Genomic DNA, 115,343 nt, shown 5'->3' with positions numbered 1-115,343 from the left:
GCCCACTTCGGTCATGATGTGCTGTTTGAGCACGTCCTTGAGTTGATCCGCAGTCCAGGTTCCGTTGGTCACCCAATCCGGCTGCGTCTCCCACCACAGGAGATTGTGTCCACGGATGCGTTGGTGGTGCGCTTCGGCGAATTCGACGACCTTGTCCGCGGGACCCCAGTTGTACTGGCCCTGGACCGGTTCGACATTCGCCCATTTCATTTCATTCGCCGGGGTGACCGCGCCGAATTGATCGCCGGCCAGACGGCTGTATGGGGCATCACCAGCGAGTGCCTCAGCGACCACCGCCGTCCCGAAGTACTTGTCATAACGTTGCGCGAGCTGCTGGAGTGTGTCGTTTCGATGCGGAGACGGACTCGGCCGATCGGCCGTAGCGCCGGGTGTCGGCACGACGGACGTAGGGTCTGCGTGCACGGTAGAACTACCAACCAAGAGAATTGCGGCCCCGGCGATACCTGCGAAAATCACTGATGCGCGATGCGCATATGACTGCCGATCATTGCTGACTGAAAATACCATGGAAAACCTCATCATTGAGTGCTGGCGACAGAAAACACACGCGAAATAGTCCTTGTCCGTATGTGACACGGGACACTACATCGATCACGCCGCCCTCAAATCGCATTTTTCCACCGGACGGGATGCCCGATACGGCCGTCGCCGTGCGGCGTCCACACGCACTTGAAAAGGGCTGGTGCCCGAGACTTGCGGGCGGATTCAAGATCGACAGGAAGAGCGCGACATGCCGTGCAAGTGCCGATCAGAGACGTGAGAGTCGCTGCGCGGCAAGCGGTTCGGCCATGCCGCCAATGCAATAGACCTCTGATCCAACGGTCAGACCCCGAATATGGCGGATGCCCTCGCGGTCAACTGAAAACTTGAAGGAAGCAAATGCCGTGGTACCACGCCGAGATTCACACGTTTGAATCTCGGAACGGACCCGGATCGAAGGCCATTGCTCAGCCTGCACGGCATGCCGAATCGCCTGTGCCCAACTCCTTCCGGAGGGGCACAGGCGATAGCCGACCTGAAGGACGAGCTATCCACCGCTTCCGCTGCTCGATCCGCTTCCACTGCCACTGCCACTGCCAGAGCCCGATCCGAGGGCGAGCTTCGGGAAGCGGAAGTTCGAATCCGGCACCCCGGCGCCGTTCAGCCCCTGGTTGGCGTAATCACTCTCTCCGGGCTGCGCCATCAGAGTCTGCAGGTATTTCACGCCGACCGTGAGGAACGTTCCGCCCGTGAGCACGATCGTTCCCAGCACACCACCGGCCGCAGCGAACGCGCCGACGATCGGCAACCCGGCTACCAGACAGCCGATGGTCAGCACCGCACAGGACGCGACGGCCACCACGAGACCGACGATCGCCCCAACTGCCGAACCACCGATCGGACCGAACATGGCCGCCTGACCGAGCTTGCCGCCCAAATCGTTTGCTGCCATTTGGTTTTCCAGTGGCGACGCAACGGGCTGCCGCGTGGCGGCCACGACGTCGGGGACCAGCCGCACGGAACGCCCATCGGGCGAGATCTGCCCGTCGATGCGATGCGTCTGCCCGGCAAGCTCGAACCGCAGCGGGATCGATCCCACCACTCGCCCGCTGAGGTCACGAGCGCTGATCGACGCCCCGTCCGCGTCGAGAGCGAAGACACCATTGTCGAGCACAGTAACAACCGAGTCGTCGTACAACGTGGTGTGATGCTGCACCGGGCTCGCGTCGGCGGAAACAACCGCGGGATCCGGGTCGCCCGGCGCGGCAGTTGCGACACCGGCCGAAACCGTGACGGCTGCTGCCGCGATCATCGCGGTGGCGGTCCATCTGCGAATGCTCATGGAATCAGCTGCTTTCCAGTCAGGATGCCGGTGCGGGTTGCGGATCATTGTTCTTGAACGCTGGAATCTGGCTGGCGTAGATGCTGGTTCCATCGGGGGCGTTCAGCGTGTTCACGTAGTTCATCACCGCCGGAATCACACTCGCACCGCCGACGTCCAGGCCGATGATGCCGCCGACACCCGCGAGCATGGCCATAGTGGGTAGCGCGGTGACGATGCAGGCAAGGCTCAGCACCAGGCAGGACGCGCCCGCCATCACGAAGCCGACGCCCAGCCCGAGCACGGTGCCGATGATGGTGCCGATCAGACTCCCGATACTGAGGCCGATACCGGCGGCATTGATGAGATCGTTCATGGCCAGCTGGTTCTCGAGCGGTGACGCCACCTCATGCACAGCGGGTCGAGCCACCAGCCCCGCGGTGTCCGGAGTCAACCGCAGAGTGCCGCCATCGGCGGAGATCTCGTGCGCGATCCCCCGCTGCTGACCGTCGAAAGTGAAGGTCAACGGCAGAGCCCGCAGAGCACGGCCACCACTGTCGCGAACCGTGACGCCATCGCCATCGGCAGTAAACACCGCGCCGTCGTCGAGCGTGGCTACGACCGACGCCCCGTCCAACCGAGCGGCGTAGTGCACACCGGTCTGGGCCGGTACGGAGCTCGGGGCCGAGTCCGCCACCGCCGCCGGCGCGGTCGCCACCGTCACCGCACCACCGGCGACCAGCGCGGCCGACAACACCGCCGCCACGGTCGTTCTACGTACGTTCATGTTCTCCCTCATCTGCGAAGGTCTTGCGGAAACTCGCACAACTAACTCGTGCTAGTGATGCAGGCTACATCGTGCTAGTCGAGACGCCAAGCCATTGCCGAAAGTGACCCGCCACTCAGCGGAAGCCGACTTCGGCGTGATGCGGCGCTCACAGGCCCAATCCGCGGGCCAACACTGGCCAGGACGATTTCGGTAGGTCGTTCCAATAGGCCCAGGAATGCGTGCCGTAAGGGCGGATGTTCGCGGTCGCCGGATACCCAGCTTCGCGAGCCTGGCCGATAGGTCAAGCGCGCATTGGCCGACAGCCGATTCGATGATTCCGCCAAACACCATTTGATTCCGCCAACTGGAGCGACTCTTGGCCGAGCATGCACGGGTCACCGGAGACCCAGTGCGGACCGGGTAATCCGACGCCGCTGGGCAAGTACAATTCGAGCCCGCGCAGCGCCTCCGCGTGCAAGTGGCCGTGCTGGTTATATTCGACGTCGATCATCGGTCAACTGTGACGTCGCGCCGCACGGTCGAGATCTGTTGTCAATGGCCATATGGAAGTCGCCGCTGGTGGCCGGGTGAGGTATCCACTGGTGGCCAGGAAAAGTCCCCACCCCCTTGCTGGGGTGGGTGGTTAGTTCAGGGTTGTTCACCTCGCTTGGTTCGGTTTCTCGTGCGGTAGGAGTCGCCGTCGGTGATGACGACGGTGGCGTGGTGCAGCAGTCGGTCGAGGATGCTGGCGGCGGTGGTGTGTTCGGGCAGGAACCGGCCCCATTGCTCGAACGGCCAGTGCGAAGCGACTGCCAGGGAGTGGCGTTCGTAGGCGGCCGCGACCAGGCGGAACAGCAGTTGGGTGCCGGTGTCGTCCAAGGGTGCGAACCCGATTTCGTCGAGGATGAGCAGGTCCGCGCGTAGCAGGGTGTCGATGACTTTGCCGACGGTGTTGTCGGCCAGGCCGCGGTAGAGGGTGTCGATCAGGTCGGCGGCGGTGAAATACCGGACCTTGTGCCCGGCGGTGACCGCGGCATGCCCGAGTCCGATCAGGGTGTGGCTCTTCCCGGTGCCCGGCGGGCCGATCAATGCCAGATTCTGTTGCGCGCGAACCCATTCCAAACTCGACAGGTAGTCGAATGTTGCTTGCGGGATCGAGGAGGCCGCGACGTCGAAGCTGTCGAGGGTCTTGGTGATAGGGAACGCGGCGGCCTTGAGCCGGTTGCGGGCGTTGGAGGCATCGCGGGCGGCCAGTTCGGTATCGAGCAGGGTGCGCAGCACCTCTTCCGGGGTCCAACGCTGGGTCTTGGCGACGGCGAGGACTTCAGGGGCGGTGCGGCGGATGGCAGCCAGTTTCAACCGGCGTAGCCCGGCATCGAGATCGGCCGCCAGTTCCGGGATCGGTTTGGGTGCAGCTGTTTTCGATCGAGTGGTGGTCATGCTCCGCTCCCGTCGCGGGAGATTTTGTAAGCGACGAGCGACCGGGTGGGCGCGGTGGGCAGGTCCAGCACCAGTGCGTCTCCGGCCGGGCGGGGCTGCGGGGTTCCGGTGCCGGCGGCCAGGATGGAGCGGACGTCGGCGGCGCGGAACCGTTTGAACGCCACCGCCCGTCGCAGTGCCGCGATCAGGGCCTGCTCGCCGTGCGCCGCGGCGAGAGCGAGCAGGATCTCCAACTCGGCAGCCAGGCGGCTGTTGCCCTGGGCCGCCGCGCCGACTAGGAATGCTTCGGCGTCTTCGCCGAGAGCGCAGAACTGTTGCTCGACAGTGGTTTTCGGGCGTGGACCACGATTCGGTGCGGGACGGGGCCCGTCGTAATGGGCATCGAGAATCGATGCCTCGCCGGGGGCGACCAACTCGTGTTCGGCCACGATCACCCCGGTCGCGGGTTCGAGCACCAGCAACGCGCCGTGATCGACAACGATCTGGACTGCTTCGCCGATCAGGCGGGTGGGCACCGAATAGCGGGCCGACCCATAGCGAACACAGGACAGTCGATCGACCTTGCGGTTCTCCGTTGCCGCGCCGATCTCCATTCGCAGAGACGGCAATGGCGTCAACAACTCTCGCTCGGTTTCCAGGCGCTGGTTGGGGACCGCGCAGATCTCCGAATGCGCCAGCGAATTCACCTCCGCGCACCAGGTTTTCGCCGCCGCGTTGGCCTCGCGCAGCCCGAGGGTTCGGCTGGTCATGGCAGCTTCAGTGAGCAACGGGACCGCCAGGTCGCGTTGGGCATACCCGCAGAGGTTCTCCACGATGCCTTTCGACTGCGGGTCGGCGGCGCGGCAGAAGTCCGGGACGAAGCCGTAATGTGTTGCGAACCTGATGTATTCGGGGGTCGGGACCACGACATCTGCGACCACCCCGGCCTTCAGACAGCCCATCCGGTCGGCCAGCACCTTGGCCGGGACCCCGCCGATCGCGGCCAGGGCCTCGGCGATCATCGCCAGCGTCGTGGACTGTTTCTGGTCGGCGGCGAAGGCGGCGAAGCGCCACCGTGAGAACGCGAGCACCGCGCAGAACACCTGCAATCCCGGCGCGGCCTCGGCCCAATCGATCACCAAATACTCACCCGGCGACCACACCGCCGGACGCCGACCGCGATGATTATCCCTGCGCCACAACGCTTTCTGCTCGGCCACCAAGCGCCGGAAGTTCCGCGGCGACCCCTCGTAACCGGCGGCGCGCGCGATCGGCATCAGCCGTTTGGCCGAGATCCGGCCCTTCGACTTCGCGACCCGCTCACCGACCAGCTCGGCGACAAGGTCGAAATTCCGCGGCCTCGCCGCCGGTGCTGCGCCGCCGGCTGCGGCCCGCTCGACGACTCGTTTCACCGTTTTGTGGGTGGTGCCGCACAACTCGGCCGCACCTCGATACGTTCCGACCTCTCGATAGGCGGAAATGATGTCCATTCGCTCCCTCGCAGACTTCAATGGAACTCCCTGGGCGGTGATGTGACAGTTGGCGCTATCACCGTCACCGCCCAGGCCACGAGTTCCGGGCTGACACGACGAGCAAGGGGAAATGGGGACTTCTACCTGGCCGCCAGCGGGGACCTACCGCTGGCCACCAGCGGGGACTTTGTCATGGCCACGGACATCTGTTGGCATCGGCGAAAACTGACGTCACCGATTGGCGTATCCCACCGCATCGGCGCGCCTACCGAGCGCACTCTTACTAGCCGCATAGTGCGCGGTTCGAACGGCCACGGCCGGATGTCAATCAGTGCCACGACGTCAGATTTCACCTATGCGGAGTCTCGACCGTCGCGGGCGCCGTCAAGATCACCGATCAACAGCGTCACGATTGATCGTCATGAGGGACATGAAGCCCGAGGATCGTCCGGCGATCCTGGAGGCCCTTGCTCTCCTGTTTCGGCGGCGTAAGTGACTGTGGCCCGTCAACTGTGAGCACGCGAAGCTGCGCCGAGCGCCCCCGACTGGCCGCTCGGCCAACCGCACGGTAGCGCGTCTCACTAGCTCGTACTAGTGCTCCTACGGACTTCACTCACGTGGGAACGAATACCGAATGGAGAAGCCGTGATCAGGCGGACTCGCGCCGCACCACGGTGAACTCCGGGGAGACCGGATCCGGAGGGACAGGCAGGTGCCCCGCCGCATGCAGGGCGAGCTCCGCGACCTGCCGACCGAGGGCTACCGCATCCATCCGGACGCTGGACAGGGACGGCACGAAAGTGTCCGCGAGCCTGGTGTCGTCGTGACCGATCACCGCGAGCGGCGCGGGGACGCCGATGCCAGCGCGAACCGCGGCACCGACCACCACCGCCGCGCTGATGTCGTTGTAGGCCACTACACCCGTGACACCGGCGTCCCGCCAGTTCCGCACCGCTTGATCGGCCGAGCCGTCGGCTTGTTCGACCGCGGCCACGTCGAGAGGCCCGAGTCCCAGCGCAGCCGCTTCCGCTTGGGCGGCTGCGATTCGGGCTTGGGCCAGATCGCCGAGGCGCTCATCCCGAGGTGCGGCGAACGCCAGCCGGCGATGGCCGCGAGAATACAGGTACCGAACCTGTACTCGAGTGCCCGCGGTCGCTGACTCCGAATCTCCCAGCGCCCCGGTCAGAATCTGGCCGACTCCGCTGGCATGCAGCGAATCCAGTTGAGCGGGACCGAAATTCGCCAAACCGATGACGACGTCCGGGGCCAGCGACTCCCAGAGGGGACGAGCCTTGTTGTCGCCGGTCCGGCGGGTGTCGGTCACCAGCGAATAGCCGGCCTCGTCGAGGACCGTGGCGAGCTCGTCGAGGAATTCGCCCATGGCCGATTCCCTCGGCCAGTCCGGTAGGACCAACAGGATCAGATGACTCCGACCGCGGCGCAGCGCTTGCGCGGCGCGATTGGGCCGGTAGCCGAGCCGGTCGGCCTCGGCCAGCACTCGCTTGCGCGTCTTCTCCGAAATCGTCTGCCCGGGAGTGTTGTTCAGCACGAAGCCCACCGTCGCCCGGGACAGCCCGAGCGAGCGGGCGACATCGGACGCGGTGACCCGCTGTTTCGCCGGCGGCACCGACATTCACCTCCCGAAAACGCATTGGCCAGCCAAACTTACGCTAGCACGTGCGAGGTACTGCGAGAGGGAAGCGCTCGCAGTACCTCGCACCCCTGCCGCTCACCGGGGCCGACGGTAGCCCCGAGTCCGACGTGAGCGACTCTCGGAACTCACACCACCGGCGCCGCGGATCTGCTGAGTTCCATGAGTGACCGCAGGGTCTCCCCCGGGATGTCGACCCCGGGGAAATCCAGTAGCTGCCGCATGGGCATCGATTCGACCATCTTCAGCATCTCCATGCCCTGTTCGGCCTGCTGCCGCTGTTCGTCGGTCAGCCCCGCACCCAGCGATTCGACGAGCGCGGGTCCCACTGTCGGATGACCGAACCATTCGCCGACGGTCGAATCGAGTGAAAGCTCCCGGGCGAGAAGGTCACCCGCGAGCACAAGCGAGTGTTCCGCGATCACGGTGGAGGCATCGTCACAGAGTTGAATCGCATACTCACCGCTGGATATCGCCCAATCGCCTCGGACGATGTCGTAGTAGGCGAACGCACGCCGGTCCAAGGTCAGCTCCACCGTCGTCGATTCGCCTTGGGCCAGAGCTACCTTGCGGAACGCGCGCAGTTCCCGCACCGGGCGACGCACCTGACCGGCCTCGGTCGCCACATACACCTGCAGCACGTACTTGCCTGGCAGGTCACCGATATTGGTGACGGTGGCGCGCACGGTCGCGGCGTCGTCGCCGTCGCTGAGCACCTCGAGACCGGACACCGCGAAGCGCGTGTAGGTCAAGCCGTGGCCGAACGGGTAGCGAACGTTCACCTCGGCGGTCTCGTAGTAGCGGTAGCCGACCATCGTGCCCTCGCCATAGCGCACGTGCCCGGCTTCGCCCGGAAAGTTCAGATACGACGGATTGTCTTGCAGCCGCATCGGAATCGTCTCTGCGAGACGTCCGGATGGCGCAGTGACCCCGAAGAGCAGGTCCGCGATCGCGCCCCCACCGGCCTGGCCCAGCAGCCAGCCATCCAGGATGGCGTCGACGTCGTCGTGCCAGCCCTCCATCGAGACCACGCCGCCATGGGAGAGCACCACCACGGTCCGCGTCGCCACCGCCGCGACGGCACGGATGAGCGCCACCTGCTCGACGGGCAATTCGATGCTCGCGCGGTCGAATCCCTCCGACTCGTCCTTCTCCGCGAGACCGGCGAAAACGACGGCCACGTCGGCGCGGGCGGCAACGGTGACCGCGCCTTCTTCCAACCCGGCGGCGTGCACCACCGCGTGACCGTGCTCCGCGGCGTACGCCTGGATGGCTTCGAGGGCCGTCTCCACGCGTGTGGGGTTGATGTGCGAGCTGCCCCCGCCCTGAAAGCGCGGCTGAGCCGCGAAGGCTCCGACCACCGCGATCGAGCCGACGGCCTCCGTCAGCGGGAGCACCGCGCCGTCGTTCTTGAGGAGGACGGCGCACTCCGCGGCTAGTTCCCGGGCGAGCCGATGGTGAGCATCGACATCGAAACCTCCGGTGGGAGGCTGCTTTCGCGCGGCCAAAGCGGCAAGCCTGCGCACGCTCATGTCGACGACCTCGGCCGAGAGCTCGTCCGCCCGCACTGCTGCGGCGACCGTCGCGTCATCACCCGTGCTGCCGGGCATCTGCAGATCCAGTCCGGCGGCGAGCGCCGCGACGCGATCGTGGACCGCGCCCCAGTCGGAGACCACGACGCCGCCGAATCCCCATTCCTCGCGCAGCACGTCGGTCAGCAGCCAGCGATGCTGTGAGGCGTGGATTCCGTTGACACGGTTGTAGGAACACATCACCGTCGCCGGACTCGCCTGGTTCACCACCGTTTCGAAGGCGGGCAGGTAGATCTCTCGCAGCGTGCGCTCGTCGATGTCGGCGCTGACCTGCATCCGATCGGTTTCCTGGTTGTTGGCGGCGAAGTGCTTCACCGACGCGGCCACGCCCTCGCCTTGCAGCCCCCGCACATGCGCGGCGCCCAGAGCGCCGGACAGCACTGGGTCCTCCGAGTAGTACTCGAAATTGCGGCCGCACAACGGGGATCGCTTGATGTTCACCCCGGGGCCCAGACTCACCGTGATGCCGAATGCCCGGCACTCCCGCCCGATGGCCGCGCCGATGCGCTGTGCGACGTCCGGGTCCCAGCTCGATCCGACCGCCGCGGCGGTCGGATAGCAGGTTGCCGGAAGGCTGTTGTTGATGCCGAGATGGTCGGCCACACCCTCCTGGTACCGGACCCCGTGCGGACCGTCGGCCAGTACGAACGACTCGATACCGGCCGCCTCGACCGCCTTGGTGCGCCACATGTCCGCACCGGACAGCAGAGAGGCCTTCTGTTCCAGTGTGAGAGCGTCGATATCGGACATCAGTGTCCTCCCACTTCCGCCGCCGTCAGCGCCGCGACGAGATCGGCTTTCAGGTCCGCGGGCGCACCGGGGACATATTCGAGAATGGTGTTGAGGGACACCGCGGCGGCCTCCGGCGCCTTGCCGTCGATCGGGATCCCCGGAAAGTGTTTGGAGAATACGGCGGTCAAGGCACGCCATACCGCAGTGTCGTCGGCGAGGGTGCGCAGCGGAGTGTCCATCGTGTACTCCACAGTGGCTACACCCGGCAGGGTGTATTCCCACTCGTGGTGTCCGCCTTCGATCGCCACCGCGAGCCCGTCTGGATGGCACGGCAGTTCGACCGTCGCCGCGGTGCCGGCCGGGATGTCGACTTCGACGCGCATGGCGTCGCCGGTGATCCGCCAGGCGACGGTGATCTCCCCGTGCCCGGTCGTGTGGCGCAATGTGGCGTGGGTGAGCCCGCCTCCGGGTCGCGGCGCGATCCGCATGCGACGGTAGCCCGGCTCCTCACCGATCAGTCCGCCCACCACCCGGTGCAGCCAATCCGCCACGGCCCCATAGGCGTAATGATTCAACGAGGTCATGCCCGACGGATTCAACGTGCCGTCGGGGCGAATGGCGTCCCAGCGCTCCCAGATCGTCGTCGCGCCCATGGTGACCGGGTAGAGGAACGACGGGCAGCCTGTCTCCATCAGGACCGAGTACGCGGCTTCCAGCTGACCGGTGTCGGTGAGCGCGGGCAGTACGTGCGGTGTACCCGCGAATCCGGTGGAGATGCGATAGCCGCTGCGCGCCACCAGATCCGCGATCCTCTCCCCCGCCACCGCCAGCTGATCCGGCTCGAGCAGATCGAACACGATGGCCAATGCGTAAGCGGTCACCGTCTCGCTCGCCACGCGGCCGGCCGGGGTGATGTATTCGCGCCGGAAGGCATCCCGCACCCGGTCGGCGAGGGTCGTGAATTCGAGCGCGTCCTGGTCTTTTCCGATGACCTTGGCGGTGCGGGCGAGTTCCTTGACGACCTTGCAGAAGTAGGCTTGTGCGACCAGGTGCCGATCGGTCTTGGCTTCCGAGGGTCGGTCCTCGGGAGCGTCCGGATCGAGCCAGTCACCGTATTGGAAACCGGTGCTCCACAATCCGCGCTCGTCGAGCCGTTCGGCGACCTGACGCACGAAGGCGGTCATCGATTCGTAGCTGTCGCGCAGGATATCCGGGTCGCCGTACTCGCGGTAGAGCGTCCACGGAAGGCTCACCGCGACGTCTCCCCACAGCGCGGTGGGCGGGGAAGGCGCGGTGAGAACATCGGGGACGACGAAGGGCACGAAGCCCTTCTCGCGATGCTCGACTGCAAGATCCCGCAGCCAGGATCCGAGTACGCCGCGCACGTCGTACAGGAATGCCGCGACCGGGCCGAAGGCGTTGATATCGCCGGTCCAGCCGAGCCTTTCATCGCGCTGCGGGCAGTCGGTGGGCACGCCGACGAAGTTGCCGCGCATGGACCACGCCACGTTGGAGTACAGCTGATTCAGCCGGGCGTCAGAGGTTTCCAGCCAGCCGGTGCGCGGCATATCGCTGTGTACCACCACCGCCCGCAGGGAGTCGGCGCTCAATTCACCGGGATATCCGTCGATTTCGGCGTAGCGGAATCCATGGAAGGTGAAGCGCGGCTCCCAGGTCTCCGGCCCGCCGCCGCGCAAGGTGTAGCGGTCGGTCGCCGCGGCGGTGCGCAGGGTGCTGACGTCGAGTTCACCGTCGCTCAGCAATTCACCGTGCCGCAGGGCCACCGTCGCTCCGGCCGTGCCCTCGACGGTGAGCCTCACCCAGCCACTGAGGATCTGACCGAAGTCGACGATGGTCTTGCCGCTCGGCGAGGTGGTGATGGCGACCGGCGCAAGTTCCTCGATTCGCCGGATCGGTTGGGCGATGGGCGCCACGAGGGTCGCTGCGTCCCATTCGAACTCGGCGGCCGGCTGCCACGCCGTCGCGTCGAAGCCCGGTTCGGACCAGCCCGCCGGTTCCAGCCGGGCGTCGTAGGTCTCGCCGTCGTAGATGCCGTTGGCCAGTACCGCGCCGGTGGCAGCGGTGAATTCGGGTCCGGAGCAGAGGGATTCGGTGTGATCGCCGTAGTCCAGATCCAGCTGCAGGAAGAGGGCGGGACGATCGGCATAGTGATGGTTGCGGCCCTCATAGCCGATCCGGCCCACCGCCCAGCCCTCACCGACCACCGCGCCCACCACGTTCGGTCCCGCCTGCACGAGCCCGGTGACGTCATGGCTGCTGACCTGGAGCCGATGCCGATAGGACGTCCAGCCCGGCGCGAGCATCTCGTCGCCCACGCGCGCCCCGTTGAGATGCGGCTCGACCAGACCAATGCCCGTCACATGCAGGGTTGCGCGCACCGGCGCGGTCTCGAGCTCGAACTCACGACGGAAATACGGTGCGGCACCGCCTGGTTCGAGGTCGAATGGAGCGGTCACGAAGGCCGCACGCCATTGTGATGTCATTACCTTGTCCTTGTCGGTCTGTTCAGTGCGCGGATCGAATCCGCATGATCACCAAGCCGCCCGCGACGGTGAACGCCGCGGCCAGCAGATAGAGCAACTCGTAGTTCTTCTCCCCCGCCGCGACGCCCAACCCGAGCACGAGCGGAGCGACGAAGGGGGCCACCGACTGCGGCACCGACGTGGCGAAGCCGAGGACACCGAGATAACGGCCGGCTTGGGTCTCGCGATCGGGAAGCACATCCAACGCGAGCGCCTGATCGACAGTCGAGAACATGCCGAGGCCGACCGCGGTGATGAACGAACCCGCGACGAGCGTCGCGATGCCCGTGGACAGCGCCATCACCACCGCCCCTATCGCGAACACGATGCCGGACGCCAGCACCAGCGAACGGCGACGCCGCAGCCGGTCGGACAGGAAGCCGCCGCCCAGCGCACCGACCGCCGTCGCGAGCACGCTGCCCGCCGAAGCGACCCCGAGCACGGTGGTCACCTGGTCGACACTCACGCCCAAGCGGGAGGCGAAGTAGAAGGCCGCGTAGGTGGAGTTGAAGGTCAGGCCGAAGTAGAACAGGAAGCGGCCCAGCCAGTTCAATGAGAAGTCAGGATGCCGACGTGGATCGAAGACGTACTTGCCCAGCAGCGACCGCACGCTGATCGGCTCGGCCGGCGGCAGCGCGCGGCTGTCCTCGGGCACGCAAAACACGAACGCCGTCAACAGGATCGCGCCCAATACGCCGGGTACCAGGAACAACGTCAGGTTCGAGCCTTTGAGCGCGCCTGAGAGGACGACTCCGACCACCGGAGCGATCAGACTGGCGAAACCTCCGAGTCCAGCCACCTTGCCGCGCTGTTCCTCCGGCACCCGGTCGGCCTGAACGAAACTCAGCACCCCGAAGGCCGTCCCCCACCCCGCCTGGGCAAGGATCCAACCGGCGACGAGCATGGGCACGCTGTCGGCCAGCGCCATGACCGCGAGCGCAATCAGGCCGAGGCACATTCCCCCGACCAGGAACGGTCGCCGTCGGCCGAACCGGCCGCGAACCCGGTCGCTGAGCGTGCCGATCAGCGGTCCGGAGAGCAACGGCACCACCGCACCCGCGCCGGTGACGTATCCCAGGTATTGCTCGTGCCCCGGGACCAGCTGATCGAGCTTCATCGACAACGAGATGGCCAAAGGGGTGATGAACGCCAGGAAGACCCCGAACTGAGCGCCGACCATCAGACCGATGAACGCGCCGTCGACCGGTTCCAGCACAGCGGGCGCACCCGGCAATCGGTCGGCGATCAACTCTTCGGAGGATTCCACTTTCACGTAACCATACCCATTTCGGAGATTAAAAGCCCAGATAGACAGCACTATTGCGTGCTAGTTCACACGATAGTACGGGCGGACCGTAATCCAGCGCAAGGAATGCGCCCGATCGGCTCGTCGCCGCGTACAGGTCCTCGGCGGTGGGCGCGGTCGATCCTGCCGAATCTGCATGGGCCGAAACGGGTTCCATCATTCCCGCCGACAACGCGCAGGCCACCCATCGCGACCGCCGACAGCATCACCGCGGTGCGCCACAGGGGCGCCCTCGCCTTCCCGGTACTCGACACCGACTTCTCCTGAATCTTTCGAATGCCGCCACATCCGTGGGCCTTCAAGCGCCATGTGGAAGCCACGATCAACTATCTCGCGCTAGTACGATCGCGTGAGAGTCACATCGAGTCACCTTTTCGGCTCTACGTTCGCCAAAACCCCGAATAACGGCCCAAATTCATCGCAAAACCCCAGTTCCGCGAGGGTTGTCACGGCCGAATCGGAGTGTTACGGTCTTATTCACGACCGGTAAATGAAACGTTTCATACAGTTGTCCCCGACGCATCGACGCCCGGAGGAGTAACAATGTGTCGTCCTGGACCGGTTCGCGTACGCGAGACAGTTCCGGCTGGCCCACCGCGAACCGAAGCGGGGTCACCGCGATGAGTGACGCCGCGCCTCAGCCATACGCGGATCGCTACTGCCGCACCGTCGACGGCGCACTCCGATCGAGCGCACGACGGACTGCGGCTCGCCAGGCGGCGTGCAGGGTCCTGCTCCTGGTACTTCCCTCCCGCGCCCTGGATCCGGTCGTTTCGGCCTGCCTGGCGGAAGCCGAGCGGATGCTGGAACATTCGGGGTACAGCTTGCTCACCCAGATTCAACCCGCCCGGGGAGTCGCACGGAACTGGCGGTCACCGGATGCGGTGCGCACCTTCGCTTTGGGGACCTTCGCCGAGCACGACGCCGCAAGCCTGCACGCCGCGGGTGTCGAGCGGTTCCTGACGATACCGGGCGACGACTGGCCGGGGACCCTCATCGGAACCCAGCTTCAGGTGACGCATCTGCACGAATGCCGCCATCACCGTTTGGGATTCGCGGCTCCTAGCGATCCGAATCGTCGCACCGCAGTGGCCGACCGCACCGCGCAGGCGCAGGACGCCGCCACGCGGCTCGGTCTCGCGCCACTGCTGGCGCACACCGTCGATCACGCCGCCTCGGCCGCGGCGGCGATCCGCGATTGGCGGCGCGTCGGCGTCACCGGCGTGGTCGCATTCGACGACGACACCGCCGCGGCCGTCGTCGGAGCCGCCCTGCGCGCCGGCTTGTCGGTGCCCGGCGACATCGCCGTGGTCGGCCACGGTGACAGCCCAACGGCCGCCGCCTTCGCCCCCACCCTGTCGAGCATCCGGATCGACCACATCGCCATGGCTCGGCACCTGGTGGATCAACTCCTCCACGAAAACCCGCAAACCTCATCCTCACACGCCCACCTGGTGACGCTCACTGCCCGCGAGTCGACATTGGCGGGCTGAAGCAGCCCATTCCGTCCCGGGCCGGTGAGCTGCCTGAGCAACGATTCTCGGGGCCGGAAGTGATGGCGGCGTCAGCCCCCGGCGAACCGTCCACGCGGCATAGTCGTTACCGCCTCGCGCCCGGACACGGCGGCCCGAGGGTCCGCACGGAGCTCACCGCGCCATACGAGGGGCTCAGCCGAGAGTCGATCGCCGGGTGACGAGTTCGGGCATGAACACCACGTGCTGATGGCGATGACCGTCGGCGTTATCGGCTTCCTCCAGCAGCAATCGCGCCGCCGTGCGCCCGAGTTCCGCGCGGGGTTGCCGGACCGAGGAGAGCGGTACGGCCGCGGCGGCCGCGAAATCGATGTCGTCGTAGCCGATTACAGCCATATCGCCGGGCACGGATTTGCCGCGCAGGGTCAGCGCTTGCAATGCGCCAAGCGCCAGCAGATCATTCGCGCAGAACAGTGCGGTGGGCCGGTCCGCCTGGTCCAGCAGGGCTTCGGTGGCGTCCCGTCCCGCCTCGAAAGTCATTGCCGCCATGGGAATCACGTCCAGGTGCGCCCCCGATTCAGCGATGGCTTCGGCTGCGCCCCGATGGCGGTCCGCGACCTGCGTGGTGCCTGCCGGATCACCGACGAACCCGATCCGCGTATGACCGAGGTCGAGCAGGTGCCGGACGGCGAGCCGTCCTCCGAGGACGTCGTCGACCGATACCGAGCACCGACCGGGACGACCGCTCCGACGGTCCACCAGCACCGCTGGAATCCCCTGAGAGGCCAGCGTCTCCAGGGCCTGTTCACCGTCACCCAGTACCGGTGTGATCAGCACACCGCGCATGCGCTGCTCGGCGATGAGTTCGAGATGCCTGCGCTCGCGAACCGAATCATCGGCGCTGTTGCACAGCACCAGCATCGCGTTGTGCGCGGCGGCTTCCTCCTCGGCGCCGTGTGCGACGTCGGCGAAGAAGGGGTTGGCCATGTCGAGCACCACCATGGCCAGGGTGCGACTGCGCCCCTCGCGGAGCTGGCGTGCCGAATCGTTGCGCACATACCCGGTTTCCGCGATAGCCCGCTGGACCCGCTCCCGGGTGCGAGGAGACACCTGGTCGGGGCGATTGAGCACGTTGCTGACGGTGCCCAGCGAGACACCCGCGCGCCGCGCTACGTCCTTGATGCTCGCCGCCATGACCGCTCCTCCCATTGAAACGTGTCAATCGTAGTGGATTTTCACCGCTCGCAAGGAATGCGCGCTGGACGGTATTGACTGCCGTCATGAGCGGATATTATCTTCATCATCGTTCTGAAACGTTTCAATCCAGGAGTTGACGACGATGCCAGGCCCTGCCGATCCCAGCGCGGTACTGCGCGAACTGCACATCGAGCTGCCGTCTTGGGCGTTCGGGAACTCCGGAACCCGCTTCAAGGTTTTCGCCCAGCCCGGCGTGCCGCGCGATCCGTTCGAGAAGATCGCCGACGCGGCGCAGGTGCACCGCTACACCGGCGTAACCCCCGAGGTGTCGCTGCACATCCCGTGGGACGCTGTGGACGACTACGCCGAACTCGCCGAACACGCACGCGAGCACGAAGTTTCGATCGGAGTGATCAACTCCAACACCTTCCAGGATGACGACTACAAGCTCGGCAGCGTCTGTCACCCCGATCCGGTGATCCGGCGCAAGGCCATCGGGCATCTGCTCGATTGCGTGGACATCATGGACGCCACGGGTTCGAGCCATCTGAAGCTGTGGTTCGCGGACGGACTGAACTACCCGGGCCAGGACGATCTGACCACACGGCAGCGGAGGCTCGGCGAAGCACTGTCCGAGGTCTACGCACGGCTGTCGGAAGACCAGCGAATGCTGTTGGAGTACAAGCTTTTCGAACCGGCGTTCTATGCCACCGACGTCCCCGACTGGGGCACCGCCTACGCACACTGCCTGAAACTGGGCCCCCAGGCATCGGTCGTGGTGGACACCGGGCACCACGCGCCGCACACCAATATCGAGTTCATCGTCGCGTTCCTGCTCGGCGAGGGCAGACTCGGCGCGTTCGACCTGAACTCGCGTTTCTACGCCGACGACGACCTCATGGTCGGGGCCGCCGATCCGTTCCAGCTGTTCCGGATCGTGAACGAGATCGCCGCCGCCGATGCCATCGGACCGGATTCCGGGCTGCTGTTCATGCTCGACCAGTGCCACAACATCGAGCCGAAGATCCAGGCGGTGATCCGGTCGGTGATGAATGTGCAGGAGGCCGCCGCCAAGGCGCTGCTGATCGACCGTGCCGCGCTGGCACAGGCGCAGCGCGAGGGAGACGTCCTGGGAGCCAACGCGATCCTGATGGACGCCTACAACACCGACGTGCGCCCGATGCTGCGGGAACTGCGCGAGGACATGGGACTCGATCCCGACCCGATCGGCGCATTCCAGCGCTCGGGATACATGCAGAAGATCATCAACGAACGACTCGGCGGCCAGGCCGCGGGCTGGGGAGCATGACAATGACCGACCACACCAACGACACCGTCCGCGAACTGCTCGAGCGCAGCAACCGCCTGGGCGCGGACCCGCGCAACACCAACTACGCGGGCGGCAACACCTCTGCCAAGGGCTTCGACACCGATCCGGTGACCGGCCAGCCGGTCGAGCTGGTCTGGCTCAAGGGTTCCGGCGGCGACCTGGGCACCCTCACCGCGGCCGGGCTCGCCACGCTGCGCCGCGACCGGCTGCGGGCTCTCATCGACGTCTACCCCGGCGTCGACCGCGAGGACGAGATGGTCGCCGCCTTCGACTACTGCCTGCACGGACGCGGCGGCGCCGCGCCGAGCATCGACACCGCCATGCATGGGCTCGTCGAGGCCGACCATGTCGACCATCTGCACCCGGACGCGGGCATCGCGCTGGCCACCGCCGCCGAAGGCGAGGCACTGACGAAGGAGTGCTTCGGTGACCGGGTTGTCTGGGTGCCGTGGCGGCGGCCGGGCTTCCAGCTCGGCCTCGACATCGCGGCCATCCGCCGGGACAACCCGCAGGCCATCGGATGCATCCTCGGCGGGCACGGCGTCACCGCCTGGGGCGACACGTCCGCCGAATGCGAGGCGAACTCGCTCGAGATCATCCGCACCGCACAGGAATTCATCGACACCCGAGGCCGGGCCGAGCCGTTCGGATCGACGGTGGCGGAGTTCGAGCCGCTCGCCCCCGAACGCCGCCGCGCCCGGGCCGCCGAATTGGCTCCGGTGATCCGCGGTCTGGCGTCGACCGACCGGCCCCAGGTCGGCCATTTCGACGACAACGAAGTGGTGCTGGACTTCCTGTCGCGCGCCGGGCACTCGGAGCTCGCCGCGCTCGGCACTTCCTGCCCGGATCACTTCCTGCGCACCAAGGTTCGCCCGCTGATGCTCGACACCCCGGCCGACGCGCCCCTGGAAGAGGTGATCGCACGGCTGCATGAGCTGCACGCCGCCTATCGCGAGGACTACGCGGCCTACTACAACCGTCACGCCGACGCGGCTTCCCCGGCCATGCGCGGCGCGGACCCGGCGATCGTGCTGGTGCCCGGCATCGGCATGTTCAGCTTCGGGCGAGACAAGCAGACCGGGCGGGTCGCCGGCGAGTTCTATATCAATGCCATCAATGTCATGCGCGGGGCGGAGGCGATCTCCCGCTATGCCCCGATCGAGGAGTCGGAGAAGTTCCGCATCGAATACTGGCGGCTCGAGGAGGCGAAGCTGGCCCGCATACCCAAACCCAAGCCGCTGGCGACCCGGGTCGCGCTGGTCACCGGCGCCGGGTCGGGCATCGGGCGGGCCATCGCGCTGCGGCTGGCGGGAGAGGGCGCGTGCGTCGTGGTCGCCGACCGTGACGCCGACGCCGCCGCACGGGTCGCCGCCGAAATCGGCTCGGCAGACGCGGCCGTCCCGGTCACCGTGGACGTCACCAATGCCCACGCGGTGCGGGCGGCCCTCGACGCCGCGGTGCTGGCATTCGGCGGCGTTGACCTGGTGGTCAACAATGCCGGGCTGTCGATCTCCAAGCCGCTGCTGGAGACCAGCGAATCCGATTGGGACATCCAGCATTCGGTGATGGCACGCGGTTCGTTCCTGGTCTCGCGGGAGGCCGCGCGCACCATGGCCGCCCAGGGCATGGGTGGCGATATCGTCTACATCGCCAGCAAGAACGCCGTGTTCGCCGGGCCGAACAATATCGCCTACAGCGCGGCGAAAGCCGATCAGGCCCACCAGGTCCGGCTGCTGGCGGCCGAACTCGGCGACCACGGCATTCGCGTCAACGGCGTGAATCCCGATGGCGTGGTGCGTGGTTCGGGCATCTTCACCGGCGGTTGGGGCGCACAGCGCGCCGCCGTCTACGGGGTCGAGGAGAAGGACCTGGGCGCGTTCTACGCCCAGCGCACCATCCTCAAGCGCGAGGTACTGCCCGAGCACGTCGCCAATGCCGTCTTCGCGCTCACCGGCGGCGAGCTCGCGCACACCACCGGTCTGCACATTCCCGTCGACAGCGGCGTCGCTGCCGCGTTCCTGCGATGAGCCGCGCTGGCGGGCCCTTCGAAGCGCCTGTGGAGAACAGTTTCGCCGCAATCGATCTCGGCGCGTCGAGCGGGCGCGTCGTCCACGGTGTGGTGACCGAGGAACAGCTGACGGTCCGGGAGGTGCATCGCTTCGCCAACGAGCCGGTGCACCTGCCCGACGGGCTGCACTGGGACATCACCGGCCTGTACCGTCAGGCATGCGCCGGGCTGGCCGCCGCCGGTCCGGTGCGGTCGGCCGGAATCGATTCCTGGGCCGTCGATTACGGACTGCTCGACAAGGACGGCAGGCTGATGGGATTGCCGTATCACTACCGCGATCTGCGCACATCCTGGCGTTCACCGATACCGGTGGACATCCAGGGCCTCTACCAGCGCACGGGTATCGCGGATCTGCCGTTCAACACCATCCATCAACTGCGGGCCGAGCCGGAGCACCGGCTCGACACCGCCCGCCATCTGCTGATGATCCCGGATCTGCTCGGCTACTGGCTCACGGATCGTATGGGCACCGAACGCACCAACGCTTCCACGACCGGGCTCTACGGCGTCGCCGAACGGGACTGGGATTACCCCCTGATCCGACGACTCGGGCTGCCGCAGCGAATTTTCACGCCGATCAGCAACGCCGGCACGGTCCTGGGCGGGTTGCGCGGCCCGGTGCGCGAGGCGATCGGCGGCCACGACGTCCAGGTCGTGCGCGTGGCGTCCCACGACACCGCCAGCGCGGTCGCCGCCATCCCTGCCGAGTCCGGATCCTTCGCCTACATATCCAGTGGCACTTGGTCATTGGTGGGTGTCGAACGGCCCACTCCCCTGTTGTCGACCACGGCCCGGGCGGCCGGCTTCACGAACGAAACCGGCATCTCCGGCTTCCGCTACCTGCGCAACGTCATGGGTTTGTGGCTGCTGCAGGAGTGCCAGCGGGAATGGCCGGGTCTGGACTGGTCGACACTGTGCGAACAGGCCGCCGAGGTGCCCGCGCTGACCACCGTCATCGATGTCGACGACCCGGTCTACCTGGCTCCCGGCCATCAAACCCCGGGCGGTATGACCGCCCGCATCGCCGCGCACTGTGACGGTCCGCCACCGCGCACACCCGCCGAGTTCGCGCGCTGCGTGTTCGACAGCCTCGCCCTGGGCCATGCCCGAGCCGTCGCCGACGTCGTCCGCACCAGAGGCAGGGGTATCGACATCGTGCATCTGGTCGGCGGTGGGGCGCGCAATGCCTTGCTGTGCCAGCTCACCGCCGACGCGTGCGGCCTTCCGGTCACCGCAGGCCCGGTCGAGGCGACGGCGATGGGAAATCTGCTCGCCCAAGCCATTTCGGCGCGCGTTCTGCCCACCTGGACCGCCGCGCGCCGACTGGTCGCGCACACCCACGCTCCCCTGCACTACGAGCCGAGATCGGACTCCGCGTGGCGGCTCGCGGCCGAGCGCGTGGCGCTGCTGACCGAGAAGCGGGTCGCCGCATGAAGATCGCGCTCTTCGTCACCTGTCTGGTCGAGTCCATGTTCCCCGACGTCGGCAAGGCCACGGTGACGCTGCTGGAACGGCTCGGCCACGAGGTCGTCGTCCCGCCCGCCCAAACCTGCTGCGGCCAGATGCACATCAACACCGGCTATCCCGATGCGGCACTGGGCCTGGTGCGCAATCACGTCGACGCCTTCACCGGCTACGACGCGATCGTCGCGCCCTCGGCCTCCTGCGTCGGCTCGGTGCGCCATCAGCACGCGATGGTCGCCCGCCGCGCCGGAGACGCCGGTCTCGCGGCGGAGACTACCTCCGTCGCGGATCGCACCTGGGAACTGTCGGAGTTCCTCACCGATGTGCTCGGCGTCGAGGATGTCGGTGCGCACTACCCGCACCGCGTCACCTACCACCCCACCTGTCACTCGCTGCGGATGCTGCGGGTCGACGACCGTCCGCTGCGCCTGCTGCGCAACGTGTCGGGCATCGATCTCGTCGAACTGCCCGCTGCGGACCAATGTTGTGGATTCGGAGGCACTTTCGCCTTGAAGAACCCTGATGTGTCGACCGCCATGCTGGCCGACAAGATGCGCCATGTGCAGTCCACCGGCGCGCACACCTGCACCGCCGCCGACTCCTCGTGCCTGATGCACATCGGTGGCGGCCTGTCGCGGCTGCGCGCGGGCACTCGCACGGTGCACCTCGCCGAGATCCTGGCGGCCACGCCATGAACGAGCACCGCAATCGAGGCGGCGTTTTCCTGGGAATCCCTGTTCCACACGGTAATTCACCGCTCAAGGGTGAGAACCCGTTCCCGGTGGCGGCCCGTGTCGCCGTCGCCGACACGCAGATGCGCCGCAATATCAGCGCCGCCACCGCCACCATCCGCGGCAAACGCGAACGGGTGGTGGGCGAGGTACCCGACTGGGAGGCGCTGCGCCTGGCAGGGCAAAGCATCAAGCGCCGAACCCTCGCCAACCTCGACAAGCACCTCGAGCAACTCGAGGCCGCGGTCACCGCGCACGGCGGAACCGTGCACTGGGCCTCCGATGCCGCCGAGGCCAACCGGATCATCGGCGATCTCGTCGCCGCCACCGGCGCCACCGAGGTGGTGAAGGTGAAATCTATGGTGACACAGGAGATCGGCCTCAACGAGTCCCTGGCCGACCGCGGGATCGCCGCGCACGAAACCGATCTCGCCGAACTCATCGTCCAACTCGCCGGAGACAAACCCTCGCATATCGTGGTGCCCGCGATTCACCGCAATCGCAGCGAGATTCGCGACATCTTCACCACCTCCATGCCCGGCGTCGACCCGAACCTCACCGACGATCCCCCCGAACTCGCCGCCGCCGCACGGGCATACCTGCGCCGAACCATGCTGAACGCCAAGGTCGCCGTGTCCGGCGCGAATTTCGCCGTCGCCGAGACCGGCACCCTCGCGGTGGTGGAATCCGAGGGCAACGGCCGCATGTGTCTCACGCTGCCCGACACCCTGATCACCGTGATGGGCATCGAGAAGCTGGTCCCCACCTGGCGCGATCTGGAGGTCTTCCTCCAACTGCTCCCGCGCTCGGCCACCGGCGAGCGCATGAACCCCTACACCTCGCTATGGACCGGCGTGCACACAGGCGACGGGCCGCAGGAGTTCCACCTCGTCCTGCTCGACAACGGACGCATCGCCACCCTCGCCGACGAAGTGGGACGTGAAGCGCTGCACTGCATCCGTTGTGCGGCCTGCCTCAACGTGTGCCCGGTCTACGAGCGCACCGGCGGGCACGCCTACGGCTCGGTGTATCCGGGGCCTATCGGCGCAGTCCTCACCCCACAGCTCACCGGTGTGGCCGAGAACCCCTCCCTGCCCTATGCGTCAACCCTCTGCGGCGCATGCTTCGACGCCTGCCCGGTGCGCATCGACATCCCGTCCATACTCGTGCACCTGCGCGCGGAAACCACTGCCGCGCATCGCCTCCCGACACCGGAATCCGCGACGATGGCCGCAACGTCCTGGATCATGCGCAGCCAACGGCGCTTCGCCCGGGCCATCCGGCTGCTGCGCGCGGCCAGACTGCTCCGCAATCGGCGCGGCACCCTCGACCGGCTGCCGCCTCCGCTGTCGGGATGGACTTCCGCGCGCGACCTTCCGCTCCCGCCCCGAGAGACCTTCCGTACCTGGTGGAACCATCGATGAATACCCGCGACGACATGCTCCGCCGCATCCGCGCCGCCATCGCGACCTCCGCGCCGACCGATGGCGTCAGCCGCGACTACCGACAACACGGCAATACCGACCGGGCAACATTGGTCGCGCAGTTCACCGAACGCCTGCGCGACTACGGGGCCGAGGTCCACACCACGACCGAACCGAACATCTCGGCGTTGTTGCGGGACCTGACCGCTGACCGAATCACAGCGGTACCTCCAGGATTCCCCACGGCATGGACACCCTCAGAGGCCCGGATCGACGAGCCGACGATGGACACCGCCACGCTCGATGCCGTCTCAACCGTGATCACCACCTCCGCCGCGGCCTGCGCCGAAACCGGGACCATCGCCCTCGACGGCAGCCCCGGTCAGGGACGTCGCGCACTCAGCCTCGTCCCGGACCGGCACATCTGCCTGGTCGACACCGCCGACATCGTCCACACCGTCCCGGAACTGCTCGCCCAGCTCGTTCCGACACGACCTCTCACGCTGCTCAGCGGACCATCGGCGACCAGCGACATCGAACTGCGGCGTGTACAAGGCGTTCACGGTCCCCGAAATCTGGTCGTCGTATTGATCGAGCCCTCCGCCACCGCGGCCACAGAGGCGATGACAACGCCATGAGCGACCCCAGCGTCCCGGACCACCCGTATTCCGTTCGCGAACTTCTGCACTATTTCGGCAGGTGCCCGGCGTGCGGTCACTTCGCCGAGGCATTCGAGATCAACCGCGTATCCGTCGACGGCAACCGTACGCTGGAGTTCCTCGAAACGTGCGGTCTACCCTGCGGGTGGGTCGGCCGCCGCCCCGACCCCGCTCCGCTGCCTCGCAGGGACCGCTGAGTGGGAACCAGCGCCGTGGACTTCCTCCGCGACGACGACCATGAGGACCCATGGCGCCCTACCTGCCCACGCTCGAACAAGTCCTGTCACTTCCCAATCCAGTCGAAGGCATCGTCACCGCCGACCTCATCGACCTCAACGGCCACATGAACGTCGCGCATTACCTGCACCACAACTCCAAAGGCGCGGGCGCTCTCTTGAGGAACGTCGGCGTCGACGAGTCCTACCTATCGGACCGAAGGCTGGGCCTGTTCACCACCGAACACCACATCATGTACTACAGCGAGCTACGCGAAGGCGACAAGTTCTCCGTGCACACACGCGTCCTGGGCCGGACCGACAAAGCCGTGCACATGATGACATTCCTCTTCGACCGATCGCGAGAATGCCTGTCCAATACCCTCGAAGTCCTTTCGCTGCACGTCGATCTCGAAACCCGCAAGGCCACGCCCATGCCCCAGGACATCGCCACGGGATTCGATCGCCATCTGTCCATCTCCGCCGACCTGGGCTGGACAGCACCGACCTGCGGGGCGATCACCCTGCGCCGCTGATCGAGCAATGAGCCGCCACCACGACACAGGCATCGACCATCATCGCCTCCTCGGAACGCGTCGGGCAGAGCGCGGACCTCATCCGGCAGGCTTGACCGATTGAAGCATTGCAACCGACGCGAAGTGCAGAACTCTTTGCGGCACAAGCAAATTCGAATGAGAACAGGACCGATTCGACGTCCTCTGGGCAGGCACGTGCCCTCGACCTCACGTCGGTGACGACAATAGGCTGTGTCCCGCGCGACGGACGGGACACAGCCGGTCAACGTTTGCCGAAACCGCGGAAGCGCCGCAGATATCCGGGAAGTCGCCGCAGCGGAACCGAGCGAGGCCAGTCGTCTGCCCGGAAGTACGCGTCGCTACCGCCATCGACGAATACCACACTGCCGCACAGGAACCGCGCGGCCGGTGACACCATGAACACCGCCCACTCTGCAAGATCACCGGCATCGCCGAAACCACCGATCGGTACCGGGAAACTCCGGATCGCGGCCGCCTCGGCCGGGGTGGCGAGTTGTTTTTCCAGCAGTGGGGTCAGCACGGCACCGGGAGCCAGGACATTGAGCCGGATCCCCCGTCCCGCCCACCGCTCGGTCACCGCCTGGCGGCGCACCCAGTGGCTCACGGCGATCTTCGATGCCGCGTAGGCGATCGACGGGGCATGCCGACCGAAGATCCTGACCGCCCGCAGCGCCTTGTCCGTGTCGCCGGTCAGCAGCGCGCGAATCGCTCGACGAGGGACCGCAGGCGTGGTGGTCGTCGAATTGCTTCCGAACACAACAACTTTCGACTCCGATGCGGCGGCCAGGGCCGATTGCCAGCCTTCGAGAAGTTCGACGGCCCCACGGAAGTTCACCTCGTAGATCAGTCGAGCGCGTTCGGCCCCGGGAATCGGACCCACACCCGCGGCGAGTACGGCGCCATCGAGCTGGCCGTCCGCCGCGGCGAGCACCCCGTCCACGGCGGCGCGACGACCGGCCGGGGTCGACAGGTCGGCCACGATCTCCGCATCCCGCAGGTCGACGCCGAGCACGGTGTGCCCGCGCTTTCGCAGTTTCTCCGCAACAGCCCGCCCCATTCCTGAGGCCGACCCCGTCACTGCGTATACGCCCACTGAATCACCTGTTTTCCGCTGTTGCCAGCATCGAAGAGCGTCTGCCCGGCCGTTCGTACCGGGCAGGTCCGAGAGAAACCAGCCCTGGGCGATCTCCTATCCGCCTCGGGCACTTCAGAATTCGTGAGCACGGGCGACCACTATTTCCGCGGACTCCGTACGATCCGGCCGGGCCGCGCCGGACGGGCTTTCGATGGACGTCACCGTGGGCTCCGGTGGTTCGTGAGGGCGATGACAGCCGGCTCGTCCGTGGTCGTCCGCAGCCCTGCGAGCGGGCAATGCGTGTCGTAGAAAATCGTCGGCATGCATTTGTTGCAATGGATGCACAAGGACGTCTTCTCGTGATCCTCGCGAATGCGGTTGATCAGGTCCGGCTCGCGCAGCAGGGCGCGGGCCATCGCCACAAATTCGAAACCCTCGGCCATCGCGGTGTCCATTGCGGCCTTGTCGGTGATGCCGCCCAGCAGGACCAAGGGCATCGAGACGTTCGCCCGGATCTGCCGCGCGGCATCGAGCATGAACAGATCCTGGTACGGGTAGTTGTGCAGGAAGAACTTGCCCGCCAGCTTCATTCCGAACCGCATCAGCGGCGACATCACCGCGGCGAACTCGTCGAGTGGCGCCTCGCCTTTGAACAGGTACATCGGGTTGAGCAAGGAACTGCCGATGGTGAGCTCGATGGCGTCGAGACTGCCGTCGGCCTCGAGCCATTGCGCTACCTGGATCGCCTCGTCGAGCCAGAAGCCGCCGGGCACGCCGTCATCCATATTCAGTTTCGCCACTACCGCGATGCGGTTACCGGCGGCTTCGCGCACCTCGGCGGCGACCTCACGCAGCAAGCGGGCGCGATTGCGCAAGGACCCACCGTAGGCGTCCTTGCGTCGGTTCAGGATCGGGCTCAGGAAGGAACTCGCGAAATAGTTGTGGCCGAAATGGATTTCGACGGCATCGAAACCGGATTCGATGGCCAGCCGTGTCGCTGTGCCGTGCGCTGTGCGGATTCGCTCGATATCAGCCACGGTCGCCGCATGCGTCACCTGCGGCCCCATCGGGCTGATGCGCCGCGAGGCGCTCAGCGCGGGGAGCCCATTGGACTTCGCACCCGCCACCGGACCCGCGTGACCGATCTGGGCCGAGATCGCCGCGCCCTCGGCATGAACAGCGTCGGTGAGCCGCCGCAGACCCGGCACCGCTTCCTCGCGCATCCAGATCTGGTCGGCCTCGGTGCGACCTTCCGGCGCCACCGCGCAGTAGGCCACTGTCGTCATGCCGACTCCGCCGGCCGCGACCTGGCGGTGGAAGTCGATGAGCTCATCGCTGACCAGTGCCCCGGGGGCCATGTGCTCGAAGGTGGCGGATTTGATGATCCGGTTACGCAGGGTCACCGGTCCCAGCTGAGCCGGGGCGAGTACGTCAGGAATCGAATTTTCGGTCACGACAATGCCTTTCGATGCGGTAGGAAGGTCAGGTCTTCGGGGTGAGGTGCGCGCAGCATGGTCCAGTAATCGACCAGGCGCCACGGGCACGGGACGACGGCCCGCCCCGCCGTATTGCGGTAGTACCCGTTGACCTGCGCACCGGATGCACCCAGACGGTCTCGTCGAGCGCTTCGTCGACACGCCGGTTGTATTCGTCCAGCGCCTGTTGTTCGACGTCCATCGCCGCGTGGTCGTGTATGACTCGGGGTGTCCACCGCCGCGCCGGGATAGGTGTTGCGCTGCCAGGTTCCGCCAATGTCGTCGCGTTCCTCGAAGATAGTGAACGGAAATCCTGCCTCCCCCAGCTTGATTCCGGCATTGATGCCGGCACCGATGACGATGACCTCGAAGTCGGTCGGCGGAGTCACCGTCACCGGAACGCGGCGCTGGTTCTTGATGAATCCGGCCTGTTCCAACAGGATCGGGACGAATTCGGCGTCCACTCGTTGCGCGGTGCAGACGATCGCCATCCGCTGAAACAGTTCGTCGTCCGGAACCTCCAGCGCGGCAACCGAATCCGGCGTCAGCACCTCACGGGCACGGACATCGGCGACGACATCGTCGGGGTAGGTCCCCGGCGGAACTGCCGGGCGGGTACCGGTGCGGTAATGGTTGCCGGGTTCCTCGATGGTCAGACGTGGCCCGAATTCGTCGAGGAGCCCGACATCACCGGTCACGTGCACCATCGACATCAGCAGCGGAGCCGCCTCGCATTCCTCGATCGCCTGGCGCAATACGGCTTCTCGATCGAATGGGGGCGGAGACGTCGCCGACGACGGTGTCGGTCATGAGTTACCTTCCGGGAGTGGTACGCCCATGCGGGCGAGCATGTCTCGTGGATTCGAGGGCGGGCCGAGGTTCAGCAGTTGTCGGCCGCGCCGACTCTCGTAGCCTTCGGCCAGCAGATGCGTCTACGCCATCGCGGATCGACGGACGAGGGCCTTCTCGCCCTCGAGTCGCTGTGTCATGATCGCTTTCTGCATCTGCTGTATCGGGGTCATACCCTTCCTTCATCATCGGCTGCGCAACGGCCGGGCCCGGGCCACCCTTCCGCTCAATGGGACAGCGAATCGGAGACGGCCTTGGGCAGAAGCACATCGCGCATCAACTGCCGGGCCGGGCCGGTCGGTGGCAGGTTCGGGATGACCGAGAATCAGTTCGCGCTATCCGCTCGAACGCGGGGGCCGGGCTTGGAAGGCTACGACGCGACAACGGGCGAGATGGCGCATTTTCTCGCTCATCGGGAAAGACGTCCGATGGCGATCTCGCACTCGTGCCATCGTGGTTGCGAGTTGACGCTCAGCATGCCTCTATCAACCCCCGTCAGGGACACGCCCTGCGGGCTGCCGTGGACACATCAACTGATGGCGTCACAGCACGTTTTGTCGGAGTCAGAGTTCGGACTGCTCGGCGACCCAAGCCGCTATCTGCGTGCGTGAGGTGAAGCCCAGTTTGGTGAGGATATTTTCGACATGTCCGTCGGCGGTGCGTGCTGAAATCACCAGCCGGGTGGCGATCGCCTTGTTGGTCAGACCGCGCGCAATGAGATCGGCGACCTGGCGCTCACGCTTGGTCAGGTTTCCCACTGAATGAGGGGTCGGTGCGGTCGCTTCGGCTCTCTCGCCGAGCGCGAAGCTCACTGCGGCGTCGAAACTCATTGCGGCGCCTTCCTGACGAGCCGCGTCGAATGTACGCGCGCCGAGCATCTCGCGACTGGTGCGCGTGAGTTCCTCATGGTAGATGAGCAGATTGGGAAGCATAGAGGCAGAGCTGCCGCCGATGCGGCTCAGCGCGTCGGCGGCGCCCAGCAACACAGCGGCGCGCCGGGCATGGTGTTGCTCGGTCGCGATCCAGGCCAATATCTCTAAACAGACCGTGGCGACGAGCGGGTCCGACATCAGCCGGGCCGCTCGAATACCCTCCTGCAATACGTGTTCGGCGCGGTCGCGCGCACCGCTTCGCCACAAGGCAAAGCCCGTTGCCCACAACACCCACGACCGAAGCATCGTTTCACCGGCGGATTCGGTGATCGCCAGCGCCTTCTCGAGGCTCGCGAGGGCCCGCGCGGTATCGCCCTGCAGTGAGTAAGCCCATCCGAGCGAAATCAGGGCGTCCACATGCAGTATGAGATCGCCGCATGTCTCATAGCAGTCGATGGCAGCGGCCAGGAGGGTACTGGCGCGACCCAGTTCACCGCTCGCAAAGGCGTTGATTCCCTCGACGTGGGCGAGCAGGGCTGCGACCAGCGGGTCGGCCGCCTGCTCGGCCAGGGTCTTCAGCTGTCCCACATTGTCGATGGCAGCCGATAGGTCACCCTGCATGACGGCCATCGTGCCGACCGCATAGCGGGCCTTGGCCCGATCCAGCGGCGGTGCATCGGTCGATTGGGCCAGCGCGCGCTCGCACCAGCGACGTCCTTCGCCGAGCCGCCCGCGCAAGGTCCAGAACTGAGACAGGGCTGTGGCTATCCGCAATCCGCTCTCGTCCGATTCGGACAGGCTGAATTCCAGTGCTTTCCGCAGATTCGGCAGCTCCCGCTCCAACCGGGCAACCCACGCCAACTGGTGCGGGCCGACCCATTCCGCCTCCGCCGTGAGTGCCAACCGCTCGCACCAATCCCGATGCCGTCGAACGTATTCCGGGTACTTCCCGCTGTCCTCGGCCTGCTCCCGGCCGTATTCCTGAACGGTCTCGAGCATCCGGAAGCGGACCGTGCCCTCGGTTTCCTCGCGGATCAGGATCGACTTGTCCACCAGCGCGGACAAGGTATCGAGCAATTGCGTCTCGGTCGGATCGGCGCCGCACACCTGCTCGGCCGCATCGAGCTCGAAAGTGCCCGCGAACACCGACAGCTGGTCCCACAACCGCTGCTCGGCCGGAGTACACAGGTCATAGCTCCAGTCGATGCACCACCGCAATGTCTGCTGCCGCATCGGGGCACCACGACTCCCGCGAGTCAACAGGGCAAAGCGGTCGTCCAGCCTCGCCAGAATCTGCTCGGGCGACATCGTTCGGAGCCGGGCCGCCGCCAACTCGATCGCCAAGGGCAGCCCGTCCAGGCGAGCACAGATCCCAGCTACGGCGCCCCCGTTGTCTTGGGTTACCTCGAAGCCGGGCACGGCCGCGGCGGCTCGCTCGGCGAACAATGTCACCGCGTCGTGGCGGGTCACCACACGCAGCCCGGGGTTGCTCGCCATATCGGGAATCTCCAACGGCGGCACCACGAACACCGATTCCCCGCCGACGCCGAGTGCCTCTCGACTGGTCGCCAGAATCCGCACTTGCGGGCAGGTCCGCAGCAGCGATTCGGTCAGCGCCGCGGCCGCATCGATCACGTGCTCGCAGTTGTCCAGTACCAGCAGCAGATTGCGCTCGGACAAGAGCTCCAACAGCACCTCGAGCGTCGGCCGGGCACTCTGGTTTCGCAGCCCGAGGGCGGTGGCCACGACATCGACCACAAGTGTCTCATCGCGCAGATCACTCAACTCGACCAATTGCACACCGGCAGTGAAATTTCGCTGCACCTTGTCGGCGACGTGCAGCGCGAGCCGTGACTTGCCGACCCCGCCCATACCGGTCAGCGTCACCAGACGTGACCCCGCCAGCAGGTTCTTGATTTCGGTCAGCTGGATCCGCCGGTCGACGAAGCTGGTCAGCTCGATCGGCAGGTTCCCGGTACGACTCCCCGCCGCGGGCACCGACGTGACAACCGAGGCGGGCTCGGCTGCCGGTTCGGGCGGCAGCGTCATCGCATCGACCCGGAAACCGTGATCGCGCTCTACCTGGCGCAATTGCTCGCCCAACTCCGCGGCGGTGGGACGGCCGCGTGGTTCGCGGGACATGGCCGCCGCGATCACCGCGGAGACGTCGTCGGGAATTCCTTGCTCCCGTAGATCCGGTACCGGTTGCTGGGTGATTCGCAGAAATTGCGCGACGACCTCCTCGCCGCTGCGGCGTTCGTAGGCCGCATGCCCGGTCAGCGCACAGAACAGCGTGGCGCCCAGCCCGTACACATCCGAGGCCCGGCTCGGGGCGTCACCACTGAGGACCTCCGGTGCGGTGAACGCCGGTGATCCGGTGATCGTGCCGGTCGCGGTTTCGAATCCGCCGGTGATGTGGGCGATCCCGAAATCGGTCAAGGCGGGCTCACCGTAATCGGTGAGCAGGATGTTTCCCGGCTTGATATCGCGGTGCAACACCCCGGCCCGATGCGCGGTCTCCAGCGCCCCGGCCAGCTTCACCCCCAGGTGCAGCACCTGCGCCAGCGACAACGGACCGTCGCGGCGCAGGCGCGCATCCAGGGACCCACGCGCGTGATAGGGCATGACCAGGTACGGGTGACCACTCGCGGTCTCACCGACCTCGAGCATGTCGACGATGTTCGGGTGCCCGGTCAGCCGCCCCATCGCACGCTGCTCGCGAAAGAAACGCTCCCGATTCTCATCCAGCTCACCGGTCAGCACCTTCACCGCGACCGTGCGACCCGCAGCCGGCTGGCTACAGCGGTACACCTCCCCGAAACCGCCCCGCCCGATCTCCTCGGCCTCCTCGAAACCCGCAGCACGCAACTCCGTGACGACATCGATACCGACATCACGCTGCGTTTCGAACGGATCTCTCTCGACCATCAGCTACTCGTGATCTCCCCACCGGGCACCAGCCACAATATCCCGACCGCTCTGATCGGACCATCGCGCCCGCGCGCTCCCCGTGGCTGCGGGCATGAACGCTGGCCGAACGGAGTGGCTATATCGGTCGATTCCTATGTCGTCGATCGTGGACGCTCGGTACTCAGCACACGACATCCCCATGTCTCCCAATGAACGGAATTCCGAGTCCGGCAGGCCGACGGAAGCCCATACCGTTAGTCGGTCGTGCCTGGCGACGATGCATTGTTTGCGCATCAGGAGGTGAAAGTTGTTCTCGGAGCGGGCATTCTTCTCGTTCATCGAACTGACCGACCCCGATCAACATCGGGAGTACAACGAGTGGCACCAGCTTGACCATCGGCCGGAGAACCTGCTGCTTCCCGGCGTGGCCTGGGGCGATCGGTGGGCCCGACGCCGCGACCGCAACGAAGCCGGGCCTTCGGGCGAAGAATTGAGCGGGACCGATTACGTGGCCATGTATTGGTTCCGGCCGCCGTACGAGCAGAGCATCGCCGAGTGGACCAAGCTGGGAGAGGACTCCTTCCAGTGGGGGCGGGGCCCGATCATGCAAGGAATCCGGCGCTCCTTGCTGGCGTTCTTCACCCCGGTGAAAGGCTATGTCGCGCCGCGGGTTCTGGTGTCAGCCGACGCTTTGCCTTTCCGCCCCAACCGCGGGCTGCACATCACAGTTGGGTACCTGGCAGACCCACACAGTGCGGAGGCCCACGAGCAGTTCCGGTGGCAGGATCGGGTGCGAATTCCCGACCTGCTGAATTGCGCCGGTGTGGCAGGGGCTTGGTCGTTCGCCTTGCACACTGTGCAGAAGCATCCCACGCTCCCGATCGGCGAGTCGCGCCGAGACTATGCGAGCGGATCGCTGCGGATTCGATTGCTGTACTTGGACGGCGATCCGGACACCGTGACTGGTGAGCTGGCCGAGCGGGAGAAGCAGTGGGACGAGTCGGGGCGCGGGGCGCCTTGTCCAGACGCTGAGGAAGTGCTGTTCAGCGCGCCAGTTCACACGATCGTGCCTTGGCAGGATTGGTAGGTAGCTCAGGCGACCGCGTACGGATCGGAACGAAGGACACCAGGGGTCCATCCAGTGGGAGGGTAGCGCCTGCCTCCAATTCGGGACGAGCACACTCTCCGAGGACTTGGGCGACAACCGTTGAGGAGCAGATGTGACTGACCTGAAGCACTACGGACCGTGGGCAGTGATCGCGGGGGGTTCCGAAGGGGTGGGCGCATCGTTCGCGTCCCAGCTGGCCGATGCTGGTGTCAATCTCGTTCTCATCGCACGTAAGCCGGAACCTCTCGCGCAGGCCGCTGCACAGGCCCGTGAAAAGGGCGTCGAGGTTCGCACTCTCGCTCTCGATTTGACGCGGAAGTCGTCGATCGACGAGATCATCTCGGCCACTTCAGATCTCGATGTCGGGCTGTTGATCTTCAACGCGGGTGCAAACAGCTATGGCAGCGAGTTCGTTCTGGGTGACCTCGACCGGTTCCAGACCGTGATCGACTTGAATATCACCGCGCAGCTCGCCTTGGTGCGCCACTACGGCGCGCTGATGCGAGCGGCGGGTCGTGGGGGTCTGCTGCTGGTCGGCTCCATGAGCGGCTACATTGGCGGGTTCCACCAAGGAATTTATGGTGGGGTGAAGGCCTTCGGACGCATCTTCGCGGAGTCGTTGTGGCTGGAATTGCGTGAACACGGTGTGGACGTACTCGAACTGGTGCTCGGGGTCACGCGTACTCCCGCGATGGAACGCGCCGGCTTGAACTTCGACATTCCGGGAATGACGGTGAGCGATCCCGATGATGTTGCGCGAGAAGGGCTTGCCCATCTCGCGGACGGGCCGGTGTGGATTGCGGGCGGTAATGCGGCCAAGGTGAACAAGCGCAACGGTCCAGACCGGTCCGGCCTACTGTTGGAGAACCACGAAGCCATGCTCCGGTTGTTGCCGAAGCGGGAAGCGGAACCTGCGAACAGCCCGCACGGTCGCTGATGAAGATCGGGCTCGTCAGCCCTGTTGTGACGCAGGTTCCCGGCGCCCACTCGGAATGGGAAATCGCTGCGGGCATACAGGATTTGGCGCGGATTGCCGGGCACGCGGACGTGCTCGGCTTCGAGTATCTGACGTGCAGCGAGCATGTCGTGGTACCTGTGGATGTCGCCGATCAGCGAGGCGGGACCTATTGGGACCCGCTGGCAACCTTCGGCTACCTGGCGGCGAAAACCGAGCGCATTAGATTCGTCACTCAGGTTCTGGTGCTCGGTTATCACCACCCCCTGGAGATAGCTAAACGCTACGGCACTCTCGACGTCGTCACCGGCGGACGTTTGACGCTGGGACTCGGTGTCGGATCGCTGGAAGCCGAATTCGAGCTGCTCGGTGCTCCGTTCGCGGGGCGAGGGGAGCGGGCCGATGACGCCCTGCGTGCGTTGCGTAGTGCGCTGTCGGTCCGGACACCCCGGTATCAGGGTTCTCACTACGAGTTCTCCGATATGGTTGTCGAACCGCATGCGATGCAGGCGCGGGTACCGCTGTGGATCGGTGGTCGTACGCAGCGCTCGCTGCGACGGGCGGCCGAACTGGGTGATGGGTGGGTACCGTTCGGACTTTCCGGTTCGGCGGTGCGATCGACGCTGGAAAGAGTCGACCTCCCAACGGGTTTCGAGATCGCACTCTCGGCCGGAGTGATCGATCCTCTCGGCGATCCGGTCGCTACCGGCGAACAGCTCGAAGCGGCAGCATCCGCCGGCGCGACAACCGTCAGTGTATCGATCGCCGCCGCGTCAACAGACCACTACCTCGATCAATTGACTGCTCTGGCCAAGCTCGGACAGTTGGACCACTAGCTGAAGTGCTCGACGCGAAGCAAGGAGAGTTGGGTAATGGAAGAGCGTTTGGCGGCGTTGGAATCGCGACTGCGCTTGCTGGAGGACGAGCGAGAGATCCAGCGGATCGTCGCGCGGTACGGACCGCTGGTGGACGATGGTGCGGCAGAGGACGTCGCAGCTCTGTGGACCGAGGACGGCGTATACGACGTGGACGGGCTGTTCATGGAGGGCCGTGGGGACATCTCGGCGATGGTGCGGTCCGCGACCCATCAGGGATTCATCGCGGGTGGGTGCGCGCACTTCCAAGGGCCGGTCCATATCACCATCGACGGGGATGTTGCCACGGGCGCGAGCTATTCGCTGATGGTTTTGCACCGCGCGGGTGAGTTCGAGGTGAGGCGTGCCACCGCACATCATTGGCGGTTCGATCGGACCGCTCGGGGATGGCGGGTGCGGCGCAGAACGAGTCGCGCGCTCGACGGAGATGATGTCGCGCACGGCCTTCTCGGGGCCGGCGTGCGCGGTCGTGCCCTCGACGAGAACGACGGCCCGTTCGGTTCCCGAGACCAGGCCGTATCGAGCGCATTCACCGAATAGCGGGCAGATGCCGGAACGTGTCGCCGACCGGAATCTGACATTTCCAGTTGGCCATAGGCTCGGGTTCTTCGAGCGGGAGCGTAGGGTCCTCCAGCAATTGGGATTGCATAGGGCCCGAGGAATGCCTCCACATCGGTGAACTCCTCGTCTAGATGACGCAAGGCACGTTCGCAATCATCGAGCGGGACCGGGTAGCGCACTACGTCCAGCCGGCGCTGCGCGCGCCACGATCCGAATCCCCGGTGCCAGCCGGTAATCGTCACTGACACAACCGATTCCCGCGGCGGCCAGCGCCCGGCACACCGCATCTGCCTCGGGCACATCCAGATCGCCACCGACGAAGGCGCGCCTCCGTGGATCCTGAGCAGTCCTGGGGCGAGGGCTCCGCCCGGTGCGTTCGCCCGGTAAATCCGCACCGGCACTGGCAGTCTGGATCTGCCGAGCAGGATGTCGTACGGACGAGCATCTGGAACTGTTATGCGGGCCTCTCGTCGTCCGGACGCCGTCGTGCCGGGCCGCTCGTCAGATTTCTGTCACCCGGTTGTGGAATCTGCGCACAGATAACTAGCACCAGCTAGTATCCGCATCGGGGTAGGAGCCCCGGTGTCGTTTCCCGGTCGCGGTAGACAGCGCGACTTTCGCATTCCGCGTGGCCACGGCGACCGCGGATCGGGTCGTCACCATCGAGCCCATCGACGTCATGCCATTCAACGCGCACGCTCGGGCGCGCGTTCTAGTCCGCCGAGGACGTGCAAGCCGGATGAGGTACTCCCGTTCTCCCGCAGAGCGGGAAAGGCGCTGATCGCCTTCGTGATTGCGCGGGTAGCGTCCGCCGGACGCGTACAGACTCGGGAGGTCGAATGGTTAGCGGGGCAGTGTTCCGATTCACCAAAATTCTGGTCGACGATACCGAAGCCCAGTTCAGCTTCTACTCATCGGTACTCGGAATGACCGAGAAGTACCGGGTAAAGCAGGGTGTGGACGACGACGCCCTCGAAGAGATCATTATGACCTCGGCGCACGGCGGTGACCCCGCCCTGGTGCTCTTGCACTACCTGAACCGGCCCACGCCCCCTCCCGGAGAAGCAGTTCTGGGCTTCAACGTTACCGATCTCGACGCTGCCGTCCGCGCCGCGCGGACGGCGGGCGGCACGGTTGCTACCCCGAGGAAGGAGCTGCCGGAATTCGGCATCTCGGTGGCATTCGTCGAGGACCCCGAAGGGCATCGCCTCGAACTCGTTCAGCGCCTAACGGCCGATGGTGAACCGAGCGATGGTGCCTCGAACTGACCGCGCCAGGTGAGCCGTAGGTCCGAAATTCACCCCTTTTCGATTCGCAACCAAATGGAAGGAACGCCAATGCGCACCTCGAAACAGCACCCTATGACCCCGGTCGTCCCACCGCGGTTGATAAGTGACTTCTATACCCCGGCCGAGGTCGATTCTCTGTTCGGCTTCATCCGCCGCCGCGGGCCCTGGCAACTCGTACTCGCACAACACTTCGCCTCCACCGAGGAGTACTTGGCGATATCGGGTGCCGGGGATCGCAATCCGAATGCGCGACTCGCCGACTTCACCGCACCGGTATTCCGCGGCTATCTGGCCAAGGAAGGTATCGCGATGGACGAGTCGATCCACGACATCTACTTCGGCCGAAAGCTACTCGACCCGATCAAGAAGATGCACGGTGCCCGTTACGGTTTCGCGCACCACATGCTGTTCAACACGTGCGGGCCCTCCCGCAGCTTCGACGCTGGGCATTTCGACACCGGCAATTGGCGCGGGCGGGACGTGATCAACACTCCGGTGTGGCTGCTGGGTGTGATGGCCAAGTCCGGACTGTTCGACCGATGGGAGATCAAGACCGGGCAGATGATCACCTACTTCTACGACTCCGACATAGACGGTGGCTTCACCTACTGGCCCGCCGGCCCGGACCGCGCTCCGTCCCGATTCGAGGCACCGTTCCGGAACACCGCGATTCTTACCGACAACTCCCGCATGTACCACCGTCGCGAAGCAAACGGGCCGCGAGACCATCGCGACTTCCCGGCGCTCGAGATGCATTCGTTGCTTCATCGCGACCAGGACGAGTGGGCGATCCGCAACGGGGACACCGAGATCGCCCGCTACCGCGACGAGGAGAGCCGGACGCTGTTCCATTACACGGCTCTGGTTTTCGACGATGCCGCCGAGGTGAACCGCTACCTCGACCACACCGACGATCTTTCCCTCGACACGGTCTTCGAGATGCTCGCCGCCGACCTGCGCACGCGCGGCATCCGCTACACCGAGCCGACAGCGCCGCTGACCGACCCGGAATTCATCGCTCTGCTCACCGATACCTACGCGATGGCACCGCGGGAGTATCCGGTCGAGGCGCCTCTCGACGTCCCCTTGGGTTAGTGGTCCCGCCTGTACGTTCTTCGGGGGTTAACGCGGCGGTCAGTGATGCGGCAGGCTGGTGGTTGCAGCCGGTGGGTTGTTGGGAGTGCTCGTTCCGTTCGTGCTGTTCGATCCGGGCCAGGAGGTCCTCGAGGTCGGCCCGGGTGAACTTCCATTCGAAGGGCCGGGCGGTCTTGTTGTAACGGCGCTCGAATGAGATGAGCCGGTCTTCGACCTGGTCAAGGCTGGTGAAGTCGTTGGGAGAGACGACCTTTCGTTGCACGATGGAGAAGAAGATCTCCACCTGATTCAGCCAAGAGGCGTGCACCGGAGTGTGGACCATAACCGCATTGGGAAGCCGCGCGATGAGCCGGTCCGCGGCGGCTTTGCCGCGGCGGCTGGATCCGTTGTCGACCACCCAGAACACTCGTTTGACTGAGGCGTAGGGCTGGCTGGTCATGACTTTGTCCACCAGAGCCATGAATGGCGCGATCCAGGTCTTGGCTGCGCAGTGGCCGAAGACCTCGGCGCGATGGAGGTCGTAGGCGGCCAGGTAGGACAGCGATCCACCGCGGTCGTATTCGTGGTTGACCCGCATTGGGCGGGGGGCGCGTGGTGCCAGGGTGGGATGGCAGCGGCAGCGGGCCTGGATCGAGGTCTTCTCGTCGGAGGAGATCACGTATTCGTCGTCGCCCAGCAGCCGCCCCTCCCACGTACGCAAGTAGAGGCCCCGCCAAGAACGAGACCAACAACACCCGCCCCGGCGGCGACAGCCAAACCAGCCCCGAATACCCACCCGAACAGCAGGATCCATAGCAGCCTCGAACTCAAACGGCATACCTCAAGAACCACAACAGCCACATCAAGCTCTGAATTCACACCCCCCCTGCTGGGTTCGAACCACCCACAACGAGCGTCTTCGCAGCTCAGCAGCCAACTCCGCGATTCCGACCGCAGACAACAAAGAAGCCACAGGTCGATGATCTGCGGCTTCTTCCAGGGTGGACCTGGCTGGGCGTTATTCCAAACGGGCTGACCTGCACAAACTCGAAACCACCCGCGCCAAAATCGACACCGGACCCTCGTCTCCACTCCCCCGCCGACACAAGAAGCCTCCGGCGGACCGTCCTCGCGAGCCTCGCAGAATCGAGCGGCGCCTCGGCCCTGCGACGGTCGAGGAACTCCTTCACGCGTACCGCGATGGCACCTCGACCACGCAACTCGCGGCGCGCTAAGGAATCTCCAAGACCGCCGTCCTCAACCTGCTCACCAACCGCAACGTTCCCCGCCGATTCCAATCGATGACCACCAACGACATCGACCACGTCGAGCGGCTCTACCTCGCCGGCCATTCACTCGTCAGCTGTAGCCGCCTCACCAGCTTCCCCGCCAGCACCATCCGCGACGCGCTCCGTGAACGCGGCACCCCAATGCGGGCACCCGGCGGGCGCCACCGTGCACCGCGTTAGACCCCCACGAGTCGGCGTGTCGACACGCCGACTCGTGGATCACATTTCCCGACACAGCAAGCGATCGGCAATCAACCTCCCCGGCTCAACCGATACCTCCCCCATGCATGCCACGATCGATTTCGCAGACAGCGCGACACCAAGCAGTCGGAAGCCCCTCGGCGTTCAGGATTTCACGATGTTACGCAGGGAGTGCTGCTCGATGTGCAGGACGATGGCACGGTGGAGCACGTCGGGACGGCACACCATCGGCTTGCCCGCGCTCACTCCTTGTCCCGGCAACGCAGCAACTTCAGCACCGCGGCGAGCAGGCCGACAGGAACGAGATAGGCCCGCAGGGCCCAGGCGGGGCTGGCGAAGATAGGACCTGGCGAAGTGGCACAACGGTGCGATCTCTGAGGAATATATCTGGGCATGAGATCCGTCGTCGGCGATGGTGTGGCCGACCCGCAGTAGGAGTCGCCGAATCATGTTCTGCCAGTGGGTGACAGCATTGCTGGCCGTCCGCGGCACGACAACCACCGAACACACTTGTCCCACCACCCGAACGAAACCACCGGGGCAGATCAGCTGATAGTGGCCCACCATCAGCCGATAAGGTTTCGCTGCGGATCGATTGCCCTCAGGTATTCGAGTTCCGCCGGTTTGGGTGCCGTCAACGAACGGACGTCATCAGCCAATTGGATATCCCATCGGGTCGCATTGCGCAGTCGAGACAGTGCTTTCTCCGCAGAATCCTCTGCATCCTCGAACCATGCGGCCAAGACGTAGGTGTCGCCTTCACGCCTGAGATGGCCTATTTCCGTTGCGATTACGGCGACACGATCACCGTGGTAGCTGATGAACTCGGCCGTCTGGACAAACTTTCTCGGGTCAGCGGCAACCACGGCGATCGTCGGCACTCGAGAGGCGATATCGGTGCTACCGCCGCTCCCGACCAAGAAGTGGCCGGCGGGCGTCCGGTTGCTATTTGCGTTTCCCTGCTTGTCGAGAACCCCTGCGGAGAGCACCGCGATCGTAGTGTCGGCCGTCGTCGGCACCAGCATGCCGAGAACCTCCAGTGTGCTGCTGAGATGTCGGGCGGTCGGCAGATTGCGGGTATTGGACAGCGTCGCGTCGTGCGGCCGGGGAATGTAACCGACAACGCCGCTTTCGAAGACGAGATCGACGACGCGCTCGTCGTCGAGTAGGCTCGCCCGACCGAGTGCGGCCGCAATGTGGGACAAGCCGGCACCGGCGACGACCGTTCGGGCGCCCCGGGACCGCACCAGCTCTTCCATCGCCCGAGCACCCGAAACCGCGAGCCGCTCACCCAGCGTGGGCTCTCGGTCGCCGAGCTGTTCCGCCTCATCATCGAGTTGATCGATGTGCCAGGACTCGTCGAAGTCCATCGCCACGAGATGCTCGATTCGTTGCCTGCCCAGCCGACCAAGGTACGTCCGCCGGGAGACATCGATCCATTTCTTGCTGAACGATTCAGCGTCTTCGAGGGTCCGCAAACGGCCGAGTTCGGACAGGAATTCGTAGTCCTCGCCGTAGCCTGCGGTTCCCGACACTCGGACCGGCACCGGAGAGGCGGACGGATGAGCCCCCAGCGGCACATGAGCAACACCGAGCACTCGCGCGGCCGGCACCCGCACGTGGCCCGCCCATCGGCGCAGTTCAGCCGGCGCGACTACATGGTCGGCGGTGAGGATTACACCCCTGCGGGCCGCGTAGACGGTGTGGATGTCCTCCGCGAATGGCGGGAAGAGCACGCCGTTGCCGTCCCAGTCCGCGACCGGGCAGTGGATGAGAGAGATGTCCGGCCGCAATGCTGGCATGACCGAACGCTGCGTCCCGTCGTACGGATCCACCACGCTGCGCGCATCCACGCCGGCTCCGGCCGGAAGGTCGGAGCCATCCATCGTCTCCGCAGGTACGAACCGCCACCCCAGTGCGCCCGCGAGTGTGCGTTGGATCAGCGCGAGAATCGACCATTCCTCGACAGCGACAGAGCCGTCCTGGATGGCCTGCGCAAGAAGGGGATTAGGGCGCACGGCCGGATACGTTGTCGCCGCAAAGGAGGTGATCAATTTGTCCACGCCGCCCGAGGCCACCAGAAGTCCCACCTCGGCGCGCAAGGAAGCCGAGATGATGGTAAGCCCGCGCAGACGCCCGGATCGAGCCTGGCGAGCCACTTCGAACAGCGCCGCATACGCTCGGGTGGACAGCCACGGGAAGTGCAGCTCGTCACCGGAGCGGACTTCTCGCTCGATCAATTCGGCGAGTGGGCGAACTCGGCGACGTTCCGGTGCGGTGGCACTGTCGTCGTAGCGGAATCCTTTGTGGTGCAACGGCATGCCGACTTCGGGGAAGGTTATCGGTTCCACTGTCTTTCCAATCTGTCCCGGAGAATCGCTAGAGGTCGAGCACCAGTCGACGAGACTTCGACCGCCCCACGCAAATCATCATCCGGTCACCGCATTCGCGTTCTTCGTCCGATAGCAGCAGGTCGTGATGGTCCGGCTCGCCCTCGAGGACGCGAACCTCGCAGGCCCCGCAGAAGCCCTCTTCACAATCGGAAAGGAAGGTCGGGACGGCCTCTCGCACGACATCCAGGAGCGTGCGGTCCGGCGGAACATTCAACACTGCGCCCGTACGGCGCAATTCGACATCGAAGCTCGCATCATTCGCCTTCGACCGAACAGCACCGCCGTCACGTGAGGCCTCGGTGGCCGCTCCGAATCGTTCCACGTGCAGCGCGCCGGTTGGGAATCGGTTCTGGACCCCCTGCTCCGCTGCCCGAATCAAACTTTCGGGACCGCAGCAGTAGATCACGGAATCCGCCGGTGCGCCGTCGAAGACTGCATCGAGGTCGAGCAAACCGTACAGATCCTGAGGCACTATCTCTATATCTCCGCCACCGAGCCGTGAAAGTTCCGCGCGGTAGGCCATCGACGACGTACAACGACCGCCATATATCAGCCGCCACGGCTTTCCGCGGCTGCTCACGGCACGTGCCATCGCGAGAATCGGCGTGATGCCGATCCCCCCGGCCAGGAACAGATATGACTCAGCGTCGACGAGCCGGAAGTGGTTACGCGGTCCACGCACTGTCAGTGTTCTTCCCACCAGAGCGGTGTCGTGGATTTCGATCGAGCCACCACGACCGTGGTCATCGCGCAGTACCGCTACCGTGTAAGCGGCGCGTTCCTCGGGAGTACCGCACAGCGAATATTGGCGGAGCTTGCCCGATGGGAGAATCACGTCCAGGTGTGCCCCAGGCTCCCAGGGCGGCAGATCTTTGCCGGCGGAGTCCACCAGCCTGAGCGAGACGACCCCGTCCGCCTCCCTCTTCACCTGCTCCACCAACAGCTCGAACATGTGCTGCGACTCGGCGCTGAGTTCATTGTTCGTCATGCGAAAAAATCCGTTCGAAAAGTGTTCAGGTTCAGCCGATCCCGACTAGATCGAGGTTCGGCGATCGTTGATCTGCTGGGTCCAGGTGAACTCGAGGAGACCTTCGGTGCCCATCTCGCGGCCGTATCCGCTGTCCTTCACTCCGCCGAACGGCGCACCAGGATCGAATGCGGTCATCCCGTGTTTATTGATGAAGGTCACCCCAGCGTCGATGTCCGCGGCCATGTCCCATGCGCGGCTCGGATCGGAGGTCCAGATGCTCGATGTCAGGCCGTATGGTGTGGAGTTCACAAGTGAAATCGCCTCGCGCTCCGTACCGAATCCGACAATCGGCAGTGCGGGACCGAACTGCTCCTCGCGCACGATCCGCAGATCCGGCTGTACTCGCGTCACCAGCGTGGGCAGGTGAAAGTATCCGTTCTCCCACGTCCGCCGGTCTCGGATTCGACCTCGCGAATTCAGCTTTGCCCCAGCGGATTCAGCCTCAGCCAGCATCGCGGTGAACCGGTCGAGCTGCCGTTTGTTGGCGAGCGGCCCCATCGTCACCTCGGGATCCAGACCGTCGCCGACCACGATGTCCTGCAAGGCATCTCCGATACGGCCGGTCACCTCACCGATCAGGGATTCATGCACGAAGAGCCGCTTAATCGCGAAACAGACCTGTCCCGAAGTCATCGTGAATGCGCCGACCAACTTCCGGATGAGCTCATCGTCGACGACCACGTCCTCGAGCAACACCGCCGCATCATTGCCGCCGAGCTCGAAAACACCCCGCTTCAACCGCGATCCGAGCGCTTGGGCCACTGAACGTCCGGCGTCCATGCCCCCCGTGAAGGCGATCATGTCGACGTCGGGATGGGCGCCCAGTGCGGCACCTACCCGCTCACCGGCCCCGGTGACACCGTTGACGACACCCGGCGGCAGCGCGGCTCCGATCGCCTCGACAGCCTTCAGCACGCCCAGCGAAGCGAAGGGCGATGGCACCGCGACGACGGTGTTGCCGGCCAGCAACGCGGGCCCGAGTTTCACGCCGAGCAGTGCGATCGGCCAGTTCCACGGCACGATCGCACCGACGACACCCAGTGGCCGCCTACGGATCTCGATGGCGCCGCGGTCGTCGTCACGGCGTTCGGTGAGCGCCGCCTCGACGGCGTCGAGGTCATCGAGATAATGCGACCACGCCCAGGGCGGCGATTGAAAATCCATGACGGATTCCGCCAGAACCTTGCCCATCTCGCGGGTCAGCGCCTCGGGTCCGGAGGCATCGATTGCCGCGAGTCGCCGACCCGCGTCAGCGAGACACGCCGCTCGTTCGGCGAGGGGAAGGCGCGCCCAGACACGCTGCGCCCGCTTTGCTGCCTGCACCGCCGCGTCGATGTCGGCCCCTGTCCCATCGGGTATCGATCCGACGACCTCGCTCGTCCGTGCTGGATTGATGACCGGAAGCCGACCACCACTACTGCCGCCGCGCCATTGGCCGTCGACGTACATGTCGAGATCGAGTGTGCTCACAGCAGCACCACACCCTTCGTGATTTCGTTGGCAGCCAACTCGGCGAGCGCCTTCGGGACGTCGTCGAGTGCGTAGGTGGCGTCGATGGCCGAATCCAGCGGAAGTCGTCCGTCCATGTACAGATCGACAAACGCGGGAATATCGCGCTGGGGGATGATCGAACCGGCGTATGTACCGGTCAGGCGTTTCTGCATCAGAAAGGCGAACATGTCCGACGTGACCGTCACCGCGGCATCCATCACGCCGATGGCCACCGCAAGTCCACCAGGGCGGACGCCTTGCAGGACGGTTTCGAGGGTGCCCTGGGCGCCCACGGCGTCGAAACCGTAATCGACGCCGCGGCCGCCGGTGAGATCGCGGATCGCAGCCGCAGCGTCGGCGCCGGACGCCGAGATGGTGTGCGACGCCAGCCCCAGCTCGCGAGCCTTGGCGAGTTTATGTTCCGCGAGATCGACCGCGATCACCGTGGTGGCCCCCATAGCGTGGGCTCCCATCATCGTGGCCAGACCGACCCCACCCGCGCCGACGACCAGGACGCTGCTGCCCGGACGGACCTCTGCCCGAACGATGGCGGCACCCAGTCCGGTCGACCACGCGCACCCCAGCCCCGCCAGTCGCTCCAACGGGGCATCCGATCGCACCTTCACCGCCGCCGAGGCCGGCACCACTGCGTACTCGGCGAACGAGCCCTGGCAGAACAGGGTGTTCACGTCGTCATCTCCGGACCGCAGCCGTGTGGTGCCGTCCAGCATCGTGCCAGAGAAGCCTACAGCGCGTTCGCAGAGCACGTACTCACCACGCTGGCACTGGAAACAGGAGTGGCACGAGGTGATGATCGAGCAGATCACCGCGTCGCCGACGGCCAGATGCTCGACTCCCGGACCGATCTCGTCGACCACACCCGCGCCCTCGTGGCCGAGAACGATCGGTCGTGGCGAGGGCAGGTGGCCGGCGAGCACAGAGACATCGGTGTGGCAGATTCCCGAACTCACCAGGCGAACTCGCACCTCCCCGGCCGCGGGGTGTGGGTCTGGGAGTTCCTCGATGTGGATCGAGTCGACGGCGCGGCTTACTGCGGCTCTCATGTGTATCTCCTCCGCATGGCGGGATTTCGGTACGCGAAATTGTTCGGGTGACGGGGGGTCACCGCTGTGGGGTGAAGATGATCGGCAGTGCGCGAATGATTCGGGTCTGCCCCTCGGAGATCCGTACGCCGCCGGGGTCCGACAATGTGTAGTCCGGAATCCGAGCGAGGATCTCCTCGACCATGACGCGGAGCTCGATCCTCGCCAGCGGCGCGCCCGGGCAGCGGTGCACGCCAGCACCGAACGCCAAGTGCCGATTCGGCTTTCGATCGAGAAGGATAGTGCCTGGCTGGTCGAAGACGGTCTCGTCATGGTTCGCCGAAAGCCACGACATCCAGACGCGCTCCCCTTCAGGGATCACCGTTCCACCGACCTCCACAGGACATGTGGTCGTACGCGCGAAACCAGGAACCGGACTGATGTAGCGCAGGAACTCCTCGATCGCCTGGGTCAGCAACTCCGGGTCGGCCCGCAGTTGGGCGCGGAGAGCGGGATGCCGGTCCAACAGTGTGAAGATGTGATTTGCCGCGGCCGCAGTTGTTTCGCCCCCCGCCCCGGTCAGCGACAGGTAGATATCGAGAACCTCTTCCTCGGTGACTGCACGGTCGTCGATCGTTGACGAAAGCAGATGGCTTGCAAGATCTTTGGACGGATTATGCTTACGCGCCGCGATCAGTCCGACGTAGTAGTCGCGAATCTCCATCTGGAGCGCGACCCCTTCCTCCGGGGAAGTGACCGAGACGAGCGCCAGCGACCAGTCGCTGAATCGCGGCACGTCCTCGTCCGGAATTCCGAGCAGCCAGGTGATCACCCTGGACGTGAGCGGAAACGCCAAGTCCCGGGCCAGATCCGCCTCACCTGCGCTGGCGAACCCGTTGATCAATTCCACAGCGTGCTTACGGATCTCGGCCTCGAGTTCACCGAACTTGCGTACGTTGAATACGACATTGAGCAGCGACCGGTAGTTCGTGTGCTGCGGCGGGTCCGACTCCATCGGAATGAACGGCCTCGGCGCACCGACCGAGGGGAGCGTAATGGTGGGAAGGGACGAGAACCTTTCTGTATCCCGGGTGGCCGTATCGACGTCCGCATAACGCGTCAGCGCCCAGAAACCGCCATGGCGATCACTGTGCTGGACGGGACATTTCGCACGCATCTCCCGATGAACCTGATCGGGCTCGTCGAGCGTTGCGACATAACGGTTGTCGTAGTTGTCTGCATTGATGTCCACTGCTCCCCTAAATGGGACGGGCCGGAAGCCGGTAATTGTCTTGATGGCCCGGATCGGGCGATGTGACCGAGAGTAAGACCTTCCGATCGGAAGGTCAACGATCTATTATGAAATATCCCACTCGGTAGAACATCTGCCGAGCATCAGCTCCGGACCGGCACGGACCTCAGCCTCCATGCGCCACATCGGCGTCGGGCTATCCCGAGGTGGCTGTGCCGCCGGCTTGGCATGAGGTACCGATGGCTATGAATGACTCCGCGGCGACGGAACGTTATCTCACACCTAGCATCGCGGCAGAGCTAGCGGCCGCGGGATTCCACGATGCCGAAGAGATCGGGCACGGCGGCTTCGGCACGGTCTACCGGTGTCGTCAGCCTTCGCTGGATCGCACCGTGGCCATCAAGGTCCTCACGGCCGCCGAGACGGACACCGAGAATCTCAAGCGCTTCCTTCGTGAACAGCGTGCGATGGGCCGGCTGTCCGGGCACCCGAACATTGCCCGCATCCTGGAGGCCGGGGCGACCCCGACCGGCCGACCGTACATCGTGATGGAGTACCACGCGCGCGACTCGTTGGCAGCGCGTATTCGTACATCGGGGCCACTCGAGTGGGCCCGAACGCTACGCCTCGGCGTGAAGTTGGCAGGAGCTCTGGAGACCGCTCACCGACTCGGCGTGCTCCATCGCGACGTCAAGCCCGCGAATATTCTGCTCACCGACTATGGCGAACCGCAGCTGACCGATTTCGGTATTGCCCGGATTGCGGGCGGCTTCGAAACTGGCACGGGCGCTATAACGGGATCACCCGCCTACACCGCTCCGGAAGTGCTGCAGGGACAATCGCCCACTGTCCGCTCGGATTTGTACAGTCTCGGAGCAACACTGTTCTCCGCTATTACCGGGCATGCCGCGTTCGAGCGCCGCAATGGGGAGCAGGTGGTTGCCCAGTTCCTGCGGATTACGACTCATCCCGTGCCGGATTTACGAGGCCAAGGCGTCCCGGATGAAGTGTGTGTAGCCATCGAGGAAGCGATGGCCGTAAGTCCCGAGGGTCGTCCACCGTCCGCCCTCGAATTCGGTCGCGCCCTTCAGCTGGCGCAGCGCCGAATCCGCCTGCCGGTCGACGAGATACCACTCCCCACGAACAAGGACATCGACGATTCCGGTCCGAGCGCCGTACAACTCGCACCTAGCGCCGAGACGAGCGGCTACCCACACGAATCAGCTTCTCCCCCAACACCATCGACAAGATATCGCCCGCCGACGATCCTGCGAGCGCCGGTCCTGCGACAGCGGCTTGTCGATCGGTTGCGGGCAGGCGGCAGGCGACGACTGATTCTGATCCACGCCCCGGCCGGATTCGGCAAGAGCACCCTGGCTCTGCAATATCGGGACAGTCTGATCACGGAGGGTGCCGGCGTCGCCTGGCTCACCGTCGATCACGACGACAACAATGTCGTCTGGTTCCTGGAGCATGTGATCGAGGCGATCCGCCGGATCCGCCCACCGCTGGCGCGTGAGCTGGCGAGCATCCTCGAACAACACGGAGACACAGCCGAACGGTGTGTGCTCGCTTCCCTGATAGACGACATCCACGATCGCGACGAGCGTCTCGTCATCATTTTGGACGATTGGCACCGCGTTACCAGCACCGCAACGACCGATGCCTTGGCATTCTTGCTAGACAACGCCTGTCACCACCTTCAGGTCATCATCACGAGCAGGACCCGGTTCGGCCTGCCTACGGGCCGGATGCGTGTCCGCGATGAGCTTGTCGAAATCGATGCCGACACACTGCGTTTCGACGTCACCGAGGCGTGTTCGCTGGTTGAGAGCTTCGCCGGCGTTCACTTGGCCCAGTTCCAGATCGATGAGCTGCAGCAATCGACCGTGGGGTGGGCTGCCGCGCTGCAGTTGGTGTCGCTCTCACTCCGCGAGCAGACCGATCCCACCGAGCTGATCGCCCACCTTTCCGGGCGCCATCACGCCATCGACGAATTCCTCACCGAAAACGTGCTCACCACATTGGAACCGGAGATGGTCGAGTTCTTGATGGCAACATCGATCACCGAAAGGATCAGCGGAGAGCTCGCGTCGGAATTGAGCCGTACACATCGCGGCCCGGCCCTACTGGAAGAAGCGGAAAGGCGCGACCTGTTCCTGCGCCGGATCGACGACGAAGGCGAGTGGCTCCGATATCACCCCATGTTCGCGGACTTTCTACGTCACCGGCTCGAACGCGATCAACCGGATCGAATCGGCGAGCTGCACCGTGCGGCGTCGCAGTGGTTCGCAGACCATCGGTTTCTCAGCGAAGCCGTCGACCATGCTCTTGCCGCCGGAGATCAAGATCGGGCCATCGGCCTCGTCGAGCAGCAGGGCACGTCGTTGCTGGAACACTCACGCATGGCGACGCTGCTCGGACTGGTTGCGAAACTGCCACCGCGACTTGCGATGTCGCGCCCACGGCTGCAGATTGCCGTCGCCACGGCAAACATCCAGCTGCAACAGACTTCCGCCGCCCAGACAGCGCTGGACCTCGTGTATGCGCTGCTCGACCGAGGCAACCACAACGACGGGGAGCGCGCTGACCTGCGTATCGAGGCCGATGTTCTCCGCGGAGCGATGAAAATCGCAGCCGACGACATCGAGGGCGTCGACGAGTTGGTAGCGGAATGTCTCGGGAAGCCGGACAGCCTACCGCCCTGGATAGTCTCCGGCGCTGCGGATATAGCGACTTTCGTCGCGATCTACCGCTTCGACTACGAGTCCGCACGAAGGATGCAGAACTGGGCCAACCCCTACCATGAGCGGACCGGTGGCCGGTACTTCACGATGTACGGCCACTGTTTCGCCGGCATCGCCGCGAATGAGCAGCTTGATCTCTCCGCGGCCGAGAGTGAGTTCCGCACAGCCTTGGCGGTTGCCCGCGAATCGGGTGGTCTTCATTCGCAGGCAGCGCGACTCGCGGGTGCCTTGCTCGGTGAACTGCTGTACGAACGCAATGAGCTCGCCGAGGCGGAACGGCTCATCGACGAGGGTTTCGAGGTCGGGCCCGAAGGCGGCGTCGTCGACTTCATGTTGGCACGGTATGGCACCGGAGCACAGATCAAGGCGCTTCGAGGCGATCTCGGTTCAGCTTGCGAGCGTTTGAACGAGGGCGCTCGGGTTGCCGAAGCACTGTCTCTGGGGCGGTTGCGTGCACGGATCTATGCCGAGCGCATCCAGTGGGGTTTGCTAACTGGGTCGAGCGACAACCAGGGCGCGAACAGAGATTGCCGAGAGCCTACATCGGCCGTGGCGGCAGAGGCCGGTGACGACGGAATCGCACTGATCACCGCAGAATTCGAACAGGTCGGCGAAATCCGGGGTCTGATCGCCGAAAAATCACTCCGGAAAGCCCGCCTGGCAAGCGCACGGGCCCGGACACTGGTTGCGCATCTCGCCACACAAGGGCGCCCGAAAGCGTTGTTGAAGGCGAAACTTCTTTGTGCTGCGGCATTGTTCGCTGCCGATCTTCCCACCGAGGCCAAGAGTGTCCTCGCCCCGGCTGCGGCCGTGTGTGCGGATCTCGGCCTCATCAGGTTGCTACTCGACGGCGGCCGCGAGATCGTTCCGATCGTTGCCGAACTATTCGAGGACCAACGCAACGATCGGTGGCAGCCGGAGTGGCCGTCGATCCCGGAATCCTTCTTCGAAGCGATACTCGAGGCGGCCGCTCGGTCTTAGAACTCCTAACAGAGTGAGAGGTTGGCAGTCGGCGCCAGCAGATGATGCTGCAGGCCAGGCTGAGGAAGGCCTCATGGATGTCGTCGCGGATCTCCCAGCGAATGCGCAGTCGCCGGAACCAGTGCAGCAGTGCGAAACTCTGCTCGACCACCCAGCGGTGCGCACCGAGTCCAGAGCCGTGTTCGACGCCGCGGCGGGCGATGAACGGGGTGATTCCCTTGTCCCGCACTAGTTTACGGTACTTGTCGTGGTCGTAGCCACGGTCGGCGTAGAGAGCGTCCGGACGTCGGCGAGGACGCCCGCGTCGTCCCCGCACCGGCGGGATCGCGTCGATCAAAGCCATGAGCTCGGTGACGTCGTTGCGGTTGCCGCCGGTCAACGTGACCGCCAGTGGGATGCCGTGCGCTTCGGTGATCAGATGGTGTTTCGAGCCGGTCCGGGCACGGTCGACCGGGCTCGGCCCGGTTTTGGGCCGCCCTTGAGCGCCCGAACGTGGGAGCCGTCGATCACCGCCCTCGACCAGTCCAACGCCTCGGCGGCGTTCAACTCGGCCAGCAGTGTTTCGTGCAACCGCTGCCAGACCCCGGCCTGGTGCCAGTCCCGCAGCCGACGCCAGCAGGTCATGCCCGAGCCGTAACCCAGCTCCTGGGGCAGGAACTCCCACGGGATACCCGTGTAGAGCACGAACAAGATGCCGCACAGAACTTTTCGGTCGTCGAGCCGCTTGCGGCCGGGATGGTGTGTCTTGCGGGGAATCACCGGCAGCAGGGGCTCGATGCGCTCGCACAACCGGTCGTCGATCTCCCAGGGCCTTCGTTGCGCCGTCGCGCACCTCCAGTCACAGGCGACACAAAAGGAACACCAACCGATCCCGCATCATTCCCCCCACCAGCCCCATTCTGTTAGGAGTTCTTAGTGCCTCGCGCCTGAAATGCGTCTACTAAGTTGTTAACCCGTTGTGATGTCGCATTGTGGGCCTTCTGCCGTTGAGATCGTTGTGTCCGACGCTGAGCGTGTGGAGCTTGGGTGCATAGCGGAATCGCCGGACCGGCGTGCGGCGCAACGAGCTCGGATCGTGCTGGCCTGTGCTCAGGGTATGTCGAAGGCGAGCGCCGCGCGGCTTGTCGGTGTCTCGATGGGGCCGGGCGAGCCGAACGCTAGCCTGCCATCGAGCCGCACATCCATAGATCGACATGGAGCTGAGTGCATCCGAGAAGTCCATGCGCGATCATAAGGTGATCAACCTCTGATTTGATGCAATCTTTTGGTGCTGCTTGGTCATGGGCCGAGGAACAACCGTTCGTTGGGAATGCGCGGCAGTAGCCGACATTCCTCGACGGTGCTGCGGGTCAATTCGATTGTGCACCAGTGCTTTCGCCTCCAATCGTGGATCAAGTTGCGTGCCGCCACAGCGGTGGCCGCGTAGTCTAACGCCACGCCACCCAGCCAGATCCGCAGGTGCACATCACCTCCCGGTGAGAACCATGCTTCGGCTGTCATAGCCTAAACCTCCTCACGCGATGCCAGACGAATACCATTGGCCCACCCGGCCGCAGGGGAAAAGCCTGCGACACAACCCCAGCACCTCGATTACCATGTCAACCTTTCCGGATAAGGCACTAACAATGCCCACGCAGCCTGGCAGGACTTCGGCCAACCGATTCTGCCAATGCGCCTTGGATCATTCGCGCGGTAGCCCTCACGTTCGAGACCAGCGTTTGGTCGATCTTGAAACGAGACATCGGTCCGCTCACCGCAACGGCACACGGCCGTATTCCAGTGACGAGCACGGGCACTGCTACACAGCCGTTGCCGATGGCCAATTCCCCGAAGTCGTAAGCGAACCCGGCGCGGCGAATCTCCGAGATCTGACCGCGTGTCAATTCCGGAGGCAGTGTCGGCATCACCTCACCGGTCCGAACATACCCGTGGGTTGTCACGTCAGGAATCGCAAAGCTCAAGAGCACCTTGCCGATGGCGGTGCGATGAGCGGGTAGCCGGTCGCGCACACGGGCTGCCACGAAATAATCGGCGCCCTTGGGAATCTCCTCCAGCAGCGTTACGTCGGCTCCGGTGAGGACACCGAGATGGACGACATGCCCTGTCAGCCGATGTAATTCGTGAAGATGCGGCCGAGCTGCCCTGCGCACCGGTGACTGCGACGCGAGGCGCCCAAGTTCGATCATGCGAAGGCCCAGTTCGTACTTGCGGCCCTCGCGACGCAGCCAATGCAATTTGACCAGGCTGTCGAGCAGCCGATGAGCCGACGATCGAGGCAGGCCGGTGTACGCCGAGACCTCAGCGAGAGTCAGCTGATCACAACGATCGAACGCATCGAGGATCGTGGCGATTCGATTCAGCATCTTCGTCGGCGACTCCGACTCGTCTCGCACCGTCATACTGCCCGCCTCATGCCTGGTCCTTCGCTTCTTCCGTGTCAGTGCCAGCGCGAGTAGTCGGCCGGACGCTTCTCCAGAAAGGCGTCGCGCCCTTCCTCGACTGATGCGGCAGGGACTCCCATGGCAATCATGTCGAGACCATTGACCATGGTGTCGTAGGAGGAGTTCCACCAGACGTTCGTGCCCGCCTTGGCGATCTGTAGCGCCTGCGGGTGCAGTCCGAGAAGCCGCTGGGCCCATTGCCGGGTCGTCGATTCGAGCTCGGCATCATCGACTACGGCATTGACCCAACCCCAGTCGAAAGCCTGTTCCGCCGTCACCTTTTCGCTGAAAAAGACGATCTGCTTGGCCCGCTTTTCACCGATCTGCAACGGCAAAATGTTCGTTCCACCAAGCACCGGGCACGAGCCGATAAGGGTGCCGGCCTGGCCGAGACGAGCGCTGCGGGCAGCAATGGCGAGGTCCGAGGCGATAACCAACTCGTTACCGCCGCCCACCGCGACGCCATTCACCATCGCGATAACCGGCTTCCGGCACGACCGAATCGACGTGATCGCACGAAGCGCGTATACCCCGGTGTCAACCAGACCCTTCTTGGTGAACTCGCGCACGTCCCCGCCAGCGGAGAACGCGCGGCCATTGCCAGTCAGCACCACGACACCGATGTCGGGATCGACCGAGAACTGGTCGAGGGTGTCGGCAAGCCGATGAAACTGTGCCGGGCCGAAGGCATTCAGCGTCTCCGGTCGATTGAACGTAACCCAGGCGATGCGATCCTCGACCGACACAATCAGGTCGTTGTCGGACCCGTGATATCCGTTCACTGACATGTGTGACTCCTATTCTATTCAGGCGTTTGAGCGACGTCCCGCGATTCCCCTGACGTCACGGAAATATGTTGCTGAGGCCCGTGATTCAGTCCCACCACAAGGTGCGGTCGAATACTGCCGCTGCGATCAGATTCTTCTGGATCTGACTCGTTCCCTCGACGATGGTGAGTTGTTTCGCGTCGCGGTAATACATTTCGACCGGATGATCCTTCATGTATCCGGCTGCGCCGAGCAGCTGTACCGCTGTTCCGGAAACCTTGACCGCGGTCTCGCTGGCAAACAACTTCGCCATCGAGAGCATCGGAACCGCCGCCTTGTCGAAGGCGCCCGCGTCGACCATGCTCGCAGCACGGTAGGTCAGCAAGCGAGCTGCTTCGATTTCAGCGGCATGCTCGGCAACCATCCAGCCCAGCCCCTGTTGACTGGCGAGCGGGGATCCGAAGGCGGTACGGGTACCCAGGTAGTCGGCCGCATACATCAGGGCGCCCTCTGCCAGTCCGAGACCTCGAGCGGCGACGATCGGTCGCATCGAATTGAGCGCCAGCATCGCGAGTTTGAACGCTTTCCCGGGCTCGCCCACCACAGCCGAGCCCGGCACCCGGACAGCGTCCAAGCGCAATTCGCCGGTGTTGACACCGCGCACTCCGAGCTTGTCGTCGACCCGGGCAATGGATACTCCTGGCGAGTTCCGATCGACGATGAAGCAGCCGAAGCCATCGCCCCCAGTCCGGGCGAAGACGGTGTAGAAATCTGCCTGCTCGAGCCCAGACATCCAGCACTTGGAGCCGGTGATCACCCAGTCGTCGCCGTCTCGGACAGCTGTGCTGCGCATCCCACGCACATCCGATCCGGCCTGCGGCTCGGACAGGCCGAAGGATGCGCGCCGAGCTCCGACCGCGATGTCGCGTACGTAGGTATTTTTCTGCTCTTCGGATCCGCCGAGGAGAATCGGCAGCGCCGGCAATCGCGTGAGCAGGAGCATCAGCGCGACCGTGTTCGAGTACTTGGCTACTTCCTCGATCGCGATGGTAAGGCCCAATGTTCCGGCGCCGGACCCGCCGTATTCTAGTGGCGTCGCCAATCCGAGCAGATCCGCATCGAGCAGAGCTTTGAATACATCGTCCGGATAGACGTTGGCGCGGTCGATTTCGATGGCGCGCGGCTTCACCACTATCTGCGCGAAGCGCCGGACAGTGTCTTGCAGCGCGACGTACTCGTCGGGCAATGCGGCATACATAGTTCTCCAAAAGTGTCGAATCGGCTCGTGATCAAGGGGTCAGTGCCCATCTGGCGAAGCACATGCCGACGCCGTAACCGGACTGGGTCCGATACGCCGGCACGTAATCGATGATTTCCGCGGGGGCCTGTGCACAGGCATCGGCGATGATCCAATCGGTGATCTCCGCAGTGCCGTTGAGTCGCAATGGCAGGTCGTACTTCTCGTGTGCGAGCCGCAGTTCGTCGTCACCGATCAGCTTCCAGCCGTGCAGGTCATCGGAGCGCATGGCGGTGAGCACCCGCGCGTCGAGTTCCTCGTCGAGGACCAGGTGGCTCAATCCACCCGAGGCCAGGACGGCAACCCGTTCCTTGGACGTCGATGCGGCGATGGCGTCTCGCAGGGCCCGGCCGAAAGCGACGCAGCGGCCGACTCCGGGCACGTTGGGCGGATTCCATACGTTCGTCACCAGCGGCAGTATCTGCAGCTTCGAATCGGCGAGGTCCAGGAAACGCAACGGCCAAGTGACCGCGTGGCCGATGCCGTACTCGTCGGAGGTCTCCGATGTGTGTGCGACATCGAAACCGTTGTCGCACAGGTATTTCAACAGGTCGATGCCGAGATCTCTGGCGACTGGAAGAGAGAGCCGGTACTGCTCGGGGCCCTCGTTGCGCCGATTGGCCGCGCTCGACTCGAGCTGCTCAGCCAGAAACAGCTCGAACACCGGCGCCGAGCGAGGACCGAAATTCTCGCCCTGGTCGCTGCCCACGATCAACAACACATCGGGCTCGACGTCGAGAATCGCGGACCGCAATTCCTTTGTGGCACTGTCGAAACGAGCTTGATGCTCGTTCCAATGGTCTCGGACGTCACCGGCCAGACGATCGAGAGAAGGTCGGGGGATCCTCGGCTCCAGTGCAGGCCAATCCGATACGGGTGCGATCAGGGCCGGGCTGTGTGAAGTCCCGAAAACGCCTACTAAATTTGCCATTTCTGCTCATGCTCCAATATCGACGATGCGATTGTGCTGTCTGCCGAGACCTGTGATCTCGCTTTCCAAAACCGATCCGGGTCGCAGCCACTCGGGTGGAGTTCGGGCCAGGCCGACACCGGCGGGCGTTCCGGTACTGATCACGTCTCCGGGCTCGAGCGTCAAGGATCGGCTCAAGTCCGAAATGAGGGCCGCAACGTCGTGAATCATCAGTCGCGTATGTGACCGCTGCTTTTCCACACCGTCGACCCAGCACATCAGCTCGAGGTTCTGCGGGTCCGGCACTTCGTCACGGGTGACGACGAAAGGCCCCAGTGGTGAGGAATTCTCGATGCTCTTGCCCTTCCACCACTGGTTTCTGGACAGTTGCACGTCTCTGGCACTGACGTCGTTGAGGACGGCGTAGCCGAAGACATGATCGAGTGCATCGGCGGGATCGATGTAGCGGCCGGACTCCCCGATGACGACGGCCAACTCCACCTCCCAATCGAGCTGGGCGCTGACTCGCTCGTCGTAGCCGATATCGTCGAACGGTCCGCAAATGCTGCGGACGTCCTTCGTGAAGAACACCGGTGCGTCCGGCACGTCGATGTCACCGACTGCGCGCTGCGACTCCTCGATGTGCTCGCAGTAGTTCACGCCCACACAGATGACGTTTCTTCGGAGCCGTCCCATCGGGGCAACGAGTTTCAGGTCGTCGACCGTGCCGACGGCATGGCACGAACCGAAACGCTCGACAAGCCCACGCAGTCGAGTGATGCCGGCCGATCCGAGATCGATCCAGCCTGCCATCGTCCGCGGCAGACTTTCGGCGAGGTCCTCGACCAGTCGCGTCGCATCGACAACCGAACCGTCGACCCCGACAACACCGACATGAGATTGCCCGTCAACAACAAAGGAACACAGTCGCATTGGAAAACCTATCGCGCATTTCTCGTAGGAAGGTCACCGCAGGCCGGGTACGCGTTGGACCCCGAGCGTGCGCAACTGCTCACGAAGTTCCGGTCCGAGGCCCTGCCATCCGTGGGCCGCGATGTCTTTCAGCAACGCGGTCTCACGTTCGGCCCGAGCATGTGAGCGCGCCAGAACCTCGTCGGCCGATTCGTGCGATACGACTACCACCCCGTCGTCGTCGGCAACCACGACATCGCCAGGTCTCACGGTCGCGCCGCCGGCCACCACCGAGCTGTTGACCCAGCCAGGACCGCCTTTGGTGGTTCCCGCGGCCGATATCGTCTTGCTCCACACCGGCAGCGGAAGACTGCGCAGCATTCCGACGTCACGCACGCCGCCGTCGACGACGAGCCCAGCAGCGCCGCGCGAAATCAGGATGCTCGCGATGATTTCGCCGACCATTCCCGCCGTAGACGGTGCCAGGTTGGCGACCACGAGGATGTCGCCCTCCTGACACAGCTCGAGCGCGGCTAGCAGCATCAGGTTGTCACCGGGCTGGTTGAGACACGTCACTGCAGGACCCGCGGCACGCGAGCCGGGCACCAGCGGTTTGATGGAAGGCTCCATCAAACCGCCGCGGCCCTGGGATTCGTGTACGGTCGCCACGCCGAGTTCGGCGAATTCGGCGCACAGCGATCCAGCGATCCGATCCGTCCGGTCGAGGATGGACGGGCTGATCAAATGGCTGGTCATCAGAAGAGCTCCCCCGCGGCCGGCAGGAAACTCTCGAAGGCCTCTGCGTGCGTGACCTTTCGGTCCAGCAGCAGCCCGGCCATGATCGACCGGTACCGCGCGCGCTGCTCGTAGACATCGATCATGAATTCCTGGACCTGCGAACAGCGCATCATCTCGAGTTTTTGCTCGGCGACGTCGCTGATGTCAATGTAGGTATCCGGCTTGAAATCGCAGAACTCCGGGAATTCCGGTTCGTATCCATGGATCTGGCGAACGACAAAGCGCTCTGTTTCCGGGATCCTCCCGTGCGCGCGTGCCCAGATCGCGGCGTCCTCGACCAGTCGGGCTGTCGCGACGTGATCCGGGTTGTTCGGGTCCCGTCGGCCGTGCGTGAGCACGACATCGGGCCGGAGCTCGCGCAGCAAGCGGACCATTTCCAGCCGACGCTCGTCGTCGATGACCATCGGGTAGTCGCCCCAGTCGAAGGTGCGCAGCTCGACTCCGGCTACCGCCGCGGCCTTTTCCGCCTCACCCAGTCGGATGCCACGGACCCCTTCCGCCGTCTGGTCAGGCTCGGCCCATGCCGATGCGGACTCGCCTCGTTCTCCCATCGACAGGCAGACGACAGTGACGTCCGCTCCGGAGTTGACGTACTTCAGAATGGTTCCGCCGGTGCGCCACACCCAGTCCATCCCGTGGGCGCTGATCACTGTCACATTGGTCATGGTCTTCCTTCTTGTTGTAGGGCTCTGTGTATGGCTGGTAGCTACTGGTTCGGCTCGACGAGGGGCAGCCCTCGCAGCAGAGCCCGCGCGGCGAGGTGCCGGCCTGCGCCGTACCCGAATGCCAGCGCCGGGCCAATGGTCGCGCCGGCAGCCCAATAGCCATCGTTGGATGGGGAGGCTGCGCAGTTCCCCACGGCATACAAGCCGTCGACAGGCACATCGTTTGCGTCGAGTACTTGCCCGGCGGTGGAAATCCGCGGGCCGCCTTTGGTGTCGAGGGTGCCGAGTCCGATCACCACGGCGTAGAACGGACCGTCCGGGTCCAGCGGCGCCAGAACCGGATTCGGTCCGCCGCCGGGTCGAGGGTCTCCGGTGAAGAACGATTCGATCGGCTCGGCTCCGCGGCCGAAGTACGTGTCGATTCCCGTACTCGCGATCTCGTTGAAGCGCGTAATCGTGACGGCGAGATTCGTGCGGAAATCGCTGGTCAACCGCGCCCCGCCGGTTTCTGCCCCCAGCGACTCGAGCCGAGCGTCAAGGTTGTCGCACAATTCATCCCAGCTCGCACCCGCCACGATGTGCTCCGACGATTCGTCCGGCAGCGCAAGGGGGTAGGCGAATTGCTCCATGGAGAACAGTCGCTGAGTCCGGTCATCGAAGATCAGCAGCAACAGTTCCGGGGCGGACACGCCGATGTGTACCTTCGCCCGGTCGCTGTAGAACTGCTTCTCGTTGAGAATCCGCTGGCCCGAAAGATCGACGATCAGTGACGAATCTCCCGGTGCCACCCACATCCCCGCGCGTGTTTCACCGGTGCCGCTCAGCGTGTGTTCGATGGCCACCTGGTCCCACCACGCATAGTCCATATTGTGCAGTGGGACATCGAGCGCCTCGAACGCAGGCAACGAATCGCCAGTGTTGCCGGGGGCGGCGCAGCCACCCCACACTCGGGCGGGTAGGTATTGAGCTCGCCGATCAGCGTTGTGCGTGAATCCGCCGACGGCGAGTACCACCCCCAGCTCCGCGTCGATCGGAATGACACGTGCACTCTCCAGATCGCGCACAAGGGCACCGGTGACCCTGCCCTGTTCGAGAATCAACTCGGAGAAGGCGTGCTGTGCGTAGATCCGGACGCCGAGACCTTCCGCGGCCGAGACCAATTGCGCAATGAGGTCGGCACCATTTCCGGGACTGCTGTCTTCACCGGCAGGTGCCAGCGCACGACCGAAGACACCTCCCTGCTCGGGCAGTGACATATGGTAATCGGGAAAGCGCAGTGCCGCTTCGATTGTCGAGTGAAGCGCATCGATGTGTTCGAAGAACTCGACGGCTTCGGCTGCGAGCCGGTAGTAGCCGGAGAGGAGGTCGTACTCCCACGGGGTAAGGCCGAGATGCGAGTCCGCAGCACGGTATCGATCCGGCGCGCTCACTCGCGCCATGTAGCGGACCGCACGATCCTCCGGGTCAGCGATGCCACGCTGGCGCATCAGGTGGTTATCGGGAATCCAGTACACACCACCAGATTTGGCGGTAGTACCGCCGATGTGCGCTGCCTTTTCGAACAGCAGCACCGAACAGCCCGATGCGGCAGCGGTGACGGCGGCAGCCAACCCAGCCGCCCCGGAACCGAACACAATGACATCCGCTGTGCGATCACGGGAGTCGCCCAGGCTTTCCGCCGATGCGATGCGCGAAACTGTCATCGAGGCACCTCGACACCGAGACGCGTATCGAGTTGGACCACACGCGAATCGAACCGCCATCCATGGGGCGTGCGGACCAAACTGTCGGCGTAGCGCCCGGTCGCCATCAACGTCGGCGGCTGTTTGTTCTCATACCGGCGAAACATCAGGAGGTTGCAGCGTTGCTCAGCGCGGTCGCCGTCGATCGTCACCTCGGGATCGAGAGTCATGTGCAGGATCCCCCAGCCCCTGGATCTGCAGAATTCACCGAGCGCCTGATGGCCGGTATACGCCACTTCCTGGCCCGCGACCTCCAACCTGCCCGTCTCGACAAAGGTTGCCGCCCACGCCTCGGCGTCGGACCTGTCGAAGCAGCGGTTGTACGTAGCGGTCAGCTCGCGGATCGCTTGCCAGTCGGCGAACTCGGAATCGGTCCGATCAGACATAACGCGCCTCCGCGTCCGCCACCGCGCGCCAGTCCGTACCGGTGTCCAGCGTCATGGCGACACCGGCTGACCCCGGTCTCGTCAGCGGCTCATCCTGCCCGAACACTTCCCCGGTGTTCTGGTGTCCGCGAACAGAATTGAGCAACAGCCGACGTGTCTTCACCACCGCGATGTCGCTGGTGCCGAGCCGTTCCTTTGATCGATCGACGATCGGTCCCTGGCTTTCCTGGATGGCGACGTCCTCGAGGACGAGGTTGGTGAAGCCGGAGAAATGCCCGTCGGACATCAGGCTGCGATCCTGACCCCAATCGGCTTTGCCGCGGACCAGCTCGGTGAAGTCATCGGGCGCGACCGTCAAATCCTGATACCACGCATGCGTATCGGTATCCTCAGTCAACGGATGATCGTCGTTCCACCGGATGAACCACTGGCGTGAGTGCTCGTCGTCGATCGGAGTCCCGATAATCGCGATCCGGTCTTCGTCGCCGGTGGGGATGTAGGCCGTCCACGGCACAACGAATTCGGTTACGCGTACATGCATTTGGTGTTCGCCAACGTGTCTGATCGCGGCGAACCGAATGCCGTACCGGGTGTTGTCGGATTCGTATCGCGGCGCGGAGTCCTCGGCAGTTTCGCCAAGACTGCCACTACTGCTGCCCAGCCAGGACTGATGCAGTATCGAAACGTGTGAGGAGTCCAGGGTTCCCTCGACAGCCTGCAGCCAATTGCAGTGCGTTTCGGCAGCCAGTGCCCGTACATGCCCGACAGGCAGACCGTCGAACGGGAACCGCGGAAACTCCGGCGGCTGCTCCCGAGACCCGACATATACCCAGACCACACCGCCTGCTTCGCGGGAAGGGTAATGGCGCATCTTGATCTTGTCGGCCATGTCGGCGGTACGGTCCGCCGGTTCGGAAGGCACCTCCACCACCGTCCCGGACGGGTCGATCTTCCAACCGTGATAGATGCACCGCAGACCACAGTCTTCATTTCGGGCAAGACTTAGCGAGGCTCCCCGATGGGGGCAGGACTCGTCCAGAAAGCCCACCGTGCCGTCTGTTGCGCGGAATGCGACGAAGTTCTGTCCGAACAGTCGCACCTTCACCGGGGCGCCGTCGGCGACCAGACGTTGTGAGCGCACGGCGGGCGTCCAGTACTCGCGTAGAAACGCACCCATCGGCGCCCCGGCGACCCGAGTCAAGAGTTCATTGTCTTCATGCGACAGCATGCGGATCCTCCACTCGCCACACCGGATTCGGCTGGCTGAATCGGCCTCCTGATCCGCTCTCCGTGACGAGCGGGATCGGGGCTCGAACTGTTATCCTGTCGATTGGAAGGGTAACGCGCCTCGCATCGCGTGGCAACCCCTCGAATCAATCGAATTCACCTTGTTCCGCGCAGCGCAGATGTCGCCCCGGAACCAAAGCAGGAGGTAAAAATGCGGATTGCCGGTTCGGTCGCCGTGGTCACCGGCGCGGGAGCGGGGTTGGGTCAATCAACCGCAAAACTCTTGTCCGACAGAGGAGCTCGCGTGGCCGGCTTGGATCTGCAGGCCCCACCGGGCGAGCCGACACCCACCTGGCTGCCGCTCGCCGCGAATGTCGGCAACACCGAGGACGTGGATGCGGCATTCGACAGGGTTGTCAGTACATTCGGCCGAGTAGATATCGTCGTCCATTGCGCTGGCATCGCCGGCGGATTCCGCTTGATCGGCAGGGATGGACCGGTCGCGGCGCACCGTTTCACCGACGTGATCGGCGTGAACCTGACCGGCACGTTCAATGTATTACGGGCCGCCGCATGGCGAATGGTCGCAAACGGCCGGGGCGACAGCAACGAGAACGGCGTCATCGTCGCCACCGCCAGCATCGCCGCTTATGAGGGCCAGCAGGGTCAGCTGGCCTACTCGGCATCCAAGGCCGGTGTCATCGGGATGACCCTGCCCGCCGCCCGCGAGCTTGCGGAGTACGGAATACGGTGCGCTGCCATCGCACCCGGTGCATTCGAAACCGCGTTGACCACGGACCTCCCGCCTGATCTGCAGGATCAGCTGACGTCTTCGGTCGCCTTCCCTCAACGTCTGGGCAAGCCAGTAGAATTCGCCGAGCTGGCGTGCGCGATCATCACCAACGAAATGATCAACGCCGAGGTGATTCGCCTGGACGCGGGTGCCCGACTGTCGAAGCGCTGACCGACGACCGATAAGAGCGGGGCAGAGTCACCCCGCTCTTATCGGCTTTCGGAACGCCTAATCAGCAGCCGGCAGGCGCAAACCGTCGAATGCCATGTCGATGATCTTGTCGACCAACGGCCGCAGCGGGCCGTGCTCTTTTTCGTTGTACCAGAACGCGCACCAGCTCATACTGCCCATCAGTCCGTTCACGACCAGCTCGGGGTCGACCTGCCGGAAAACGTTCTGGCGCGAACATTCGATGACGGTGTCGACGAACCTTTTCTGATACTCGCGCACAATGGGGGGCTGATGCCGATCGTTCGGTGCCGGCGTGGAAGTCCAGAGCTGCATGAAGCCGACCAGTACGGGCGAGGACAGCCGAAGAGCGCAGTGCTCAGCGTGAAAGTACAACAGTTCACGAAGCCGGGCGTCAGGGGTCAGCTCAGCGCGCAGCGCAATCTTGTCCAGCTCCTGTTCCGCGATCTCGGTGAACCGCGCCTGGATCAGCTCGACCAGCTCTTCTTTGGAGGTGAAGTATGTAGTCAGGCTGCCCTTCTTGATTCCGACCGCATCGGCTATATCCTGAAGGCTGGTGGCATCGATTCCTTTTTGGCGGATCAATTCGATTGCTGCATCGAGAACCTCCGCATGTCGTTCGGTAGAACGCTTGGGTGGCACGGGTTTCCTCCAGCAGCTCGTCTCCATCGGTGTCAGCCCGGCGCGCCTGCTGTCAACGGGGCGAACGGAGGGCCGGAACGATTATCCTACCGAACGTCTGGATCGCGTCGAGCACCGTGTCATAGGGCGTGTAGGGATGGTAGAGACGGAAGCAGAGGTGCGAGTCCGATCGGCGGGCGAATCGCTGTTCATAGGGTGCCAGCGCGGCGGTCACCTGATCGGCAGTCCCGATGAGGTTGTAGTTCCGGACCGCCTCTTCCGAGGGTGGGAGAGCATCCGAATAGCCCTGGCTACCTGCTTCCTCGGCCGCCCACCGGGCATGCACCTCCGTTGTGTATGTCATACCGCGCCCGGCGAGTTTCCAGCCCAGCTCCGGGTCTTCGGCTATGAAACCCGAGCGCAACTGGCCGAAGGAGAACGACCTCCGCCGCTCGGTGGGAACTGAATCCAGGACCTCGGAAAACGTGGACACAGCTCCTTCGAATGGGGTGCAGACTCCAAAGTATCCGTCGCCCAAGCGTCCTGCCCGCGCGAGCGATCTCGGGCCGGTTCCGCCGAGCCAGACCGGAGGGCCACCGGGAGTGAACGGTTCCGGTCGGACAATTGCGCTATCGATTCGATGGACCCGCCCTTGGAAGCCGAATCGCTCACCCTCCCAAGCGCGCCGGAGAATCTGAACGGTCTCCTCGAGGGCCCTGCCACGGGTCTTCATGTCGGCGCCGAAAGCATGGAACTCGCTGCGTCGCCAGCCGGTTCCCAATCCTAGAATCAGACGGCCGCCGGACATCTGGTCGAGTACTGCGACATCCTCCGCCAAACGGAGAGGGTCGTGGAACGGGGCCAGCAAGACCGCGGTGCCGACCACGAGACGCTCGGTCGCGGCGAGTATGGCCGCGGCGACGGGCAAGAGCGAGGGAAGGTAGCCATCGGCGGCGCCATGATGTTCGCTCAGCCAAATCGAGTCGAGCCCAGCCTCTTCGGCCAGTTTCGCTTGTTCGATGATCCGGCCGTACTCGGCCCGGAACCCATGGTCTTCGCCCGGTGCGACCTGCCCGGTGTACAGGCCGATTCCATACTGCACAGTTCTTGCCTCTCCAACACTCGAGTCATGTTGCCCTGCATGGCTATTTATTGGGTGGCAGGGTGGCCCAACCACCACCGTGTACCACTATCTCGGCGCCGCTGACGTAGGAAGCGTCCTCGGAGCAGAGGAATCCGACTACGGCTGCCACCTCGCGGGGCTCGCCCCCACGTCGCGCCGCTATCGCGGCGATGTTCGCCGCGAGGACATCCGGGTCCACGTCGGTGACGATGTCGGTGAGGATCGTCCCCGGCAGTACCGCGTTCGACGTGATGTTGCGCCGTGAGACCTCGAACGCCAAGCTCTTCGCCATACCCAGCAGTGCAGCCTTCGACGCACCGTACCCACTGTCGCCGGGGCCGCCGGTCGCCCCCAGCACCGAGCTGATGAAAACCACGCGGCCCCAGTCGGCTTCGTACATGTGCGGCAGGGCTGCCCGCGTAACCGCCCATGCACCACGCACATTGGTGGCTATCATTTGATCGAACTCGTCGGGACTCTGCTTGATCATCGCCCGGGAGCGTTGAACCCCGGCATTGTTGACCACGATGACCGGCGGCCCCAAACGGCGTTCGGTTTCCCTAACGAGTTCCTCCCCGGCTCCGTCCAGCGAGACGTCCCCCTCGAGAGCAACGGCCTGGCCGCCATTCGCGATGATCTGCCGCACGACCGCCTCGGCGTGGTGGGCCGATGTCGCGTAGTTCACCGCCACGCTGTATCCCTGCGCGGCAAGACGAACCGCGGACGCCGCGCCGATTCCACGCGAGGCGCCGGTTACGAGAGCGACTCGCTTCGTCCGTTCGGCCGTTTCGGTCATGACACGTCCCTTTCGTGCGTTGCCCAATGCGGACGGCGCAAGGCCAACTTGTCGATCTTTCCGGGTCCGGTGCGCGGCAGCTCTGAATGGAATTCGTACGACCGCGGAATCTTGTAGCCGGCGATCAATTCGCGGCAGTGCCGATCGAGGTCCGCTGCCGACGTCGTCGCTCCGTCGCGAATCACAACCGCGGCGTGCACCTGCTCGCCCCACTGGTCGGAGGGAATCGCGATGACCGATGCCTCCACGAGGTCGGGATGTTGCGCGAGTGCCGCTTCCACCTCGGCGGCGTAGATGTTCTCCCCGCCGCTGATGATGGCATCACCTGCCCGGCCCACGATGTAGAGGTGATAGTCGGCATCGCGGTATGCGAGGTCGCCCGACCGATACCAGCCATTCCGGAATCGGTCTCGCGTCACATCGGGCTGGCGCCAGTAGCCGATCGCGAAATTCGGCCCGCGACCGACGATCTCGCCGACCTCGCCGATCTCACAGTCGGTATCGTCTTCTCGTACAACGCGGACTTCGACTCCAGCAACTGGTCGGCCCGCCGAACGCAGCACATCACTGTCGAGCATACGATCCTCCCGCGGGAGAAAGCTCAGGATGGGGCCGGCCTCGGTCATCCCGTACGACTGTGTGAAGGAACAACCGAGTCGATCGATAGCCCGCTGGAGCAGCGTCGGCGCGATCGGCGCGCCCCCGTGCACCACGAGGCACAGCGACGAAAGGTCGGCTTCCCTGCCGGTTCGGTCCAGGTACTCGAGCAGCAAGGTCAGCATGGTCGGAACCAGGAATGTGCAGGTCACCCCTTCAGTTTCGATGGCATCGACCACCGCTTCCGGGTCGAACCTCGGGATCACCACATGCCGTCCGCCCACCCAGGTCATTGGGTAGGTGGACATTCCATCGCCTAGATGGAACATCGGCGAGCAATGCAGGTAGACGTCGTCGGAGTGGTATCCGAGTCCGGCAATCATGTGCATTGCGTTCGCGGTGAGGTTTCCGTGGGTGAGCATCGCGCCCTTGGCCCGTCCGGTGGTGCCACCGGTATAGAAGATCGCAGCCAGATCCGACGCATGCGGATCGAATTCACGCTCGACAGCGGCCCCCTCACCCTGTCGGCTTAGGAGCTGATCGAAGGTGACAACTGCGGTCCCTGTCGCCGCGCTCAACTCTTCGGCGCGGGCACTATGAGCCGAATCCGCAATCAGAAAGGCGGGTTCACAATCGTCGACCACCTGGATCAACTCGGCGTCGGCAAGCCGGGCGTTGAGTGGCACCAGAACGTAGCCTGCGGCCGGCACGCCGAAATACGCTGCCAAGTATCCGGCGCTGTTGGCTCCCAGTACCGCGACACGGTCGCCGGGTCCAGCGCCGAGCGACGCGAGCCCACCCGCCATTCGCGTACACCAGGACAGTAAATCCGCGTAGCCGAGTCTCGTCTCGCCGTCCACAACGGCGAGAGAGTCGCCGTACAGGCGAGCCGCACGACGCAAGGGCCACGCCAGGTTCGACGCGATCGTCACATCGGTATTGGATGTTGTGCTGTTGCTTGCAGCCACTGGAGTTCCTTCGGCTGGGGTCATTGGGCGTAGGTGAAGAAGCCTCGGCCGGATTTCTCACCGAGTAGGCCCGACTCGACCATGCGGAGCAGAAGCGGCGGCGGCGCGAACTGCGGATCCCGAAATTCCTCGTACATGGAGTTCGACGCGGCGAGCAAGATATCCAGACCCACGAAGTCGGCCAGTGACAGCGGCCCGATGGGATGCGCACAGCCGTCCACCATCCCTTGATCGATGTCTTCGGCAGAAGCGACGCCGGCCTCGAACATTCGTACCGCCGATAGCAGGTAGGGCGTCAGCAGGGCGTTCACTACGAACCCAGCGCGGTCCTTGGCCCGGATCACGCGCTTGTTCAGGTCCTCCGTCGCGAATCGCTCGATGCGATCGGCAACTGCGGGGTCGGTGTGCAGGGTGGGAATCAGCTCGACGAGCCGCAAGGCGGGAACCGGGTTGAAGAAGTGCAGGCCCACAACGTTTTCCGGCCGGGTCGTCGCTGCCGCCAGTTTCGTGATGGCGATCGAGGAGGTATTCGATGCGAGGACGGCAGAGCGACTTTCAACCAATTTGTCGAGTGCGGAAAACAATTCGCACTTGACGACTTCGTCTTCGACCACGGCCTCGATGATGAGTTCGCGATCGCCAAGGTAGTCGAGGGAGTCGGTGAATCGAAGCCGGGAGAGCGCATCGGCGCATTGACTCTCGGCGATCTTTCCCGCAGCATGAGCGCGCCGCAACGAACCTTCGGTCCGCACCCGCGCCAGGTCCGCTGTTCCCGAATCCACCTCGCACACAATGACTTCGGCACCGGCGAGCGCACATACCCGCGCGATTCCGGTTCCCATGCGGCCGCCACCGACGACGCCTATCCGATCGATGATCAATCCATTGCTCCTTACGTTGTCCATCAAGCTGCATGTCATCAATTGAGTCGGGGAGGATTCGGACGAGCACATTCGGCATACGTTCGATTCCAACGAGACTCATGCGCATGAGGAGACCGCCACTGTGGTTCCGATTCGAGGCCGGCGACCCGCCTTGGGCGCCTCGGTGCCAGCACGCTCGCAACGGCGTGGTCGGCTAGGTAATGAATCTAATGCCTTCCGATCGGAAGGTCAACAGGTTCTCTGACTCGGAACTGAAACGCCACCGCGCAGCCCGCGCGAGGACGCTGCCGCAAGGGCCGCGTGGTTGCACGGGTTCCTGGGATCACGTCTCAGCCGATTTGGCGCAGTCTCGGTAGGACGTCTTCGGCGAATTGGGTGAGGAAGCGGTACTGGTCGTGGCCGGGCCCATGGAAGACGAGGTGGCTGAGACCGGCGGCGAGATAGGGTCTGATACCGGCGATGGCCTCGTCAGGGCTGGAGGCGACGATCCAGCGCTTGGCGACCTGTTCGATCGGGAGCTGATCGGCAAGTTCCTCCTCGACGTGGAGTCCAAGGACAGCTACGGCGCGCAATCGCATCTGCCGTTCTATCCCGTCATGAACACCGACCACGCCGGAGTCAGCTGGAAGAACTCCACTATCGGACTCTCCGGCTGCGCCGGTTACGCCCAGGCACGCGCCTTCGTCCAGGTGGACGTGGAGACCGTGACCGCCAAGGGCTCCGTCACCCTGTGGGGGCAGCCGTTCAGCCTCGGCTGATAGGTCGCTTCCTTACCTGATCCCGTCCGGGGACCCCTCACTCCGGGCGGGATCTCTTCCTTTCACGCATACACGTCCGGTCCGCCGCGTGACCCCAGCACCCCACTCCTACCTCGGCCGAAAAGTGCCTATCTAGGGTCACTCCCGACTCCCCCTCCCTCCTTCCCACGAACACTCGTCGGGCGCGACTACGGCGAACTAGCCGTGCAGTCAGTGGGCAGGAACACCAACTCGACCGCGTGATTTGCGTGGACGAGTTCGGGCCGTTGAATCTGCAGCCCGGCGGCGGCCACAGGCGTGGGTCGTGAGCCACTCACAGAGACCCTACGCATGCCATTCGGGCAGCGAAACACTCTGCTACACAGCATCTTCAGCCGACTCACCAACGACCGCATCGCAGCCCAGACAACGCCATGTCAAGTTCCGAAGCCGAATGACCTCTAGTGTCGCTGGCGCCGCGACCAGCGTTGCCGACGAACGCTCTATGCCGATTTCAGGACTGTTGCCCCACGTTCGTCCTCATTCTGGATGTTGTGGCCCAGGCTCGGTCTCGACTTCGTTTTTCTGCGGTTCAGGGCTCGTCCGCCGTTGCTCACGACAATGTGCCCTGTTCGCCGGCGCCCGAAGACTGGGGCCGCCTGACAAGTGTTGACGAGCCGCGTCGCAGCTGTTTCACTGCCCGCTCGAAGCCTAGTTCGATCAGCCACTCCGGTTCACTGGCGTTGATCGACAAGGTCGTGCCGTTACCGTCGGCGTATTGGCAAACATCGTGCATGAGCTCGACGCCTAGCTTCCAAGCCTTCCGGCCGCCGAGGATTCGAAGAGCCTCGAAGTGAAATTGTTTGGGCGGCGGAGAAGCCATCACTACCGCCAGGGCGATACCTTCGGAACGCTGCAGCCAGCAGTAAAGCGCGTCCCTGGAACCCATCCAGCGGCTGAACGTCCGCCAGCCGTTCCACCAGAGCAAGCCCACGCAGAGTGCGACACAGATACTGAACCCCAGGGCGATGTGCAAGCACAATTGATGAAGGTTGTGCGCGTGCCCCAACGGCACCAGAAATGAAATAATCGCGCTAAAACCAGCGATTCGCTTCCATCTGTCGAGCAGGAGCCCTCGGACGAATGCCGCCCGAAACTCCCGCTTGAACATGCCGTCGATCGACTGAGAAATGACCGTCGGCGGCTCGTCGTTTACGTGGCGACGAACAGCCAGTGATTTGGCAGGCTCCAACACCTCCGAGTGGTAGATCTTCGTAAGGAGGCCGAAAAGTTGGGTGCGCTGGGTGTACCGAACCCTGCCGTAGTTGGGTGTCGTGATCGTAATCCGAGCGGTCGAGTCCATGCTAACGACCGACCGCTCACCACATCTTGGGCATTGCCAGGACCAGGTCTCGCCCTCGCGGATCGCTACGAGCACCTTCTTGCCGCAGGCGAGACAATGCACCAGCCGGGCAGAACGGTGGAGTTCGAACCACCGATGTTTCGGCTGAATCTCCCCGTCTCCGCTGTCGGCCGTGCGGCTTATCAACCACAAGCCCAATAGAGCCACCACAGCCAAAACTATCCAGGCGGCGATCGGATGTGCTTTGAGCCAGTCCGGCTGCCACTGGGTCGCGTAGTTGATGGTGATCGTCACCGCGATGGTCGTCAACCAGGTCAAAAGGGCTAGCTTTTTCGCAGCTGATCGTCGAGTCGGCGTCGGCGGCATCACGCCAGTATGACGGAATGCTCCGGATGAGCGTTGTCGCTGACCTGTATCCAGCGCTGCGCTGGCCGCCGTCGCACAGCCTTCCCTGCTTCAACCTCCCCGGTAGACGGTCGTCGAAGCTGTCCGTTGTCGAAGAGGGCGAGGTTAGCTGTGGCACCGGATGGCGCTCGTGCCCTGGCGACCTCGCGACCGTGACCGCGGATCTTGAGTGATCATTATTCCCGCGTCGTCGCCAATTGAGAGTTGCTGCTCTTCGGCCGCCAGCTCCTATGACATGCTCTGCGATGGCCACCGCAGCTCCTTAAACCATCCCGGGGCAGTGACCTCCCGCGGCCGAAGCTCCCTTCCGACCACGACTGTCATCATGACACCTGAGCACAAATCACCACGCAACCAGGTCAAGTCCCGGGGCGTGGTGTAACTCGGGTGGTCACCGAATGATCCGAAATGTCGGTCAGGCGGTGAGTTGTGCGGGTGCGGTGGTCCTCCTGTTCGTCGGTGGGGTTGAGGCCACGGGAGCGGGCCAGGACATCGAGACCGAGATAAGGTCGCCCCTCGATCCATTCGTCCCTACCTTCTATTGCGGGTGCCCCAGTCGGGGTGCGGAACGCCTCGACCTGGGCGTCCAGGTCGCGAGCCATCATCGACACCTGAGACTTGGAAAGTGTAGTGATGCCCAGAGATTCGATCAGCTTTCTCCATGCGCCGCGTCGAAACGCCCAGCAGATAGCAAACCGGGCCATTTAGTGGTTCGGGACGAAGAGGTCAGCCACCCCGAACCCTCGGCGATAATGACAGCATGCCTCCAGCTGGATTCAGCGAAAGCAGTTCCACCAGTGATGGTTTCGCGCGACTTGGAATGGATGCGGAAACCTACTTGAGTGACCGGTTGGAACGGTGGGTGACGTACTACGCCGCCAAGTCGCTGACGATGAAGAAGCGCTACCTCGGGATGCAGGCACTGCCTGTCGTTGGCGGGTTGACGGTCCCCGCGCTGGTGAACCTGCACTACCCATGGATATCGCCGGTCGTCACTGTCATCAGTCTGATGGTCGCTGCCTGCGTGACTCTGGAGAACCTCTTCCGCTTCCGCGAGCAATGGAGGGCCTCCCGGTCCACCTAACAGCTCCTCCGCTACGAGAAGGTGTCCTTCCTGACACGGGCTTGATTCCGGTTGTCAGCTACCTCGGCATGCTGTTGATCGTTCCGGCCCTCTTCTATCTCCTCTTCAGCATCGTGGCTCTTGGCGATCCCGAAGCCACCTCGGCCCTACCCTGGTTCATCGGCGCGAACTCGGCATTCGTCCTCGCGCCGGCCATCCCTTCGATCCTCCTGTTTTTGACCGCATCACGCAGAACTCGCCTAAACGATCGGATCATTCGCGGACTTCCCTTCGCTCAAAGTGTTTGGCGAGCTGGCCATTACTGCCACCGATGTGGCTACTGCTTCTGGCCCTACCAGCCTGCACCCGGCATACCTGTACGGCATGCTGTCTCACTGATGCAGTTTGGGGGAATCGTCTGGAGCGCAGGCGGTTACGCGAACGCATGACAAATCAGATCGCCAGCCTCGCCTGATAGACCCAAACCGCACTGGGACAGCCGGCTTTCAGGAACTGAGATGGCATGCCTTGCATGGGCTGACGATGCTGCCTGGATCAGGCAGTCGATCCAAAACAACACGACTTGGACGAGCTCGTCGCCGCCAATGGATTCACCCAGAACCGGCTGCGCAACCTCGCCGCCGAGGTCCGCCGAGCCCGAAGTCGCCGCTTCAAGCGCAGTACGTGCACGATCAGCCAGGCCGGATTCCCGACTTGATTCCCCAAAGTAGTGCCGAAAGATATTCGCGCACTGCACTTTTCAGTTCCATCGGGAAGTCTAACGAGCGTCGCAGTACCACGTCGACCGAGTTCCATGATGGCGAGCGCTGGCGCCGACGTGGTGTTGCGGGAGGGCCGCGGTCTGCCTGATCAGGCCAGGACCTATTGCTGTGACGAGGTCAACTACGCTTCTGTATTACTACATCAGTGCAAACTGGAAAGGCTGCTTCATGGCACGCAAGGTTGTCGTCGAGCTGGTGGACGATTATGACGGCAAGTCCACCGCCGAGGAGACAGTGCTCTTTGCTGTCGACGGTGTGGCCTACGAGATCGACCTGTCCAAGCTCAACGCAGCACAAATACGCGGGACGTTTGAAGAGTGGACCCAGCACGCCCGAAGGGTCGGCCGCGCGCCGAAGACGACGAGTACCAAGTCTCGGCCTACTGTCGATCGCGAGCAGACCCAGGCGATTCGCAACTGGGCTCGGAAGAACGGCTTCGAGGTGTCCAGCCGCGGACGGGTATCCGCTGACATCCTGGCGGCGTACAACAAAGCCGACAAGTAGCTGACCCAACCTGCCTGCAGATTCGGGGTCTGCAGGCAGGCTTCTGCAAGCCATCATTCCGGTGAACTCCCGCACGGTCAGTGCCTGGTCCTGTGCATCGCTTCGGTGGTCGCAGCTCGATCGGCGATCCTCCGCCGACCACGCGATCGGACGCTCCCGCGGCGGGTTGACCACCAAAGTGCACCTGGCCGCCGACGGCGAGGGTCGGGGCCTGGCCGTGCTGCTCACACCCGGCCAGACCAACGACTCACCCCTGCTCCCACCATTGCTGGACACACTGGTGGTGCCCCGTCTGCAGGGCGGGCCGCCGCGCCGAAATCCGGACGTGGTGATAGCCGACCGCGCCAACTCTGCCGCATCGAACCGAACCCTGTTGCGGCGCAAACGTATCCGGACCGTCATCCCGGAACGCTCCGATCAAGTCGCCAACCGCAAACGCAAGGGCCGACACGGCGGGCGGGCACCGCGCTTCGATCCCGAGCTCTACAAGCGCCGCAACGTCACCGAGCGTGCCTTCAACCGCGCCAAACATTGACGTGCGGTCGCCACCCGCTACGACAAGCTCACAACCACCTACCGTGCCGGATTCGTCCTAGCTCTCATCGTCGAATGGCTCAGATCATTGGGAGACACGACCCGGCCGACGGGCAGCTACTCACCGACGGAGCAACAGCCTCCGGCATGCATTGGCCACAACAGTCACTCCAGCCCCTGCCCTCACAACCCCCCTAGCTGGGTTCGAAACACCAACCGGTCGCCTTTCTGCAGCTCAAGGGCACCAGCTTCGAATCGCGGCTACAGAACGAAAGAAGCCGCAGGTTGCTGACCTGCGGCTTCTTCTAGGGTGGACCTAGCTGGGCGGTATTCCAAACGCGCTGACCTGCAGAAACTCGAAGCCAGCCGCGCCAAAATCGAAGCCGGGCGGCCCTCAACGCTCCCCCGACGACGTCGGAAACCTCCGACAGAGGATCGTCGCGAGCCCCGCAGAATCGAGCGGCGCCTCGGCCCCGCAATGCTCGAACAGCTGATCAGCGCCTACCGTGACGGCGCCTCCACTGCACAGCTCGCGACGCGCTTCGGCATCTCCAAGACCGCAGTCCTTGCACTGCTGAACAACCGCGACGTACCGAGACGCTTCCAGTCGATACCCACAGACGACATCGACAACGTCGAACGGCTCTACCTCGCCGGCCACTCGTTGGCCAGCTGCAGCCGCCTCACTGGATTCCCCGCCAGCACCATCCGCGACGCACTCCGCCAACGCGGCACACCCATGCGCACACCAGGCGGCCGCCGCCAGGGTCCGAGTTAGCCCGCACGTCAGCTCGGCGTGTCGACACGCCGGGGCTGTGAATCGAATTTCTCGCGATAGCAATCAAACAGCAATCACCCACGCAGGTTCATCGCTTCTTCGTACTGCCCAAGCGCTTCACCATGCCCACCGACAACGATTCCACAGACAATCCGACACAACCGTCCACCGCTGACGACCCTGCTACGACTGGTTCGGACGGCGCCACCAGGCGAACCGGCGTGCGCACGCCTTTCTCTGGTGTGAATTCGCCACCCGCCGCAGCCATCAGGATCACCGGCGATCCCACCCACGCCGTTGCTGCACGCACATGCGCTGGCCGTGCTGGCTGCGGCCGTTGCAGTCGTGCCGCCGATCGCATTGCTCAGCGCCGTGAATTCCTTCGAGTTGCAAAGGAATTCACGCCCAGGTTGTGTCCGAAGGGGGACACGACCCACTACCCACACGTCTTCCACCAGCGGAAACAGCTGATCATCGAGTAGCGGGGCAACGTGGCAGAGCTCGGAGCCGCGCAGCAGCGGTAAACGTACGTCCAATCCGACCCGACTATGTGTGCTCTGTTCGGCGGGAGTCGATCTCACGCAATGTGGCGACGGCGGCCTGTGCGATCTCCGGGTCTTTGAGATGTCCCTCGATGATGGCGCGTGTCCGATCGTCCCCGACACCGCTCAGGGCTTGTAGCAGTCCGTTCCGCGTGCTGCGTATGTGCGGCCCTGCGGCAGAGCGCAACTCCTCCCAATGGTCCAGCGCCCACTCGAAGAGCGTCTTCAGCTCAGTGGGATATGCCTGCTCCAACATCTGGTAGATCGTGGTGCCGCGGTCCCCGGACCAATACTGCGCGATACGGAGCTGCAGCAAGGCGTCGACCGCAACAGGGCGGCAGGGACCTTGAAGTTGCAGCCAGATGTCGCGATCCTTGCTCGCGGCAGTACCGGTGAGCAACGGGAAGATGAGCTCGTCGATCAGACGCCAAGTGCGTGCGATCAGATCCCTTCCCGCCTCCTCGACATCGGGGAGTTGATCTTTGATGCTCGCCCATCCTCTGAGTGCCTCTAGATGCGCTCGCACTCCCTCGTGTGAGACGGCGGAATCGGCAGGCGGGTCTGCAGCGATTTGGGCGATGAGCTGCAGCTGCGGTGGTCCAGCAGCTTGGATATGGTCCGCAATGCGGGCAACGGCCCAGTCACGTGTGATCGAAAGGACGGCGTCCTCGTCACGTAGTGCCACCGCGCAGAGTTGTACCAGTTGCTCAGGGGGGAGCGTGTCGACTACCTCGGAGACGGGACCGAAGATTGTTTCGTCCTCGAACTGCTGGCTGAGGATGGATCTGGCAAGGCCGCTGGCGTGGGGGTCGTCGAGGTTGTTCAGAATGTTGTCGATGTCGGCTCGGATGCTCGCTTCGGTGCCGATCGGCTCGATTGCACCGCATGCCGCGAGCGCCTCCACGTGCAGGCTGGACAGTGCCCAGTTGTCGTGGGTGTCGATATCTTCGAGCGCGTCCCGGAGTCTGGCCCGAGTCGCATCGTGCATCCGACGGGCACCTGCGTGTGCTGCTTGGAGTGCTTCCAACCGGAGGTGATAGCCGCCCACGGTCCAGGCTTCGGAAACAAGCCTTGGCAGTGTGTCCAAGTCCTGTTCGCTGTCAACGTTCAGAATCATGAGCGACGCCGAAAGGCGGCACCATCGTGGTGATGCAGGGGTGGCGAATCGCAGCAGCGCGGCGCGTGAAGATCCATCGGAGCTACGCCAGATCCGGAGGCGGACTTTGTTGGCAGAACGGAGCGCGATGGTGGCGGGCAGGTCTCCGACAGCCAGCGACTCGATGGAGGAAGCGATGTCTCGGTAATGGGTAAGACCGGGGGTGCAGGTGCTGGCGACGACAGCAGATATCGGGTTGCGCACGCCGGCTGCTCGCAACGATTTCATGGCGTCGGCGCAGACAGCGTCTGTTGTGTCCAGCAAAACTGAGAGCTCCTCCGTGAGAACGCCGTCAACCAAACATCGCCCGGCTGCTTGGAGAAGGGCGGTTTCTGTGGCTCCGATTCGCGGTCGTTCCCAGTGCCCGTCGAAAATGCCGCTTAGGTCGGAATCGCCAGAGAAAACGAAGCGCGCGGACCTAGTGACCTCAGACATGGCGGAAAGTACGCGTCGAATCTCGGCTAGCGCACGCAGTTCGGTTGTCGGACCGTAGCCGCCGCAGGCAGCCTTGGCGATTAAGTCAGCGCGGTGGCTGGCGATCAGCGCGTCGAAGCGGCGAGCGGGGTCCGGCTCGATCTCGAATGCTAGGTCGCTGAGATCTGTCAGAGCAGCTGTTTGCAGCACCTCGGCCAGGGCGGCTCCATCGCCGGCATTTAGGGTCAGGCGCTGCGCTGCGAGGAATCGGGTGAGGCTTTCGTGTGCGAAGGACACGCGCTGGGGACCGGTCCGTAAGAGCTTGCTGCGCAGCAGGATATCGAGTTCATCCGCTGTTACGGGACGTCCCAGCTCGGTAAGGATGGCTGACCGCATTTGATTGAGGTGCAGGGAGAGCCGCATTGCTCGGCGCATTGTCACCGCGAGTGCGCGCAGTTGGTCACGTTCCACCTCTGTGCGGCTGAGGCGCCGGCAGTAGGTGTCGACGACGTCGATGGGGGTCGCGTTGGGGGGAAGCTCGGTCGCGCACTGGGATGCCATTGCCAGCTCCCAGGCCGTAGTGAACGCCTCGGTACCCCGCAGTTGCGGCGCACCATAAGAGTCAAGAAGGAGGCCGCGCTCGATGTCGTTTGGCTTCTGGCTGACCAGTTGCTGCGAAGCATCGATGGGTGGCGGACACTGATCGGTCGCGACTACGGCGCACGGATTGAGGTTGCGGTAGGCGCGCACACCCTCGAGCAGCATCCTTCGCTGGTCCGAGCTGCATTCTCCGAGGCCGTCGAGGACGATGACGGGGACTAGTCCTTGACGACGTGCCTGATGGAAAAGATCGCTCCAGCGGTGGGATGTGAATCGGGCGACCGCCTTTGCCATCGCGACTGAGAAGGTGTCTCCTTGGTAGTCGCGGCATGACAGCCAAACCGGGACGGCGTCAATCCGCGATCGATTGAGCACCGCGTGCTTGACGGCGTGAGTTTTCCCGGTACCGCTGGTTCCGCTTACGGTGACGACTTCCCCTGAGGCTATGCAGTGGTCGAGAACCTCGAGAGCGGCAACCCATTCACCAGCCTCGTCGCGCATGCGCAACGGCACCAGCTCATGCAGGTCGCGTTCCAGATCCGCGGCGAGTCTGCTGCGATAGCTCGCGAGCTGGTTCAGGTCCGTCAGGCTGGCATTGGCCTCCTCACGGTTCTCTTGCTCGGCGAACAATCCAAGTTCTTGTGCAACTAGCTCCATCTCACCGGCGGACCAGCCGGGCGGCGACGCGCCATCTTGTCCGAGCCGATCCAGCAGTTCGGAGTAACTGCACAGTGAGACATACCTGATCGGCTGAATGCGGGAGTCGCGTGGGATCTCCGGTTGAAAGCAAACGACGGTGTCGATGTGCCGGTAGAACGCGGTCCGCGGTATGGGAAGCCCTGCCGCACTGGCTATCCGCCGCAAGTGATCGCTGACGGCAAATGTCGTATCGAGTGCCTGTCGAGACCCGTTGCTCAGCGTTCGAGACTGTCCCCCAGGTAGGTGCTGAGTCCAGTGCCCGTTCGCGGGCGCGTCGAGAGGCGCTCGCGTATCGAGAGTCTTCAGTTCGACATGAACCAGGCGGTGCCGGGTCCAGATTAGACAATCGACCTGGCGTGACAGTCGCTCGGGATCGGCCACGAAATTGGCTAGCACAATCGCTGCGATCCCACGAGCCGCAAGGTCAGCGCGCAGCCGCCGGAAGAAGCGCAACTCGCTGGGCTCGCGCACGGGTGCGCCAAGAAAGAAACGTGTCATGTTGTCATTCGTCTGGGTAGCAAGACGCTACGGGACTGCTATCTCCCGGATTGGTTCGGGTCAAATGTCGCTTGATCCACTTTGAGGTTGACGTTCATGGCACCGTGCTCGATGAGACGGTCAATCACCGCCAGGCACCGATCGATCACGGCTACAGGCTGGGCGCCACCATAAATCGCGAGAACGAGATCGGTCACCTCGAAAGCCTCAGCAGAGGCGTGGGTGCTGAGGTCCCCCGCCTCACCGCTCCACAGGTCCAGCCACCGCTCACACAACCCGAGCACCGACTCGGGCAGCTCACCCAAACGTCGACTCAACACCGACAACACCATCGCCGGGGTCTCCGCGAACATCCTTGTCGCACCGATCTTCTCGAACAAACCTGCGTAGCTGTCCAGCGGTCCGTCCATATATCGCACAACCCACGTCGTCTGCTCACGAACCATGTCCGACTCGTCGTTCATCAGCCTGACCAACAACGCCTGTGTGGGCGCGAACTCCCCCACATCGGCATCATCGACCACCGGCAAGCTACTCACCAACTGCGTCAGGAAGTCAGCAACCCCCACCCGTGCCCGCGTATCGGACATGAACCCTGCAAGCACAGATTCCTCGAACCCCGGCAGATCCACATGGTGGACTGCGCACAAGGTGGCCACTCGGCCTGCCAGAACACGGGCCTCATCGCGTGGAGAGGTCATGAGAGCGCGCAGGAAATCGGCGATCAGTGCGGGATGCTCGTGGCGCACGATCCACATGAGCCGAAACACATCCGGTGCATCGAGTCCCTCATCACTCGTGGCCTCGAACCACCGGCCGGCCAATTCGCCCACGAGGTGCGGATTCTCGGACCACGCCCTGAGCAAGGCCTGCGGTACGAGCACGCGCACATACTCGGCCGGGTCGGTGGTTGCGCTGATCACCGTTGACCGAACCAGGGAGAATCGGACACTACGAGTGCTCAACGGAACAAGCAGCGCCGCAACAGCATTGAATGCGACACCCCGTGGCAGGTTCCACGCATTACTCAGAAGGCTGCCAGTGTGGTGTGATTCGGGGCTGTTCCGGTCGCGGTCACAAAGCCGGACAAGGATCGCCACGATCTCGTCGGGAAGATGCGGGTCGTTGGCCGAGTGATGAATGCACCGCGCAATTTCCCGATCCAGATCCTGATCCTGTGACCTACTCATCGCCTGCAAAATGGCCCGGTAGACATCGGTCGAGTCCGCAAGCTGCCCGTGCGCGTCCAAGTGCGCACGAGTCTCGAGCGACGCGGCAATACCCGACAGCACCGCGGTTAGCGCAGCGACAGGGGTATGTGTGGGAAATGTGGTCAGCAAGCGCGCGAACCTGGCGGGTTCCTGCTGTGCGTCGGTCCGAAGACCGCGTCTGATCGATTTCGCTCGAGCCGCCTCGGGATCGATTGCCGCCAGCTCGGCCACCAGGTCCAGCCATTGAGCATCGTCCAGTCCACTCGAGTCCGGGTCGTCGTTGCGGGGTGTGAAGATCACCCTGGACCAGGGCTCGGGCTCCTCTGCAACTACACCGTGAGCAGCATCGAGTTGCAGGAGCCGCTGCCGAAACCGCTCAGGCAGCTCAACGCCGAGACTTCGCGACAGCAGCGACACCACAACGTGTTCTTCAGCCACGATCTGCGGATCCGGTGTAGTGGACTCCTTCTCAAGTATGGGAGGGTAGGCGGCCTCCACGAGGGTCAGTGCACGTTCGCGCTGCTCGTGGGTCCCGACGCTCGCCACTCGTGCGACGACTGCGCCCCATGCCCAGCCGTGGGTGCCTCCTTCGGCGAGGCCGCGCACACGCGGATCCTCGATCCAGCGGGCCGCATCCTCGATCAAGGCCTGGCCGCCCCGGCTGTACGCGGCCGCGAGTACCTGATGCGCCGCGACGGTGTCGGATCGACCGATCCTGCGCAGGATCGCCGGTAACCCGCGCCACTCCTGGGCTGCCGCAGCCGCGACCGCCGCGACGAAAGCGTCGCTCATCTGAGGTCCCAGCGTGTCCCGGTAGATACCGAAGCCGGTCATATCCCAGCGAAGGCATTGTTGCCGGTCCAGGTCCGAACCGGTAGGTGTCCACCGCATTTCGGCGCTACTGCGCCTGTAGTCCTCGACCATGACCTCTGCCAACTGATGGACAAAGCGCACTGGGTCGTGATTCGCACACTGGCCGAGGGCGGGCCCGTTGCGGAATGCTGTCAAAAGGCCGTTCTCCCCGAACAACGACTTTTGATACCCGACGCGATCGCATATGCGTCGGCATGCCTCAAGCCACGCGCGTACCGCATCGGCACCTACCGCGGCGAACCTGTCGATGAAGACATCGACGATATGCATTCCGCCGTCGTGGAACACCGATGACGCGACCGGTGGGAGCAATCCGCGTGCTGCCTCACCCCACTCAGCACCAGGGCCATCGTCAGGCAACGACTGTTCAGGAACCACGTCGCAGGCAGCCGCCAAAGCCCCCTGATACAGGCGCAACAACTCCGGACCCACATCAGCCCCGCTCGCGGTGCCCGCCAACTCAATGAGCCGAGTGATGGAGAAGAACCACTCCGGCACACGGTCACTCATTCTGGTGATCGGCAACGCGGCCTTGGCGGCCTCATTCGGCCGGTAACGGGCAGATTCGAACAGAAGGTACAACAACTCGCTCGGGGCCAGTCCCTGTATCGTCCCACTGAGACAACCCGCTGCAGCAGGAGGCATTATTCCGCAATAGGTTTCGACGAACCTGCGCAGCAGATCCTCATCGACGAAGGTGTTGACGAACGGCTTGCTGGATAACGTTCCGACCGCGACCCTGCGCATCGGATCGGTCGAGTCCACCGCAACCGACAGCACCACCGCGGCCTCCCCGAGGTCGACCCGATGCTGCGACGCGAGCTGAGAGAACACCGCAGCGCGAATGTGTGAACGGACACCTCGTGACAGCACACCGGCCAGATCCGCGTGATACTCCGGTATCTGCTCGCGCTCGAGAGTGAGAATCGAACGAATCAAACCGCGACGAGACAGCAGTTGCCGCTCCTGGCCCAGTACGTCAGTAGCGGTGCGCCCCTTCTCCAGCACTGCCAACGCCGCCAGGTACTCGTAGTATGCCTCGTGAAAGAACCGAATTCGCGACTCGTCACCGACCAGCACGCCATGGTGATGCAAGTATTCGAGGGAATCGGCCACGGACGCGAACCGACTCGTCGGCAGAGACAACACCGCATCATCGGACATCCTGGCTGCAATACTGAGCGTGATCTGACGATATCCGTTGTGCCCCAACACGTCACGACTCTTGTCGGCCTTATGCGCATGAAACCGCGCCAGCAAAGCAATACGAGACCTCGTTGCCAGCAACGACGCGCGCTCATCGCCGGAACTGTCCTCGAACACCTCGACGAACAAGCTCAAATTCAGCGGGTTACGCAACAATTGCACTAAACCTGGTAGTGGCAACGCCCCGTCCAACCCAACTCGGGCCAGTGCAGTACCGACTTCCTGTTCGGTCAGATCCGTCAGCTCGATCTTTCGCGGCTCGTCGATCCCACCCGAACCATCCATTCCCACCAATCGGCGCAAGGTGCTGTCGAAGCGCAGATCCTCGCTGCGACACGCCATGAGCAAGCTCAGATCGTCGCTGGCGCGAAGGTCCTGCAGCATCTGCTGGACCGCTGATCCGATGCTTCCGCCTCGGCCCGACAATCTCGACATCGCGTCGACCTGATCCACCACCAGCACACCCGGTCGGTTCGCCTTCGCCCGTGATAGCACCGCAACAGGTGAACCACCGAACCCGATACTGTCTTGCCTGCCCAGCGCATCAGCAGTTTTGGCGCGGTCAGCGATATCCAAACGCATGACACCCACCACCACGCCACGAGCTTGGAGTTCAGCGATCACTTGCCCGAGCACATACGACTTTCCGCTACCAGGCGCACCGGTCAACATCACCGTCGCGGGTCGCTCGGCACCGGTGAGCATCTCGATGATCTGTCCAACCTGGTGCCGCGGGATCTCAGCCAACAAACTCGGCCGCTCCGAGACCATGTCGCGTGTGTAGGCCTTCACGAGCGTGGACAGTCGCCCAGCCAGATCGGTTCGATGTCCGCCGCGTGGACCATACCCGGTCTCTTTGAGAAAGGCCCACAACTGCTCCGAGTCCAGTACTTGTGGCGCAGTCTTTTTCAACCAGTGCCACAACGTAGCGAACACATTCTCTGGATCGCCCTCGACCACCAGTGACAGCTTCTCGAGCGTGACACGCTCAAGAGTCTCGGGTCCGATCACATGAAAGGTCATCGCACGAAGGCGTTGGGCCAGCGCTTCCTCGCCCAACTTCCATTCACCCATCAGCTCGTCGAACGCTGCTTCCTCATCCTCGTTCAGGTCCGCCCGAACCTCATCGTCGGAAACACGCTTAACCTTCCGAGTGAGTTCTCCGAAAATCGACATCTGCTCCGAAGCGAAGATTGGTCGAATGTCGGCGACTGCGAGCCGCTCGAGGCCGGCAAGAAAGCCGACCTTTCTGAGTGCGTTCAAGGTCCAGGTAGTGCCGTGAGAACGCTTGCACTGGTGTCCTTCGGAGGGCTCGCCGAGATGACCGGTTAGTTTGAACTCGATCTTGTCCTCGCCGGGAGGTTCGAGTCGCAGTGTGGAGAACCTCCCATCCAGGACCGGAATCACACCAGAGTGCACCGTCCAGTACCCCTCGTACAGATCCGCGAGCTTGGCGCCCAAACCCCCACCGGCGGTAGTGGAACCCCTCACCGAGGACCCGTCGGTGCCGACCACTGTCGCGGGCTCGCTTCTATCGTCGCCTCCGGACATTGCCGGCGCCTCCTTGTCCGACTGCTACAGAAGATCATCGTCCACTCGCCCCGAGCATTGCCGCGCCCCGAGAACGCCACGCACTGCGCATCCATCAGGTTACGTTCCGCCTAACCTCGCGGTTCGCAGAGGCGACCTGATCGAAGGTGCCACAGCCACAGCAGAATTACGCTACTCCCAGACGCTGCAGTCGCCAGCTTCACCGTCGTGTCGACACTACGGACGCTTGACCGAGCCACCTACGAACGGAAGAACGGGACTGCTGCACGATTAGGTACAGCTTTCACCCAGCCATGCGGCAGTCCTACCGTCGAATTCGGTGCATGCATGCACTGTTCGCTTCGTTCTGATTGGCACGTTGCCGCACTCCGACCCGAGTCCGGGTTGGCACTGATGCCGAAACGATGACCGACGCGTTATCAATACGGCCGACCTGGTCGGCGCACCGTATGGTGCGTGCAGGCTGCGCTCGGGTTGTTCGTTGCTCGTCGGACCAACCGCCTCTCCCCCATACGATCCGGTGATCCCAGCGACGGATCCGCCTGTCTCAGGCTGATGGTCAGTTGGCGCATCACAGCGGACTCACACTCCCTCATCTCAGATCCCGCGTCCTGCCACCTCGCGCTACGACCAGAAAAGAGCCTTTGGATGACTTCGGATACCTCAGCCACCAATCCAACTCGACAAGCAGGCCAGCGCGGTGTTCGATGGAGCAAACCACTGCATCACCGGGAACCAGCACAGGCGCTGTTGCGCGGCGACCGTCACGACCGCGGCGCGACTGCACCGGGACGGGGCGTCACCGTGGGAATGGACATCACGTGTCCGACTTGTGGACACGACGATCAGGTTCAGAATGTTCCTGCAGTGTATGCGACCGGAACGTCAGTGCTCCGCGGAGTCGACTCGCATTCAGGGTTTGGGATCAGCTCCGTCGGCGTGGTCCCGGTGGTCGGCTACGCCACCGTCAACCGAGTCCACTCGACCCATCTCGCTCAGGCACTCACCGTTGCACCGATGCGCCGCCGCTCCGGCAGGCTGGTTTTCCTCGGGCTGTTCTTTACGATTCCCGCGTGCTTCTACCTTCTCTTCACCATCGTTGCGCTGAAAGATCCTGATGCTGAAGTATCCTGGCCTTGGATTGTCGCCGCGTCCTTCGCATTCACCCTCGCGCTGGCCACCCCATCGATCCTCCTATTCTGGACCGCGCTGAGGAGAACCCGGCGCAACAATCGGATCAGTCGCGGGCTTCCGATCGCTCGCCACGTCTGGCGGGCCAGCTACTACTGCCACCGCTGCGGATCCTGCTACTGGCCCTACCAACCGGCCGCCGGAGTACCGGTGCGGTATCCGCTGTCCCCCCACCAGTTTCGCTCGGTCGTCTGGAGCGCTGGGGGCTACGCCAACTTGTAGCGAATCAGGAAGCCTCGCCGCCTCCGCTCGTACAAGATGCCTGCTCTCGTATCCAGATCGCAGCCGCCAATCCTCGGAGGCTCTCGGATTCAGCGCTATCGCCTCTGCCAACGGAACACGGCAGGTCTTCGGCTGTCCGTAACCGTACTCAACCGCCACACGCAATGTGGATTGATTCGATTAGGGCACAAGACTTCTGACGCCATGAGATCTAGGTCTCCGGCATCTCGTCGGGGATCTCCAGGCTGACAGGTCAGAGCTCAGTTGAGTGAGTGCCACGTAACCGCTGGGCCGCCAACATCGAGTCAGTCGCTCTCAGCCCCTTTCACCCAATCGTGTCAGCGCACTCATAGCGCTACTTCAACCATCCAGCTCTACGACGGGTCAGCACACAACTGCCCGACCGTAGACGATGAGCATTTCAAATCACGCGCCGTGACGGAACACCTTCCGTCACGGCGTTTTTCGTCTCTGCACTCCGTTGAAGGTGATCAGCCATGCCAAATCCTCCTTCGTGCGCGATCTGTCAATCTGTCAATTCCGGTCGGCGGCAACAGACCCCAGGTTCCGAGACGGTCTGCATTCATTGCGCGACCGGCTTGCCGCGATGCGACCGGTGCCGCGAACCCAGTCAGCACCTGGCCGTGACGGTCGAACTCGGGCGCCTATGCCGAGCTTGTGCCGACGGATGGACCAAATGCGCACGCTGCCACTACTACGCACCAACTACCTGGCGCACCGATACCGGCGACCGAGTCTGCCCCCACTGTGTCGATCGGTTCTTCGATCATTGCGGTGTCTGCAGTCTCTACACCGCCGACAGCCGGTATGTCTCCGGCGGTATCCGCGTGTGTTCGCGGTGCGCGGAAAGCTACAGCGTCTGCGACGAATGCGGCACGCTCCTGCCTGAGCACGCCGACTGCGACGGCTGCGAGTCCGGCGGACGGATATGGGGCTACAACTACAAGCCCGATCCCAGGTTCTTCGGTCGCGGCCCACTGTTCCTCGGGCTGGAGCTGGAAGTCGTTGTCCCTCATGAGAATTATCAGTTGTGTGCGTCGACGGCCGGTGACTATGTGCGCGATCTGGCCTATCTGAAGCACGACTCATCGATCCAGCCGCTGGGCTTCGAACTGGTCACCCATCCGATGGACTATCGGTTCGCAATCGAGCAGTTCCCCTGGCAACTGCTCGAGCGTCTGGACGAACTAGGGTGTCGCTCGGATGCCAGTGTCGGCATTCATGTGCATGTTTCGCGTGATGGCTTCGATTCGCCCGCGCATATTTACCGGTGGGCGAAGCTGATCTACCGCAACGAGTCTCAAACCGTGGCCTTGGCGCGGCGGCGATCGGATTTCGCGCAGTTCTCGAGCACCGCGCGCGAGCGTGTGAAGCACACCGCCAAGGACGATGTGCGCCGCTTCGGGCTGAACCGGTATCAGGCGATCAATCCGCACCCGCGCAAAAGCCTCGAGCTGCGGGTGTTCGCTGGATCGCTGGATCGCCAGCAGGTTCAGGCGGCCCTGGCCTTCGCCGCGGCCACCGTCGAGTACACCCGCAGCCTCAACGCGACCGAGGTGATCCAGCGCGGCGGCTGGCGGTGGGATCAGTTCAGCGCCTGGGTGAGCCAGCGCGAGGAATACGCACCGCTTCGAGCGGAGATGGAAGCACTCGCGTGTGCCTGCTGACCTTTCTCCCGCCGGGAACACACCCCGATGTCGCCGCCTTGCGAAACGGTGCGCGCGTCAATCGAGACGGTCACGGTTTCGCCGTGGTCACCGGCACCGGGATTCTGGTCGGCCGCGGCATGGACGCCGAGGAAATCATCGACGACTTCACCACCGTCCGAACACGGTATCCGGACCGGCCAGCGCTGTTCCACAGCCGCTACGCCACCCATGGCGCGGTGAGCATCGACAACTGCCATCCCTTTCGTCTCGGCCGCGATCGGCGAACCGTATTGGGGCACAACGGAGTGCTGCCCCGAAGAGTGCGCCCGGCACCCTATGACCCTCGATCGGACACCCGCATCGCCGCCGAGACTTATCTATCGCGAATGCCTTTCGGGTCATTCGACACCCCGGCCGGCCGCCGCGGTCTGGAGTCGTGGCTCGGGGCGAGCAAGCTGGTCGTGCTGACCGTCGATCCTTCCTTCCGCGAGAACGCCTACGTGCTCAACGAATCGGCGGGCGTGTGGGACCGTGGGATCTGGTACTCGAATCCCGGCTATCGGCCTGATACCGGGTCTGGGCTTCTCCGGTCGCGGGCGTGGCTGTATGTGTGCGAAAGCTGTGGCGATGTCGACTTCAGTCGACGGGGCCGCTACTGCGGCCGGTGCGGCTGGTGTTTCCACTGCGCCAACACCTTTCCGCACTGCGACTGCCTCCGACACTCGACCACACCTGCTATTTCGATGCGCCGCGACGTGATCCATTAGGCCAAGAGCCCAGGGCCGTCCATCACGACTCCTGACATCGCTTTCATTCCGGAGCTGTCGCGCCCATTTGGCCGAATCCGTCACTGTCTCGGGCACGGATTCGGCCTTCTTCGCTGTACCTGTCTTGCGGTTTCGTGCGCGAGACGGGCTCGCCCTGCGAGGCGGACGCACGACTGCGTCTCCTGCGTCCTGCCGATTCTTCGTCGTTCAGAGAGGTCCCGTAGCCATGCCCCTTGTGCCGACAGCACACGCTGTGTGTGATCTGTGTGCTGCGCAGATCCCCGACGCTCCCCCTCCGGACAAACGTAGCCCGCTGTGCCGTGGCTGCGCGGGCCTTCCGTTCTGCGACGATTGCGGTGAGCGTGCCATCGAGATTCGCCGCACCGTCGATGACGGCACGTTGTGCACGCGCTGCGCTGGTCGATGGCGCGAATGCGAATGCGAATGCTGCGAGCGCTACACCACTGATGGTGCGTCCACGATCAACGATGGCGTCGTCTGCGACGCGTGCCGCGACGATCACTATTGGCGATGCTCGGACTGCGGGCTGCTCGCACGCTCGCTGCGCACGCTCGACAACGGTGACGAGGTCTGCGGCGACTGCGAAGACCAATACCGCGAATGCGGTGACTGCGACCGCCTGACCAGCAACGGCACCTACTGCTCACACTGCGAATCCAGCCAGCGCGATGACCGCGTCTATGACTACTCCTACAAACCCGACCCGGTCTTCCACGGCGAGGGCCCGGTGTTTCTCGGGCTGGAACTCGAGGTCAAAACCCCCGGAACCGCGCTCGAGGACTGCGTCGACATCGCCACGAGCCACCTCGACACGGTGGCCTACCTCAAAGAGGACGGCTCCATCGGCTACGGCGGCGGATTCGAAATCGTCACCCATCCCATGAGTTACACCTGGGCCATCGCCCAGTTCCCGTGGAATGTGCTGCGGGAGCTCCGCATCCGTGGCGCCTACATCGACAACCACCTCGGCATCCACGTCCACGTCTCCCGCGACGGATTCGACTCCCCCGCACACGTGTACCGGTGGATGAAATTCGTGTACCGCAACGAAACCCACGCCACCCGCCTGGCCCGTCGGCGCAGCGACGACTGGGCCAGCTTCGACCCCGACGCCCGCGCCGAGATCGTCAACTTCGCCAAAGGCGACCGCTTCGGCTACGGCCGCTACCAAGCCATCAACGTCTGCCCGCAAGACACCTTCGAAGTCCGCATCTTCGCCAGCTCCCTCCAACCCCAACAAGTCCAAGCCGCACTCGCCTTCGTCGCCGCCTCCGTGGAATACACCCGCACCCTGTCCTCCGGTGACGTGGCGCGCCGGCGTGGCTGGGAATGGACCGCATTCGTCGCCTGGGTGCGACACCACCCGATCTATCTGCCCTTGCTGGCGGAAATGGAGGCCCTCTCGTGTGCATCCTGAGCTTCTACAAACCCGGCATCACCCCGGATCTCGACGCCTTACGCGATGGCGCGGCCGCCAACCCCCATGGGCACGGATACGCACTCATCGCCGACGAGCGAATCCGCGTCGGCCACGGACTCGACGCCGACACCGTGATCGACGAGTTCACCGCCGTACGAGCGCAATTCCCCGACACACCCGCCTTGTTCCACTCACGGCTGGCCACCCACGGCCATATCGACGAGCAGAACTGTCACCCCTTCGCCGTCGGCGGCGACGAACGAACAGTCCTGGCGCACAACGGGATTCTGCCCGAGATCGTGCACCCCCGAATCGGGGACCCCCGCTCCGACACCCGGGTAGCAGCCGAGGACTTCCTCCCCCACGAACCGTTCGGGCCGCTGGATTCCTGGGTCGGCCGCACCGGGCTCGAGGACTGGCTGGCCGGGGACAAAATGATCATCCTGACCGTCGATCCCCGCTTCAAACACACCGCCTACCTGCTCAACGAGCACCGCGGGCATTGGAGCAGCGAGGGGATCTGGTACTCCAACCACTCCTACCTGTGGCGCGCACTGGAAACCCCCCACAAGCCCGGCGGCTATCTCTACGACTACTGCGACTACTGCGGCCAGTTCGACCTCGAGCGCCCCGGACCGCACTGCACCAGCTGCGGGTTCTGCGATCAATGCTGGCAGGAATTCCCACACTGCGAATGCGAATTCCTCACCGGCACCGAACGATACGCCGACCTGAGCTTCTCCGAGGTCGCCTGACCCGTCGGCCCGCACCGCCACCGTTCGTGTCCGACATCCGGCAGCACCCAGCCCGACAAGAAGGAGTTCCGAGCATGATTCACCATTTTCTCTCCATCGAGCCCGGACCCAGCCGACAGCCTTCAGCCCGTCACGCTATGCGGCGGTGACTCGTGAATGGTGACTTGAACAGCTATTCGGCCCGGCTGCGCGTCGATCCCCGCTACGTCGAGGTCGTCTCCGCGCCACCGGCGAGCAGCGTACTGGTCGTCGGCTATCGCGCCTGCTTCGCGACCGCCCCGAAGCCAGGCACGCCGGTGGCGGCCTTCCCCGCAATCACATCGGCGTCGACCACCACCACCGTCGCCGCACCACCGATGGCATTGGTGTCGATCGAACGCGCCGCCCAGATCATTCGAGACCGTGAAATACATTGGGAAGAAGGCCATTTCGGCGTCTCCGGCGTCCACTGGTGCCTCATCCCGGTCGACCCCACGGTCGACAGCAGGTTCGTCATCGCCGAGGGATGGTGGGCTGCCGGCGGCTACCAGGCTGTGCTCACACGATCGGTGATCGCCAATGCACCCACCGCGCCGACCGTCGTCGCGGTGCACAACGCCCACCCGAGCACCGGCCGCAAAAAGTGGTGATCACCAGCGCCGCGGCCCTGGTGGCCTGGATCGAGGCAGCCCTGCCGGAGGCCGACCCCGCGGCCTTCGGCCCGTGGCTCGCCGAGAAGCCCAGCCCCGGTGCGCTCGCCGCCATCGTGCACATCCGCATCGAGTCCACACACCAGCCACCGCAGTCCGCCTGCGTGACCTTGTCGGCTCACCCGCTCACCGACAACCACACCGCCCCCTGACGACCTTCCGCCGCTCGAGACAATTTCCTGAGGAGAACTGTGAACTCCGAAGCCACGTCATCGAATTCGTCCCGCCCACCGATCCCGGCGCGCCTGCACGACGCACCGACCGCACAAGGGCTGACCATCCCGTACCTGACCCTGTGTCACCACGGCCGAGTCTCACCGGTGTGGGGTGCGATCGACCCCGAACGCTACGCACTGGTGCTGGCACTGCGCCTGTGCCAGGTGTGTGGAGAAGCCCTCGGCAATGGACAAGGACCCGACAACCGGGTCGTCGTCTTCATCCGGCCGCAAGACTGGATCCGGGGAATCGGCCCCGAGCCCGGACTACATCCCGAATGCGCCGCCTACTCCACCCGCGCCTGCCCCATGCTGGCCGGCCGCATGCCGACCTACCGATCCAACGCCGTCGCCGCGCGCATCACGCCCTGCGATGACCCTCAATGCGATTGCCGGCAATGGACCCCACCCGACTCGGAATCCGAAGAAGCCCAGCGGGCCGGCAAACCTGCCGACCCCTGGTACTCCATGTTGATCGACGCACACGACTACCAGATCGTGCACTACCGCGGCGACGAATCCGGGCCCTCCGGATACGGCGTCACCTTGCGCGGGATACAGGTCCTGCGGCTACGGAAAATCCGTGGCACAGCCGAACACGAGCGGACAGTTCTGGACGTATTGGCAGCCACCGTGGATCTCACTCGACTCGCACACCGCCTATGGCCCGACCGCGATCGATGACCCGGGTCATGACGGGTCAGTCGCGGACATGGAAAGACCCCCGGTGCAAGGTGGGACTTCAGTAGGTTTGCGGCGCAACTGAAGACACCAGCCCGGGGGGCCTTCCTGTGGAGCAACGCGGTATCGGATTACCGGCGCTGCGTCATGATGTCCAATGGCAGCCCGAGTGTCTATCCCTGACTGCCGAATTCAACTACCCCTTGAACCACCTCCTCCCGAAGCTCCCGAGCATCGGAATGGCCTACGTGTCGCTCTGGACGTATCCGCAGATCTCCGCACGGAGTTCGGCCGGCGCGACGTTGAAGACAAAGACAAGACGTGCAGTCCCGAGCACACATGCAGCGACGACCACGACGGCCGACACGGATGACTGTGGCGTCGACCACGTCGACGCATTGGGCAGGTACACCCCCGTGTGCGGAGGGCCTGCGATCGGGGAACGATTACTCCATGGCGAAAACTATTGCCAGGTAAGCGAAAACTCCGACACCATTGCAGATGGAGCTATCCCGGGGGTCCTCGCGAAGTGCGTTACCGCGCAACGCTTGTCATCGTAGTCTTGAAGTCGGCTCGATACACCACCCTCCTTTCGATTCCCGAGCTATCGGAGTGGTCTAAGCACCGTCGGCCTCGGCTGGCGGCAAGTCTCGAATCGGCGGCATGGCCCTTCGTGCGTAGGTCTGTTCGGGGTTCACGGTGATCACGTCGAGTTGCTGCACCAGCGTCCCCGGAATCTCTGCGCCCTCGAAGTGCTCCGGGCTGGGAACTATCACCGCTTCGGCGTCGAGGCGGGTTGCCTGTGCCCTCAGACGGGCCAGAGGGGGCCGTGCGAACCTGGGATCGTAGACCACCATGTCGGCGAAGTCGTATCCGAGACGCGTGGCGAGTTTGCGGATTTGGCTCTGGTCCCAGAGTTGAGCCACTCCAGATACGTCGGTGCGAAGATATCCTAAACACGTTGGCTTCCCACGCATTACAGCCCCTTGGTCTTCGTGTCCGTCTTGTGCGACGTGTCCGTGGACCTCCAGGTAGAACCCGGAGTAGTCCTCTGATTCGTCTCCGGTGCTCTGGAGTTCCAGCACGCCGCCGGGGAACTCAAAGAGCCGCGTCCGTCTGGCCATCGGGTGCCCCTGTCCGCCGCTGGTATGGCAACTCCGGGATCGGGAGGTGCGACCTCCCCTGAGCGCCTAATCGCGACGTTAGATATGGGATGCGCTGCAAGAACAGGAGATTGCTCCAGATTGCTCCAAGATTGGGCCATTGTGCTGGGCATTTCTAGCCATACTGGAAGCCTGGACACTCTCTACCGGAGGTACTGCCATGCTGTTGCAATTCCTTGGCAAGAACACCCAGGGCAACCATTCCCCCACACTGTGGGCATCGGACCGCGGTACCTACGTGACCCAAGGGTGGCGTGTACCGGGCAGTCCGGAACTGATCGAAATCCCGCACCCCTTGCTCGCGTACCTCGAGCCAGGCACGTGCCTCGGGGTGCTGTTGCATGACACGGGCCATGGGACGTTCACGCTGACAGGTGAACCGGTCACTGACCCGGAAGCGTTGGCGCAGATGGATCTTCCGTCGCACGAGTGCGCCGTCGAGGTGCCCATGGGGAAAGAGATTCGCCGCGATGCTCCACGTAATTGATCACGAGTTCGGGGACATGTTCCGGTCGTGTCGGAAATCGGCCTTTCACCTGGAGGTGCAAGATGTGTACGAGACGCCCGAGGAATCCGAGCCGTTCCGGAAGTTCCTGAACGGCGAGCCGGACGATTTTGCCTGGCTCCAGGGTTGGTTCGATCTTGTTCGTGAATCGAGCAACCGGGGGGTTGCTTTCACTCGGGTACGGGTCGTCACGGTGCCGCATGTCGACTACATCCGTTGGAGTTTGGCCGTGTCACCCCTGAATATCGAAGCAGGCGAGGATATTCGGTACCTACCACGGCATCTTGTCAACGCCGACGACCTTACGACCGACGACTACTGGCTGTTCGATGACAGCACCGTCGCGTACACGCTGTTCACGCCAGACGGTGCGGCAGCTGGGGCAGCGGTCACGACGGACCCGGTACTGGTGCGCCGGTGCGCGCAGGTCCGCGATGCCGTTTGGCGGCAAGCGATTCCCTACGCCGAATATCGCCGGACTACCGTCACTGCGTGACCAACGTCCACAAGGCTCGGGAGGCACTCGGGCAACGACTCCGAGACCTTCGCCGGGATGCTGGTCTAACCGGCCGTCAGCTTGCAGAACTCGCGGCCTGGCACCCCTCGAAGGTCTCGAAGATCGAGTACGGCAAGCAGACGCCAACCGAGCATGATATTCGCACGTGGTGCGGGCTCACCGCCGGCGATGGGCACGAGGCGGATCTCGTCGCCAGCCTCCGCAACATCGATGCCGCCTACCTCGAATGGCGGCGTTCGCTCGGAACCGGCATGCGCCGAGTTCAGCAACAGGTCAACCAAATCGAATCGGAGACCGGCCTTATCCGCGGCTACGATCCGGCCCTGGTTCCAGGTCTTCTCCACACCCCGGAATACGCCGAGGCCATGTTTCGCCGGGTGTCCGAGTTCAACCAGACGCCCAACGACGCAGAGGAAGCAGTAGCCGCCCGCATGGAGCGGCAGCAGCAATACCTGTACCGGGGAAAACGGCGTGTTCACTACCTCATCGGAGAGCAAGCGCTTTATACGACCGTGGGCGATGACGGCGTGATGTTCGGCCAGTTGGATCGGTTGGTGACAGCAATGTCCCTGCCTCGGGTCTTGCTGGGAATCGTGCCCAAGATGGCTCAATATCTAGTCTCCCCAACCAATTTCGTCATCTATGACAACCGGCTTGCGGTTGCCGAAGGCGTGACCGCCGCCCTGACCATCACCCAGCCTCGGGAGGTGGCCGCGTTCACCCGCGCGTTCGAGCTCCTGGCGGACCAAGCTGTCACGGGAGGCGCGGCCCGCGAGTTGATCAGCAATGCGCTCGCAGCACGAAGGCGTGCCGTCGATGGCGGGTGACTGGGCGTCGGGCGGCGGAACCTAGTAGAGGGCTGGGGAGTGGTCCACGGCCGAAGTGACCCGGATTGCGGCAGACGGGTCGTCCGGATTTTGTCACTTTGACCAGTTTCTTGACCTTTGGCAGGTCCATCTGGAGCGCACAGCTTCCGCAGCGCGGTGGCGACGATTCTGGACGACGCCGGATTGTCGGCGTGGGTGACCGCGGACGTGCTCATGCATGTTGATCCGGCCATGACCCAGCGGCACTACACGGCTCGCGAGCGGGCGCACCAGGCTGCCGCCGATGCGCTCGATCGGGCAGTCAGCGGGCAAGGCTGGCTGATCGCCATGGAAAGAGGAATTAGTTGGGAGATCCGGAAAAGCAAGAGGCCGGCCTCTGGGAGGAACCGGCCTTCACCTGCGGTGATTGTGGAGCTAGGGGAAATCGAAGCCCTGACCTTCTCGATGCGAACGACTGCGCGGTCCGTTTTGGATAGTTGCGGTCCGTTTTGGGTAGTTACGGCGGTGTTGGTAACCGAGGCAGCGATTCAGCAAGCCGCGAAGGCCGCCGTACAGCGTCCAAGCGACAGCCACGTATCGTCGAAGTTGCAGCGCCGGAGACCACCAGCAGCCAGTCCAGGAAACCCCACGAAATCGAGTCACTCCGTTCGCCGAGGATCAGCTTCTTAAACAGGCGGGCCCCTCGAAGCTGACCTGCACCTCCCCCTCTCGTCACACCGCTCGGGCCGGAACAGCACGCCTTCGAGATCAGCATCGTGGAACCAGCGTCCTGAGAGCACAGTGTTGAGTCGGCCTGAAGCGCAATCCGAAGTGCTGAACCACTTCTGAAGCGAGGACAGCCGAATCCATCTGACAACTCGGCATGATGGTGCACCGGACAAGCCCAGGCTCGCTGGACAAGCTCGCCGATGACGTCAGACTTCGCCGATTCCAGCAGAGCTCGGCTTCGCTGATCGGAGCCAAAATTCACCGATAGCTGACATCAGAATTCACAGGTGCAGCCACCTCCTTACTCGGTCACGTGCGACGGCACCGGATCGGTGGACGTGGTGGAGGCTCGGTCTGCGAGCAGGTTTCGGGATCCAGGGTCAGTTCTTGTCGGCAGGTTCGTGGGGTCTGTCTTTTTCGACGGTGTCTTGCGGCTGGATTGCTCCGGGCCGGTCGCTCGGGAGCCGGCCAGGAGCTGGCGTGCGCGTTTGACGGTGATCTCGAGCAGATCGGCCAGTTCCTCGTCGGTCTGTACGTGTGCGCGCACCGCGGCGGCAGCCGTTGCCTGCACGTCTTCGTGGGTCGTGATCTCGCTCGCCGCGCGGGTGATCACGGTGTCGATTTGCGCGCGTAATGCCGCTACTTCCCGGTCGCGGGACTGCTCGGCGTGGGAGATCGCATTCCAGGCGGCGAGGTAGTCACCCACTGCGCGGGTGATGGCTTTCTCTCGTGCAGCAGCGTCGGCGCGACGCTGAAGGCTGCGTTGGCGTGAGCGTTGCAGTCGGGCAACAAGTTCCGGTGAACGAGCCTGAGAACGAGTGCGGCGCTGGCGGGGGGCTTCGGTCATGACGAACCACTCCTGACAGGCATGTGACAACCTGATCAGTCCCTCGCGCACGCCACGATACCGATCAGACGCCGCGACACCGAGGCTGCTGTCATTCCGTTACGCAGGCTTCGACAACAGCAGCGCTGAATCCATCCTTCCCTGCCCAATTCGCGTGCGCCCTGCAGTGCGCCGGCACGCCTCTGAGTTGCCTTGCCCATTGTCCGCCGCCCGATTCGCTTTCGACCCGCCAGGAGGAGTTTCTGCCATGCCGTTGCCTTTGTCCGTCGGTGAACCCGGCGACCTCATCGCCGCCGTGCCTGCCCTGCTCGGCTTCACACCCACCCGGTCACTGGTCCTCATCTTCTTGAAGCACGACACCCCATGCGCTGGAGCGGGATCGGTGCACGCCGTCCTTCGCACGGCATCGCCGCTCGAGCACATCCGACTGTCGGACACAGAGATCGGGCAATTCGCGATACGCGGGTGCCTGCACGCGGAAGGCTTCGCCGTGCTGGCGGTCCTGGTCGACGACCGGTTGTCTCGCCCCACCGAAACGTCCCCGATCGATGAGCGTTGGCGCTCGGTACTCGACGCTCTGCGGCAAACCTTGGAATCGAAGGGTCTGACACTGGCTGGGGCCTGGAGTACGCGAGCCATCACCGTGAACGCGCAATGGTGGGACGAGCTCGCACCCGAGCAACACGGACACCTCCCCGACCCGACCGCCTCACGGGTCGCCGCCGAAATCATCGGTACCGGTCGGCAGATCCATCAGAGCCGCGCCGAACTCACCGAACTGGTCGAGGTCGATGTGGCGTTGCGCGATCGCGTCGCCGCGGCCTTGCCGCAGGCCGCCGCTGACGCGCATCGACGAATGGACCGAACCGCACACGTCGGTAATCCGGACGGCTACACCCGACAGGCGTTGTGGCAGGTCATGCATGTCATCAAACACGCCCCGACACTCGAGATGCCCGAACCCCGCGAATTAGCGGACGTCGCTGTCGCCCTGCGCGATACCGCGGTGCGCGATGTCCTGTTCGGTACCGCGGCCGGTGAGCACGCCGTGCGGGCCGAACACCTGTGGTCGATCCTGACACGAGCGCTGCCCGATCCGGACCGCGCCGAGGCCGCGGTGCTGTTCGCGTTCAGCGCCTATCGGCGCGGAGACGGGGTGCTCGCGGGAATCGCTGTCGACGCCGCGTTGTCCTCGGACCCCGAACACCGCATGGCGCATCTGCTCGGCACCGCATTGTCGAACCTTCTGCCACCGCAGCGACTGCAGCGACTGTGCCGGGCCGGCGCCCAGGCAGCAGTCGAACTGCGCGTCGATATCGGTGTCGCAGAACCTGATTCACAGACAGAGGAGTTCGATCATGACCGATCCTGACGAACGCTCGGTGGCGTGGGGCCGGTGCTGTCACGGGCCGCGCTGGCCGCCCCGGCCGCCGTGTGTGGCTTGCTCGCGGCTCACGGCCCGCTCCAAGCGCCGAGCGTCTCGTGGCGCAGGAACGGAATTCACGCTTCGGCCCGCACACCCGTGCCATGGCCGCCCTTCGACCAATCGAGCCCCGGATCCGCGTGCGTCGGTTCGGGGCTCGTTCGGAGGTAATCGCCCGCCCTGATCGCACCAGGTTGGTTGACCACTGCACCATACCGAGGCCAGTCGATTTATGGGGTGTCTAGAACTGCCACCGGCAGTGCATCTGTGGGCGGCGCTTCGGGCCGCGCGCGAGGCCAGAGATATCGAGACCCGACTCGCTGGCATCGGCAAGCCGAGCATCGAACTGCAGGCGGCCGCGACGAATGCCGTTCTGCTGTCTGTAGCTTTCATGGAGGTGTTCGTGCTCGTACGACCTCGCCTCAGGGTGCGCCGAATGGGCTCACACCACCGCGACAAATTTCGTGGACCGTTGATCTCAGGAGATGGGGCTTACCAGGGACTATCGTCAGCACCTTCACAACTGGCCAGCCCCGTAGCGTCACACGTCGCTGCGGAGACGGCACAGAACTCGATACCCCCGTGGATCCACCGCGGTGCGCGCACCGTACTAATCTGCCGCTGATCGCTCGATTCAGGACGGCCGCGGCGCCCGCCGTAGTGCAGGAGAGTGTCTGTTGTTTCGAATCGTATTGAACCGGGTGAGATTAGCCTTGTAGCAACAGGAATGGTCGGCGCGAACAGGAGACATCCGGTGGCTTCGACGGGATTCGTACTCATGCGCATCGCACTGCCGACAGCGGCAGTGGCAGCGGTCGGCACCGGCACAGCGGTCGCGGTGAACATGGCCACAGATGGCGGGGCGAAATGGTGGTGGTGGCTGGTCGTCGTCGGCCTGACCGTGATCGGGTTCGCCGCGTCGTTGTGGCTTGCTCGACGACAAGCCGACAGTTCGGTCGTGCCGGCCATTGCCGCGACGGGCGAGCGCAGTGTAGCCGTACGTGGGAACACGACCGGTTCCATCAGCACAGGCAATACCGGCACTCCGCCGGTGACAGGGGCGCCGAACAGCCCAGGGCCGAATGGGAATTCGCCAGCGCCCGGCTCAGTGACCGCGGCGGGCACGCGTTCCGTCGTCGTCGAGGGCGACACAGGTGGCGACATATCGACGGGTGACCACTACAGCTAGCGAATCTGACGTGTCGTGGTTTACCGGGAAACGCCCAAACAATCAGTCACCACAACCTCCCGTGCTCGATCACGAGGAGGGCGCACACGCTTCTGGTGCCCGGTCGGTCGCGATCGGCGCAGGATCCACGGTCGGGCCTGTACAAACCGGTGACGGTGCTAGCGTGGTCAATCTGCCGCTCGAAGCCCTGCGACCGATCGCCGAGATCGACGCTCCACCGGGGATCGACAATCTGCCGGTGCAGCCGATACATTTCGTCGGACGTGAGCGTGAACTCGCGCGTCTGGACGCTGCCCTGTCGGTGTCGGGTCCAGTGCTGGTGCAGGCCGTGCACGGCTTGGGCGGGATCGGTAAGACAACGCTGGTGGCCCAGTGGGCAGCCACGCGCGACCACGGCCACGCACCCCTGCGATGGATCACTGCCGACACCGCCGCCAGCGTCGAGCGCGGACTGGCAGAGCTTGCGACAGCGCTGCAGCCCATGCTGGCGCAAGTCTTGACGGTGGCACAGCTTGCCGAGCGGGCACTGCAATGGCTGTCCACCCACCACGGCTGGCTGTTGGTCCTAGACAACGTCGAAAACCACAGCGATATCGCCGACATTCTGGCCCGCGCCCACGGCGGCAGAATCGTCATCACCAGTCGCCGTGCGACTGGTTGGCAGACCGCGGCCACGATCGTCAGGATCGATGTGCTGGATCCGGCCGAATCAGTCGCCTTGCTCGTCGACACGATGAACGCTGAGGGGCCTCGCGAGTCCGATGGCGCCTCCGAGCTGTGCGCGGCCTTGGGGCATCTGCCGTTGGCCATCGATCAGGCGGGCGCCTACCTTGCGCAAAACCCGCTGCTCACACCCCACGACTACCTCACCATGCTGGCACGGTATCCAGCCGAGATGTTCCAGGACAGCGCCGAAGTGCTCGATCCTGAACGCACGATCGCCCGCATCTGGCAGGTGACCCTCGACAGAGTGACAACCGCTCACCCTGCCGCCATCGACATCCTTCAAAGGCTGGCCTGGTTCGCCCCCGACGACATTCCCGTCACCTTGTTCGACGGCCTGGCCGCCCCACCGGCGCTCCACTCCGCGATCGGCGCGCTCACTGCCTACAACATGATCTCTGCCCATCCGGGCTCAGCCAGCGTGTCGGTCCACCGGCTCGTGCAAGCGGTCGCCCGCACCCTTGACATCGATAATCCGCACGACTCGGAAACTGCGCTCGAACGCGCGCATGCCGACGCGGCCGCAGCCTTGCTGCGCGCGCTGCCCGAACATCCGCACCCGAGCACATGGGCTACCTGGCGAACCTTGCTACCGCACGTTGACACACTCGTCGCTCACCACGATCACGACCACAACGCGAACCTTCTGACAACCACCACAGACATCCTGAACCTGACCGGGCAGTTTCTCGACGACCAGGGCTCACACGAACGAGCCATCGAATACATCCAACGGGCGCTTATCGACAGCGAGCGAGCAGTGGGCACCGATCACCCCCGCACCCTCACCACCCGAAACAACCTCGCCCTCGCCTACCGCTCCGTCGGCCGATTCGCCGAAGCGATCCCCCTGTATGAACGCGCGCTCGCCGACCGTGAGCGCGTCCTGGGCATCGACCATCTCGACACGCTCACCTCGCGCAACAACCTCGCCGATGCCTACCGCTCCACAGGACGGTTCGCCGAAGCCATTCCTCTCTACGAGCGGGCCCTTGCCGACAGCGCCGAGGCCTTGGGTACCGAGCATGCCAGCATCGTCGCCTCGCGCAACAACCTCGCCGCGGCCTACGAGTCGACCGGACGTCTCGCCGAAGCCATCGAACTGTTCGAGATCACCATCGACGACAGCGAGCGGATTCTGGGCACCGACCACCCGACCACCCTCACCTCCCGAAACAACCTCGCCGCGGCTTACCAGTCCTCAGGCCGGCTCGCTGAAGCTATCCAACTGTTCGAGCTCACTCTCGAAGCCCGCGAACGCATTCTGGGCATCGACCATCCCGATACCCTCACCTCCCGCAACAACCTCGCTGCGGCTTACCAGTCCTCGGGGCGGCTCACCGAAGCCATCCAACTGTTCCAGCTCACCTTGGAAGCCCGCGAACGAATTCAGGGCATCGACCACCCCCACACCCTCATCGCCCGAAACAACCTCGCCACCGCCTACCAGTCCTCAGGCCAGTGCACCAAAGCCCTTTCCCTCCTGGAAATGGCCATGACCGAGTGCGAACAGTTGCTGGGCACCGACCACCCCGACACCTTCGTCGCCCGCTGCGTCCTCGCCGAAGGCTACGAGCGCGCGAATCGCCTGTCCGACGCCAGCCAACTTTATGAACGCGCCCTGGCAGACACCGAGCGCGCCTTCGGCCCTGATCACCCCAGCACCCTGTTCATCCGCAGCAACCTGACCCGACTACGTGGTCAGGGCCACCTCACCGACGGGTAACGCGCTCAGATGCCAGCCAACGTGGGGTAGCCAAAACACTCCCAGCTTCAGCCAACTCAAGTGCGCTGTAATCAGCGTAAGGCGTTTTGCGTCAAGCGGTTCGGTCGGTGCCTCGGTCTGTCGTCGTCCCGGCATAGCGGTAATGGCGTTGGTTCCCTGCAGCGTGTAATCGGGTTGAGGTGACGAAGACGATGAAAGGAATCGGCCACCGTCTGAACGATCTGTTCGATGCCCGAAGCTCGAAGGTCAACGGCCGGAGTTGAACTCGGGCCGTCCGAGTGCTCACTCATACTGGTGCCAACGGTGCGCTCAGTCGGCGTCGGTCACGTAGAAGAACGCATTCGGTCTCCGAATTTCGTGCGGCATATCCTCGTCGAGCCAGTCCTGATGGACACCACCATCGAGCTGCCCGACCCCGACGCCCACGATCACACGCCACGTTCGCGGCTGCAGTTTGCCGATTACCCGGCAGGGAAGGCTGTAGGGAACGTGAGAAAGGTGGATTACGTAACGCACAGTCTTCAGGCCTCACCGTGGCGGTCTGCGGGATGGTGGCCGAGGTCGTCGGCACGTACAACGAGCAGGTCCATGCAGTCGTGCAGGTGCGGTCGGGGTTCGCCGAGATGGTCGCGGACCAGAGCGATGGCCTTGATCGAAGCGCCGGAGGTGAGCAGTTCGTCGAACTGGGTTTGGGCCTCGGCCGACATTCGATTCCATAGTTCTCGGGGTGTCGCACGGTCGCTGAGCATCTGAGCACGCCATCACATGCCCGGGCGGATGCGAATCAATTTCTCTGGTGGAGTTGGGAACAGGAGCATGCACGTCTGCTCCCGCCGCGTACAAGGCTGTTCGGAACCGGCCAGGCCGCGGTCGGCCGACCGCACCATCATGCCGCGACCCGCGCGCTGTGCACTGCTGTAGGGCAGTTGGTTCTCGGTCGATCTGAGCGGTGCCGGCGGCTGGATCGTTGCGGCCCGCTTTCGGGCCGGCCAATCGCTGACCATGGCATCCCCCGGGGCTGGTGTGCCCGTAGGCTAGGGCGGTATGACGCTCGACCAGGTCGTGGCCGAACTCTACGGGCTCCCGCCCGCCGAGTTCGTGGCCGCCCGCACCGAGCGGGTGCGGCAGGCCCGCGACGCCGGGGACAAGGCCCTGGCCGCCGCCATCGGCAAGCTGCGGCGGCCGACGGTCACGGCGTGGGCGCTGAATCTGCTGTCTCGTGAGGCGAGCGATGATGTCCGCGCACTGCTGGGGGTGGGCGACGCCCTGCGCGATGCCCAGCGCCGCCTGTCAGCCGAACAGCTGCGTGCCCTCACCATACAGCGGCAAAAAGTGGTCAACGCCGTCACCCGCAAGGCCGCCGAGCTGGCCGCGGGCCGGGGCCAGCGCCTGACCGAACCCGCCCTGCGCGATATCGGCGCGAGCCTGCAGGCGGCACTGGCGGATCAGTCGGTCGCCGAGGGGTTACGCGCCGGAACCCTCACCGCCGCAGCCACTTACGAGGGATTCGGCCCCGCCGCGCTGACCGCGGTTCCCGGCGATGGGCACCGCAGCTTCGAAACGCGCTCGACGACAGCCGATCCCACCGAGGATCGCGCTGAGGAATCGGCCGCGCGGACTGGTCGGCGCGCTGATCCCACGGCTGCCGACGGGCCCGCCCCCGATCCGCAGGCCGAGGTGCGGCGCGAGCTCGAGCAGATGCTCGCCGAAGTCGAATCCGCCCGCGCCGCTGTGACTTCCGCCCGATCCGACCATGACACCGCGGCCGCCGATCTCGCTGATCTCGACGACCGCATCGAAGCCTTGCGTGCCGGGCTGACCGAAGCCGAACACCGCCACCGATTCACGGCCGCCACCGAGCGTTCGGCTCGCGAGGCCCTGCAGCGTGCACAGAAACACCTGGACGGTGTCGAACGCCGCGTCGAACGTGCCCGCAAGCAATTGACTCCCGGCGTCTGAGCGGACCCATGCCGTATCAGGCGCGGCAGCAGTCAACGCGCATTCCGTTGAGCATGAACCGCAGTGACCGCTGCCCGGCCGGCCGGCTCGCCGAGCAGGGACAGAGCCCACAACAGCTGCACCACATCGATAGCGGTGGCGTCCCCGCGCGCAGCGCTCGTCGTGCCCTTCGGCGCATTCCGGAGTCGGGTGGAACTCATCGCGGTACAGGCACGGGACACGCTCGATCAGCGTGTTGCGCACGCAGCAGAGGCTCCGGGCCACAAGTGGCAACATCCTGCATTGCCGCATACCGCGCTGACCGAACCCGCCAGCGCGAGGTGTCGGCGGCTGGAACCCTGTGCGCCGCAGAACGTCCGCTATTGCCGATGTGCGGGCACTGCCAAGGAAGTCCTCGCACGCGGCGAGGCATGGTGTCGGTGTGGCTGGCTAGAATCTCGACGGTGTCAAGCACTTTGAACATATACCTTGTCGACCTGGCTGAACTTGTGGCCGTCGTGGGATCCAAAGACGACGAGCGACTGGGTCGGATGCTGGCGTGGGAGCCGGACGCTCTCCTACTCGGCTTCGACGCTGACGACCGGGACGATCATGTCGAGCGGAACAAGGATGCCCTTCGAAAGATCTTCGCAGGCGGACCTTTTGACGATGACGATGCCGAGCATTACGTCGAAGCACTGGAACTGATCTGTGAAGAGTTGGGAGGTCCGCCCTTCTCCGGCGCAAGGTTCCGGTTCGGCTCCGGAGATCTGCCTTCGATCATTGAAGAGTTGGCCAGCGGCATGATGGAAGAAGACCCATTCCCTGACACTCCGGACTTGGCCGAGAGCATCGAGATCGCCGAAGGCAACGGGTGGGGCCACATGAGCAAGGAGGACTGCGCCGAGGAACTGGATCATTGGGAACGTGCGGTTGCCGAGGATCCCGACTACTGTGCACCTTTCGGTCCACGCATCGTTGAGTGGCTGCACCGATCGAAGGAAGTCGACAAGGACCTCATCGGGTTCTGGGGTTAGCGCCCTCTTCTGCCGCTTACCGAGCTGACCGAACCGGCCAGCGCGGAGCATCGGAAGATCAACGGGCAGAACGCCGTACGACCGCCGGCAGTGCGCGCTATTGCCGAAGCGCGTGCGCTACTGTTCTGGCCTTACGGGCCCGGAAACTCAAACCCTCTCATGACGGAACTACTCTGACCGAGCCGCAACGACTGCCTCGTCACGCGGATGAAATGCTCCTGGGCGAGGTGTTGCTTGTCTCTAGCCGCGGCCCATTCGTCATCGTCGATCGGTGGCCGCTCCCGCTCGAATGTGGTGCGCATAACGGCGCCATCGGCGAGATGGATTGCGTCGGCAGCCGACACGACTTTCCTTGGTGCGATGAGACGAAGGCGAGTGAGCACGACGGCTTGGGCGCAGTATGCCTCATCGGTTCGCGCTTGCATCTCCGTGCATACGCTGGCGTCGTAGCCTTCGACTCGGGCAATGCGCGCATACGCGCCGCGGCTGGCGAAACTGGCGTCAAGGTATTCCACGTAGGCATCGATAAGAGCCTCTCGCAACCACTTTCGGTTCTCGCGACGGCCCGATATGTAGAGAGTCATACCTGCAAAGGCAGCTGCTAGCGATGCTGCCACTGCACTGATAACCGAAGGCACGACGGACATGCCAACCTCCGACGAGCAAGGGATGGTACCCAATAGATTCGCACGCTTGTGCCGCTTCCCGCGCTGACCGAACCGGCCAGCGCGGGGCATCGGAAGATCGACGGGCAGAGCGTCGTATGGCCGGCGGCAGTGCTCGCTCATGTGGATGTGAGATGAGTTGTGGTACAGGCCATCAGGGATGTTTGAGGTATGCTTTAGCTTGGTGAAAGACACTACCTCGTGTCGCGAAGACGCGGTCGGTGTGCTGCACGGCTCGCTCGCGACTCACGATCCGCTCGAAGCCGCCGAGCGTCTCGTGGCGCAGGCACGAAACTGGCGCTGCGGCCAGCACACCCGTGCCATGGCCGCACACGATCTCGAACGCGCACACCGCTTCGACGGCCGATTACTCACCCGTGACGAACCCGGCCGGCCGAGCGCGCTCGCCGGCCTCGACACCATCGACGCTATCGCACTCCGATACGGCATCCCACCCAGTCCGGTCCGGGATCCGGTGCCACGCCGCCGGTCAGGCCAGTCGGCCGGCGAGGCGTCACACCTGCGCCATGCCGCCGTCGACGAACAACTCCACGCCGGTCACGAAACTGGAGGCGTCGCTGGCTGTCCTGGGCGAAATCAGTCAAACATATTGCCGCTCAACAACTTTCATAGCGACGATGGGTCCTTTGGTCCTGCCGCCCGGCTGTTCGACCGCGATTGTGTCTGGGTCGGCCTCTACGCTCGGTCCGGCAGACCAGTTCGACAACTCAAACTTGCGTTGATAATTGGGAGGGACGGGCGATTGAGCGACATTCGCGGGCAGATCACGGAATTGTTCTGCACTGCCGCCGAGTTGCACGGTTACACCGCGCGGGTGACCGCGGACGGCGAGGTGACGGTGACCGGCCCGGCCGGCACCGCGGTCTACTACCTGGAGAATTTGGTCCGCGAAATCGCTGCGGCGCCACCGCAGGACTGGGCCGCGCTGGTCTCCGACCATCTCACTACCGGGCTGAGCCACGACGAGGTCAGCGCAACCGAACCGCTCGAGGCGATGGAGTTCGCCGCGGTGCAGGCACTGGTGCGCACTCGGCTGTACCCCGACAGCGCCCGTGATCAAGTTGCGTGCGTCTGCCGATCGCTGGCCCCTGGACTGACCCAGCGCGTGGTGCTCGACGGTGTACACACCATCTCGCCGGTCACCTACCAGCTGCTGGCGAGATGGGGTGTCGATGAAGGTGATTTGTTCGCGCTCGGTGAGCAGAACACGCGCACCGATGGGCCGCTGGATGTCGAGCGGGCCGACTTTCCCGAGGGCGCCCCGCCCTGGTTTCTGCTCAAAGGCAACGACTACACCAGCGCGCATGCGCTGTGGCTCGGCGACTATCCCGACGTCATCGGTCGCGCTGGTGCATTATTCACCGTTCCCGCCGAACTCAGCATCTATGCCGCCCCGATCGACGGTATCGACGTGCTCGAGGCTGGGGAGATCCTGGCCTCACTGGCTGTGCATCACTTCGCGAACGATCCATGGCCGACCAGTCCGCACCTGTACCGATGGCACGGCGGCCATATCGAGCTGGTCACCTACGTCCAACCGACCGATGAATCTCTCGAACTGCACCCCACCCACGAGTTCCTCACCTTGCTGAACCAGCTCGCCTGAATCAGGGTTACGACGGAGCCGCCGAACACCGCCTGGATCGTGGATCGGGTGGTCGCTGCTGATCAGTCGTCGGTGTCGAGTCGGTGGGTGGTGCGGCCGGTCAGCTCGGGAGCAGGGCGGGGTCCCCGGCGCTCATCGCAGCGCGGATCGCCATGCCGCGCAGGGAATCCTCGCAATGCGTGATGTCGGGTGGGCTCATAGCCCTCGACCCGTCATCCCACCTCGGTCGTGCGTTCGGCGAGCAGCCGGATCCGCCGAGATCGTAGTGTGCGAAGCGGGTCTACAAGCGGCACCGCCAACACCGTCTGCCGGGGCAACGAACTGAACCGGCCCGTCACCGCCCTGTCTGGCCCTATCGACTCCGCGGCCGCCCAAGGCTGCCACGCCTTCATCCGAACAGGCCACGCGAAGCTGGTCATCGACGCACACGACGTCCCTCGACGTACTCGTGCACCGACACGTCCCTGATTCGCGGCTCTTGCCGAGCCTTTCCAACGGGCCACGGTCGATGCCGCCGAACTCACCCCGCGCGATCAGACAAACACGCTCACGCTCTTCGGCTTCCACAACGCCGATCACCCACCGCTCATCACCGGAGGTTACTCATGTCCGTCACATCCGTTGCTGTCACTCGCATTTCGCGCGTCGAGTACGAGCAGTTGGTTCATCGCGGCCGCGCTGGAACGGTATCGGCGATCGAGGCCACCACCGTGCTCGATCGCTGGCGAGCCGATCACCCCGACTGGCGTGGCCGCCACTGGACCTTCGTTACCGACGACCACGGCGTGCTGCGGTTGCGTCCGCTCAATGTCTCCCGCGCCGAGCGCCGCCCGATCGCTGCCTGACCGATCCCGCTCGCCCGCTGTCTCGCTCCGCGGGGCCACCACACAGCTGCCACTCCGGGCACATGGTGGCCCCGCGTTCTTGTCTCTCAGGAGGTCTGCCTCATGCAATCCGTTCCCTCCCCGACCACCGCGGCCATCATCGACGGGGACACCGTCCCCAGCACAGCAGATGTCGTCGATGCCGGGTACGTCGAACCATTCACGACGCCAGAACCCGACGACCATGTGGAAGCGCTGCCGAGTGTCGAGGCACTGTATGTAGGGCCGTCGGAATTGGTGATCGCTCAGAACGTGCGCAAGACCTTCGACATCGCCGAGCATCCCGAACTCATCGACTCTGTCAAGGAGTTCGGCGTCGAGGTCCCGATCATCGTCGAACGCCAGTCCGACGGCAGCCTCCATGTCACCGAGGGTCAGCTGCGCACGCTCATCGCCGTCGAGGTCGGCACCGCGAAAGTTCCGGTCTGGGTGACCGACGCCGACCCGAGTGTTCCCGAGAACGAGCGTCTGATCCGCACGACACTGAAGCAAATGAACGTCAACGACCGACGCGTGGCGATGACCGCCGCGGACCGCGCCGGCGGTGTGGCGTTGATGCTGGACCTGGGGGCATCGGTGACCCGCGTTGCGACGGGCTTGCAGCGCAAACGATCCGAGATCAAACACGCGGCAACGATCGCGGCATCGGCGACCGCCCGCGGACTCGTCGACTCCGCTACCTACAGTCTCGACCAGCTCGCAGTCATCGCCGAATACGAAACCCTCGGCGACACCGAAGCAGTCGAGCGCCTGCTGCAAGAGCGCCGGTCACGGTTCACCTACGTGGCCAATCAGATCGCCGCGGACCGACGCGAAGCCCGCGCCCGCCTCGAAGCCGCCTTGACCTACGCGGCCGCCGGCTTCGGAGTGCTCACCGTGGAGCCCGACACCAGTTCACCCGAGCCACAATTCCTTCCAGCCGAGATGCTGGAAACCGTCGACGCCGCGCCGGTCACCGAAGACCTGGTTACCGCGGCCGCCGACCGGTGGCTCGTGTATGTCGATGTCGAGGAGAACGGTCTACTCGTCGACACCCTCACCGGCGAACTCGTCGATCCCGACCGCGTCGATTGGGATACCAAAGGCAACACCAAGTCCTATCCTGCCGAGGGCTTACGTCACGCCGACTCGGTGGAACATCGCGACCGCTGGATTCCGCGGTACTTCCTTCCCACCGACCAACTGGCCGAGTCCGACTTGCGGATGCGGCCTCTCACCCCGAGCGGCGAAACACCCGGCGGCGAGCAGGCCGAGCAGCTGCGTGCGACCGCGGAGAAGGCCGCGGCCGAACGGGAAGCCGCGCGGCAGGAACGGCGGCGGGTACGGGAGTTGAACAAGCGCGGACTCGCTGCCAAGCAGCGCCGCGTGGAATTCCTGCACCGGTTGCTGGCCCGGCGCACCCCGCCCCCGCAGGCCGGGCAGTTCGTCGCCGAATCCCTGGCCTGGGAACCGGATCTGCTGGGTTCGTTTCATGCACCGAAGACCACTCTGGACCTGCTCGGTGTTTCTGGGTTCACCACCGAGTTGGTCGCCTCGATCCAGTCCGCGACCGCGAGCCGGGCGTGGGTGATCGTGCTTGCCATGGTGCTCGGTGCATTCGAATCCCGCGCCGGGAAGGACTCCTGGCGCTACAACGACCAAGGCTTGCAACGGTATCTGCGGTTCCTCGCCACCGTGGGCGAGCCACTCGACTTCGAACTCGTCGACGTCGAACAAGCCGCCGCCGGGCTCATCGACTTCCACGACATCGACATCGACGTCGACAACACCGTCGACCTCGACGCCGCTGCCTGACCGGCCGGGGATTCCGCCGCGCATCCCGGCGACGGTCACATTGCGGTCCACCACCGACTTCCGCCCCGGAAGCGGCGTCGTATCAAGTATTTTCGGAAGGGGAGCTGAACCATGGCTCAGGACACGACTCTTACGGTCATCGGGAATTTGACCGGTGACCCCGAGCTTCGCTTCACACCCGCCGGTGAAGCGGTCACCAATTTCACCGTCGCGTCCACACCGCGCTATTTCGACCGGAATTCCGGCGAGTGGCGCGACGGGGAGGCACTGTTCATGCGCTGCGGCATCTGGCGACAGGCCGCCGAGAACGTGGCCGAAACCTTGACTCGCGGAGCGCGTGTGATCGTCTCGGGGCGATTGAAGCAGCGCAGCTACGAAACCCGCGAAGGCGAGAAGCGCACCGTCGTCGAGCTCGACGTGGACGAGGTCGGTCCCTCGCTGCGTTACGCCACCGCGAAGGTGACGAGGAACCGGACCGGCAACGGCACAGGGACAGGACGGCGGACAGCGGCCGGGAACGGGTTCGGTCAGCCCGCAGACGGTTCGGATCAGCAGTCCAATGACCAGGGTCCGTGGCGTGCACCGGCTCTCGCGGTGGTCGGGTCCAACGGCTTCACCGACGATCCGGACTTCTGAAGCCTGCTCCATCAACCTTCCTGTACTTGGCCGGTCCGGCCCAGTACAGGGGGTGGGGTGGGGATGTCCTGCTGGTCTGGGCGACCAGCCATCTCGAGGGCTACCGGCCCCGCACACGCCGCGCCACTGAGCCCGCGCCCGGCGCAAACGAATTCCCGTGCGCGCCGTCTGATCCGTCACCACCGTCGCGTTCCTGAGCGCACAGGAATTCGCTTCCGCACGCCCGGCGCGTCCTCCGCCGGCGCCTCGCGCCCGGCCCCGGTCGTGCGCCCTCGGCTGGTCGCCCAGACCAGCCGGTCATCCCGGCTGCCGAGGTTGCTCACGCGCCGGGTTGCTCGCCGATTCACCGTCCAGATTAGGAACTCTCGTGACCGAACACAGCGCATTCCTCGACGCCATCGCCGCACTCGACATCACCTTCACCGCCGACCGCCGCGCCGCACGCCGTGCCTTCCCCGCCGCACTCACCCTCGCGACCCCGCAGGATTGCGAGTTCCTGGACCTGCTCGTGGAGACGTTCACCCTCTATCCGTTCGAGTCGGCCATGAAACGCCTTGCCGCCCAGTACGCAAGCGAGCCCGACAACCAGCACCGGCTGGTCGCCTTGGTGCCGGACTCCGACCCTGGACTCTACATCCGCGACCGCGCCGACCGGCTGGCCGAAATCCAGGCACGCGCGGTACGCAACGGCACCACCGTCGAGGACGAATACTCCGCCACACACGCGACCTTGCCCACTGCTGAGCTTCCGCGTACGCCGATGCGGCAGTGGCGCAATCCACCCGCACGCACCTACCTGGCCCCCAACCGTGACACCGAGAAGTCGCGGCGGGCTCCCGAACAAATCAAATACCGTGCCCTGCGGCGGGGCCAGCGCCGCCCCGTCGAAGCCGAGCCCGAGATCGTCACCAAGTATGTGACGGAGAATCTCTACACCGACACCGTCGATGCCGAACTCACCGACGCCCGCGCCGCAGAGAATCGAGCCCGCGAACGCGGACTGCTCGCCCGACCCACCTCGAGTTCGTGGACGCCACGCTTCCCAGGGGGCAAGCCGCCCCTCGACTCCGATGAGGCCCGCGCACTGTGGAACCACACCTACGTCAACTATGTCGCCGACCAGCACCAGCAGGCACTCGCCCTCGCCGGAAAACCCTCCGTCAGCGACGACAACGCCCTCGCCCACGCCGCGACTCGAACCGCGTTGCGCGGCTATACCGATCGCCGCACCGCGATCCCGTTCCAGGGCAACGGCCTCGACTACGACCACGAGGCCATGACCCCCACCCGGGGATGGCGGTGCGTGTCCTGCTTCATCGAACGCAGCGACACCGACCAACACCTGACCCACACCCACACCGGAGAACCCCGCAGCGACGACGGACTCTGCGACATCTGCCGCGCCGACAACCGCCCCGGCCTCGCACTGCTCCCCGACGGCTTCACCGCCCGCGATCTCGCCCGCGCCTACTTCCGGTTCTACGCCGACACCTACCCCGAGTCCGCGCGTGGCCTGCTCGCCGAGGTACGCGGGCGTGCACCGCAATGGCTGATCCGACTCATCGACGAATTCCTCGACACCGCAGCACTTCCCAGCGAGGCACCGACCGAGCCCGACCCGCAGCCGCCGTCGGCTCCGGCACAGCGACAGCCGCGCCGCCGCGGCCCAGTCCTGGGAGCGGGTCAGCGCACCGGCCGCTGCGATGCGTGCACCCGCGTCACCGCCGTCAACAACGACAGCCTCTGCACGCAATGCCTGGTCTGGATCGGCATGGAAGTCCCCGCCACGCGCAAGTACGCCGCCGCCTGATCCTCAGCACTTCCGTTCTCCGGTCCGCCGCGGTGAATCACCCCTGCGGCGGACCGGCCACCACCCCGCACCGCACTACGTCAATCACCTTGTCGCACGCATCGACTGTCTTGCGCTACACCCTCACTTACATAGTGGTATTCGTCGCGTTCTGCTTGGCCGCGTACCTCCTGCACCATGTCCTCCCCATCGATCTGACCCCGTCGATCGACGTCACCTGTCCGGCAAGGACTCCCGTCGACCGCCGGGCATAGCAGCTCCGACGACCCCGAAGGTAGCGACTCGGTAGGTAAGCGAATCTCTGTACCTACCTACCGAACTCCCCCAACTCTCCCCGCCTCAATCGCACACATCCGCCCCAATACCCACACCCCCTCACCTCGACAATCCACCTCACGATCTACCTGCTCCCCCAAGCCCCCATCCCACTCTTTTCCCCATCAGCGGCAAGCAGACCTCTTGCATAGAGGGCCACAATTCCGTAACAACCAGGCGAAACGGCCGAATTGGTCAATCCCTTACCATCTTCGGCTCTCGCCATTCCAACAGATCAAGTCTTCGATGGAGGTGTGACGGCGACGCTGCACAAAGTCCTGGCCGGCAACGGTTATCTGTATTACCTGCGGCACGTAGCCGCCGATGACGCCACCGACCGCGGGCCGGGGTCGCTCGCGGACTACTACTCGGCGCGAGGTGAATCACCAGGCCGCTGGCACGGTGCCGGGCTGGCCGCGCTGGGCCTCACCGAAGGACAACAGGTCACCGAACAGCAGATGAAAGCCCTGTTCGGCGAAGGGAGGCACCCGGATGCCGACCTCATCGACGAACGCATCATCACCACCGAGATCGCCAGAGGAGCTAAGCCCAAGGACGCACAGCGTGCCGCCGACCACGCGACCCGGCTCGGTAACCCGTACCGGGTCTACGACAACGACAACGAATTCCGGAACAACTGCGCCGATGCGTTCGCCGAACACAATGCCGCGCACGGCGTTCACCGAACCTCAGCGATTCCCGACGACATTCGTGCACGGATCCGTACCCGGGTTGCAACCAGCATGTTCACCGACGCTATCGGGCGCGCACCGTTGGACGCTCGGGAACTCTCGGGGTGGGTGGCACGGAACTCACGCCCCCAGTCAGCGGCCGTAGCCGGTTTCGACATCACCTTCAGCCCGGTCAAGAGCGTGTCCGCGCTCTGGGCGATAGCGCCTAAAGCGGTGTCCGAGAAGGTCGCCGCCGCACACGAAGCGACGGTCGACGACGCGATCTCCTGGCTCGAGAAACACGGGGTGTTCACGCGGCTGGGTCGCAACGGGGTCCGGCAGGTGGATGTTGAGGGGCTCGTCGCGGCCCGCTTCACCCATCGCGAATCCCGCTGTGGGGACCCGGATCTGCACACCCATATGCTGATCGCGAACCGGGTGCGCACCCTCGACGGGCGCTGGCGCACCCTCGACGCGACCGTCATCTACCGCCTGGTGGTCACGGTCAGCGAGATCTACAACTCTCGCCTGGAACAGCATCTGGAAGCCGACCTCGGTCTGTCGTTCAGCGAACGCGCCGGCACCGACCCCACGAAACGTCCGATCCGCGAAATCACCGGTATGCCTTCATCGTTGGTCGAGTTCTGGTCGCGGCGCGATTCCGCGATCACCGCGCAGCTCGGGGAGTTGACGGCCGCGTTCCAACACAGCCTCCGACGCGAACCGATGCCCAAGGAACTGTTCGCGCTGATGGAACGCGCGACGCTGGAAACACGGCCCGCCAAGCACCGATCCCGGACCCGGGCACAGCAGCGCGCGGACTGGCGCGCACAAGCCGAATCGGTCCTCGGTGGACGAAAAGCCATGGCGGACACCACTTCCGCGATCATTTCTCAACGCTCACCGCCGCCGCGCGGTCGAATCGGAGCCGAAGGCATCGCACGCATCGCGCAGCAAGTCCTCGCCACAGTGTCAGCCCAGCGACCAACCTGGCAATGGCACCATGTCCGCGCGGAAGCAGAACGCCGACTGCGGGGCAGGCTCCCCCGCGACCACTGGGCCGCCACGGTGGACGCGGTGATCTCCGAAGCGCTGTCACGATCTTATACTGTCGCCCGTGGTGACCCTGATCTGACTGCGGAGCCGGTCTTGCGTGAGACGCCGACGATTTATCAGCGGGTCGACGGTGCCAGTATGTACACCAGAGTCGACCTACGCCAGTACACGTCCGTGCTCCGTTTGGATGTGACCGAGCGTCTGATCGAGTTGTCCCTGAAATTCGGTGCTCGCACAATCCCCGAACATGTTGTCGCCGCCACGATCCGCGATTACAACAGCAACCCCGCCAATCGTGGCCGGCAACTCAACGCCGGACAGACATCGGTCGTCACCGAATTCGCACAATCTCCATGGCATATCGCCACCACCAACGCGCCCGCCGGCACGGGCAAGACAACAGCAATGCGCGTGCTCGCCGACGCCTGGCGCACCGATGGCGGCACCGTCCTGGGACTGGCTCCGACCGCCGCTGCGGCCGCTGTCCTCGGCGAAGCGACCGGCGCCCGCGTCGAAACCGTCGACAAACTGCTGACGACACTGCGCGACCACTCGCCCACTACAGCGACCTTCACTGACGGCGATCGACCGTTCCCGGCCACACTGCCGCAATGGGTACTGCAGATCGACACCCGCACATTGGTGATCGTCGACGAGCACATGCGCCTCGGTGACGACAAGCGCCTACAGCTGTTCGAATTCCTGCTCTCTCGTGGCGCGGCGGTCCGGTGCGTCGGCGACGACCACCAACTCCCCCCGATCGAAGCCGGCGGCGGCGCAGCCGACACCGCCGACGCCGCGCGCGCATCAACACTGACCCACGTTGTACGGTTCGTTCTGCCCGCCGAAGCCTCCACGAGTCTGCTCATACGCGAGGGAGATTCGTGCGCATTGGGCTTCTACCTCGATCACCAGCGGGTGCATTCCGGGTCGCCGACCGCAGTTCGAGAGCAGGGCTACGCCGGATGGATCGCCGACCACCTGGCAGGTCGCGACACCATCATGCTCGCCGCGACCCACGAGGCCGTCAGCCAACTCAACGCTCAAGCCCGCGCCGACCGACTCGCCCGCACCAAAGCCCCACCCGGGTGGGAAACGAGATTGGCTGACGAGCTTTTCGCATCAGTCGGTGACATCATCTGCACCCGCCACAACGATCCACGACTGCGCCTGGGTGAGCGTGACTGGGTGCGCAACGGCTATCGCTGGACCGTCACCGATGTCCATCCCGACGGCGCTCTGACCGTCACCCACCTTCGCCCTGGCCGCCACAGCGGAGACAGCACCGTGCTGCCCGCCTCCTACGTTCGCCATCATGTGCGGCTCGGTTATGCGATGACGATCGATTCCGCACAAGGCATCACCGCCGACACCTGCCATGTCGTGCTCGCCGGATTCGAATCACGCAACCAGCTCTACGTCGCCCTGACCCGCGGCGCCCGAGCCAACCACGTGTATGTGCCCACCACGATCGACGGCAGCGAAGCATCGTTCTGGACCGAACCCGCCATGTTCCCACGCACCGCAACCGAAGTGCTGCAACGGATTCTCGCCCGCGACGCCACCCAGAAATCTGCCCACACCGACCTGCGAGACGCACTCAACCCCCACAACCGCCTCGGCCGCGCCATCGATACCTACCTCGACGCACTCGGCGTCGCCGCCGAACACACCCTCGGCACCAACGGACTCACCACCCTCGACACACTCGCCGAACAGCTACGGCCCGGCCTTCTCGACGCTCCCGCGTATCCCGTTCTGCGCCAATATCTTGCCCTCATCGCGCTCTCCGGCGACGACCCACACCAAGCGCTCGCCGCCGCGATCGCCGCGCGCGAACTCGACACCGCCGACGACCCCGCCGCTGTCCTGGTTTGGCGTCTGGGCACCTCGCATGCCAGTTCCACCGAGCCCGGCCCGCTGCCCTGGCTGCGAGGACTACCTCGCCGACTTCCTGACACTCTCGTCACCGAACACCTGCGCGCCCGAGCCCGCCTGGTCACCGCGCTCGCCGACCAGATCCGGGCCGACATCCAGTCGTGGACGCCATCAACAGCTCCGGCATGGGCTCGACCGCTTCTCGGCGGTCGCCGACTGCTGGCCGACCTGGCTATCTGGCGCGCCGGCAACCACACACCCGACACCGACATACGCCCCACCGGCCCACCGGGACTCACCGTCGGTGAACGCGAACATCAACTACTGCTCGACGCTCGCACCACCGACACCCTCGGCGACCCCCACACCACCCTCAACACCTGGTCACCCCTGATCAAACAGCTCGACGCCCGCATTCTCGATGACCCCTGGTGGCCACAACTGGCCGACAAACTCCACACCGCAGCCCTCGCAGGCCTCGGCATCGACACACGCCTCACCCGCGCCGCAGCCCAACGACCGCTACCCGACGACATGCCCGCCGCAGCCCTATGGTTCCGCCTCGGACTCGACCCCTCAGCACTGACTCCCCCAACCGGCGCCCGAAACCTCCAGCCCGAGTGGACAACTCACCTGCACCAATTGCTCGGCGACCACACCGCCGAACACGTGCTAATCGATCCGGCCTGGACACGCATCGTGGCCGCCGTCGACCACGGCATCGTGCGCGGCTGGACAGCCGAAGATCTACTTACCGCCGCACACGAACTCCTCATCGGAGCACACACCGAGGACACCAGCGGAACTCGGCCCGACCAATTCGCTACCGCACTTGCCTGGCGCATCGAGGCCCTCCTGCATCCCGATATTCCCGAAAGCCGACACCAGCCCACCCACACGGAAGCCGAAAAGTCCCACCCCATAACCACTCCGGACACCTCCATGTCTGAATCTCCTGACAATCCGGCACCGACAACAACCGATCCTGCCGAGCTATCTCGCGTCGGCATCGAACCGAGGACCAACAGCGGCGCCGGTGACGGGGTGCCGGAGGGGCTACGCGCGGTGGCCGAGATGTTCCGCACCGGACGCATCCAGGACGCAACAACCGCACTCGGCGCGCTGACTCGGGAGGCAACCGACGAACAAATCCAAACCCTGGACCTCATCGCGACCACCCTGTACCGCAACAGCTTCCCTGTCGCCAAGGCTCGATTGCGTTGGGCTGCCGAGAGATTCCCGCAGCTGCGCGCTCTCATCGAAGCAGCCACACCCGCCGCCGATCCGCACACCTACCGACCCGATGCCGCCACCATACCCACCAACCGTGACGAACTGCGGCACCATGCTGCCCGCGACGACAAGACGCGCCTTGACCCTCAACTGCGACGTCCCTCATCGAACCTGGCCGGAAGCGACGCGGCCCGTGCAGCACAGGAATACCTCGATGTCCGCGCCGATGTCGACGACGCACCCCACCACATGCCCGTGCCGGAAGGAATCCCGCACCCCTATTTCCGAGGTATCACTCAGAGTTCGAAACCTGTCGGCTACGCACTCGACTACGACCTCGCCGCTGTCCCCGACAGCCGCGGCTTCTGCTGTGTGAACTGCAGCATCGAACGCGCCGTCACCGACACCATCCCCACCGGCCGACGCCAAAGCGACGACGGGCTCTGCCAAGACTGCCGCGACAACAACATCGACGGCATCCCCGACCACAACCCCGTCGACCACCTCCGCGCGCGCTGCGCTCACATCACCGACGCCTATCCCGCTTCCGCAGCGTTGACAATGCTGCGCCGAGATTGGAGCAACGCCCGTACACAACACGCCCGCGACGCAATC

The 115,343-nt window shown here is 64.4% G+C and carries 88 protein-coding genes and 4 pseudogenes (2 of these 92 cut by a window edge); 46 read left to right on the top strand and 46 right to left on the bottom strand.

From position 1 onward, the window contains the following. The 9 genes from ACWEQQ_RS05895 to ACWEQQ_RS05855 form a co-directional block, all read right to left on the bottom strand. On the bottom strand, positions 1–528 hold the 5' portion of the coding sequence (locus ACWEQQ_RS05895) for an endo-1,4-beta-xylanase (protein ID WP_452347359.1). Its footprint begins 618 nt before the window's first position; only the first 528 of its 1,146 coding nucleotides appear in the window; the start codon lies at positions 526–528; its stop codon lies beyond the left edge, outside the window. Between the two features lie 520 nt (positions 529–1,048). Next, positions 1,049–1,891, bottom strand: a complete 843-nt coding sequence (locus tag ACWEQQ_RS05890; protein WP_452347358.1) for a hypothetical protein — start codon at positions 1,889–1,891, stop codon at positions 1,049–1,051. Next, positions 1,863–2,609 (bottom strand): hypothetical protein, encoded by a 747-nt coding sequence (locus ACWEQQ_RS05885; RefSeq protein ID WP_452347357.1) that lies wholly within the window; start codon positions 2,607–2,609, stop codon positions 1,863–1,865. Before ACWEQQ_RS05885 ends, ACWEQQ_RS05890 begins: the two co-directional genes overlap by 29 nt. A 630-nt stretch (positions 2,610–3,239) precedes the next feature. Further along, positions 3,240–4,031, bottom strand: a complete 792-nt coding sequence (gene istB, locus ACWEQQ_RS05880; RefSeq protein ID WP_452347356.1) for an IS21-like element helper ATPase IstB — start codon at positions 4,029–4,031, stop codon at positions 3,240–3,242. Further along, entirely contained in the window at positions 4,028–5,521 is a 1,494-nt protein-coding gene (istA, locus tag ACWEQQ_RS05875; protein WP_452347355.1) for an IS21 family transposase, read from the bottom strand. Before istA ends, istB begins: the two co-directional genes overlap by 4 nt. Positions 5,522–6,131: 610 nt before the next feature. Then, on the bottom strand, positions 6,132–7,109 hold the full coding sequence (locus tag ACWEQQ_RS05870) for a LacI family DNA-binding transcriptional regulator (protein ID WP_452347354.1): 978 nt from the start codon (positions 7,107–7,109) through the stop codon (positions 6,132–6,134). A gap of 152 nt (positions 7,110–7,261) precedes the next feature. After that, entirely contained in the window at positions 7,262–9,475 is a 2,214-nt protein-coding gene (locus ACWEQQ_RS05865; RefSeq protein ID WP_452347353.1) for a glycoside hydrolase family 3 C-terminal domain-containing protein, read from the bottom strand. Next, complete coding sequence (locus ACWEQQ_RS05860) at positions 9,475–11,961, bottom strand: family 78 glycoside hydrolase catalytic domain (RefSeq protein WP_452347352.1); 2,487 nt, start codon at positions 11,959–11,961, stop codon at positions 9,475–9,477. Before ACWEQQ_RS05860 ends, ACWEQQ_RS05865 begins: the two co-directional genes overlap by 1 nt. 22 nt (positions 11,962–11,983) lie before the next feature. Further along, entirely contained in the window at positions 11,984–13,318 is a 1,335-nt protein-coding gene (locus ACWEQQ_RS05855; RefSeq protein WP_452347351.1) for an MFS transporter, read from the bottom strand. A 608-nt stretch (positions 13,319–13,926) separates the two neighbouring features. Here ACWEQQ_RS05855 and ACWEQQ_RS05850 point away from each other — a divergent pair. Then, positions 13,927–14,799: a substrate-binding domain-containing protein gene (locus tag ACWEQQ_RS05850; protein ID WP_452347350.1), complete on the top strand. Its 873-nt coding sequence runs from the start codon at positions 13,927–13,929 to the stop codon at positions 14,797–14,799. A gap of 174 nt (positions 14,800–14,973) precedes the next feature. On the opposite strand, the gene ACWEQQ_RS05845 is transcribed toward ACWEQQ_RS05850, so the two are convergent. Beyond that, positions 14,974–15,972, bottom strand: a complete 999-nt coding sequence (locus ACWEQQ_RS05845) for a LacI family DNA-binding transcriptional regulator (RefSeq protein ID WP_452347349.1) — start codon at positions 15,970–15,972, stop codon at positions 14,974–14,976. Positions 15,973–16,117: 145 nt separating this feature from the next. Here ACWEQQ_RS05845 and rhaI point away from each other — a divergent pair, with 145 nt between their 5' ends. The 7 genes from rhaI (at position 16,118) to ACWEQQ_RS05810 (ending at position 24,402) form a co-directional block, all read left to right on the top strand. Continuing rightward, positions 16,118–17,284 (top strand): L-rhamnose isomerase, encoded by a 1,167-nt coding sequence (gene rhaI / locus ACWEQQ_RS05840; RefSeq protein WP_452347348.1) that lies wholly within the window; start codon positions 16,118–16,120, stop codon positions 17,282–17,284. Positions 17,285–17,286: 2 nt separating this feature from the next. Next, positions 17,287–19,332 (top strand): bifunctional aldolase/short-chain dehydrogenase, encoded by a 2,046-nt coding sequence (locus ACWEQQ_RS05835; protein WP_452347347.1) that lies wholly within the window; start codon positions 17,287–17,289, stop codon positions 19,330–19,332. A gap of 29 nt (positions 19,333–19,361) precedes the next feature. Further along, positions 19,362–20,807 (top strand): rhamnulokinase, encoded by a 1,446-nt coding sequence (locus ACWEQQ_RS05830; RefSeq protein WP_452347346.1) that lies wholly within the window; start codon positions 19,362–19,364, stop codon positions 20,805–20,807. Beyond that, a complete protein-coding gene (locus ACWEQQ_RS05825; protein WP_452347345.1) occupies positions 20,804–21,532 on the top strand; it encodes a (Fe-S)-binding protein in 729 nt (242 codons plus the stop codon). The genes ACWEQQ_RS05830 and ACWEQQ_RS05825 overlap by 4 nt, the downstream gene beginning before the upstream one ends. Continuing rightward, on the top strand, positions 21,529–22,992 hold the full coding sequence (locus ACWEQQ_RS05820) for a LutB/LldF family L-lactate oxidation iron-sulfur protein (protein WP_452347344.1): 1,464 nt from the start codon (positions 21,529–21,531) through the stop codon (positions 22,990–22,992). Before ACWEQQ_RS05825 ends, ACWEQQ_RS05820 begins: the two co-directional genes overlap by 4 nt. Beyond that, the gene (locus tag ACWEQQ_RS05815; RefSeq protein WP_452345805.1) at positions 22,989–23,630 is read left to right on the top strand and encodes a LutC/YkgG family protein; all 642 of its coding nucleotides are present in this window, start codon (positions 22,989–22,991) and stop codon (positions 23,628–23,630) included. The genes ACWEQQ_RS05820 and ACWEQQ_RS05815 overlap by 4 nt, the downstream gene beginning before the upstream one ends. Positions 23,631–23,898: 268 nt before the next feature. After that, a complete protein-coding gene (locus ACWEQQ_RS05810; protein WP_452345804.1) occupies positions 23,899–24,402 on the top strand; it encodes a thioesterase family protein in 504 nt (167 codons plus the stop codon). Positions 24,403–24,664: 262 nt separating this feature from the next. Here ACWEQQ_RS05810 and ACWEQQ_RS05805 read toward each other — a convergent pair whose 3' ends face one another. The 4 genes from ACWEQQ_RS05805 to ACWEQQ_RS05790 all read right to left on the bottom strand — a co-directional run bounded on the left by ACWEQQ_RS05805 (position 24,665) and on the right by ACWEQQ_RS05790 (position 31,622). Further along, complete coding sequence (locus ACWEQQ_RS05805) at positions 24,665–25,516, bottom strand: SDR family oxidoreductase (protein WP_452347343.1); 852 nt, start codon at positions 25,514–25,516, stop codon at positions 24,665–24,667. A 200-nt stretch (positions 25,517–25,716) separates the two neighbouring features. Beyond that, the gene (locus ACWEQQ_RS05800) at positions 25,717–26,952 is read right to left on the bottom strand and encodes an NADH:flavin oxidoreductase (RefSeq protein WP_452345802.1); all 1,236 of its coding nucleotides are present in this window, start codon (positions 26,950–26,952) and stop codon (positions 25,717–25,719) included. Then, complete coding sequence (locus ACWEQQ_RS05795) at positions 26,949–27,728, bottom strand: NAD(P)-binding protein (protein ID WP_452347342.1); 780 nt, start codon at positions 27,726–27,728, stop codon at positions 26,949–26,951. Before ACWEQQ_RS05795 ends, ACWEQQ_RS05800 begins: the two co-directional genes overlap by 4 nt. Before the next feature lie 657 nt (positions 27,729–28,385). After that, positions 28,386–31,622, bottom strand: a complete 3,237-nt coding sequence (locus ACWEQQ_RS05790) for a protein kinase domain-containing protein (protein ID WP_452347341.1) — start codon at positions 31,620–31,622, stop codon at positions 28,386–28,388. Positions 31,623–31,911: 289 nt separating this feature from the next. Here ACWEQQ_RS05790 and ACWEQQ_RS05785 point away from each other — a divergent pair, with 289 nt between their 5' ends. The 6 genes from ACWEQQ_RS05785 (at position 31,912) to ACWEQQ_RS05760 (ending at position 37,487) form a co-directional block, all read left to right on the top strand. Then, positions 31,912–32,691, top strand: a complete 780-nt coding sequence (locus tag ACWEQQ_RS05785) for a hypothetical protein (protein ID WP_452346242.1) — start codon at positions 31,912–31,914, stop codon at positions 32,689–32,691. Positions 32,692–32,824: 133 nt separating this feature from the next. After that, entirely contained in the window at positions 32,825–33,649 is an 825-nt protein-coding gene (locus ACWEQQ_RS05780) for an SDR family NAD(P)-dependent oxidoreductase (RefSeq protein ID WP_452346243.1), read from the top strand. After that, positions 33,649–34,503 (top strand): LLM class F420-dependent oxidoreductase, encoded by an 855-nt coding sequence (locus ACWEQQ_RS05775; RefSeq protein ID WP_452347340.1) that lies wholly within the window; start codon positions 33,649–33,651, stop codon positions 34,501–34,503. Before ACWEQQ_RS05780 ends, ACWEQQ_RS05775 begins: the two co-directional genes overlap by 1 nt. A gap of 36 nt (positions 34,504–34,539) precedes the next feature. Next, complete coding sequence (locus ACWEQQ_RS05770; RefSeq protein WP_452347339.1) at positions 34,540–35,082, top strand: nuclear transport factor 2 family protein; 543 nt, start codon at positions 34,540–34,542, stop codon at positions 35,080–35,082. Positions 35,083–35,957: 875 nt separating this feature from the next. Then, entirely contained in the window at positions 35,958–36,371 is a 414-nt protein-coding gene (locus ACWEQQ_RS05765; protein ID WP_452347338.1) for a VOC family protein, read from the top strand. A 69-nt stretch (positions 36,372–36,440) separates the two neighbouring features. Continuing rightward, positions 36,441–37,487 (top strand): hypothetical protein, encoded by a 1,047-nt coding sequence (locus tag ACWEQQ_RS05760; RefSeq protein ID WP_452347337.1) that lies wholly within the window; start codon positions 36,441–36,443, stop codon positions 37,485–37,487. Here ACWEQQ_RS05760 and ACWEQQ_RS05755 read toward each other — a convergent pair. Continuing rightward, the gene (locus ACWEQQ_RS05755; RefSeq protein WP_452347336.1) at positions 37,417–38,187 is read right to left on the bottom strand and encodes a transposase; all 771 of its coding nucleotides are present in this window, start codon (positions 38,185–38,187) and stop codon (positions 37,417–37,419) included. The genes ACWEQQ_RS05760 and ACWEQQ_RS05755 overlap by 71 nt on opposite strands. A gap of 580 nt (positions 38,188–38,767) precedes the next feature. Between ACWEQQ_RS05755 and ACWEQQ_RS05750 the strand changes: the two genes are divergently transcribed. Then, the gene (locus ACWEQQ_RS05750; protein WP_452347335.1) at positions 38,768–38,935 is read left to right on the top strand and encodes a hypothetical protein; all 168 of its coding nucleotides are present in this window, start codon (positions 38,768–38,770) and stop codon (positions 38,933–38,935) included. 587 nt (positions 38,936–39,522) lie between these two features. Here the strand turns inward: ACWEQQ_RS05750 and ACWEQQ_RS05745 are convergent. The 5 genes from ACWEQQ_RS05745 to ACWEQQ_RS05725 are packed head-to-tail and all read right to left on the bottom strand — an operon-like array spanning position 39,523 to position 46,165. After that, positions 39,523–41,307, bottom strand: coding sequence for a CoA transferase subunit A (locus tag ACWEQQ_RS05745; protein ID WP_452347334.1), 1,785 nt, complete (start codon positions 41,305–41,307; stop codon positions 39,523–39,525). Positions 41,308–41,335: 28 nt separating this feature from the next. Next, complete coding sequence (locus tag ACWEQQ_RS05740) at positions 41,336–42,337, bottom strand: PDR/VanB family oxidoreductase (RefSeq protein ID WP_452347333.1); 1,002 nt, start codon at positions 42,335–42,337, stop codon at positions 41,336–41,338. 45 nt (positions 42,338–42,382) lie between these two features. Further along, a complete protein-coding gene (locus tag ACWEQQ_RS05735) occupies positions 42,383–43,849 on the bottom strand; it encodes an aldehyde dehydrogenase family protein (RefSeq protein ID WP_452347332.1) in 1,467 nt (488 codons plus the stop codon). After that, a complete protein-coding gene (locus tag ACWEQQ_RS05730; RefSeq protein ID WP_452347331.1) occupies positions 43,846–44,934 on the bottom strand; it encodes a zinc-binding dehydrogenase in 1,089 nt (362 codons plus the stop codon). Before ACWEQQ_RS05730 ends, ACWEQQ_RS05735 begins: the two co-directional genes overlap by 4 nt. 58 nt (positions 44,935–44,992) lie before the next feature. Next, entirely contained in the window at positions 44,993–46,165 is a 1,173-nt protein-coding gene (locus tag ACWEQQ_RS05725) for a cytochrome P450 (protein ID WP_452347330.1), read from the bottom strand. A gap of 239 nt (positions 46,166–46,404) precedes the next feature. On the opposite strand from ACWEQQ_RS05725, the gene ACWEQQ_RS05720 reads away from it, so the two are divergent. Continuing rightward, positions 46,405–49,893, top strand: a complete 3,489-nt coding sequence (locus ACWEQQ_RS05720; protein WP_452347329.1) for a protein kinase domain-containing protein — start codon at positions 46,405–46,407, stop codon at positions 49,891–49,893. A 34-nt stretch (positions 49,894–49,927) separates the two neighbouring features. Here ACWEQQ_RS05720 and ACWEQQ_RS05715 read toward each other — a convergent pair. From ACWEQQ_RS05715 to ACWEQQ_RS05660, 12 genes and pseudogenes are all read right to left on the bottom strand, one after another. Then, a pseudogene (locus ACWEQQ_RS05715) lies at positions 49,928–50,694 on the bottom strand (IS5 family transposase); the annotation flags it as partial. A 477-nt stretch (positions 50,695–51,171) separates the two neighbouring features. Next, positions 51,172–51,393, bottom strand: coding sequence for a hypothetical protein (locus tag ACWEQQ_RS05710; RefSeq protein WP_452347328.1), 222 nt, complete (start codon positions 51,391–51,393; stop codon positions 51,172–51,174). Between the two features lie 119 nt (positions 51,394–51,512). Further along, positions 51,513–52,292 (bottom strand): IclR family transcriptional regulator, encoded by a 780-nt coding sequence (locus ACWEQQ_RS05705; RefSeq protein ID WP_452347327.1) that lies wholly within the window; start codon positions 52,290–52,292, stop codon positions 51,513–51,515. 38 nt (positions 52,293–52,330) lie between these two features. Beyond that, on the bottom strand, positions 52,331–53,122 hold the full coding sequence (locus tag ACWEQQ_RS05700) for an enoyl-CoA hydratase/isomerase family protein (RefSeq protein WP_452347326.1): 792 nt from the start codon (positions 53,120–53,122) through the stop codon (positions 52,331–52,333). A gap of 85 nt (positions 53,123–53,207) precedes the next feature. After that, positions 53,208–54,359: an acyl-CoA dehydrogenase family protein gene (locus ACWEQQ_RS05695; protein ID WP_452347325.1), complete on the bottom strand. Its 1,152-nt coding sequence runs from the start codon at positions 54,357–54,359 to the stop codon at positions 53,208–53,210. Between the two features lie 31 nt (positions 54,360–54,390). Next, positions 54,391–55,152: a DODA-type extradiol aromatic ring-opening family dioxygenase gene (locus ACWEQQ_RS05690; RefSeq protein WP_452347324.1), complete on the bottom strand. Its 762-nt coding sequence runs from the start codon at positions 55,150–55,152 to the stop codon at positions 54,391–54,393. Between the two features lie 183 nt (positions 55,153–55,335). Further along, a complete protein-coding gene (locus ACWEQQ_RS05685; protein ID WP_452347323.1) occupies positions 55,336–56,241 on the bottom strand; it encodes a fumarylacetoacetate hydrolase family protein in 906 nt (301 codons plus the stop codon). Between the two features lie 33 nt (positions 56,242–56,274). Further along, the gene (locus tag ACWEQQ_RS05680) at positions 56,275–56,976 is read right to left on the bottom strand and encodes a 4-carboxy-4-hydroxy-2-oxoadipate aldolase/oxaloacetate decarboxylase (RefSeq protein ID WP_452347322.1); all 702 of its coding nucleotides are present in this window, start codon (positions 56,974–56,976) and stop codon (positions 56,275–56,277) included. Further along, positions 56,976–57,683, bottom strand: coding sequence for a PIG-L deacetylase family protein (locus ACWEQQ_RS05675; RefSeq protein ID WP_452347321.1), 708 nt, complete (start codon positions 57,681–57,683; stop codon positions 56,976–56,978). The genes ACWEQQ_RS05680 and ACWEQQ_RS05675 overlap by 1 nt, the downstream gene beginning before the upstream one ends. Positions 57,684–57,724: 41 nt before the next feature. Next, positions 57,725–59,386 carry an FAD-dependent oxidoreductase gene (locus ACWEQQ_RS05670; protein ID WP_452347320.1) on the bottom strand — a complete coding sequence of 554 codons (1,662 nt, stop codon included), beginning with the start codon at positions 59,384–59,386 and terminating at the stop codon, positions 57,725–57,727. Continuing rightward, entirely contained in the window at positions 59,383–59,811 is a 429-nt protein-coding gene (locus ACWEQQ_RS05665) for a nuclear transport factor 2 family protein (RefSeq protein WP_452347319.1), read from the bottom strand. Before ACWEQQ_RS05665 ends, ACWEQQ_RS05670 begins: the two co-directional genes overlap by 4 nt. After that, positions 59,804–61,039, bottom strand: a complete 1,236-nt coding sequence (locus tag ACWEQQ_RS05660) for a Rieske 2Fe-2S domain-containing protein (protein WP_452347318.1) — start codon at positions 61,037–61,039, stop codon at positions 59,804–59,806. The genes ACWEQQ_RS05665 and ACWEQQ_RS05660 overlap by 8 nt, the downstream gene beginning before the upstream one ends. Before the next feature lie 210 nt (positions 61,040–61,249). Here ACWEQQ_RS05660 and ACWEQQ_RS05655 point away from each other — a divergent pair, with 210 nt between their 5' ends. After that, the gene (locus ACWEQQ_RS05655) at positions 61,250–62,002 is read left to right on the top strand and encodes an SDR family NAD(P)-dependent oxidoreductase (protein ID WP_452347317.1); all 753 of its coding nucleotides are present in this window, start codon (positions 61,250–61,252) and stop codon (positions 62,000–62,002) included. A gap of 57 nt (positions 62,003–62,059) precedes the next feature. On the opposite strand, the gene ACWEQQ_RS05650 is transcribed toward ACWEQQ_RS05655, so the two are convergent. The 6 genes and pseudogenes from ACWEQQ_RS05650 to ACWEQQ_RS05625 form a co-directional block, all read right to left on the bottom strand. Then, a complete protein-coding gene (locus tag ACWEQQ_RS05650) occupies positions 62,060–62,662 on the bottom strand; it encodes a TetR/AcrR family transcriptional regulator (protein WP_452347316.1) in 603 nt (200 codons plus the stop codon). Positions 62,663–62,714: 52 nt separating this feature from the next. Continuing rightward, a complete protein-coding gene (locus ACWEQQ_RS05645; RefSeq protein WP_452347315.1) occupies positions 62,715–63,743 on the bottom strand; it encodes an LLM class flavin-dependent oxidoreductase in 1,029 nt (342 codons plus the stop codon). Positions 63,744–63,786: 43 nt separating this feature from the next. Then, the gene (locus ACWEQQ_RS05640) at positions 63,787–64,560 is read right to left on the bottom strand and encodes an SDR family oxidoreductase (RefSeq protein ID WP_452347314.1); all 774 of its coding nucleotides are present in this window, start codon (positions 64,558–64,560) and stop codon (positions 63,787–63,789) included. After that, positions 64,557–66,125, bottom strand: a complete 1,569-nt coding sequence (locus tag ACWEQQ_RS05635; RefSeq protein ID WP_452347313.1) for a class I adenylate-forming enzyme family protein — start codon at positions 66,123–66,125, stop codon at positions 64,557–64,559. Before ACWEQQ_RS05635 ends, ACWEQQ_RS05640 begins: the two co-directional genes overlap by 4 nt. A gap of 20 nt (positions 66,126–66,145) precedes the next feature. Continuing rightward, on the bottom strand, positions 66,146–67,006 hold the full coding sequence (locus tag ACWEQQ_RS05630; protein WP_452347312.1) for a 3-hydroxybutyryl-CoA dehydrogenase: 861 nt from the start codon (positions 67,004–67,006) through the stop codon (positions 66,146–66,148). Positions 67,007–67,338: 332 nt separating this feature from the next. After that, positions 67,339–67,545: pseudogene (locus ACWEQQ_RS05625) on the bottom strand (glucose-6-phosphate dehydrogenase (coenzyme-F420)); the annotation flags it as partial. Between the two features lie 60 nt (positions 67,546–67,605). Between ACWEQQ_RS05625 and ACWEQQ_RS05620 the strand changes: the two are divergent. Further along, on the top strand, positions 67,606–67,767 hold the full coding sequence (locus ACWEQQ_RS05620) for an MspA family porin (protein WP_452347311.1): 162 nt from the start codon (positions 67,606–67,608) through the stop codon (positions 67,765–67,767). A 592-nt stretch (positions 67,768–68,359) separates the two neighbouring features. On the opposite strand, the gene ACWEQQ_RS05615 is transcribed toward ACWEQQ_RS05620, so the two are convergent. Together ACWEQQ_RS05615 and ACWEQQ_RS05610 are read right to left on the bottom strand one after the other, a co-directional pair. Next, positions 68,360–69,403 carry a hypothetical protein gene (locus ACWEQQ_RS05615; RefSeq protein ID WP_452347310.1) on the bottom strand — a complete coding sequence of 348 codons (1,044 nt, stop codon included), beginning with the start codon at positions 69,401–69,403 and terminating at the stop codon, positions 68,360–68,362. Positions 69,404–70,074: 671 nt separating this feature from the next. Beyond that, positions 70,075–70,207, bottom strand: a pseudogene (locus tag ACWEQQ_RS05610) (transposase); the annotation flags it as partial. 67 nt (positions 70,208–70,274) lie between these two features. Here ACWEQQ_RS05610 and ACWEQQ_RS05605 point away from each other — a divergent pair. The 5 genes from ACWEQQ_RS05605 (at position 70,275) to ACWEQQ_RS05585 (ending at position 73,175) form a co-directional block, all read left to right on the top strand. Then, the gene (locus ACWEQQ_RS05605; protein WP_452347309.1) at positions 70,275–70,598 is read left to right on the top strand and encodes a DUF4231 domain-containing protein; all 324 of its coding nucleotides are present in this window, start codon (positions 70,275–70,277) and stop codon (positions 70,596–70,598) included. Positions 70,599–71,160: 562 nt separating this feature from the next. Then, entirely contained in the window at positions 71,161–71,295 is a 135-nt protein-coding gene (locus ACWEQQ_RS05600; protein ID WP_452347308.1) for a hypothetical protein, read from the top strand. Positions 71,296–71,527: 232 nt separating this feature from the next. Next, a complete protein-coding gene (locus tag ACWEQQ_RS05595) occupies positions 71,528–71,863 on the top strand; it encodes a histone-like nucleoid-structuring protein Lsr2 (protein ID WP_452347307.1) in 336 nt (111 codons plus the stop codon). Positions 71,864–71,924: 61 nt separating this feature from the next. Further along, positions 71,925–72,398: a transposase gene (locus ACWEQQ_RS05590; protein WP_452347306.1), complete on the top strand. Its 474-nt coding sequence runs from the start codon at positions 71,925–71,927 to the stop codon at positions 72,396–72,398. A gap of 477 nt (positions 72,399–72,875) precedes the next feature. Beyond that, positions 72,876–73,175: a hypothetical protein gene (locus tag ACWEQQ_RS05585; protein ID WP_452347305.1), complete on the top strand. Its 300-nt coding sequence runs from the start codon at positions 72,876–72,878 to the stop codon at positions 73,173–73,175. A gap of 546 nt (positions 73,176–73,721) precedes the next feature. On the opposite strand, the gene ACWEQQ_RS05580 is transcribed toward ACWEQQ_RS05585, so the two are convergent. Together ACWEQQ_RS05580 and ACWEQQ_RS05575 are read right to left on the bottom strand one after the other, a co-directional pair. Next, positions 73,722–77,084, bottom strand: coding sequence for an NERD domain-containing protein (locus ACWEQQ_RS05580; protein WP_452347304.1), 3,363 nt, complete (start codon positions 77,082–77,084; stop codon positions 73,722–73,724). Between the two features lie 38 nt (positions 77,085–77,122). Continuing rightward, positions 77,123–81,835, bottom strand: coding sequence for an AAA family ATPase (locus ACWEQQ_RS05575; RefSeq protein WP_452347303.1), 4,713 nt, complete (start codon positions 81,833–81,835; stop codon positions 77,123–77,125). A 738-nt stretch (positions 81,836–82,573) separates the two neighbouring features. Here ACWEQQ_RS05575 and ACWEQQ_RS05570 point away from each other — a divergent pair. From ACWEQQ_RS05570 to ACWEQQ_RS05535, 8 genes are all read left to right on the top strand, one after another. Then, positions 82,574–83,338, top strand: a complete 765-nt coding sequence (locus tag ACWEQQ_RS05570; protein WP_452347302.1) for a hypothetical protein — start codon at positions 82,574–82,576, stop codon at positions 83,336–83,338. A gap of 644 nt (positions 83,339–83,982) precedes the next feature. Further along, positions 83,983–85,026: a hypothetical protein gene (locus tag ACWEQQ_RS05565; RefSeq protein WP_452347301.1), complete on the top strand. Its 1,044-nt coding sequence runs from the start codon at positions 83,983–83,985 to the stop codon at positions 85,024–85,026. An 83-nt stretch (positions 85,027–85,109) separates the two neighbouring features. Beyond that, positions 85,110–85,775 (top strand): hypothetical protein, encoded by a 666-nt coding sequence (locus ACWEQQ_RS05560; protein WP_452347300.1) that lies wholly within the window; start codon positions 85,110–85,112, stop codon positions 85,773–85,775. A gap of 253 nt (positions 85,776–86,028) precedes the next feature. Next, entirely contained in the window at positions 86,029–87,213 is a 1,185-nt protein-coding gene (locus tag ACWEQQ_RS05555) for a hypothetical protein (RefSeq protein WP_452347299.1), read from the top strand. Continuing rightward, on the top strand, positions 87,201–87,971 hold the full coding sequence (locus ACWEQQ_RS05550; RefSeq protein WP_452347298.1) for a class II glutamine amidotransferase: 771 nt from the start codon (positions 87,201–87,203) through the stop codon (positions 87,969–87,971). The genes ACWEQQ_RS05555 and ACWEQQ_RS05550 overlap by 13 nt, the downstream gene beginning before the upstream one ends. Before the next feature lie 164 nt (positions 87,972–88,135). After that, positions 88,136–88,600 (top strand): hypothetical protein, encoded by a 465-nt coding sequence (locus tag ACWEQQ_RS05545; protein WP_452347297.1) that lies wholly within the window; start codon positions 88,136–88,138, stop codon positions 88,598–88,600. Then, the gene (locus tag ACWEQQ_RS05540) at positions 88,597–88,812 is read left to right on the top strand and encodes a hypothetical protein (RefSeq protein WP_452347296.1); all 216 of its coding nucleotides are present in this window, start codon (positions 88,597–88,599) and stop codon (positions 88,810–88,812) included. The genes ACWEQQ_RS05545 and ACWEQQ_RS05540 overlap by 4 nt, the downstream gene beginning before the upstream one ends. Before the next feature lie 39 nt (positions 88,813–88,851). Next, complete coding sequence (locus ACWEQQ_RS05535) at positions 88,852–89,559, top strand: hypothetical protein (protein ID WP_452347295.1); 708 nt, start codon at positions 88,852–88,854, stop codon at positions 89,557–89,559. Positions 89,560–90,173: 614 nt separating this feature from the next. Here ACWEQQ_RS05535 and ACWEQQ_RS05530 read toward each other — a convergent pair. After that, positions 90,174–90,680, bottom strand: a complete 507-nt coding sequence (locus tag ACWEQQ_RS05530; RefSeq protein ID WP_452347294.1) for a hypothetical protein — start codon at positions 90,678–90,680, stop codon at positions 90,174–90,176. Between the two features lie 199 nt (positions 90,681–90,879). Here ACWEQQ_RS05530 and ACWEQQ_RS05525 point away from each other — a divergent pair, with 199 nt between their 5' ends. From ACWEQQ_RS05525 to ACWEQQ_RS05510, 4 genes and pseudogenes are all read left to right on the top strand, one after another. Then, the gene (locus ACWEQQ_RS05525; RefSeq protein ID WP_452347293.1) at positions 90,880–91,206 is read left to right on the top strand and encodes a hypothetical protein; all 327 of its coding nucleotides are present in this window, start codon (positions 90,880–90,882) and stop codon (positions 91,204–91,206) included. Next, a complete protein-coding gene (locus ACWEQQ_RS05520; RefSeq protein ID WP_452347292.1) occupies positions 91,190–91,720 on the top strand; it encodes a DUF6879 family protein in 531 nt (176 codons plus the stop codon). The genes ACWEQQ_RS05525 and ACWEQQ_RS05520 overlap by 17 nt, the downstream gene beginning before the upstream one ends. Beyond that, positions 91,717–92,568, top strand: coding sequence for a helix-turn-helix domain-containing protein (locus ACWEQQ_RS05515; RefSeq protein WP_452347291.1), 852 nt, complete (start codon positions 91,717–91,719; stop codon positions 92,566–92,568). Before ACWEQQ_RS05520 ends, ACWEQQ_RS05515 begins: the two co-directional genes overlap by 4 nt. 135 nt (positions 92,569–92,703) lie before the next feature. Beyond that, positions 92,704–92,880, top strand: a pseudogene (locus ACWEQQ_RS05510) (site-specific integrase); the annotation flags it as partial. Between the two features lie 697 nt (positions 92,881–93,577). On the opposite strand, the gene ACWEQQ_RS05505 reads toward ACWEQQ_RS05510, so the two are convergent. Further along, on the bottom strand, positions 93,578–94,123 hold the full coding sequence (locus ACWEQQ_RS05505) for a hypothetical protein (RefSeq protein ID WP_452347290.1): 546 nt from the start codon (positions 94,121–94,123) through the stop codon (positions 93,578–93,580). 247 nt (positions 94,124–94,370) lie between these two features. On the opposite strand from ACWEQQ_RS05505, the gene ACWEQQ_RS05500 reads away from it, so the two are divergent. The 3 genes from ACWEQQ_RS05500 to ACWEQQ_RS05490 all read left to right on the top strand — a co-directional run bounded on the left by ACWEQQ_RS05500 (position 94,371) and on the right by ACWEQQ_RS05490 (position 99,184). After that, positions 94,371–95,495, top strand: a complete 1,125-nt coding sequence (locus tag ACWEQQ_RS05500; protein ID WP_452347289.1) for a DUF4192 domain-containing protein — start codon at positions 94,371–94,373, stop codon at positions 95,493–95,495. An 829-nt stretch (positions 95,496–96,324) separates the two neighbouring features. Then, the gene (locus ACWEQQ_RS05495; protein WP_452347288.1) at positions 96,325–96,735 is read left to right on the top strand and encodes a hypothetical protein; all 411 of its coding nucleotides are present in this window, start codon (positions 96,325–96,327) and stop codon (positions 96,733–96,735) included. Positions 96,736–96,898: 163 nt separating this feature from the next. Further along, positions 96,899–99,184 carry a tetratricopeptide repeat protein gene (locus ACWEQQ_RS05490; protein ID WP_452347287.1) on the top strand — a complete coding sequence of 762 codons (2,286 nt, stop codon included), beginning with the start codon at positions 96,899–96,901 and terminating at the stop codon, positions 99,182–99,184. Positions 99,185–99,705: 521 nt separating this feature from the next. Here ACWEQQ_RS05490 and ACWEQQ_RS05485 read toward each other — a convergent pair. Further along, positions 99,706–99,891 carry a hypothetical protein gene (locus ACWEQQ_RS05485; protein WP_452347286.1) on the bottom strand — a complete coding sequence of 62 codons (186 nt, stop codon included), beginning with the start codon at positions 99,889–99,891 and terminating at the stop codon, positions 99,706–99,708. A 337-nt stretch (positions 99,892–100,228) separates the two neighbouring features. On the opposite strand from ACWEQQ_RS05485, the gene ACWEQQ_RS05480 reads away from it, so the two are divergent. Both ACWEQQ_RS05480 and ACWEQQ_RS05475 read left to right on the top strand, forming a co-directional pair. Continuing rightward, complete coding sequence (locus ACWEQQ_RS05480; RefSeq protein ID WP_452347285.1) at positions 100,229–101,143, top strand: hypothetical protein; 915 nt, start codon at positions 100,229–100,231, stop codon at positions 101,141–101,143. A gap of 443 nt (positions 101,144–101,586) precedes the next feature. Further along, entirely contained in the window at positions 101,587–102,159 is a 573-nt protein-coding gene (locus ACWEQQ_RS05475; RefSeq protein WP_452347284.1) for a DUF7691 family protein, read from the top strand. Positions 102,160–102,290: 131 nt separating this feature from the next. On the opposite strand, the gene ACWEQQ_RS05470 is transcribed toward ACWEQQ_RS05475, so the two are convergent. Continuing rightward, a complete protein-coding gene (locus ACWEQQ_RS05470) occupies positions 102,291–102,806 on the bottom strand; it encodes a hypothetical protein (protein ID WP_452347283.1) in 516 nt (171 codons plus the stop codon). 241 nt (positions 102,807–103,047) lie between these two features. Between ACWEQQ_RS05470 and ACWEQQ_RS05465 the strand changes: the two genes are divergently transcribed. The 6 genes from ACWEQQ_RS05465 to mobF all read left to right on the top strand — a co-directional run. Further along, positions 103,048–104,451, top strand: coding sequence for a hypothetical protein (locus ACWEQQ_RS05465; RefSeq protein ID WP_452347282.1), 1,404 nt, complete (start codon positions 103,048–103,050; stop codon positions 104,449–104,451). 605 nt (positions 104,452–105,056) lie between these two features. Continuing rightward, positions 105,057–105,296: a hypothetical protein gene (locus ACWEQQ_RS05460; protein ID WP_452347281.1), complete on the top strand. Its 240-nt coding sequence runs from the start codon at positions 105,057–105,059 to the stop codon at positions 105,294–105,296. A 102-nt stretch (positions 105,297–105,398) separates the two neighbouring features. Beyond that, positions 105,399–107,129, top strand: a complete 1,731-nt coding sequence (locus ACWEQQ_RS05455) for a ParB/RepB/Spo0J family partition protein (RefSeq protein WP_452347280.1) — start codon at positions 105,399–105,401, stop codon at positions 107,127–107,129. A 111-nt stretch (positions 107,130–107,240) separates the two neighbouring features. After that, a complete protein-coding gene (locus tag ACWEQQ_RS05450; protein ID WP_452347279.1) occupies positions 107,241–107,765 on the top strand; it encodes a single-stranded DNA-binding protein in 525 nt (174 codons plus the stop codon). A gap of 367 nt (positions 107,766–108,132) precedes the next feature. Then, complete coding sequence (locus tag ACWEQQ_RS05445; protein WP_452347278.1) at positions 108,133–109,575, top strand: hypothetical protein; 1,443 nt, start codon at positions 108,133–108,135, stop codon at positions 109,573–109,575. Positions 109,576–110,144: 569 nt separating this feature from the next. Further along, on the top strand, positions 110,145–115,343 hold the 5' portion of the coding sequence (gene mobF, locus ACWEQQ_RS05440; RefSeq protein ID WP_452347277.1) for a MobF family relaxase. The gene runs 441 nt beyond the window's last position; 5,199 of the gene's 5,640 nt are visible here — the first part of the coding sequence; its start codon is at positions 110,145–110,147; its stop codon lies off the right edge, out of view.

The sequence above is a fragment of the Nocardia sp. NPDC004123 genome (assembly GCF_053603795.1).
Note: the sequence above shows the minus strand (reverse complement) of the source record. Positions and strands in the feature narration are given on the sequence as shown.

Excerpts from the sequence above, each read along its gene's own strand:
- ACWEQQ_RS05890 (WP_452347358.1), bottom strand. The coding sequence starts at position 1,891 with ATGATCCGCAACCCGCACCGGCATCCTGACTGGAAAGCAGCTGATTCC.
- ACWEQQ_RS05885 (WP_452347357.1), bottom strand. The coding sequence starts at position 2,609 with ATGAACGTACGTAGAACGACCGTGGCGGCGGTGTTGTCGGCCGCGCTG.
- istB (WP_452347356.1), bottom strand. The coding sequence starts at position 4,031 with ATGACCACCACTCGATCGAAAACAGCTGCACCCAAACCGATCCCGGAA.
- ACWEQQ_RS05865 (WP_452347353.1), bottom strand. The coding sequence starts at position 9,475 with ATGTCCGATATCGACGCTCTCACACTGGAACAGAAGGCCTCTCTGCTG.
- ACWEQQ_RS05860 (WP_452347352.1), bottom strand. The coding sequence starts at position 11,961 with ATGACATCACAATGGCGTGCGGCCTTCGTGACCGCTCCATTCGACCTC.
- ACWEQQ_RS05850 (WP_452347350.1), top strand. The coding sequence starts at position 13,927 with ATGAGTGACGCCGCGCCTCAGCCATACGCGGATCGCTACTGCCGCACC.
- ACWEQQ_RS05845 (WP_452347349.1), bottom strand. The coding sequence starts at position 15,972 with ATGGCGGCGAGCATCAAGGACGTAGCGCGGCGCGCGGGTGTCTCGCTG.
- rhaI (WP_452347348.1), top strand. The coding sequence starts at position 16,118 with ATGCCAGGCCCTGCCGATCCCAGCGCGGTACTGCGCGAACTGCACATC.
- ACWEQQ_RS05835 (WP_452347347.1), top strand. The coding sequence starts at position 17,287 with ATGACCGACCACACCAACGACACCGTCCGCGAACTGCTCGAGCGCAGC.
- ACWEQQ_RS05825 (WP_452347345.1), top strand. The coding sequence starts at position 20,804 with ATGAAGATCGCGCTCTTCGTCACCTGTCTGGTCGAGTCCATGTTCCCC.
- ACWEQQ_RS05820 (WP_452347344.1), top strand. The coding sequence starts at position 21,529 with ATGAACGAGCACCGCAATCGAGGCGGCGTTTTCCTGGGAATCCCTGTT.
- ACWEQQ_RS05815 (WP_452345805.1), top strand. The coding sequence starts at position 22,989 with ATGAATACCCGCGACGACATGCTCCGCCGCATCCGCGCCGCCATCGCG.
- ACWEQQ_RS05810 (WP_452345804.1), top strand. The coding sequence starts at position 23,899 with ATGGCGCCCTACCTGCCCACGCTCGAACAAGTCCTGTCACTTCCCAAT.
- ACWEQQ_RS05790 (WP_452347341.1), bottom strand. The coding sequence starts at position 31,622 with ATGGTCGAGAGAGATCCGTTCGAAACGCAGCGTGATGTCGGTATCGAT.
- ACWEQQ_RS05775 (WP_452347340.1), top strand. The coding sequence starts at position 33,649 with ATGAAGATCGGGCTCGTCAGCCCTGTTGTGACGCAGGTTCCCGGCGCC.
- ACWEQQ_RS05770 (WP_452347339.1), top strand. The coding sequence starts at position 34,540 with ATGGAAGAGCGTTTGGCGGCGTTGGAATCGCGACTGCGCTTGCTGGAG.
- ACWEQQ_RS05760 (WP_452347337.1), top strand. The coding sequence starts at position 36,441 with ATGCGCACCTCGAAACAGCACCCTATGACCCCGGTCGTCCCACCGCGG.
- ACWEQQ_RS05750 (WP_452347335.1), top strand. The coding sequence starts at position 38,768 with ATGACCACCAACGACATCGACCACGTCGAGCGGCTCTACCTCGCCGGC.
- ACWEQQ_RS05740 (WP_452347333.1), bottom strand. The coding sequence starts at position 42,337 with ATGACGAACAATGAACTCAGCGCCGAGTCGCAGCACATGTTCGAGCTG.
- ACWEQQ_RS05730 (WP_452347331.1), bottom strand. The coding sequence starts at position 44,934 with ATGAGAGCCGCAGTAAGCCGCGCCGTCGACTCGATCCACATCGAGGAA.
- ACWEQQ_RS05720 (WP_452347329.1), top strand. The coding sequence starts at position 46,405 with ATGGCTATGAATGACTCCGCGGCGACGGAACGTTATCTCACACCTAGC.
- ACWEQQ_RS05710 (WP_452347328.1), bottom strand. The coding sequence starts at position 51,393 with ATGACAGCCGAAGCATGGTTCTCACCGGGAGGTGATGTGCACCTGCGG.
- ACWEQQ_RS05705 (WP_452347327.1), bottom strand. The coding sequence starts at position 52,292 with ATGACGGTGCGAGACGAGTCGGAGTCGCCGACGAAGATGCTGAATCGA.
- ACWEQQ_RS05700 (WP_452347326.1), bottom strand. The coding sequence starts at position 53,122 with ATGTCAGTGAACGGATATCACGGGTCCGACAACGACCTGATTGTGTCG.
- ACWEQQ_RS05695 (WP_452347325.1), bottom strand. The coding sequence starts at position 54,359 with ATGTATGCCGCATTGCCCGACGAGTACGTCGCGCTGCAAGACACTGTC.
- ACWEQQ_RS05685 (WP_452347323.1), bottom strand. The coding sequence starts at position 56,241 with ATGCGACTGTGTTCCTTTGTTGTTGACGGGCAATCTCATGTCGGTGTT.
- ACWEQQ_RS05680 (WP_452347322.1), bottom strand. The coding sequence starts at position 56,976 with ATGACCAGCCATTTGATCAGCCCGTCCATCCTCGACCGGACGGATCGG.
- ACWEQQ_RS05675 (WP_452347321.1), bottom strand. The coding sequence starts at position 57,683 with ATGACCAATGTGACAGTGATCAGCGCCCACGGGATGGACTGGGTGTGG.
- ACWEQQ_RS05670 (WP_452347320.1), bottom strand. The coding sequence starts at position 59,386 with ATGACAGTTTCGCGCATCGCATCGGCGGAAAGCCTGGGCGACTCCCGT.
- ACWEQQ_RS05665 (WP_452347319.1), bottom strand. The coding sequence starts at position 59,811 with ATGTCTGATCGGACCGATTCCGAGTTCGCCGACTGGCAAGCGATCCGC.
- ACWEQQ_RS05660 (WP_452347318.1), bottom strand. The coding sequence starts at position 61,039 with ATGCTGTCGCATGAAGACAATGAACTCTTGACTCGGGTCGCCGGGGCG.
- ACWEQQ_RS05655 (WP_452347317.1), top strand. The coding sequence starts at position 61,250 with ATGCGGATTGCCGGTTCGGTCGCCGTGGTCACCGGCGCGGGAGCGGGG.
- ACWEQQ_RS05640 (WP_452347314.1), bottom strand. The coding sequence starts at position 64,560 with ATGACCGAAACGGCCGAACGGACGAAGCGAGTCGCTCTCGTAACCGGC.
- ACWEQQ_RS05620 (WP_452347311.1), top strand. The coding sequence starts at position 67,606 with ATGAACACCGACCACGCCGGAGTCAGCTGGAAGAACTCCACTATCGGA.
- ACWEQQ_RS05605 (WP_452347309.1), top strand. The coding sequence starts at position 70,275 with ATGCCTCCAGCTGGATTCAGCGAAAGCAGTTCCACCAGTGATGGTTTC.
- ACWEQQ_RS05595 (WP_452347307.1), top strand. The coding sequence starts at position 71,528 with ATGGCACGCAAGGTTGTCGTCGAGCTGGTGGACGATTATGACGGCAAG.
- ACWEQQ_RS05585 (WP_452347305.1), top strand. The coding sequence starts at position 72,876 with ATGCTCGAACAGCTGATCAGCGCCTACCGTGACGGCGCCTCCACTGCA.
- ACWEQQ_RS05580 (WP_452347304.1), bottom strand. The coding sequence starts at position 77,084 with ATGACACGTTTCTTTCTTGGCGCACCCGTGCGCGAGCCCAGCGAGTTG.
- ACWEQQ_RS05570 (WP_452347302.1), top strand. The coding sequence starts at position 82,574 with ATGACTTCGGATACCTCAGCCACCAATCCAACTCGACAAGCAGGCCAG.
- ACWEQQ_RS05530 (WP_452347294.1), bottom strand. The coding sequence starts at position 90,680 with ATGGCCAGACGGACGCGGCTCTTTGAGTTCCCCGGCGGCGTGCTGGAA.
- ACWEQQ_RS05525 (WP_452347293.1), top strand. The coding sequence starts at position 90,880 with ATGCTGTTGCAATTCCTTGGCAAGAACACCCAGGGCAACCATTCCCCC.
- ACWEQQ_RS05520 (WP_452347292.1), top strand. The coding sequence starts at position 91,190 with ATGCTCCACGTAATTGATCACGAGTTCGGGGACATGTTCCGGTCGTGT.
- ACWEQQ_RS05505 (WP_452347290.1), bottom strand. The coding sequence starts at position 94,123 with ATGACCGAAGCCCCCCGCCAGCGCCGCACTCGTTCTCAGGCTCGTTCA.
- ACWEQQ_RS05500 (WP_452347289.1), top strand. The coding sequence starts at position 94,371 with ATGCCGTTGCCTTTGTCCGTCGGTGAACCCGGCGACCTCATCGCCGCC.
- ACWEQQ_RS05495 (WP_452347288.1), top strand. The coding sequence starts at position 96,325 with ATGCGCATCGCACTGCCGACAGCGGCAGTGGCAGCGGTCGGCACCGGC.
- ACWEQQ_RS05485 (WP_452347286.1), bottom strand. The coding sequence starts at position 99,891 with ATGTCGGCCGAGGCCCAAACCCAGTTCGACGAACTGCTCACCTCCGGC.
- ACWEQQ_RS05480 (WP_452347285.1), top strand. The coding sequence starts at position 100,229 with ATGACGCTCGACCAGGTCGTGGCCGAACTCTACGGGCTCCCGCCCGCC.
- ACWEQQ_RS05470 (WP_452347283.1), bottom strand. The coding sequence starts at position 102,806 with ATGTCCGTCGTGCCTTCGGTTATCAGTGCAGTGGCAGCATCGCTAGCA.
- ACWEQQ_RS05460 (WP_452347281.1), top strand. The coding sequence starts at position 105,057 with ATGTCCGTCACATCCGTTGCTGTCACTCGCATTTCGCGCGTCGAGTAC.
- ACWEQQ_RS05455 (WP_452347280.1), top strand. The coding sequence starts at position 105,399 with ATGCAATCCGTTCCCTCCCCGACCACCGCGGCCATCATCGACGGGGAC.
- ACWEQQ_RS05450 (WP_452347279.1), top strand. The coding sequence starts at position 107,241 with ATGGCTCAGGACACGACTCTTACGGTCATCGGGAATTTGACCGGTGAC.